This is a genomic window from Collinsella sp. An2, from assembly GCF_002160065.1.
Taxonomy (GTDB): domain Bacteria; phylum Actinomycetota; class Coriobacteriia; order Coriobacteriales; family Coriobacteriaceae; genus Limicola.
Genome location: NZ_NFJW01000011.1, coordinates 1 through 88141 on the forward strand (window position 1 = coordinate 1; position 88141 = coordinate 88141).

General features: G+C 63.3%; 75 protein-coding genes and 4 tRNA genes. 32 read left to right on the forward strand and 47 right to left on the reverse strand.

Translation table 11 applies throughout. The features are described from left to right. Positions 1-452 precede the first annotated feature (452 nt). The 3 genes from B5F33_RS07645 to B5F33_RS07655 form a co-directional block, all read right to left on the reverse strand. Positions 453-674 carry a DUF6440 family protein gene (locus B5F33_RS07645; protein WP_204214466.1) on the reverse strand — a complete coding sequence of 74 codons (222 nt, stop codon included), beginning with the start codon at positions 672-674 and terminating at the stop codon, positions 453-455. Positions 675-780: 106 nt separating this feature from the next. Beyond that, entirely contained in the window at positions 781-1380 is a 600-nt protein-coding gene (locus B5F33_RS07650; RefSeq protein WP_158095340.1) for a helix-turn-helix transcriptional regulator, read from the reverse strand. 361 nt (positions 1381-1741) lie between these two features. Further along, positions 1742-2569, reverse strand: a complete 828-nt coding sequence (locus tag B5F33_RS07655; RefSeq protein WP_204214468.1) for a 4Fe-4S dicluster domain-containing protein — start codon at positions 2567-2569, stop codon at positions 1742-1744. 97 nt (positions 2570-2666) lie between these two features. Here B5F33_RS07655 and B5F33_RS07660 point away from each other — a divergent pair, with 97 nt between their 5' ends. The 9 genes from B5F33_RS07660 (at position 2667) to B5F33_RS07700 (ending at position 8647) form a co-directional block, all read left to right on the forward strand. After that, the gene (locus B5F33_RS07660) at positions 2667-3380 is read left to right on the forward strand and encodes a Crp/Fnr family transcriptional regulator (RefSeq protein WP_087411221.1); all 714 of its coding nucleotides are present in this window, start codon (positions 2667-2669) and stop codon (positions 3378-3380) included. A gap of 96 nt (positions 3381-3476) precedes the next feature. After that, positions 3477-3788 (forward strand): PadR family transcriptional regulator, encoded by a 312-nt coding sequence (locus tag B5F33_RS07665; RefSeq protein WP_204214469.1) that lies wholly within the window; start codon positions 3477-3479, stop codon positions 3786-3788. Then, a complete protein-coding gene (locus tag B5F33_RS07670) occupies positions 3785-4492 on the forward strand; it encodes a DUF1700 domain-containing protein (protein WP_087411222.1) in 708 nt (235 codons plus the stop codon). Before B5F33_RS07665 ends, B5F33_RS07670 begins: the two co-directional genes overlap by 4 nt. Positions 4493-4546: 54 nt before the next feature. Then, complete coding sequence (locus B5F33_RS07675) at positions 4547-4816, forward strand: hypothetical protein (protein ID WP_087411223.1); 270 nt, start codon at positions 4547-4549, stop codon at positions 4814-4816. A 339-nt stretch (positions 4817-5155) separates the two neighbouring features. Then, entirely contained in the window at positions 5156-5668 is a 513-nt protein-coding gene (locus B5F33_RS07680; RefSeq protein ID WP_087411224.1) for a sigma-70 family RNA polymerase sigma factor, read from the forward strand. Beyond that, positions 5665-6435 (forward strand): hypothetical protein, encoded by a 771-nt coding sequence (locus B5F33_RS07685; protein WP_087411225.1) that lies wholly within the window; start codon positions 5665-5667, stop codon positions 6433-6435. Before B5F33_RS07680 ends, B5F33_RS07685 begins: the two co-directional genes overlap by 4 nt. A gap of 32 nt (positions 6436-6467) precedes the next feature. After that, entirely contained in the window at positions 6468-7379 is a 912-nt protein-coding gene (locus tag B5F33_RS07690) for an ABC transporter ATP-binding protein (RefSeq protein WP_087411226.1), read from the forward strand. Next, entirely contained in the window at positions 7372-7884 is a 513-nt protein-coding gene (locus B5F33_RS07695) for a hypothetical protein (RefSeq protein WP_087411227.1), read from the forward strand. Before B5F33_RS07690 ends, B5F33_RS07695 begins: the two co-directional genes overlap by 8 nt. After that, positions 7868-8647 carry a hypothetical protein gene (locus B5F33_RS07700; RefSeq protein WP_087411228.1) on the forward strand — a complete coding sequence of 260 codons (780 nt, stop codon included), beginning with the start codon at positions 7868-7870 and terminating at the stop codon, positions 8645-8647. Before B5F33_RS07695 ends, B5F33_RS07700 begins: the two co-directional genes overlap by 17 nt. A 118-nt stretch (positions 8648-8765) precedes the next feature. Here the strand turns inward: B5F33_RS07700 and B5F33_RS07705 are convergent, their stop codons facing one another. The 5 genes from B5F33_RS07705 to B5F33_RS07725 form a co-directional block, all read right to left on the reverse strand. Beyond that, positions 8766-10214: a 2Fe-2S iron-sulfur cluster-binding protein gene (locus B5F33_RS07705; protein WP_087411229.1), complete on the reverse strand. Its 1449-nt coding sequence runs from the start codon at positions 10212-10214 to the stop codon at positions 8766-8768. A gap of 1 nt (position 10215) precedes the next feature. After that, positions 10216-11445, reverse strand: coding sequence for an NADH-ubiquinone oxidoreductase-F iron-sulfur binding region domain-containing protein (locus tag B5F33_RS07710; RefSeq protein WP_087411230.1), 1230 nt, complete (start codon positions 11443-11445; stop codon positions 10216-10218). Next, positions 11445-11879 carry an NAD(P)H-dependent oxidoreductase subunit E gene (locus B5F33_RS07715; protein WP_087411231.1) on the reverse strand — a complete coding sequence of 145 codons (435 nt, stop codon included), beginning with the start codon at positions 11877-11879 and terminating at the stop codon, positions 11445-11447. Before B5F33_RS07715 ends, B5F33_RS07710 begins: the two co-directional genes overlap by 1 nt. Next, positions 11857-14202: a molybdopterin-dependent oxidoreductase gene (locus B5F33_RS07720; RefSeq protein ID WP_087411232.1), complete on the reverse strand. Its 2346-nt coding sequence runs from the start codon at positions 14200-14202 to the stop codon at positions 11857-11859. Before B5F33_RS07720 ends, B5F33_RS07715 begins: the two co-directional genes overlap by 23 nt. Before the next feature lie 251 nt (positions 14203-14453). Then, positions 14454-14996, reverse strand: a complete 543-nt coding sequence (locus B5F33_RS07725) for a TetR family transcriptional regulator (RefSeq protein WP_158095341.1) — start codon at positions 14994-14996, stop codon at positions 14454-14456. Between the two features lie 33 nt (positions 14997-15029). Between B5F33_RS07725 and B5F33_RS07730 the strand changes: the two genes are divergently transcribed. The 4 genes from B5F33_RS07730 to B5F33_RS07745 all read left to right on the forward strand — a co-directional run bounded on the left by B5F33_RS07730 (position 15030) and on the right by B5F33_RS07745 (position 17693). Then, entirely contained in the window at positions 15030-15614 is a 585-nt protein-coding gene (locus B5F33_RS07730) for a molybdenum cofactor guanylyltransferase (protein ID WP_087411234.1), read from the forward strand. A gap of 237 nt (positions 15615-15851) precedes the next feature. Further along, positions 15852-17045, forward strand: a complete 1194-nt coding sequence (locus B5F33_RS07735) for a helix-turn-helix transcriptional regulator (protein ID WP_087411235.1) — start codon at positions 15852-15854, stop codon at positions 17043-17045. Then, positions 17042-17221 carry a hypothetical protein gene (locus B5F33_RS07740; protein ID WP_087411236.1) on the forward strand — a complete coding sequence of 60 codons (180 nt, stop codon included), beginning with the start codon at positions 17042-17044 and terminating at the stop codon, positions 17219-17221. The genes B5F33_RS07735 and B5F33_RS07740 overlap by 4 nt, the downstream gene beginning before the upstream one ends. Positions 17222-17411: 190 nt before the next feature. Beyond that, on the forward strand, positions 17412-17693 hold the full coding sequence (locus B5F33_RS07745) for an AbrB/MazE/SpoVT family DNA-binding domain-containing protein (RefSeq protein ID WP_087411237.1): 282 nt from the start codon (positions 17412-17414) through the stop codon (positions 17691-17693). A 581-nt stretch (positions 17694-18274) separates the two neighbouring features. Here the strand turns inward: B5F33_RS07745 and B5F33_RS07755 are convergent. The 4 genes from B5F33_RS07755 to B5F33_RS07770 form a co-directional block, all read right to left on the reverse strand. After that, on the reverse strand, positions 18275-18952 hold the full coding sequence (locus tag B5F33_RS07755) for a response regulator transcription factor (protein WP_087411288.1): 678 nt from the start codon (positions 18950-18952) through the stop codon (positions 18275-18277). Between the two features lie 705 nt (positions 18953-19657). Then, positions 19658-20428 carry an ABC transporter permease subunit gene (locus B5F33_RS07760; protein ID WP_087411238.1) on the reverse strand — a complete coding sequence of 257 codons (771 nt, stop codon included), beginning with the start codon at positions 20426-20428 and terminating at the stop codon, positions 19658-19660. 1 nt (position 20429) lies between these two features. Then, on the reverse strand, positions 20430-21368 hold the full coding sequence (locus B5F33_RS07765; protein ID WP_087411239.1) for an ATP-binding cassette domain-containing protein: 939 nt from the start codon (positions 21366-21368) through the stop codon (positions 20430-20432). Beyond that, on the reverse strand, positions 21346-22275 hold the full coding sequence (locus B5F33_RS07770; protein ID WP_087411240.1) for an ABC transporter ATP-binding protein: 930 nt from the start codon (positions 22273-22275) through the stop codon (positions 21346-21348). The genes B5F33_RS07765 and B5F33_RS07770 overlap by 23 nt, the downstream gene beginning before the upstream one ends. Positions 22276-22487: 212 nt before the next feature. Between B5F33_RS07770 and B5F33_RS07775 the strand changes: the two genes are divergently transcribed. Beyond that, positions 22488-23636 (forward strand): HAMP domain-containing sensor histidine kinase, encoded by a 1149-nt coding sequence (locus tag B5F33_RS07775; protein ID WP_087411241.1) that lies wholly within the window; start codon positions 22488-22490, stop codon positions 23634-23636. Positions 23637-23898: 262 nt separating this feature from the next. Here the strand turns inward: B5F33_RS07775 and B5F33_RS07780 are convergent. Together B5F33_RS07780 and B5F33_RS07785 are read right to left on the reverse strand one after the other, a co-directional pair. Continuing rightward, positions 23899-23973, reverse strand: a tRNA-Val gene (locus B5F33_RS07780). A 102-nt stretch (positions 23974-24075) separates the two neighbouring features. Then, positions 24076-24999: a putative ABC transporter permease gene (locus B5F33_RS07785; protein WP_087411242.1), complete on the reverse strand. Its 924-nt coding sequence runs from the start codon at positions 24997-24999 to the stop codon at positions 24076-24078. A gap of 387 nt (positions 25000-25386) precedes the next feature. Between B5F33_RS07785 and B5F33_RS07790 the strand changes: the two genes are divergently transcribed. Both B5F33_RS07790 and B5F33_RS07795 read left to right on the forward strand, forming a co-directional pair. Further along, a tRNA-Gly gene (locus B5F33_RS07790) sits at positions 25387-25462 on the forward strand. A gap of 46 nt (positions 25463-25508) precedes the next feature. Further along, positions 25509-25582: transfer RNA gene (locus tag B5F33_RS07795), tRNA-Cys, on the forward strand. A 156-nt stretch (positions 25583-25738) separates the two neighbouring features. Here the strand turns inward: B5F33_RS07795 and B5F33_RS07800 are convergent. The 27 genes from B5F33_RS07800 to ybaK all read right to left on the reverse strand — a co-directional run bounded on the left by B5F33_RS07800 (position 25739) and on the right by ybaK (position 60988). Further along, positions 25739-26467, reverse strand: a complete 729-nt coding sequence (locus B5F33_RS07800; RefSeq protein WP_087411243.1) for an anti-sigma factor antagonist — start codon at positions 26465-26467, stop codon at positions 25739-25741. 29 nt (positions 26468-26496) lie between these two features. Continuing rightward, the gene (locus tag B5F33_RS07805; protein ID WP_087411244.1) at positions 26497-28878 is read right to left on the reverse strand and encodes a SpoIIE family protein phosphatase; all 2382 of its coding nucleotides are present in this window, start codon (positions 28876-28878) and stop codon (positions 26497-26499) included. A 144-nt stretch (positions 28879-29022) separates the two neighbouring features. After that, positions 29023-29112 (reverse strand) — tRNA-Leu (locus B5F33_RS07810). A gap of 840 nt (positions 29113-29952) precedes the next feature. Then, positions 29953-30981: a dipeptide ABC transporter ATP-binding protein gene (locus tag B5F33_RS07815; RefSeq protein WP_087411245.1), complete on the reverse strand. Its 1029-nt coding sequence runs from the start codon at positions 30979-30981 to the stop codon at positions 29953-29955. Continuing rightward, on the reverse strand, positions 30981-32111 hold the full coding sequence (locus B5F33_RS07820) for an ABC transporter ATP-binding protein (RefSeq protein ID WP_087411246.1): 1131 nt from the start codon (positions 32109-32111) through the stop codon (positions 30981-30983). Before B5F33_RS07820 ends, B5F33_RS07815 begins: the two co-directional genes overlap by 1 nt. Positions 32112-32113: 2 nt before the next feature. Continuing rightward, positions 32114-33025 carry an ABC transporter permease gene (locus tag B5F33_RS07825; protein ID WP_343215926.1) on the reverse strand — a complete coding sequence of 304 codons (912 nt, stop codon included), beginning with the start codon at positions 33023-33025 and terminating at the stop codon, positions 32114-32116. 45 nt (positions 33026-33070) lie between these two features. Beyond that, a complete protein-coding gene (locus B5F33_RS07830; protein WP_087411248.1) occupies positions 33071-34090 on the reverse strand; it encodes an ABC transporter permease in 1020 nt (339 codons plus the stop codon). 137 nt (positions 34091-34227) lie between these two features. After that, positions 34228-35928, reverse strand: coding sequence for an ABC transporter substrate-binding protein (locus B5F33_RS07835; protein WP_087411249.1), 1701 nt, complete (start codon positions 35926-35928; stop codon positions 34228-34230). A gap of 649 nt (positions 35929-36577) precedes the next feature. Next, positions 36578-36832 (reverse strand): preprotein translocase subunit SecG, encoded by a 255-nt coding sequence (gene secG, locus B5F33_RS07840; RefSeq protein ID WP_087411250.1) that lies wholly within the window; start codon positions 36830-36832, stop codon positions 36578-36580. A gap of 144 nt (positions 36833-36976) precedes the next feature. Next, complete coding sequence (locus tag B5F33_RS07845) at positions 36977-37723, reverse strand: transposase (protein ID WP_204214473.1); 747 nt, start codon at positions 37721-37723, stop codon at positions 36977-36979. A 379-nt stretch (positions 37724-38102) separates the two neighbouring features. Next, positions 38103-39668, reverse strand: a complete 1566-nt coding sequence (gene gpmI, locus B5F33_RS07850) for a 2,3-bisphosphoglycerate-independent phosphoglycerate mutase (RefSeq protein WP_087411251.1) — start codon at positions 39666-39668, stop codon at positions 38103-38105. Next, complete coding sequence (gene tpiA / locus B5F33_RS07855; protein WP_087411252.1) at positions 39668-40438, reverse strand: triose-phosphate isomerase; 771 nt, start codon at positions 40436-40438, stop codon at positions 39668-39670. Before tpiA ends, gpmI begins: the two co-directional genes overlap by 1 nt. Beyond that, complete coding sequence (locus tag B5F33_RS07860) at positions 40425-41621, reverse strand: phosphoglycerate kinase (RefSeq protein ID WP_087411253.1); 1197 nt, start codon at positions 41619-41621, stop codon at positions 40425-40427. Before B5F33_RS07860 ends, tpiA begins: the two co-directional genes overlap by 14 nt. Before the next feature lie 177 nt (positions 41622-41798). Continuing rightward, entirely contained in the window at positions 41799-42824 is a 1026-nt protein-coding gene (gene gap / locus B5F33_RS07865) for a type I glyceraldehyde-3-phosphate dehydrogenase (protein WP_087411254.1), read from the reverse strand. 248 nt (positions 42825-43072) lie between these two features. Continuing rightward, positions 43073-43999, reverse strand: coding sequence for a DNA-binding protein WhiA (gene whiA, locus B5F33_RS07870; RefSeq protein ID WP_087411255.1), 927 nt, complete (start codon positions 43997-43999; stop codon positions 43073-43075). A 152-nt stretch (positions 44000-44151) separates the two neighbouring features. Next, positions 44152-45093: an RNase adapter RapZ gene (gene rapZ / locus B5F33_RS07875; protein WP_087411256.1), complete on the reverse strand. Its 942-nt coding sequence runs from the start codon at positions 45091-45093 to the stop codon at positions 44152-44154. A 439-nt stretch (positions 45094-45532) separates the two neighbouring features. Further along, complete coding sequence (locus tag B5F33_RS07880; protein WP_087411257.1) at positions 45533-46219, reverse strand: N-acetylmannosamine-6-phosphate 2-epimerase; 687 nt, start codon at positions 46217-46219, stop codon at positions 45533-45535. A gap of 213 nt (positions 46220-46432) precedes the next feature. Further along, positions 46433-47386, reverse strand: a complete 954-nt coding sequence (locus B5F33_RS07885; RefSeq protein WP_087411258.1) for an ROK family protein — start codon at positions 47384-47386, stop codon at positions 46433-46435. A 122-nt stretch (positions 47387-47508) separates the two neighbouring features. Then, positions 47509-48429 (reverse strand): dihydrodipicolinate synthase family protein, encoded by a 921-nt coding sequence (locus B5F33_RS07890; RefSeq protein ID WP_087411259.1) that lies wholly within the window; start codon positions 48427-48429, stop codon positions 47509-47511. A 193-nt stretch (positions 48430-48622) separates the two neighbouring features. Continuing rightward, positions 48623-49453 (reverse strand): ABC transporter ATP-binding protein, encoded by an 831-nt coding sequence (locus B5F33_RS07895; protein WP_087411260.1) that lies wholly within the window; start codon positions 49451-49453, stop codon positions 48623-48625. Then, positions 49454-51475: a dipeptide/oligopeptide/nickel ABC transporter permease/ATP-binding protein gene (locus tag B5F33_RS07900; RefSeq protein ID WP_087411261.1), complete on the reverse strand. Its 2022-nt coding sequence runs from the start codon at positions 51473-51475 to the stop codon at positions 49454-49456. It lies immediately after the preceding gene. Between the two features lie 5 nt (positions 51476-51480). After that, a complete protein-coding gene (locus B5F33_RS07905; protein WP_087411262.1) occupies positions 51481-52446 on the reverse strand; it encodes an ABC transporter permease in 966 nt (321 codons plus the stop codon). Positions 52447-52573: 127 nt separating this feature from the next. Then, a complete protein-coding gene (locus B5F33_RS07910) occupies positions 52574-54172 on the reverse strand; it encodes an ABC transporter substrate-binding protein (protein ID WP_087411263.1) in 1599 nt (532 codons plus the stop codon). A 559-nt stretch (positions 54173-54731) separates the two neighbouring features. Further along, positions 54732-56840 (reverse strand): excinuclease ABC subunit UvrC, encoded by a 2109-nt coding sequence (uvrC, locus tag B5F33_RS07915; protein WP_239284951.1) that lies wholly within the window; start codon positions 56838-56840, stop codon positions 54732-54734. 6 nt (positions 56841-56846) lie between these two features. Further along, entirely contained in the window at positions 56847-58982 is a 2136-nt protein-coding gene (gene murJ, locus B5F33_RS07920; RefSeq protein ID WP_239284954.1) for a murein biosynthesis integral membrane protein MurJ, read from the reverse strand. Between the two features lie 104 nt (positions 58983-59086). Beyond that, the gene (locus B5F33_RS07925) at positions 59087-60352 is read right to left on the reverse strand and encodes a hypothetical protein (protein ID WP_087411264.1); all 1266 of its coding nucleotides are present in this window, start codon (positions 60350-60352) and stop codon (positions 59087-59089) included. A 180-nt stretch (positions 60353-60532) separates the two neighbouring features. Continuing rightward, complete coding sequence (gene ybaK / locus B5F33_RS07930) at positions 60533-60988, reverse strand: Cys-tRNA(Pro) deacylase (RefSeq protein WP_239284962.1); 456 nt, start codon at positions 60986-60988, stop codon at positions 60533-60535. Positions 60989-61127: 139 nt separating this feature from the next. On the opposite strand from ybaK, the gene B5F33_RS07935 reads away from it, so the two are divergent. Next, positions 61128-61832 carry an amino acid racemase gene (locus B5F33_RS07935; protein ID WP_087411266.1) on the forward strand — a complete coding sequence of 235 codons (705 nt, stop codon included), beginning with the start codon at positions 61128-61130 and terminating at the stop codon, positions 61830-61832. 528 nt (positions 61833-62360) lie between these two features. Here the strand turns inward: B5F33_RS07935 and uvrA are convergent. Further along, positions 62361-65228, reverse strand: coding sequence for an excinuclease ABC subunit UvrA (gene uvrA / locus B5F33_RS07940; protein WP_087411267.1), 2868 nt, complete (start codon positions 65226-65228; stop codon positions 62361-62363). A 265-nt stretch (positions 65229-65493) separates the two neighbouring features. On the opposite strand from uvrA, the gene B5F33_RS07945 reads away from it, so the two are divergent. The 4 genes from B5F33_RS07945 (at position 65494) to B5F33_RS07960 (ending at position 71816) form a co-directional block, all read left to right on the forward strand. Then, a complete protein-coding gene (locus B5F33_RS07945; protein ID WP_158095342.1) occupies positions 65494-67635 on the forward strand; it encodes an LTA synthase family protein in 2142 nt (713 codons plus the stop codon). A gap of 127 nt (positions 67636-67762) precedes the next feature. Continuing rightward, a complete protein-coding gene (locus tag B5F33_RS07950; protein ID WP_087411269.1) occupies positions 67763-68635 on the forward strand; it encodes an Mrp/NBP35 family ATP-binding protein in 873 nt (290 codons plus the stop codon). 2 nt (positions 68636-68637) lie between these two features. Continuing rightward, positions 68638-69927, forward strand: a complete 1290-nt coding sequence (locus B5F33_RS07955; RefSeq protein ID WP_239284956.1) for an FAD-dependent oxidoreductase — start codon at positions 68638-68640, stop codon at positions 69925-69927. Positions 69928-70139: 212 nt separating this feature from the next. After that, positions 70140-71816, forward strand: coding sequence for an FAD-dependent protein (locus B5F33_RS07960; RefSeq protein WP_087411270.1), 1677 nt, complete (start codon positions 70140-70142; stop codon positions 71814-71816). A 414-nt stretch (positions 71817-72230) separates the two neighbouring features. Here the strand turns inward: B5F33_RS07960 and B5F33_RS07965 are convergent, their stop codons facing one another. Together B5F33_RS07965 and B5F33_RS07970 are read right to left on the reverse strand one after the other, a co-directional pair. Then, the gene (locus tag B5F33_RS07965; protein ID WP_087411271.1) at positions 72231-72854 is read right to left on the reverse strand and encodes a hypothetical protein; all 624 of its coding nucleotides are present in this window, start codon (positions 72852-72854) and stop codon (positions 72231-72233) included. Between the two features lie 123 nt (positions 72855-72977). After that, positions 72978-73526: a biotin transporter BioY gene (locus tag B5F33_RS07970; protein ID WP_239284958.1), complete on the reverse strand. Its 549-nt coding sequence runs from the start codon at positions 73524-73526 to the stop codon at positions 72978-72980. Between the two features lie 235 nt (positions 73527-73761). Here B5F33_RS07970 and B5F33_RS07975 point away from each other — a divergent pair, with 235 nt between their 5' ends. From B5F33_RS07975 to B5F33_RS08025, 11 genes are all read left to right on the forward strand, one after another. After that, on the forward strand, positions 73762-74721 hold the full coding sequence (locus tag B5F33_RS07975; protein ID WP_087411272.1) for a beta-ketoacyl-ACP synthase III: 960 nt from the start codon (positions 73762-73764) through the stop codon (positions 74719-74721). A gap of 115 nt (positions 74722-74836) precedes the next feature. Next, a complete protein-coding gene (locus tag B5F33_RS07980; RefSeq protein WP_087411273.1) occupies positions 74837-75073 on the forward strand; it encodes a phosphopantetheine-binding protein in 237 nt (78 codons plus the stop codon). A gap of 1 nt (position 75074) precedes the next feature. After that, positions 75075-76019, forward strand: a complete 945-nt coding sequence (gene fabK / locus B5F33_RS07985; protein ID WP_087411274.1) for an enoyl-[acyl-carrier-protein] reductase FabK — start codon at positions 75075-75077, stop codon at positions 76017-76019. Continuing rightward, entirely contained in the window at positions 76007-76963 is a 957-nt protein-coding gene (locus tag B5F33_RS07990; RefSeq protein ID WP_087411275.1) for an ACP S-malonyltransferase, read from the forward strand. The genes fabK and B5F33_RS07990 overlap by 13 nt, the downstream gene beginning before the upstream one ends. Positions 76964-76966: 3 nt before the next feature. Continuing rightward, positions 76967-77725 (forward strand): 3-oxoacyl-[acyl-carrier-protein] reductase, encoded by a 759-nt coding sequence (gene fabG / locus B5F33_RS07995; protein WP_087411276.1) that lies wholly within the window; start codon positions 76967-76969, stop codon positions 77723-77725. Positions 77726-77856: 131 nt separating this feature from the next. After that, entirely contained in the window at positions 77857-79098 is a 1242-nt protein-coding gene (gene fabF, locus B5F33_RS08000) for a beta-ketoacyl-ACP synthase II (RefSeq protein WP_087411277.1), read from the forward strand. Between the two features lie 2 nt (positions 79099-79100). Beyond that, positions 79101-79619 (forward strand): acetyl-CoA carboxylase biotin carboxyl carrier protein, encoded by a 519-nt coding sequence (gene accB / locus B5F33_RS08005; RefSeq protein ID WP_087411278.1) that lies wholly within the window; start codon positions 79101-79103, stop codon positions 79617-79619. Next, complete coding sequence (fabZ, locus tag B5F33_RS08010; RefSeq protein WP_087411279.1) at positions 79616-80053, forward strand: 3-hydroxyacyl-ACP dehydratase FabZ; 438 nt, start codon at positions 79616-79618, stop codon at positions 80051-80053. The genes accB and fabZ overlap by 4 nt, the downstream gene beginning before the upstream one ends. Before the next feature lie 13 nt (positions 80054-80066). Beyond that, the gene (locus B5F33_RS08015) at positions 80067-81407 is read left to right on the forward strand and encodes an acetyl-CoA carboxylase biotin carboxylase subunit (RefSeq protein ID WP_087411280.1); all 1341 of its coding nucleotides are present in this window, start codon (positions 80067-80069) and stop codon (positions 81405-81407) included. After that, on the forward strand, positions 81397-83124 hold the full coding sequence (accD, locus tag B5F33_RS08020; protein WP_087411281.1) for an acetyl-CoA carboxylase, carboxyltransferase subunit beta: 1728 nt from the start codon (positions 81397-81399) through the stop codon (positions 83122-83124). The genes B5F33_RS08015 and accD overlap by 11 nt, the downstream gene beginning before the upstream one ends. Then, positions 83109-83948 (forward strand): DegV family protein, encoded by an 840-nt coding sequence (locus tag B5F33_RS08025; protein WP_158095343.1) that lies wholly within the window; start codon positions 83109-83111, stop codon positions 83946-83948. The genes accD and B5F33_RS08025 overlap by 16 nt, the downstream gene beginning before the upstream one ends. A gap of 91 nt (positions 83949-84039) precedes the next feature. Here B5F33_RS08025 and uvrB read toward each other — a convergent pair whose 3' ends face one another. From uvrB to coaE, 3 genes are all read right to left on the reverse strand, one after another. Further along, entirely contained in the window at positions 84040-86283 is a 2244-nt protein-coding gene (gene uvrB / locus B5F33_RS08030; RefSeq protein ID WP_087411283.1) for an excinuclease ABC subunit UvrB, read from the reverse strand. 144 nt (positions 86284-86427) lie between these two features. Next, positions 86428-87012: a lytic transglycosylase domain-containing protein gene (locus B5F33_RS08035; protein ID WP_087411284.1), complete on the reverse strand. Its 585-nt coding sequence runs from the start codon at positions 87010-87012 to the stop codon at positions 86428-86430. After that, positions 87005-87730, reverse strand: a complete 726-nt coding sequence (coaE, locus tag B5F33_RS08040) for a dephospho-CoA kinase (RefSeq protein WP_087411285.1) — start codon at positions 87728-87730, stop codon at positions 87005-87007. The genes B5F33_RS08035 and coaE overlap by 8 nt, the downstream gene beginning before the upstream one ends. Positions 87731-88141: the final 411 nt, after the last annotated feature.

Here is an 88141-nt window from a genome sequence, read left to right on the forward strand (position 1 = left end):
GTGCCGCCCTCACCACTTCCTCGACCGCGCAGCCCATGGCGCCCCTCCCGTCTCTCGTTGACGGGAAGATGGTCCCACCGCGTGCGGACACGAGCCTCCAAGAATGTCTAACATAGCCCGTTTTTGAACCCTGAAACGTCCAAATCGAGGACTTTGTTTTGCGAGAAGTTCTGCCGGCAACTCCTGCCGACCGCCCCAGGCAACACGCCGCCGCCGAGGCTCTCGGCCGGGATACCGCAACCCACGCAGCCAGCCGGGATACCGAGGCCAGCGCCGCCGGCCGGGACCCCGAGGCCAGCTCCGCCGGCCGAAATAGCACGGTCAGCGCCGCCGGCCGGGACATATCAACCAGTGCCGCCAACCGAGACATCGCAGCCTGCGGCGCCGGCCGAGGCGACTCAAGTTGGCGGCAGCGGCAACAGTCCCTGCCCCAGAGCATGTCCCGGGATAAATTATTCGTGGTTGAGAAGCTGGCCCAAGACCACCTCGTCTTCCTCGTTCATCGGCGTAACCAAAGGCTTGCCGTCAGCATCTACCAGCACGGCAACACCGCAGCCACTGGTCATATTCGACGAAGCAAGCAGGTAGTTCACCCCCGTCTGCGTGTCGACGATGACCTTTCGTACGTTGGTGACCCCCTGCGAGTACACCTCGACAAATCGCTCGCGTGCCATTGCCATCCTTTCTCCTGTCGTAGGTGGGCACGTTGTATCGTTCAAACATGTTTGATTGATATCGTTGGTGATGATTGCCGGCATCATGAGCCGCCGCGCAGCAACCTCATTTCCCCAGCAGCAGCATGACAATACTCGCGGCGCCCCATCCGCAGCAGAGACCTATAAGCACGGCAAGGATGGTCTGAACGACCCTCCGTGCGACCCAGTGCTCGCCGACCCGTTGGTTATAGCGATGGCCCACATCGGGATCCTCGCCCGCAAGCAGCGCATCGACCGCCTGGTAGGCAAAAAGCTGGTTGTCATGGCGCGTTATATCGGCGAGAAACGCCGCGGCTGCCGCCGGAATAAACAGAATCGCAGCAGGTACCGCGATGGGCACGAGATCGAGATCAAAAACAAGGCCGAGCGCAACCCACACCACGCATGCAACGCCAAACGACACCATGACGAGACCCAGCCGATTCAGCCTCCTTGACGCGGCGGCCAGCGCATCGCGCATCTCCTGGGTATCCTCCCGCACCAACGCATCCACGCTGACGCCAAACAAGCCGCTGAGTAGTACCAGGCTCTGCACATCGGGATACGTACGGGCGGTTTCCCAATTCGATATGGTCTGGCGCGTTACGAAAACCGCCTTCGCCAGGTCACTCTGGGACATGCCCAGGCGTTCGCGATGTTCCTTGATGCGCCGCGCGAGCTCCACGCCGCCTCCTCCAACATGCAGGGGTGCAAACCTCGGCCACCATATCATCAAGGAAGCCCAGCAGCCACGCAAAGAGACGAATTGACCCTGCCAAAAGATTTTGGCAGGGTCTCTGACCTCGTGTTTTATGATGAGCGGTGGGATGGGCGCACTTGCTGTCCTGTGCGCGCGTTAGCGGGATGAGCACGCCCGCTTACCTAGGCGTGCGGTAACGGTCTTGGCACGTCCGCCTCCCCAAGCGCACGATAGCCGGATCTGAGCGCTCGCCGTCCTATGCTCACGGTAGCGGGATGGACACGCTCGCCTCCCAAGCGCGCAGTAGCCGAATTTGAACGCCCGCCGTCCGGCGTGTGCAACAGCGTCAGTCGAGCTTGCGTCCGTCGGTAGAGATGGTGACCACCTGCCACGGAATGAACTTGCCGCTTGCACGCAGAGCGTTCTGTGCCGCCACCTGAATACCCCCGCAGCAGGGCACCTCCATGCGGACAATCGTGATCGAGCGAATGTCGTTGCCGGCTATGATCTCCGTCAGCTTGTCCGTGTAATCGACGTTGTCGAGCTTAGGGCAGCCGATGAGCGTCACGTGTCCGCGCATGAACTCCTCGTGCATGTTGGCGTAGGCGAATGCGGTGCAGTCGGCCGCGATGAGCAGCTTGGCCCCGTCGAAGAACGGCGCCCGCGTGGGCACCAGCTTAATCTGCACCGGCCACTGCATCAGGCGAGAGACGGGCGCGGCAGAAGGGGCCGAAGCGAAGGCGCCGGCAGCCGCGCCTGCTCCGTCTGCCATCATGCGCACGCGCGATCCGGGACAGCCGCCGTGCCCGTGATGGACATGACGCCCACGATGCGGAGCCCCGCTCTGAGCTTGCCCCGCCGAAGCGCCCGTAGCCCCAGCAGCATGGCTGTGAGACGGCACGGCGCCGGCGGGCGCAACGGTCCCCGCCTTCCCCTGGTGCGCCAGCACAGCGGCCTCGTCATACGACTCCGCCTCGCGCTCCTCAAAGGCGATGGCCCCCACCGGACAGCTCGGCAGGCAATCGCCCAGGCCGTCGCAAAAATGCTCACGGACAAGCTTGGCCTTGCCGTCGACAATCTCGATCGCACCCTCATGACAGGCGGTGGCGCAAAGCCCGCAGCCGTCGCACTTCTCCTCGTCGATGCGGATGATCTTGCGCATCTCCCTTGCCATGGCTATCAACTCCTTAGGTCGGTTTGAGCCGAGTCTAGCCGGACGCGCTGGTACAGTATGTTGCTATGACCACATTTTGAGAAAAGACCGGTACGCCATGGACAACCAACCGCTTTACCACAGCAAGCTCTTCCGCGGCATGAGCACCCAAGAGGTCGACGCCGCGGCTCAGGCGCTCCACGTGCGTCGCCATACTTTTGAGAAAGGCGAGATGATCCTGCGCGCCGGGGACACCACGGACCGGCTCTTTCTTGTTTCCGCTGGTAGCGTCACGATAGAAAACACCGACGTCTGGGGCAACCGCAGCATCCTGAACATCGTGGGCGCGGGAGGATTCTTCGCCGAAACCTATGCCGTCCTGAGCCACGAGCCCTTGCTGGTGGACGTCGTGGCGAGCGAGCGGTGCGAGCTCATCTCGCTGCGCATCGGGGTGCTCGTCGGCGAAATGAAGCAGCGCGACGCGGCCGCAAGCCGGACGGCACAGGCCGCGTCGTGGGTGGGCGCGTTCATCTACAACCTGCTTGAAATAACCGCACACAAGAACCTCGCCCTCTCCGACCGCGCGTTTCACACCGCCCCGAAAACAGCGCGTGCCCGGATCATGGCCTACCTCAACTCCGTAGCCCTCACGCAGCACAACCGCACCTTCAACATTCCCTTCGACCGCCAGCAGATGGCCGACTACCTCAACCTCGACCGCACGGCGCTCTCGAAAGAGCTCGGTCGCATGAGGCACGAAGGGATCATCGACTTCAGAAAGAACCATTTCGAGCTGCTTACGACGGCTTCGACATCCGCCCACCGGCTCTAATACGCGCCATCTCTTCGCATCTTCTTCCCTTGTGCCGTCTAATAATATGTGATATATAGTATGTGACACATAATATAAGACGAAAGAAGGTGTGCGATGGAGGCTCAGATGAAGCGCGGCTTTCTGGAAGCGTGCGTGCTCGCAGCGGTGAGCGGCGAAGAGTCCTATGGCTACCGGATCGTCAAAGACGTGCCAGCATCGATGGGACTCACAGAATCCACCCTCTACCCTCTGCTCAAACGGCTGGAGAAGGCCGGATGCATCACGGTGCGCTCCGCCGAGCACAACGGCCGCCTGAGGAAGTACTACCGCATCACGGACGCCGGTCGCGCGCGCATCGAGGAGTTTTTGGCCGAGTGGCCGGCCGTTCAGGAGATCTATCGCTACGTGGAGGGAGCGAGGTCATGAAAAAGAATGAATTCTTGGACCGGCTGGGAGACCTGCTCGCCTGCCTGCCCGCAGACCAAGTCGAGGAGTCGAAGGAGTTCTATGCCGAGGCGATTGCCGACCGCATGGAAGACGGTATGGGCGAGGAGGAGGCCGTGGCCGCCATGGGCACGCCGGGCGAGGTGGCTGAAGCGATCCTCGACGACCTGCCCGCCGTGCCGCGCGCAATCGCCAAGACGCGCCGGCGTAGCACCGTACTGCTGTGGGTTCTCGCAATCGTGGGCTCGCCGGTATGGGTGCCGCTGCTGCTCGCGTTCGCTGCGGTCGCGTTCACCGTCTACGTCTGCATCTGGACGCTGGCCATCTGCGTCTGGATCGTCGCCGCCGCGCTCGTCGGCATCGCGCCGGTCATGCTCGTGCTCGCCTACGACGGCTTCATGATCGGACACGTCCCCTTCGTCATTGTCTCGCTTGGTTGGGCGCTTGGATTCCTCGGGCTCGGTCTGCTCGTGGGCACAGCCGCCTGGGCGGTTTCCAAGCAGATCGCGCGTCTCTCGGCGCTCTGGGTGAAAAAGGCGCTGTCGCCGTTTCGTAAGGACCGCGGCGGCAACGGGAACTCGGGCACAACGGCGGGACGCCCGCACGGCCCGTGGGGCACGCCTGCCCCAGGCGCGCAATCCAACGACGCTGGCACCGCACGCCTTTCCGCCGTCGCCGCTCGATAGACAAGACCGGGTACGCACCCGCGCGTCCAGTGCATTTTGAAAGGAAGCCCACCAATGACGTCAGTAAAGAAAATCCTGCTTGCCGTAAGCGGCGGCCTCGTCGCCTTTGGCATCGTTCTCGTCGCACTCGGGTTCGCGCTGTCCGGGTTCGACACGAATGTCTTCACAACCACTATCGACATGCGCAGCCGGGAGATCATGCTCGGTGGTGTCGCGGTCGACGACCCGCGTGGTCTGCCGCTCCTCGAACAGTTCGCCGAGCTGGACGACGTGAACGTCTCCGCTCCGAGCGCGCCCGCCGCGCCGAAGGCCCCTGGAGCGTAGTCGCCCCTGACGTAAGGCCGATGCATCATCCCTCTCGGCGTAAGCACCGACGCTCATGGACAGGACATCGAGGTCGCAGCTCCGCAGCTCATGGGCTGGGAGCGCCGCACCGTTGCCGCACGGGGCATTCGCGAGATTGAACTCACGGCCTCCGAGGGCAACGATGCGGCCCTCGCCTTCTACGCCTCGCCTTCTACAGGCACCATGGTTTCCACACCGCCACCCACGTCCCACAACCCAACCACGGCGCCCGCCTGCAAACCTCCGCAAGAAAAATCCCAATAAGACCGCTCGCTCCCGCGGATAACCCCGTTATTAGTAATAGAGGGAGGTGAAGCCGTGGACGAGGACGATACACATATCCACGAGGCGGAGCGGCTTGTGGACGAGCACTACGCGGACGTGCTGCGGTACTGCCGCAGACACGCGCCCGCAGGCCTTGCCGAGGACGCCGTTCAGGAGACGTTCTTGCGCTTCATCCGCACTCGCACGCGCTACCGGGAACAGGGGCGCGTCCGCGCCTATCTCGTCACGATTGCTCGCAACGTCTGCATCGACATGGCCCGCGGGCGGGCTGTCGGATGGGAGGAGCTCCCCGAGACGCTATCCGGCGAGGACAGCCCGGAAGATGCCGACGATGCACGCGACCTCGCCGCGGCGCTCGCCCGACTCCCCCGCCTCCAGCGCGAGGCACTTGAGCTCAGGTTTGGCGAGAACCTCAAGGTTGGAGACGTTGGACAAGCACTCGGCATAAGCAGGTTCGCCGCAGCGCGAACGATACGGTCCGCACTCGAAGCCCTTCGCGCAGACTTGGGCGCGGCGTCGGGCGTACAGCAGGGAGGCAGACGATGAAGACATCGGAGAGGCGCGCACTCGAAGCGGCGCTCAGAAATCACTACCGAAGCGATAGCGCATCCAAGGACGAGGTCCCCGGCGCGGCACCACGCGCGCTTGTGAAGGCCGTCGCGGCGGAGCTGTCTCGTCCGACCCGGCCCGGCTTCGCCGAGGTGCTCGCAAGCCAGGCCCGCTACATCGGCGTGGGCCCATGGGTGCTCCATGCGGCGCTCGTCGCCGCCGCCGTGCCGTCCACTCTCTCGGGCATCGGCCCCGGCACGGTCACCGCGGTTCTCGGCTCCACGCTTGCGCTCGCAACGCTTATCGGCATCACTCGCACCCGCTCCTGCGGGATGGCCGAGCTCGAAGCCGCCTGCCCCGTGAACTCCCAGGCAACAACGTGTGCCCGTGCCCTGGTTCTCAGCTGCTTTGACGCACTCGCCATCACCCTTCTTGCCGTGGGCGCGGGACATGCATCTGCCCCATGGCTCGTATTCGCCCAGGGGCTCGCGCCCTACCTTGGCGCTCTCGGCGCGGGCTTGCTCGCCGCGCGCAGGGTCGCCACCCCGGACGCGACCGCAGCGGCAGCGGCTGCGGCGGGTCTCGTGGTCGCCACCTGCATCCTGGCGCGCACCGCCTGCCCCTCCGCGTTTGGCTCCGCGGCGACGCTCGCCTGGTGGGCAGCCGCTGCGGGAGCGCTCGCCTTTGCGGCGGCCGAGGCGCGTGCATGGCTCCGCGCGTCGACATCGGGCTTTGTCGAGACGGCCGTCATGGCAGCGCGCTAGCGGTCAAACCAACAGAGAGAGGATGACGAGATATGGAACTAACGCTCGACCGGCTCACCAAAAAGTTCGGCCCCAAAATCGCTGTAGACCGCGTGACCACGACGCTCTCCCCCGGCGTCTACGGCCTTCTGGGAGCCAACGGCGCAGGTAAGACCACGCTCATGCGGATGGTATGCGGGGTGCTTCGCCCCACCTCCGGGGAGGTGCGCTTCGACGGCTCGCCGATCTCGCACCTGGGCGACGGCTACCGCGCGCGGCTCGGCTACCTGCCACAGGACTTTGGCTACTATCCCGAATTCACGGCACTCGACTTCATGGAATATATGGCGGCGCTCAAGGGCCTGGGCAGGCGCGATGCCCGCAACCGTTCGCTCGAACTCCTCGAGCGCGTGGGGCTTGGCGGCGAGGAGCGGCGACGCATCCGAACCTTCTCCGGAGGCATGCGTCAGCGCCTGGGCATCGCGCAGGCGGTCCTCAACGATCCCGAGGTCCTCGTGTTCGACGAACCCACCGCCGGCCTCGACCCCAAAGAGCGCGTGCGCTTCCGAAACCTCATCTCTGGCTTCTCGCAGGACAAGATCGTCCTGCTATCCACGCATATCGTCTCCGACGTCGAGCACATCGCCGACGAGATTCTCGTGATGCGCGCCGGATCGATCGTGCTTTCGGGTCCTCCGTCCAAGCTTGTCGCCGAAGCCGAAGGCTGCGTCTGGGAGGCGACGGTGCCGGCGGCAAAGGCCGAGGAGCTCGAAGCCGAGCTCACGATAGGCAACGTTCGTCTGCTCGACGGCGGGCGCGCCCTCGTGCGCTACGTCGCCGACACACCTGCCGTCCCGGGCTCGGTGCCCGCAACGCCCACGCTGGAGGATCTGTATCTGTTCGTATTCCGCGACGGTGCCCCTGCCGGCCGCGGAACCCACTTCAAGGAGGCGCGTCATGGCTAGGCTCATTCTCTTCGAACTTAAAAAGATGCTCACGCGCCGTGTGGCGCTTGCGGTGAACCTGGGCGTGCTCGTATTCCTCGCCGGGATCATGGCGCTCAACGTGGTGCAGAATCAGACGACGAACGCCCAGGGCGAAATCATCTCGGGTATCGCAGCGATCGCGCAGAATCGCGCCGACGACGAAGAGCATGCCGGCGCAATCACCGCCGAGCGCGCCGCCGCGGATATCGCCGCGTACCAGGACAGACTCTTTGAGCGCATCGACCGCGACGCGGTGAGCACGATGACCGGGTCTGCCGTGTACGACCTCATGTTCCAGAACTTCTCGGACGAGGAGGTCTACGAGCTCTACAACCCATATTGGTCGACCCTGCTGCGCCCCTGGCGCATCACGGGCGAGGAGCCCGCGCAGACCGCCGCCCGCGTAACGCCCGAGATGGCCGCGGACTGGTACGGCGCCGTCGCGCAGCTGACCCAGAACACGCTCGATGAACACGCTCGATGACGGACAGGGCGGCATGTGGGAGTACTCCGCAGCGGAGCGCGCCTACTGGACGGACATGCAGGCCTCCGCGCCCACGCCCATCGCATACGGCTACTCCGGCGGCTGGGACAACATCGTCAACTGCGCGGCCTTCCTCGTCTTCACCATCCTGGCGGCTTGCGTCACGCTTGCGCCCACGTTCTCCTTCGAGTACCAGTCCGGCGCCGACGCGGTGGTGCTCGCCACCCGGCGCGGACGCTCCCAGCTCATTGCCGCCAAAATCGTGGCAGCGCTTCTCTATGTCACCGTCTACTTCGCCCTCTGCTCCGCCGTCATCGTGGGCGTCTCGCTTGCCTTCTACGGCGCAGACGGCTTTGGGCTCTCAATCCAGAGCATGGCGCTCTCCACGCCGTACCCGCTCACCGCGGGCCAGGCGGCACTCATCCTGGTTGGACTCATGTACGTGGCGTGCCTGGGGTTCTCGTGCCTCACGCTTGCCCTATCCTCGCGCACCCGCTCGACGCTCACGGTCTTTCTGGTGGATGTGGTGCTCGTCCTGCTCACGGGCCTGGTTCCCTCAGGCGGCGTCGGCGTCCTCGAGCGTATCCTCGCCGTCTTCCCTATCAACTTTTCCAGCTTCGCACTTTTCACGGCGCTCGACTCCTACCCACTGGGCCCGGTCGTGCTCGACCTCATCGGCATGGTGATGGTCGTCTACGGTGCGCTGATGCTCATCGCGACCCCTGTGTCGGCGATCTCGTTCAGAAGGCGGCAGGCAGCGTAGGGTCCAGACGCAAAAGGGCCAGCAGCCTCAGCCGCTGGCCCTTTGCTCGGCGCACTACCGTCGGCTCCCCGGCCGGGGCCCGCATCATGATGCAGGCTCCCGTCACATCACCGGAGCGCTAGGCGCACAGACGAATCACGTCGAACTCGTTGGTGCCCTCTTTCACGCCCTCAAGCAATGCGCGGCACTGTCCGAGGTTGTGCGCGATCGCAACCTTCTTGCCCGCGATGCGCATGGTCTCGGGAGCCTTCTCGAAATTGAACGCTACCGGGGCAGTCGCAGCTCCAAAGGTGCGCGCAACGTCGCGCGTCTGCTTGAGCGCGTCGGTGGGCTTGATGCGTCCAAGGTCGACGCCCGTGCGCTTGAAGGTGCGGTAGACCTCGCGCGCGTTCATGGAAAAGTCCGCGCTACCGAGCTCGTGCGCCTCGGCGCCGTTCTCGTTGCCCGCGGTAAAGACGACGGTCTTCACGCTGTCGGCATCCCAGCCAAACTCTGCTGCAAGCTTGCGCTTCGCCAGGTCGGTAAAGGTCTGCTGCACCGAGGGGTAGAACGAGACCTTGTCCTCGATATCGGCAAAGTATTCGTGCACGAAGTTCTTGACCGCAAAGCTGTTGCTAATGATCGCCACGCCATCGGCTTGCTCGATCAGGTCCTCCGCGAGCGCCTGGTTCTCACCGATCACCTGCTCCTCGCTCACCACGCAGTCGACGCCCTCCTTCACAAGGCCGGCGATGACACGATGGATGTCGAGCGAGCCGCTCTCGAGATGACAGAGCTTCTCCAGGTCGGGCAGGATCGACGACGAAACCATGCCGACGGTATGGGTCCCGTAGGCGTGCGCGTCGTCGAGCATATCGTCGATGTGCTCCTGCATGTAGACGGCGCCCGTGGGGCACACGTCTACGCAACGTCCGCATCGCACGCAGGGGCTCTCAGCCATGGGCTTGTCCAGAGCCGACGCTACCCTCGCCTGCCGGCCGCGCCCGATGTAGGCGAGGTTATGGACCGTCTGGATGTCGTTACATACATCGACACACCGACGGCACTTAATGCACTTGTCGGGGTTGCGAGTGACCGAGCCGAGCGAGCAGTCCTCCTCGTAGCGGTCGCCCTCGATCGTGAACGGCAGCTGATCCACGTGGTATTCGCGATTGAGTGCCTGGAGCTCGCAGATGCCGTCGCGCACGCAGTCGCAGAAGAAGCACATCTCGCAGAACCAGAGATCAAGGTCTTGCTCCTTGGTGTTGCCGATGCGCAGGCAATGGTGGCAGTCGACCGGATGGTGCGCCATGATGAGCTCGAGCGTGAGCTTGCGCTTGGCGCGAACGGCGTCGGTATTGGTGTGCACGACCATGCCCTCGCGCACCTTCGTGGCGCACGACGGCATAAAGGTGCGCGCGCCCTCGACCTCGACGATGCACATGCGGAAGGAAGCGCGCGGGTCGAGTTCCTTGAGATAGCAGAGCGTCGGAATATGGATATCGTTTTGCCGGGCGGCCTCGAGGATGGTGCTACCCTCGGGCACTTCGAGCGCGCGGTCGTCGATCGTCACGTGCACGTTTGCCATCTTAGTTCACCATCCTTTCACGGAAGTCCTCCGGGAAGATCTCGTAAGCGCTCACGAAGGCCGTGAGGGCCCCCTGTCCGAGCGCGCAGAAGCAGTCGGTCGCCATGAGGTCATGAAGCGCCTGAAGCATGTCGAGGTCGGCCTGGGTACCCTTGCCCGCGGCAAAGCGGTCGAGGATGACGCCGGCCTGGCAGAGCCCCTCGCGGCACGGCGTGCACTTGCCGCAGGACTCGTGACCGAGGAAGTGCACGATCTGCTGGACCTGGTCCACGAGGTTGTGGGTCTCATTGAGCACCAGAACCGCGCCGGAACCCAGCGATTTACCGTTGCGACGCAACGAATCGAAGTCGACCGACTGGTCGAGCTCGGAGCCCTTGATGTAGCCGCAGGACGATCCGCCAAGCTGTACGGCCTTGATCTTGTGACCCTCGGTCACCCCACCCGCAAGCTCGATGACGTCGTTGAGCGAAGCGTCGGTAGCCACCTCGTAGCAACCCGGGTTCTTGACGTCGCCCGAGATGGAGAACACCTTGGTGCCCGGGTACTCCGCAGCGCCGATGCCCGCGTACCACGCAGCGCCCTTCCCGACGATGACCGGCACGTTGGCGAAGGTCTCGACGTTGTTCACCACGGTCGGCTTGCCGAAGGCGCCCGCCACCGTGGGGTACGGCGGCTTCAGGCGCGGCTCGGCGCGCTGGCCTTCGATCGAGTTGAGCAGCGCGGTCTCCTCGCCGCACACGTAGGAGCCAGCGCCCGAGAAGACGTGCATGTGGACATCCCCGGTAAGGCCGTGCTCCTCGGCCTGCTCCACGGCATGGCGCAGAAGCGCAATCTGATGCTCGTACTCGCCGCGGCAGTAGACAATCGCCTCGGTAGCGCCCACCGCATAGGCGGCGATCAGCATGCCTTCAAGAACCGTATGCGGGTCATTCTCCAAGATGACACGGTCCTTGAACGTGCCCGGCTCGCCCTCGTCCGCGTTGCACACGATGAACTTCTGGTCGCCCTCGCTTGCCTTGGCACCCGACCACTTGAAGCCGGTGTTAAAGCCCGCGCCGCCGCGTCCACGAAGCTTCGAGGCGTTCTCCACCTCGGAGATGAGCTCGTCGCGGTCCATCTGGCGAGCCTTCGCAAGCGCTTCGTAACCGCCCTGCGCGATGTAGTCATCGATGGACATCGGGTCGATCTTGCCCATGTTGCGCAGCGCAAGCCGCGTTTCCTGAACCGCCATTACCTCGTCGCCTCCTTCAAGATGCCGGGGAGCTGATCGGGGGTAACCGCCTGGTAGAGCACGCCGTTGACGATGATGTTGGGCGCGGTCTCGCAATGCCCGATGCACTCCACGTAATCGACCTGATACGTACCGTCCGGCGAGGTCTCCCCCACCGCGCAACCGCACAGCCGCTCGATCTCGTGCAGCAGGTTCATGCCGCCGCGCGTGTAGCAGCTCGTGCCGCGGCACACCTGGACCTTGACGGTCACGGGCTTAGCAAGATGAATCATCGAGTAGAAGCTGAGCGTCTCATACACCTTTGACGGCGGCATACCCGTCTCGTCCGCAATGGCACACACGTCGTCTTCGGTCACCCAGCCGTGATCGCGCTGGCGCTCGAGTGCCCGGTCAAGGACACCCTGATCGCAACTACTTTGCATAGTTCCAGACATCCTGGACCTCTCCTTCCTTCAACGCCTCGACACGGCAGGGAACATAGCGGTAGAACGGGTCGCCCGTGATCTCGTCGACGTCCTCGCCCGACGTGAGCTTGTTGACCGCGTCGCCATAGGCCTTGCCGTGCTCGTCATAGAGACCGAAGTGGTGCGGAATGTTTCCGTAGCCGCGCGCGGTCTGGCGCGAGTACTTGACCGGCACCGTGATGGATCCCGCCTTCGAGGTCACGCGGACCCACTGGCCGTCGGCAAGCCCCATATCGCGCGCGTCCTCGGGGTTCATGCGGAAGATGTAGGGCTGGCGATAGCGGTACGACGCCGGGTTGCGCATGATGGTGTTGACGCCCTCTTCGGAGTGCGTGCCCGCCGAGACAAGGAACGGATACTCCTTGGGCATGGCCAGCTTGGCACCCTCCTCCTCGGGCGTGATGTGGACGATATGCTCGTCGACGGTCTCGTCAAAGAGATGAATCTTCTTGTCGGGGTACATCACCTGGTCCTCAAGCGCCCCCTCAATGGTGCCGTCGGCACCCGCGATGACCGTACCGCTCGGGCTTGCGTCGACAGCGGCGAAGACCTGGTCGCGGATAACGAGCGGCATGGTCTCGGGGTCGTCCTCGAGCTCGGGATGCTTATGCGGCAGCGCGTATCCCACGCGCACGGCGTTCTTGACGTTGAGCTCGCCGTAGATGAACTGAGCCCAGAACACCGCCCTGCCAACGGAGCCCATGGCACGGCCCATGACCTTGTAGAGCACCGGCATGAGCGCATCCATGCGACCGATGCCCGTCAGATAATCCTTCACCGGCTGCAGGATCGCCAGGCGGTCGTCCGCGTCCACGGCGGCCTGCGCCGCGACGTACAGCTCGTCGGGGATGGTGGGAATGAAGCCCGCGGCATCCATGATGTCCACCCAGATCTCCGAATCGTCGCGGCGCTCGCCTGCAACCTCCAGGATGGGATGCTTGAACGTGAGCGTCGAGTACGGGTAGCCGCCCGTGAAGATCGTCGCGCCGAACCGCTCATAGCCCGTGGTGCCGGGCAGCACGTAATCGGCGCAGCGACAGGTCTCGGACATCTCGACGTCCACCACGACCAAAAGGTCGAGGTTCTTGAAATCGCGAACAAGGCTGCTGGAATCCGGGAAGGAGCGAGCCGGGTTGCCCGCCGTGACAAACAGGCAGCGCAGGCGATCCGCCTCGTTAGGATCTTCCATGCATTCCTGCAAGCAGCCGCCCGGATAGTAGCCGAGCGTGGGGAAGCTGTTCGTTTTCCACGTGCGCCAGCACTCGGACGTGTGCTCGTCGGTATAGGGACCCCAGGCCAGATACCCGTTGGCGATCACGTTGGTACCGGGTCGCATGAGGTTGCCGGTAACCGCCGCGAGCATGTTGATGAGGTAGCACGACAGCGTGCTGTTGCGCCCGAAGAAGATGCCCAGGTCCACGTGGACGCCCCAGGTCTTGGAGCTCAAGATCTTCGCGAACTCCTCGGCCTGCTCGCGCGGGACGCCGCAGACCTCGAGCGCGCCGTCGATATCGAAGTCCTCGAACCATGCCTTGGCCTGGTCCCACCCTGTGGTGTAGGCATCGAGATACTCCTGGTCCTGCCAGCCGTTCTTGACGATGATCGAGATGAGGGCGCGAACCAGCAGCGCATCCGAACCCGGACGCGGCTTGATGTGCATATCGGCCATGCGCGCCGTCTCGGTCAGGCACGGGTCGACGACGATGAACATGCGGTTGGGGTCTTCGGAGCACTCGCGAATGACCTGGCGAGCGTTGCCCACGTTATGGCTCACATAGGTGTTGGCGCCCCAGATCATGAAGACGTCGTTGCCCGAGGTCTCGCCCTCGATGGGCGGGAACTGGCGACCGACGAACTTGCCGTTGCTCCACCACGGCGCCATGAACTCGACCGACAGCGGATTGAACCACCACTGCGTGCCGAGGAAGTTCCCCAGGTCATGCAGAGGGTACATCTCCACCTGGTCGACCGCCAGGCCCACGCCGTAGCAGCCGAAGGCCTTGGGGCCGTACTGGGCACGAATCTCGTTGATCTTGGCGCCGATCTCGCTGAGCGCCTGCTCCCAGGAAATCTCGACGAACTCGTCGCCCACGCGCTTCAGCGGGTGGTTCAGACGGTTGCCGTTGTCCTGAAAGTACTTGAGCGACCGACCCTTGCGGCAGCAATACCCGCCCAGCGAGCGCATGCTGTTCTTGTCGGGCCGCACGTTGACGACCTTGTTGTCCTCGACCTCGACATCGAGACCGCAGCAGACGCCGCAGTTGTAACAACAGGTCTTCTTCCACACTCCCATACCGTTGCCTCACTCCTTTGCCATGTCTCGGGATCTGTCCATGACCGACAGGCGGCATCGCGGCACAAGGTGCTTTTCCAAGGCGCAATTCCGCCTGTTTTATCCCTTGATAAAAGTGTAGAAGGAGTTGATTCTGTGAGATGTATACGGAATGGCCAAATCGTGCAAAACACCTGGTCAAAACGTTGTTACGCTCTTTTGTCAGCAAGCGGGCGCGAGGGCGGGCACGCGGAGCGAAAGCGCGTTCCGCCCTAGATTCCGAGGTATGTTTTGAGCTCGGCGGGCAGACACGCAAGGAGAAACGGAATTGCAGCCGCGGGCGACTCCGGCTGTTCCTTGCTGACCTCCTCCACGGCATACGTTATGGTCCCGCCAACGAAGAACCGGGTGAGCCTGATGATTCGCTCGGGCACAGCAGCATGCGTCACCTGCGTGATTACCGAGAGATAGCGCTCCAGCAGCGGCTCCAAAAGCGCGTCGGGGACGTTGTTCTGGCCGGTGTAGCGCACGATGCTCTTCAGTACCGACCGGTCCTTCCATACCACCTCAACGGAATGTGCAAGGAACTCCTCGAACGTGTACGTGTCATGCGCCTCAAAGAACTCATCGAGCTCGTGAACGTAGAACCACGGCGCAAGGTCGTACTTATCCTTGAAATGATAGTAAAACGTGCGCTTTGCTATATTGCTGGTTGAGACAAGCTCGGCAACGGTGATCTTCTCGAACGGCTTCTTTTCCAGAAGCAGCGCGAGGGACCGGGTAAGCTTTTCTTCAGTCGTATGAGGCGAGGTCATAGGAACCCCCGTACGTAGAGGACGCATGAACCAGTGTATACGAGTTTTGACCACGAGGCATTTGCCGGCATCGTGCTGGCGGGCGGCAACTCCAGCCGGATGGGCCGCCGCAAAGCGCTGCTGCCGTTTCGCGGCACGACGCTGCTTGCGTGGCAGGTGCAAAAGCTTCGCCAGCTCGGACTGGACGAGATCCTTATCTCGGGGCCGCACGACCTGAGCCTGCCGGGCACGACGTGCGTGGAGGACATCTATTCCGGATGCGGACCGCTCGGCGGGCTTCAGGCGTGCCTCGCAGCAGCCTCCCGGCCCTACTGTCTCGTCCTTGCCGTAGACACGCCGCTCGTTCCCCTAGACCTGCTTGTGAGGCTCTGTGAGGAGCACGACGGAGGCGTGACCGTGGTCGAACACGACCATGGCAAGCTCGAACCGCTGATCGCCGTCTACGACCGCGCGCTGGCGGCCATCATTGAGCGGAGAATCGTTGGCGGCGCCGCGTCCATCAGGTTTCTGCAGGAGGAAGTTCCCTGGAAGCATGTGCCTTACCGCGGACCCGAGGCGCTGCTTGATAACTGCAACACCCCTGAGGACTATCGGCGAATGCACGATGAGCGCATGTGACAAGACGGCGAGCTCGGGCCGGGTTCGATGCCGCCTTCTTCGGGTTCGGCTGCTTCTCCGCCGATGAACCGGAGCCCGATGCCGTGCTCCCACGCGAACCTTCCAAGCATGGCGTCGAAAGTCAGTTGATTCCCGGCGCAAAACATCAACCAACGCTCCTTTGATTCCACCAGTATTCGACCGCATACTGGAGACGATGGCCGGCCACCTCAGTCGATCGCGTCGAAGGAGCATATCATGAGCGAACGCATCAACATAGGTCGCACGATTGCGCGCGAGCGCCGCCGCGTCGGCGTCACGCAGGAGGGACTCGCTGCACACCTGGGCGTCTCGAAAGCCGCCGTCTCAAAGTGGGAACTCGGGCAGAGCCTGCCGGACGTGAGCCTCCTGCCGCGCATCGCCGCGTATTTCTCACTCACCCTAGACGAGCTCTTCGACTGGCGCGACGAGCTTTCCGAGGCGGAATCCGCCGCACTCTATGCCGAGGTCTACGCGCTGGGAGAGCAGGATCCTGTGGCGGCGCACGAGCGACTGCGCGAGCTCGCCGCTGAGCACTACTCGGACGCCAACCTGCTGCTCATGTTCGCGTCGCTGCTCACGGTATGGGCTGCCGGCACGTCCGAACCGCCGGCGCCGTCACCCGAGCAAGACGGTGCGGCAGGCGTCCTGCCCGATGTCGGCGCGCTCGCCGACGAAGCGCTCGCCTTGCTCGATCGCGCGCTCGAGATTGCCACAGACCCAGCGATTCTCCTCCTCGCGCAGCAGCAGAAGGCGACGACGCTCTTCCAAATCGGTCGGCACGAGGAGGCGGCAGCCCTTCTGGAGCCGCTCGTGCGACGGCAGGATGCTGGCGCCCCAACGATGCTCCTTGCCTCGGCCTACCACAAGCTTGGACGCGACGACGAGGCCCTTGACCTTTTACAGACGGAGCGGCTACGAGCGGCAAACCTCGTGCTCTCGTCGCTCACGCAAGAGATGGGCTTGCAGGATGACGCCGGCTTCGCACAAGCGGCGGGCTCTGCCGCCAAGACGGTCTTCGATGCACTGGACATGGGCGCGATGAACCCGTTCTTCTCGGTCACGATGGCGCTTGAGGTGGCCGAGGCCCTGCGAAGGGCTGGTGAAAAGGATGGAGCGCTCGCGGCGCTCGCGCAGACGGTGGACGCGGCAGGGCATGCGTTTGAGAGTGCGAGCGTGCCTGCCTCCCCGCTCTGGGACCGTGTGGCAGGACGGTTCGACCCCGCGCAATCGGGCGCGGCGTGGGCCGAGCACAAGGCGCGCCAGGCAGACGGGATGCAACGCGCGCTGCGCCAGGAGCTAGCCGAGCGAGTGGCGTCGCCCGAATGGCGCGAACTCGCGGGCGATGACCCACGCTATCGGGAGATCGTCGCGGCAGCCGAGCGTCTACGCGCCGAGGAGGCGCTGAAATGACGCGGTCCGAGCTTCGCGCCTTGCGCCTCATAGCCTCCGCCGTCCGCTCGCACGCCGCGTCGCTCGCGGGAGCCGCCATGCTGCTCGCGGGAGCCGCCACGCCGCTCGCGGCATGCTCCGCCGTCGCCGTCTCGCCCGCCCCTGTCGCGTCTGCCCCCGTCATGAGCGCTTACTGACGGCTCGTCAACGCTCAGTTATTCCCCGGATTAGGCCCTGATTCTGGAGCAAAACTGAGCGCCGGCGAAAATGGCGGTCGTCAATGCTCAGTCCAAAGACCTCGCGCCCGTAGGGAGGTGCCGTGAGAGGCTCAATGACTATCATGTTAAAATCATTGAAAACATTGAAATCAATGAATGGAGGGCGCACATGGTCACGATGATGAGCACAAAGCTCACGAAGGGCGGACAAACGACCGTGCCCAAGGAGGTGCGGACGGCGCTCGGCATCGCGGATGGTGCACGCGTGTACTGGTCGTTCGACGGCCATCGCGCCTGGATCTCCGCCGCGCCGGGAGACCCACTCGAAGTAACCGGTGAAGACGACTTCCGTGCCCGGCTTGCCGCGGCGGAAGCCGACGTCGCCGCCGGGCACGTGAGGGATGCCGGTGACGTTGCGCGCGACCTGGGTGCAAGGTACGGCCTTGCCTAGCTACGAGGTCCGTGTTGCCGGACGCTTCGAGGACGATTTGGATACAGCGCTAGAGTGGAGACTGCAGGAAGTCGGCCGCTCGAGCGCCGTCAAGCTCTACGACGCGTACCTCTCTACAATCGCGTCGCTCGAAACCTTCCCGCTTATGGGAGGGCGCGTGGAGGACTCCCATACCGATGGACAGCGATCGAGCGCTACGAAGCCATCTACGTCGTCGACGAGAGAGCGCACACCGTTACGCTTCTGCGCCTTTTTCACATGTCATCCGACTGGCGGGCGAGGCTGCTCGCCGGGCCCTCAAGCTACTAACGACTTTTCCGGAGACGCACCCGGGTTAAGCCAAGCCCATGCTGCATCCCCAAGAAAACTGCAATATGGCAGGGAACACGAATCTGTATTTGATCCACGTTTGACTCACGGCTGGTTTACATACGAAAACAGGCCAGAGACGAAAGCCTCTGGCCTGTGACTTTGTGGTGGGCGTTAGAAGATTTGAACTTCTGACCTCTTCCGTGTCGAGCAATTCTGTCCATCAATTCTTCTCGGTGTACAACGTTCATGAAGGCAGCCGAAGCCCCTCTCTATGCGCCCGGCACCACGGCACGGTAGCCCAGGCCGCGGATCGTCTCGATGCGAAAGTCGTCCCAGTCCGCGAAGCGGCTGCGCAGGCGGTTGATGTGCACGTCCACGGTTCGCTCAGAGCTCTCGGTGTCCCAGCCCCAGACTTCGTCCAGAAGCTGCAGGCGCGTGTAGGTATGACCGGGGCTCTGCAGCAGAAACTGCAGCAGACGGAACTCCTTGGGCGGCAGGCGGACCTCCTCGGTGCCGCGCACCACGACGAGCGCGTCGGAGTCGAGCACCACGCGACCCACCTCCATGCGCCGCTCGTCGCGCACGCCGGCGCGGCGCAAGAGGGACCGCACACGCAGCACGAGTTCCTGCTTGTTGGCAGGCTTTGTCAGGTAGTCGTCCGCGCCGGCCATGAGCCCGGCGTTCTTGTCCTCCTGCGAGCTCTTGGCTGTGAGCATGAGGATCGGCAGGTCATAGTCGGCGTCACGCAGCTGACGAACGAGCTCTATGCCATCCAGGCGCGGCATCATGACGTCAGCGATCAACAGGTCAATGTGGTGCTCGTCAAATGCTTCAAGCGCCGCACGACCGTCGTAGACAGCAATGGGCTCATGCCCCTGCCGGCGCAGCACCGCACAGATGAGCTTGTTCGCGTTCTTGTTGTCCTCCGCCACCAAGATGTTGGCCATGGCGCCCCCCTCGACGACCTCATTGCGCCCATGATGATGCATCACGCTCGTAAACGGCGCGTAAACGAGGCTGTTCATCACAGGTGAACGGTGTGTTCACGCGGACGGTGCAGCATGGGTGATGCTAGTTGGGAGCGGACGAGCAGCCCACCGAGAGAAAGGACGCCATCATGCTCGGAACCATCGTACGCTTTGCCCTCGCCATCGCAGCCGGACTCGCGCTCGGGGTCGTGGGAACGCGCCTCGCGGACAACTACCGAGACACCGGCGACCTGTTCGCGTAAGCGAGCTGTGGCCAGTCAACCATTTGAGAAAGAAGGACACCATGGATCCCGTCGTTATCGTCATTGCCGTAGTCATCCTCGTTGTGGTCTTCGCCGCCTCGCGGTTGCTCAAAAAGTAGGGCCGGGAGGGGCGCAACAGAACGCCATCCCCTACAAACGCGGCAGCGGCGGGCGAGCTCCAGAAGGACTCGCCCGCCTTTTGCATCGAACCCCGTGCTCGCCGGCCCGTTCGTCTGCCGCCGCCAGCCCACAACCAGCATTACGAAACCGAGGCTACCAGGACCGCACCATGTCCACAGCTAGGAGAAGCAGGAGAGGCTCGCACGTGCAAAGCGAACTCCCGATGCGTCCGGCAATGAAAGACGGGAAGCGCCCAATCGCGGCACTTCCCGTCTTGCTGTTTTTGCCGGCGAGCAGTTACTTACAGCGGCAGGTCCTTCTTGCAGAACCACACACTGCCCACCACGTAGGTAACCACTGCAATAGCCAGGGCGACAGCCCCCTTGATGATCCAATCATCGCCGCCCGTCAGAATGGATTGGTAGTCATACAGGGTGCAGATGGAGACATACTTGAAGTTTTCCAGCGCTTCCACTCCCAGGGAGCCGAACATGGCCAACATGTTGGCCAGGACGCTGACACCCACGAACGTGCCGCTGAAGCCCAGAGAATACTTGGACTGGTTGAAGATGGCGGAGAACATATAGCAGACGCCAGACATGGCCAAGCACACCACCATGGCGGAGAGATTAACCTTCACGATCATCTCGGTGGTAAGGTCGCCGGTAAGGCCGGTGATGCCGGCCCCGGAACCCGCCAGCTCCAGGCTCAGAGGATCGTTGGCGTTCACGGCAATATGGGCGATGGTGGTAATGACGAACATCAGCGCGATGGTCAGCACGGAAAACGCCATCTGGGTCAGGGCTACTTTGCTGCGGCGGATAGGGGTGGACAGCACATAGGCCATGGACCCTCGATCCACCTGGCTGGCAAACAGCTTGTTTGAGCTTATGAGGATGAACACCGCCGGCAGGAGCATGGCCATCACGCCGTAGAAAATGAGGAACAGAAGATTCTGGGTCATTTCCAGCACGGCAAACTGCACCAGCAGGATGGCCGTCACAGCGGTAAGCACGACCCAGATCAGCCCGTTGGCTTTGACCGTCTGCTTGAATAAGGGAAAACTGAACATGCTATGCTACCTCCCGACGCTCGATAATCGTCGTATAGTATTTCTCCAGCGAATATTGCTCGCTGCCCAGCTTGCTCACCGTAAACTGGGACAGCAGGGCAAAGAACTCGTTGAGCCGCGTGGTGGGCAGCGCCACCGTGAACTGATGATGCCTGTGCCTGCGCCAGCACTCCATGTGGCCGTCCTGATAGCGCTGGATAAAGCGGTCTATAGCTTCCCGGCACAAGAGATACTCTTCCTCGCTGGCAACGATAAAGCTGTATGTCTCATGGGGATCGGATTCGTACTGGCTGCGTTTGACCTGGTTCACGATATGTCCGTTGTGGATGAACATGACCTCGTCGCAGGTGTCCTCCAGCTCCTTGAACACGTGACTGGACATGAACACGGTCTTGCCCTCGGCCTTCTGCTCCAAAATGAGCTCGATCAGGGTGTCCCGCATCAGGGGGTCAAGGCCGGTGGAGGGCTCATCCAATAGATAGATGTCCGGCTGTGCCATAAAGGCCGCCACAACGGCCATCTTCTGCTTCATGCCCTTGCTCATCCGGTTAAGGGGAGCCGTGATGTCGATTTTGAACCGGTCGATCAAGCTATTCATGTAGCTAAAGTCTTTCAGCCCCAACAACTCCGCCTGAATCCTCAAAAAGGAGGTGCCGGTTCCCACATCCGGGAAGTCGATCTGGCCGGGGACATATCCCACCAACTTTTTGACCTTCGCCGCGTCCCTCCACGCATCCATGCCGACGATTCTCACGGAGCCGGAGTCCCCCTTGATGAAGCCCATCATATGGCGGATGGTCGTGGTCTTTCCGCTGCCGTTGGTGCCGATGAGTCCGAAGACGGAGCCCTTCTTAACCTGAAAGGTGAAGTCGAATATCCCGCGGCCGCGTTTGTAGTCTTTGGTAAGGTGTTCTACCTCAATGACGTTTTCTTTTTCCATGTGCGATGTCTCCAAAGCTCCGGTCGCTTTTGTAGAAGTGCATGAAGTAGTCCTCCAGCGTCTGCGGGTTCTCCACAAAGCTCTTGACCGTATAGTTCACAATGCGTTTGATAAACGCATCGCTTTGGGAGTCGTCAACGGCAACGGACACCTTCCGCTCCTCGGGAAAAGCCTGCCGAATCTCAAAGCCCTCCGCGGGAAACCGCCGATAGCTGTCTTCATCTGCGAAGGTGATGTCGAAGGTCTTCCGTTTGAAGTGCTTTACATCGTCCGCGTTGACCGTGGAGATGATCTTTCCTTCTTTGATGATGGCGATACGGTCGCACAGAGCCTCAACCTCGCTGAAGATGTGGCTGGAGAGCAGCACAGTCTTGCCCTTCTCCTTCTCACCCTTCACAAAGTCTATGAAGACCTCCTGCATCACGGGATCCAGGCCGCTGGTAGGTTCGTCCAGAAGCAGAGTGTCCGGATCGCCCATGAAGGCCGCGACGATGGCCAGCTTCCGTTTCTCGCCGATGCTCATCCGCTTCATGGAGCCGCTGGGATCCATCTCAAACAGGTCCAGCAGCTCTGTGATGCGGCTGCTCGGGCTTTTGCGAAGGCCCTGCATCATCTGTAAAAAACCGGCGCCGTTGAGCCCCTCCGGCAGGGCCACCTCGCCGGGAATGTAGCCTACCTCACGCATGACCCTCGCATGATCTTTCCAACAGGATAGCCCGTGGATGAACGCCTCCCCGGACTGGGGTTTGGAAAAGCCCATCAGATGGCGCATGGTGGTGCTTTTCCCAGCACCGTTGGGCCCCAAAAAACCGAAGACCTCTCCTTTGTGCACCGTGAAGGAGACGTCGTAGATGCCGCGCCCGTGCCCGTAGTCCTTGGTGAGGCTTTTGACCTCGATTTCTTCCAATGCAATCACTCCTTTCGCCCTTCCGAGACCTTGCGTGCAAGAAGAACGTACGTGCCGGACATCAACGCACGGTCAACGCCACGTGAACGGGGCCGTTACACATACGGTGACAAAGCGTTCATGAACGAAGCTCACGCGCGAGCAAACGGGCTCGTTAACATTCCCGTGACGCACGCCCGCTACCATGGCCCCACACAAGGCGAGGAGGTCACATGGCTCAGAGCTACAACGGGCGACGGGGCGAGAAGGACCCGGCGCGGGGCGTCCGCACGCCGGGCACGCTCTCGCGGGTGCGCACGGCGGTCCTGGTGGGGCTGCTCGTGCTGGCCGTGATGGCGGTCATCCTGCTGTGTGTGATCGCAGCGGGGTTCGTGGGCGGCGCGCTGGTGAACGCCGGCCTTCTAAGCTTCGAGCGGCTCACGAGCATCGGCAACGTCGTGACCATGACGTTTCTGGTCAGCACGATCATCGCCGTGGTGCTGGCACTGGGCATCAACTGGACCCTCGTGACGCCGCTGCGCGTCTTCACTGCGGCGCTCGGCGAGCTGGCACGCGGCAACTTCTCGTTCCGGCTGGAGCGCCCTCGCACCCGCCTGCGCGAGGCCGACGAATTCGTGAACAGCTTCAACACCGCAGCCACCGAGCTCGCGAGCACCAAGATGATGCGCGAGAGCTTTGTGAGCGACTTCTCCCACGAGTTCCGCACGCCAATCAACTCGTTATGCGGCTTTGCGCAGCTGCTGCGCGAGGACGACCTCGCACCCGAGGAGCGTGCCGAGTACCTGGACATCATCATCGAGGAGTCGCAACGCCTGGCCAGCCTCTCCGAGCGGGTGCTCGCGCTCTCCAAGATCGAGCACATGCAGATTCTGCCCGACGTGGGTCCCGTAGACGTGGCCGAGCAGCTGCGTCGAGCCGTGTTGATGCTCGAGCCCAAGTGGTCGGGACGCGGTGTGACCGTAAACGTGGTCGCCGACCCCTGCGTCATCGACGGCAACGCCGATTATCTCATGCAGGTCTGGACCAACCTTATAGACAACGCGGTGAAGTTCTCGCCGGAGGGCGGGCGCGTGAGCGTAGCCCTTTACGGCGGTCGCCAGGGCGAGGAGGGCCGCAATGAAGCAGCTGACGAGATCATCTGCTGGATCTCGGACGAAGGCTGCGGCATGGACGAGCGGACGCGCACCCACCTCTTTGACCGCTTCTACCAGGGCGACACCTCGCACGCGAGCGAGGGCAGCGGCCTGGGCCTGGCGCTCGTACAGCGGATCGTGGAGCTGCACCGCGGCACGGTCGAGGTGCAGAGCGCGCCCGGCGCAGGCTCCACGTTCGAGGTGCGGCTGCCGGTCCGGCGAGCGTAGGCCGCGCGCCGGGCGCGCAATTGGCATGGTCATCCTCGCCGCCGCAATTGGCTTTTTCTGTGCGCATTACAGCCTTCCCCTGCTCGGGGCGCTCTACGGATAAGGCGGCAGCCGCGCCAAGCATTGTTGGCTGATCGTCTACATAATTCCGACAGCTCTCACACCGCCCACCGCTATTTCTAGAGCCCGCGAAACATTGGTGGACTGCCAGTGGACCAAACGAAAACAGGCCAGAGACGAAAGCCTCTGGCCTGTGACTTTGTGGTGGGCGTTAGAAGATTTGAACTTCTGACCTCTTCCGTGTCAGGGAAGCGCTCTCCCCCTGAGCTAAACGCCCGTTCAGGGTGCGCTCTTCAGCGCAGGTGATAATATACCGGACCGTTCCAAACCTGTAAAGCAGTTTTTTAAAAAAGATTTTCTTCGCCGATATCAACAGGCATCACTTATCCGAAACGGGAAGGTCCTCCCCTATCTTCATGTTCTCGAACGTCCGCTCCATGAAGCTGTCGTTAAAGTGCGTGTCCACATAGGCCTCAAAGGGATTGCGCGGCGGAATGCCCTCCACACGCTGACCGGCTCGCCAAAAACATGCCACCGTCATCACGATGTCCAGCGAGATGAACGCCGTCAGCAGCGCCACGACCACCTTCTGTCGACGCGAGGTCGGCTCACCTATGCGATAGATCATCTCGGGCATGATGACGCGGCACCACACCACACCCAGCAATCCCCACATAACGAGGAAGCGCCAGGCGACCCACTGCGTTATGTGGTCGGGCAGGCCAAGGTACGTCCACGATTGCAGGTGCGCGAAGTGCTCCATGCTCCAACCCGCAACCTGTTCGAGCGTGCCGCCCAGCGCGGCAGAAAGCAGGAAGAGCTGCCAGGCGGGGCGCTTGCGAAGCGGCCACAGCACCATGGTAAGCACCACGGCGCCAACGCCATACAGAGGCGAGAACGGGCCCCAGACAAGGCCTACGCGGCTTTCAAGAATGCCAAACGTCACCAACGTGTAGACCGTCTCGAGCACCAATCCAAGCACCGAGGCAACCAGGAACAGAATGATGTACTGATAAAAGCCGGGAGCCGAATCGTCAAGGAAATCCTCGCGCATCTGCAGGCGTGCCGCCCGGATGACACGCTGCTGCTCACGCGACACGCGCGAACGCAGATGCTTCCTGCGGCCGGTGCCGACCTCGGACCATACGGCATCTTCGTATACGCCCGCATCAAGACGTCCCTGACGAAGCATCTTCTTAAAGGATGCGCCAGCCGCGTGCTTGTCCTGGTACCGCTGCACCACTCCGGAGACGACGCGCGCAAGCAGAAACACCAGCAGGATGAGTAGCGAGATTCGGATCATGGAACCCCTCGTCGAAACAATGCTGCCACCGTGTATGACTAGGCGTCGTGTCAGCCGACGCACGCTGCCTATTCTACCTATCGGCCTAAACGGAAAGAAGAGGGTGGAAGGAACTTGAGCCTACCTTAAGAAATGGGGACGGCGAGGGTGGGTGGCAGGGATGCGCTGTCAGCGGCGTTAGGGTGGGCGGCGATGCCGCTCTGTCAACGGCGTTAGGGATGACGGAAGGTCCGCCCCACATCTCCCAAAAAGTTTTTCTAGCACCAATTGATACCGTTTACCTGCGGAGATGTTATCTGACACCTCGGTTTTGCCCACAAATCCAAACTTTTTTGAAAAACATGCTTGCACGCCCCCGGGAACCCGTGTATATTATCTCCCTGTCAAGCGGACATGGCTCAGTTGGTAGAGCACAACCTTGCCAAGGTTGGGGTCGCGGGTTCGAGCCCCGTTGTCCGCTCCATTGCATGTGAGAGGCCGGATGAACTATGCATTCGGCCTTTTTCATCGGCGACGTGGCCAAGTGGTAAGGCAGAGGCCTGCAAAGCCTTTACCCCCAGTTCGAATCTGGGCGTCGCCTCCAGAACTGTTCAGGGCACCTTCGGGTGCCCTTTTGTTACAGATGCTCTCGCGGGCTGGAAGGCCGGGCAGTACAAGCCAGAGGCCGACACGATGGCCACCCCCGCAGGATATACATGTATGGAAAGAAATGGCCACCCCACGTCGCAGCCATATGGCCTCAGGCGGCGAGCAGCTTCACGAGACGCACCACGGTACCCTGCACGTCGCCGCGGCGGCGCACCTCGACAGAGTCGACCAGCAGCCTCATAAGCTTGATGCCGCGACCGCGTTCCTCGGTCTCACGCGGCTCCTCATCGGCTGCAATCTCGTACCCTTCGCCGCAATCGCACACCTCGATCACCACGCGATCGTGATAGGCGCGCACGTTCATAACGCATCCCACGCCCGAGGTATGGTCATAGGCATTGCCAAGCGCCTCGCCCGCAGCAAGCGCTGTGTCATAGCAGGCATCGCGATCCATGGGCAAGGTCTGCAGAAGCTCCAGCAGACGGTGCCTGTAGCTCCCCAGGTTCTCAACCCCCGCGCGAATGGAGATACTCTTGCTCCACAGGGGCGACTCCCCCGGCGACAACACGGGAACAGGCGGACGGTCGGCCGGCGTCACATGCAGTACGTCCAACAGCCGGGCAATCTGCAAAAAGCGCACCACGGCCTGCGAGGCGTTCACCAGCGAAAGCAACCCGTCGTGCTGCATGAGGCGGCGAGCGCGAGAAAGCAGGAACGCCAGCCCCGTGGAATCGATGAACCCCACGTCGCGACAGTTCACCAGAATCCTTCGGGTACCATCGGCAATGAGGCCGTCGACCTCTTCACGCAGCAGGGGCACCGACGCGATGTCGATGTCTCTGCTCGGAGCAATAACGGCTATGTCGTTCCATTCACGCATACGGCTATGGTTCCCTCGATGTCGCGCGACTATTCAACACCCTGGCAATCGAGCCGAAGGGCAACCATGGCAATGTCGTCCTCAAGCGACGAGTCGGTGAAGCGATCAAGCTCGTCGAGCACACGCTCGCACAGCCCTTCGACGCCGTGACCGGCCTGCGAGAGCAGGATGTCGCGCAGGCGCTGCTCCCCAAAGAACTCGCCCTGGGCGTTGCGCGCCTCGATGGCTCCGTCGGTATACATAAACAGGATGTCGCCCGGGTCAAAGGTGAACGAGCCGCTGCGAAACGTCATGTCCTCGAACGCCCCGACCACGCCCGACTGCGTGCTCAGGAGCTCAATCTCGCCCGCATGAGCCCCGTCATGCGCTGGATCGTCCGCAAGGGGGTGAATGAGCATGGTGGGCGGATGCCCCGCCGAGCAATAGAGCGCCGAACGGCTGCGCAGGTCGATGTTTGCCACAAACATCGTCGCGAACGTCTCAACGCGCGAGAAGCTCATGAGCATGGCATTGAGCGAGCGCACCATCTGCACCGGGCTCGTCCCCTCCCAGGCATAGGCCGACAACGCCGTCTTCACGAGCGCCGACATGGAGGCGGCCTCGATACCCTTGCCCGAGACATCGCCCAGGATCATGACGGCGTGATCGTCCGGTAGCCGGATGAGCGTATAGAAGTCACCACCCACCAGCGCCTGCTGCGTAGCCGAAGAATAGAGCGAGTCGCTGATGATGCCCGGCACCGTCCCCAGCGAATTGCGCATGCCGATCTGCAGCGTCTGAGCAATGTGGGTGGTTTCCTTGCGCCGTACCATGTTTTGAGCGAAGAGCTCGACGTCGTGCGTCAACCGAACCAGATAGTCAAACTCGGCATCGTCGATGGGCTCTTGCGAGCTATCGCGCAAAAGCAGCAGCATCATCGGCGGACGCGACGTGTCAAACAGTACCAGCCCCTCTTCTTCGGAGGCCGGCTCCACCGGACGCATCTCCTGGGGATTAGCGGGACGACGGCGCAGGTCAAGAAACACGCCCTGGTTGGGCAATCCGTGGGAGTAGAGCCACTCCCCCGCCCGCGAGGTCCGGTCCACACGCGTGAGACGAAACGCCTTGAGTTCATCTTCTGTAGAAGACGATCTGCCCAACGGCGTGGTAAAGCGGTCGCGCAGCGATGCGCCGACACGGGCGGCGGGCGCCGTGGTCGAAAAGAACAGGCTGTCGATATCTGCCGGGAGCATCACCTGGCTTCCGCCCTCGTAATCAATCAGGTAGCCGCCAGACCGCTCGTCGTAGACAACGGGGCACACATGACAGGCAAGCACCCGGCGCACTTCGCCGGTGAGCTCATTCCAGGCAACCGTCTGGTCATCCTCGAAGGCATAGAGCATATCGCGCAGATGGTTGAGCGAGCGATTGAGCTCTGTCGTACGGCGCGAACGCAGCGCGGTGCTCAGGCTCACCAGCTCGATCGACAGATAGTCGCAGATGACCTCGAGTACGTTGACGTCCGACGAGCGCGGCATCGTGAAGCGCTTCCATCCCAGCTCGAGCACGCCCATAACCTGGGTGCCGAAGAACACCGGAACATCGATGAGCGTCTTGAAGGGAGGCATGTCCTGCACGCGAAGCTTGTGGCTTCGGCGCACGTCCAAATCGTAGAACGAGCCGGACTCGTAGCCTGGACCCTCCCCTGCGGGCACCACACTGAACCGGCAAGACCGCGACTGCCTGAGCACGTAGGTGGGAATACCCGCGCCGTAGGGAATGAACTCGGGAACATAATCATGCTCCAGACCGTGCGAGGCCCCGCGTAGACGGAAGCCGCCGCTCTCGGAGAAGTAAATCGTGGCACCGTCGGCATCCAACGCGTCGACCAAACGGTTTAGGACGCTGTCCAGCAGCGAGGGAAGGTCCTCGGCGCCCACGGTGGACATAATGACCGACAGGGTTCCCGACAGGCGCTTGTTGGCGGCCTGAAGCTCCGAGAGCACCCGCTGCATCTGGCGATTGTGGGCGTATTGCTCCTCGAGGCTGCGCATGACCACGAGCACGCGGCCTTTGGGCAGCAGGCGCTTGATGAAACTCGAGCGCTCGTCGGTGCGCAGCGGCGAAAGGGCAATGGCGCGGGCAAGCACCGGGATAAAAGAGCCGTCCGCCAATTTGAGCATGAGCGTGCAGTCCGAGCCGTCGAGCGCAAACGGCAGACGGTGGTCGGACGCGCGTTCAAACGACTCACTAAAGATAAGGTCTTTGATGTCGCGACCCACAAGGGCGTCACGCGACATCTTAGAGATAGCTACGAGCTGTCGATTGACATGAAGGACCGTTCCCGCTGCGTCGCAGATGGCCACGGCATCGCTTGTCAGCTCAACCAGCTGAGTAAGCAGCGTCGACTCGTTACGCCCCATGGTCTCCATGCGCACGCCCCTGTTCCTGCAACGTACGCCGGGCGGCCGAAACCCTATCGCATCTCCTGCTTGCATCCTAGCGTGCGCCGCATGAGCTCGAGTGGCCCAGATATGAAAAAACCCAAACCGTCGAGGGTTTGGGTATCAATTGCGTGGTGTCGGAGGCGGGACTTGAACCCGCATGACCGTAAAGTGGTCACTAGCACCTCAAGCTAGCGCGTCTGCCAATTCCGCCACTCCGACGTGGTTTCAGCAAGGAAGATAATAGCCTAAAGTCGCGCTGGGACGCAAGAGAAAATTTGAGAAAGTTTTTCGAGTGTCCCGTTTTATGTGAAATACAGCCATTGACCTGTAGGTTTACAAACATATCTCCGCTGAAACTCACAGTTCAGTCCTTATCGACGCGCTCAATCAACCGTCTCGCCGCTTTCATGCCAGCCGACGTCGCCCGGTACTCGTTCCCCAGCTGGACGCTTTACCTAAGTTTTATTCGCTCTACGCAGCTGAATGATGGCTTGTTTTGAAAATGAACCTGGTCAACTCTTCTGCCCGTTGGGCAACGAATCACTTGCCATGGAACGCTGTGGTCAAAAGGTGCGCCCAATGGGTACCGGCGCCACGTGAAAGGAATGCCCGTGGTCAAAACGACCGTCCGCTGGGTACATGGGGAATCAAATTCCGAGTCACGAAAGGCCTGGGGATGGAATTCATGCCCAGCGCTCACATATATTGACCAACTGGCCCTCCCCCAACGAATCACCCATACCCAGAGGACAACCACATTGACCACGCACCCATACCCACAACCTAGTCCCTACCCAGCGGGCAGCCCAAATGACCAGACGTACGCACCACCAACAAACAAGCTGCCCAGCAGAGATGGAAAATGACCAAGACCACAGGCGCCAGCAAAAGAGCCACCCACCAGAGGCGAACCCAGACAAGCCCTCAGTCCGCAAGCAAATACGCATACAAAAACGTGCCCCATACCAGCAGGCACGGGACACGCTATAGAACGGTTTCAACCAATGTCACGAAGTCGCAATCAAACTACCAAGCGCCGAATCGCAGCCTCTCAGACCCTTACAGGTCGATGTGCGACTCCTTGATGGGGAACTTCTGCGCAAAGTGGCAAGCGCAGTAGTGACCGTCAGCGACCTCTTTCCACTCAGGCTGCTCCTTCGAGCAAATCTCCTGCGCGATGGGGCAACGGGTGTGGAAACGGCATCCGGACGGAGGATCGATCGGCGAAGGCGGATCGCCGGCCAGAATGATGCGCTTGCGCGTCTTCTGGATGTCCGGGTCAGGCACCGGCACGGCCGACAGCAGGGACTGGGTGTACGGATGATGCGGCTCGGTGTAGAGCGTCCTCCAGTCAGAGACCTCGACCATCTTGCCCAGGTACATCACGGCCACGCGGTCAGAGATGTGCTGAACAACAGACAGGTCGTGCGCAATGAACAGATACGCCGTACCAAACTGATCCTGCAGGTCCTTCAGCAGGTTAAGGACCTGAGCCTGAATGGACACGTCGAGTGCAGAGACCGGCTCGTCGCAAATGATGAGCTTCGGACGCAGAGCGAAGGCGCGGGCGATGCCGATGCGCTGACGCTGGCCTCCGGAGAACTCATGCGGGTAGCGATTGATGTGCTCGGGGTTAAGGCCGACGACATCAAGCAGCTCGCGAACGCGGCGCATGCGCTCTTCTTTGGTGCCCACACCATGGATGGTCATGGGCTCCGAAACGATCTCGCCGATGGTCATGCGGGGATTCAGGCTCGCGTAGGGATCCTGGAAGATGAACTGCATGTTGCGACGCATCGCCTTGAGCTCTTTTTTGTTCATCGCGGCCACGTCGCGACCTTCAAAGAAGACCTTGCCCGACGTGGGGTTGGTGAGGCGCATGATGGTGCGGCCAGTCGTGGACTTACCGCAGCCAGACTCGCCAACCAGACCAAAGGTCTCGCCAGGATAGATCTCGAAGGAGACGTCGTTCACAGCGGAAACGACGCGCTTGGCAAAACGGCCGCCGAAGACTCCGGACTCAGCGGGGAACTCCTTGGACAGGTGCTCGACCTTCAGCAGAGGCGTCCTATCGGTGCTCTGGGCCATTATGCCTCACCTCCCTTCGAGGTGGAATCAAGGGTATCGGGGGTGCCGGTGGCAATCTTGCCACGCGAGCGCGAGGTGTCGGGAGCATTCTTCTTCACGAACTCGTCGTCGTCGGCGAAGTGGCACGCCGAATAGTGACCGGAAGGGCGGGTGTGATGCACCGGACGCTCGGTATGGCAGATGTCCTGCGCATAGGGGCAACGCGGCGCAAAGGGGCAGCCGGCAGGAAGGTTCACGAGCGACGGCGGGTTGCCGTGAATCGGGGTCAGCGGCTTCTTCTCGTCCACCGCCTGCTCAGGGATGGAACGAATGAGGCCCCACGTGTAAGGATGGCGGCTCTCATAGAAGATCTCGTCGGCGGTACCAAACTCGACCGGGCGACCGGCGTACATGACCATGATCTTGTCGGCCATGTCGGCCACAACACCAAGGTCGTGCGTAATCATAACGATCGCGTTGCCGTTCTTCTGCTGCATCTCCTGCATGAGCTCGATGATCTGAGCCTGAATGGTCACGTCAAGCGCCGTCGTGGGCTCGTCAGCGATCAGAATGTCCGGATCGCACGCGAGCGCCATGGCGATCATGACGCGCTGACGCATACCGCCAGAGAACTGGTGCGGATACTCGTTCACGCGCTTCTCGGGCTGGGGAATGCCAACCAGGTCCAAAAGCTCGGTGGCGCGCTTGAGCGCCTCCTGCTTGGAGTATCCACGATGCAGACGAAGGCCCTCGCCCACCTGCTTGCCGATCTTATAGACCGGGTTCAGCGACGTCATAGGGTCCTGGAAGATCATGGCGATGTCGTTGCCACGAACATGCTGCATCTCTTCCTCGGACATATCGAGCAGCGAATGGCCGCGGTACTTGACCGAGCCGCCCTCGATCTTTCCGGGAGGCATGGGGATGAGGCCCATGATGGTCATATGCGTGACCGACTTGCCCGAGCCGGATTCGCCAACCACGCCGAGGGTCTCGCCGCGGTCGAGCGTGTAGGACACACCGTCGACCGCGTGCACGACGCCGTCTTCGGTGTGGAAGTACATCTTAAGGTCATCGACCTCCAGAAGATGCTGCCCCTCAGGAATGGGCTGCGTCTTCAGATCGACGTAGTTCTTATCGTTCTTCTTCATGCTTATGCATCCTTCATCTTCACGTCGAGGGCGTCGCGCAGGCCGTCACCCAGCAGGGTGAAGGCGAGCACCGTGGTGAGGATGGCAAGACCAGGCATGATCATCATCCACGGGGCGGTCTGCAGATACGACTGGCCCGCCTGGATCATCGAGCCCCAGGTGGGGGTCGGCGGGGTCACGCCGAGGCCCAGGAACGACAGCGAGGACTCGGTAAGAATGGCGCTGCCGATGTTCATGGTCGCGTAGACCACGATGGAGGCGACGGAGTTGGGGAAGATGTGGCGCACGATGATGCGGAAGTCGGAGGCTCCCATGGCGCGCGCGGCGTCAACGTAATCGTTCTCCTTGACGGTGAGGATCGCCGAACGGAAGACGCGGGCAATCGATGGCCAGCCAAGAATACCGATGGCGATGAACACGTTCATAAGACCGTTACCCAAAGCAGCGATCATCGCAACGACGAAGAGCACGTACGGGAAGGCCAGGAACACGTCGGCGAGACGCATGATAATGGTGTCCCAGATACCGCCGTAGAATGCAGCGAGCGCGCCCATGACCAGACCGATGACCGTCGAGATGGAGGTCGCGACAACACCGACGGTGAGCGAGACGCGAGCACCATAGATGACGCGCACGAGAATGTCGCGGCCGTTCAGGTCGGTGCCGAAAGGATGCTCGGGCGACGGCGGCAGCAGCGAGGTGGTCGCGAGCTGCGTCGTGTCACTTGCGGTCGGCGAGCCAAGCCACTGCTGGGCCCAGAGGTCTGCCGTCACGGCAACAAGGATGACGAAGATGATCCACACGACGGCGATCACCGCGAGCTTGTTCTTACGAAGACGCTTGAAGGCGTCGCCCCACAGGGTACGGGACTTGGCACCCGAGACCTTAGCTTTGGTCTCGGCCTTGGCAGCCATGCCTCCGCGCTGGGTCGAACTAGGTTCTTGCATGCTTCCCTCCCCTTACGACTTGTCCTTGGGCGCGCCAAAGCGAATGCGCGGATCCAGGAAGCCGTAGCTGATGTCGACCAACAGGTTGATAACCATGACCACCACGATGATGATGGTGACGCCGCCCATAACGATGGGCCAGTCACGCTGGGTGATGGCACGGTAGATCTCGTAACCGATGCCTGGCCAGTTAAAGACCGTCTCGGTGAGGATGGCGCCGGAAAGCATGGAGCCGAAGTCGACGCCAATGTAGGTGACGACGGGGATAAGTGCATTCTTAAGCGCATGATGCACAATGACCGACCGGTTGGAGAGGCCCTTGGCGCGCGCGGTGCGGATGTAGTCCTGGTTCATGACGTCAAGCAGCTGCGAACGCATGATGCGCGCGGAGTACGCCATGGACACCGACGCCAGGGTGAAGGCCGGCAAAATGTAATACATCCACTCGGGATATGCGGAAGCGACGCCGCCGCCTGCTCCCGACAACGGGAGCACGTGCAGATAGACGCCGAAGAACAGCTGGAGCAACATGCCCAGCCAGAATGCCGGCAACGACACCATAATCGACGTGACGAGGGTCACGAGGATATCCCAGAAGGAATATCGCTTGATTGCCGAGATGATGCCCGCACCGATACCCATGATTGCCTCAAGGATAATGGCGCACACGGCAAGACGCGCCGTGTAGGGGAACTTATCGGCAAAGATGTCGGTCACCGGAAGCTTGCGCTGGTACGACCGTCCCAGATCACCATGGAACAGATCGACGATGTAGTTCACATACCGCTCGGGAAGCGGAACCGGAACGGGGTCGCCATTCTCGTCGAGGATGGGATCGCCGTTCTCATCAACCTGAACAAGATCATAGCTGACACGCATCTGGAGCTCGACGGCCGGGTCGAGCACCTTGTCACCAGCGATCATCTTGATCGGGTCGCCCGGTACAACGTTCTGCAGCAAGAACAGAATGAGCGTCACGCCGAAGAACACCGGGATGAACTGCAGCACACGCTTTAGGATGTACTTTCCCATAGATAAAACTCTCCAGTCATGTGGCTGAAACAAGGTACGGGATGCCACTCTTGGGTAAGACTGACATCCCGTATGACGAATGTTCAGTATGCCAAACTGGCTACTACATTACAATCCTTGCCTCACGAAGGCTGCGATTAGGCAAGCTCAGCCTCGGACAGATCGGCCTTCTTCAGCGGGTCGATGTAGAGGTGAGCGATGCGGTCGGAGCCAGCGATCTGATGCGTGTAGAAGTTCAGCGGGATGACCGGGTTGTCCTCACCGATGATGGCGTCGGCCTGATGCATGAGGTCGATACGCTGGTCGGTATCGACGGTGGCGCGAGCCTGGTTGATGAGCTCGTCGACCTCGGGGTTGCTGTAACCGGAGCGGTTGTCGCCACCGAGGGAGTCGCTGTGGAACAGCGGATACAGGAAGTTGTCGTAGATCGGGTAGTCCGCGATCCAGCCCAGACGACCGAACTGGTAGTTGAGGTCCTGATACTCGGTCAGAATGGCAGCCCACTCCTGGGTGTCGGAGGTGCAGGTGATGCCGACAGCCTCGAGGTCGGAGATGACCGACTCCATGATGGCCTGGTGACCACCGTCGAGGTTGTAGGAGAGCTGCAGGGTGATGCCACGCTTGCCGTCGCCATCCGCAGGATAGAGCTGGTCGAGCAGCTCGATAGCAGCAGCCTGGTCATACTTGCAGTAGGGCCACATGCCCTCCTGGTAGCCGTCGATGCCCGGAGGAACGATGCCGTCGGCGGGCGTACGGGTGCCGGAGAAGATGCTGTCGCAGATGGCCTCACGGTTGATGGCCATGGAGATGGCACGACGGAAGTCGGCGTTGTTGAACGGCTCCGCGGTGTTGTTGCAGGTGAGGTAATAGGTGGAGGGCTCAGAGCCAAGCAGCATGTGCTGGCCGTCGCTCATGGTGTAGCCGTCCTCGGAGACGCCGCGGTCGGACTTGGCGGCATCGATCTGAGCGACCGGGACATCGCAGACGTCGAGGTTGCCGGCCTGGAACTCGCGGTAAGCGGTCTCCTGGTCACGCTGGATGGAGAAGTGCACGCCGTCGAGCTTGGCAGTGGTGCCATAGTAGTCGTCATAGCGGACGACGTTGATCTCCTGGCCGTCCTCCCACTTGCCGTCCATCTTGAACGGGCCGTTGCCGATGGGCGCGAGGTAGTAGTTCTCGGCATCGGTGTCGGCAGCCTCGGGCACCGGCGAAAGGGCCGGGTGAGAGACGACGTAGGCGAAGTCAGCGTAGGGGTTGTTGAGGTCCACGACGAGGGTCTGGTCGTCGGGGCAGGTAACGCCGGTCAGCTCGGTCGCAGAACCGTCGAGGAGCTCCTGATAACCCTTCACGACGGAGAGGTGGTAGGAAATCTCGGACGGGCCGTAGATAGAGGCAACAGCGGACGAGGGGTTGACGATGCGCTCCCAAGCGCGCTTGAAGCTCTGAGAGGTGACGGCCTCGCCGTTGTGGAACGTGGCCTCCTTCAGATGGAAGGTGAACTGGGTGGCGTCGTCGTTGGACTCGAAGGACTCGGCGGCAAGACCGACGATCTCGCCCTTCTCGAAGTCATACTCGGTCAGCGTGTCGAACAGCTGGAAGACGACCTGAATGCCCTGGTCCTCCTGGGCGTTGTACGGGTCGATGCACACCGGGTTGTTGATGTAGTAGTTGAGCGTGTTGCCAGCTGCGGGAGCGGAGTCGCCACCGGTGCTGCTGCCAGCGTTGCTCGCGTTGTTGTTGGAGCAAGCAGCCAGGAACGCGAGCGAGCTCGCAGCAAGGGTGCCGCCAACGAAGGCGCGACGACCCACCACCGGCTGGTTGATCTTCGAATCTGCCATGCCATCCTCCTTCTAGTGGATACCTTTCGAGACCCAGCCCCGAGAAGCCCTATCTCCCCGGTACCATTGTGCTGAATCCCGAAACGTCTTCCCGTTGCCACAGCGGCGACAGTCAGACGTTTGCTTGTAAACTTTACCTCAGTTTCTGTATATTTTGTTCGCTCTTTCCGCTAACGCCTTAGATTTACTTTATCTGAGCGCAGCGAAATGGCAATTTACAGGGCGTCATATGCGGTTTTGCAACATGTGCATACTCCATGGACGCGTAGCACATTCGAAACATTCGCTGCGTCATGTCACGGGTGCTCGTGCCGCACGCATATGCAGGTTGCTGTTATATGCATCTTTCACCCGTATAAACACTTGTATATACCGTCTTTAGCAAAGCAGCCGGGAGGCTCCACCCATTGTGGAACCTCCCGGCTGTCTGGAAACGTTTTCGTTGTGGCGCCGCTTGAGCCGCTGCGACGTAATCCTTGCCGCGGCTTGACCCGGAGAGTGACCGTGCCCTCCCCCACATGTTTCGAGGGGTGGTGCGTGGTTAACCGGGTGATGCCGATGTCACATCGACATGTTCGCTATTCGTTCGCCTGGTTGCGAGAGGTGGCGGTGCGTTTGAAGCGGGCTGCCTCGCGCGAACCTGTATCCCTTAGATACCGACGATGCCCTGCGGGAAGAAGAACATGCACAGCACGATGCACACGACGAACACCGCGGTCACGATGACCGTGAGCTTGTCGAGGTTCTTCTCCATAATGCCCGTAGCGGCGCTCGCGTTATAGAGCGAGCTAGCAATCATATCGGACACGCCGGTGCCCTTGCCGGAATGCATAAGCACGAGCGCGATGAGCGCGATGGCGGAAAGCGCCCACACGATAAAGATGACGATCTGAAGCGGTCCCATGGGGATAAACTCCTAACCTACCCTGTCGTAGAAACGTTCAACACTGTATCACACTCTCCCCACCCTCGCCATTCCTCCTTCACCTTACCACGCGCCATTGGGGACGGGTACAAATGACAGATACGTCGCTTTCGATGCGCCCCCTTACGCTCCCCCTGTCATTTTGCCGATGTGATACCGACCCACTCCAGTCAGGCGCTCTATCGTTCGTATCGAGAATCCCGCAGCTCGAAGCCTCTTCAGGCACCGATCACGTTCGGCAGCGGGCAGCTCTTTCACCTTGTCCGGCCTGATTCCCCGCAACACAAATACCGCCTCGTTTGCAGCATCCTCATCCTGTCGACCAGGTCTGCCTTCAAAAGCGTAGTCATCGTCACCATAATTCACACTGAACCGCGTAAACGCGTCCTTTCCACCCAGCAGGTCAAGCAGCATGCCAGTATCTGCGATTTTGGCATCCCCTGTATATTCACGATAGCTGCTCCACTTGTAGGAATCACGCGCGCAGCCAAACGCCTGCGGATTATCGTGGATGTAGCGGACCGCCTGCAGCAGATACGCCTCGGTCTCGAGGGCTTTGCTCTTGAATCTACCTTCAAAGAGAGCGCCCACGTGGCCGGTCTTCGCATTGATATACCGTGCATACATACTGGAAAACCGGTGCATCATGGAGGATAAATGATCCGATACGTCGGACAACAGTAGATGAACGTGGTTGTCCATCAGGCACCACGCGACGATCTGAATCGAATCGATATCAGCCGCCCGCCTGAGCAAACGCAGAAACTCGCGCCGATCTTCGTCGTCGTAGAAAATCGTCTGTCTACCATTGCCCCTCAGCACCACATGGTAGAACCCCGATTCGGATTTAACGCGCGCCTGTCGTACCATAGCCCTCACGTCCTGCGTCCTTTATGGCAGCCCGCTTATGTGGATGATGTGCCACCCGAATCAGGCGTCGCTATAGCAAGCACCGGCGACATCTCTCCGCAGCGATTTCCCATTTGGATAATGGGATATTCATACCCGAAATCTTTGCAGGTAGTATGCACGATTATGAACGCGCCCCATTTCGCCATTGGGGACGGGTACAAATGGCTGATTCAGCGCTCCATTGAGTGGCGGGAGCAAATGGCAGACGCGCTAGATCGCGCCAGATACCGAATCTGTCATTTGTACCCGTCCCCAATGGCGAAAGGGCCGCTGCAGGCTGTGTGCTGCAGCGGCCCTTTACTCGATCGAAGATAACCTCAACCCAATACGAATCAGGCTACTCCTCGGTGGCGAGCACGCGACCGGTCATCTCGGCGGAAGGCTCGAGACCAGCCAGGGTGAGCATCGTCGGGGCGATATCGGACAGACGACCGTCCTCGATACCCGTGAGCTTCGCGTTCGGGTCGACCACGATAAACGGCACGCGGTTGGTGGTATGCGCTGTAAACGGATGCTTCTCACCGGCGTCGTCCACGTCATACATGTGGTCGGCGTTGCCGTGGTCGGCAGTGATCAGCGCAAAGCCGCCCTTGGCAAGAATCGCCGGAATGACCTTCGACAGACCGTCATCAACAGCCTGAACAGCCTTGACGGCGGCGTCGAAGACGCCCGTGTGACCAACCATGTCGCAGTTGGCGTAGTTCACAATGTAGAAGTCCGCGCGGTCCTCGTTGATGGCCTGGACGAGCTTCTCGGTAACCTCGGGCTCCGACATCTCGGGCTGCAGGTCATAGGTAGCAACCTTCGGCGAAGGAACGAGCACACGCTCCTCCCCCTCCTTGGGCTCCTCCACGCCGCCGTTTAGGAAGAACGTCACGTGAGCGTACTTCTCGGTCTCGGCGGTGTGCAGCTGCTTCAAGCCGTTCTGCGCGATGACATCGGCAAACACGTTCTCGGGGAAGGTCTTGGGGAAGGCCACCTCGACGTTCTTGAACGTGTCATCGTACTCGGTCATGGTGACGAAGTGCGAAAGCTTAGGCGCAACCTTGCGCTCGAAGCCGTCGAAATCCTCCTCGGTGAAGGCGCGCGTCATCTCACGAGCACGGTCGGGACGGAAGTTGAAGAACACCATGGCGTCGCCATCCTGCACGCCCTCGTTGTGGCATGCGAACGGCTCGATGAACTCGTCGCCGCGCTCGTCCTTCTCGTAGTACGCCTTGACGCCCTCGACCGGGTCGGTGTCAACGTCGGACGGAAGGGTCACGACATCGTAGGCGCGCTCGACGCGCTCCCAACGGTTGTCGCGGTCCATGGCCCAGTAACGACCGGACACGGTAGCGATGCGAGCGTCGACCTCGGCGTACGTGGAGAGCGCCTCGAGGTTCTGCTTCAGCGTCTCGATATAGCCGGCACCGGAGTGCGGGTCGACATCGCGGCCGTCCATGAAGCAGTGGAAGCGGATGTGCTTCACACCATGGATGGCGGCGATGGCAGCAAGGTTCTCGCCGTGGCGCTGCATGGAGTGCACGCCGCCCGGGGAGACGAGACCCAGCAGATGCAGGGTCTTGCCGCTCTTGGCAACGTCGTCCATAGCGGACACGAGCGTGGGGTTCTCCTCGATGGAGCCATCGACAATCGCGTTGTTGATGCGCGAGAGCTCCTGGAACACGATGCGGCCCGCGCCGATGTTCAGGTGGCCGACCTCGGAGTTGCCCATCTGGCCCGCAGGCAGGCCAACGTCCTCGCCGGACGCGCCGAGCGTGGTGTGAGGATACTTCTCCCACAGCTCGTCCAGGAAGGGCTTGTTCGCCTTGTAGACGGCGTTGTTGTCGCCCGCAGGAGCCAGGCCAAAGCCGTCCATGATGACGAGGAGCGCCGGAAGATGACGCTTGTTCTCAGCCATTACTCAGCCGCCTTCTCAACCATAGCCGCGAAGCTCTCGGCAACGAGGGAAGCGCCGCCGACGAGCGCGCCGTCAACGTCCTCCTCGGCCAGGAAGCCAGCGATGTTCTCGGGCTTGGCGGAACCGCCGTACAGGATGCGGATGCCGGCCGCGGTCTCCTCGCCAAAGATCTCGACGAGGGTCTTGCGGATCGCGCCGCAGACCTCCTGGGCGTCAGCCGCAGTAGCGGTCTTGCCGGTGCCGATGGCCCAGATGGGCTCATAGGCGACGACGTACTTGGACGGATCGGTGATCTCGAGGCCCTCGGTGTCCTTCTTGATCTGGTCGACGACGAACTCGACGTGCTTGCCGGCCTCGCGGACCTCAAGGGACTCGCCGCAGCAGCTGATGGGGGTGATGCCAGCAGCCATGAGCGCCTTGGCCTTCTTGTTGATCTCCTCGTCGGTCTCGTGGAAGTAGTCACGACGCTCGGAGTGGCCGATGATGCAGTAGGTGGCGTCAACGCTCTTCAGCATGTCGCAGGAGGTCTCGCCGGTATAGGCGCCCTTGGCCTCCCAGTGCACGTTCTGGCCGCCCAGCTTGATGGCGCTGCCGGCGATCTTGTGCGAGGTGCAGGCAAGATCGATGGTCGGCGGGCAGATGACGACCTCGACGGAGTCGGTCGCGGGGACCTTCTCCACGAGCGCCTCGGCAAGCTCCTTGGCAGCCGGGACGTCGTTGTTCATTTTCCAGTTGCCTGCGATGAGGCGGGTGCGCTTACTCTGCGTCATTGAGAGCCTCCACTCCCGGAAGGGCCTTGCCCTCGACGAGCTCCATGGAGGCGCCGCCACCCGTGGAGATCCAGGACATCTTGTCGGCCAGGTTGAACTTGTTCACAGCCGCGACGGAGTCGCCGCCACCGATGATCGAGGTGCAGCCCTCGTTAGCAGCAACAGCCTCGGCAACGGCCTGGGTGCCGTGCGCGAACTGATCCATCTCGAAGACGCCCATGGGGCCGTTCCAGAAGATGGTCTTGGCCTCGGCGATGGCGTCGGCATAGAGCTTCTCAGTCTTGGGGCCGATGTCCATGCCCATGCGGTCCTCAGGGATCTTGTCGGAGTCGACGACCTCGCCCACAGCGTCCTCACCGAAGTGATCGGTCACGACGTTGTCGACGGGCAGCAGGATCTTGACGCCCTTGTCCTCGGCCTTCTTGAGCATCTCGCCAGCGCGCTCGACCCAGTCGGGCTCCTGCAGGGAGGTGCCGACGGTGTAGCCCTTGGCCAGGAAGAAGGTGTAAGCCATGCCGCCACCGATGATCAGGGTGTCAGCGGAGTCGATGAGGTGATCGAGCACACCGATCTTCGAGGACACCTTGGAGCCGCCGACGATAGCGACGAAGGGACGCTCGGGCTCGGCGAAGATGCCGGTCAGGGTGTCGACCTCCTTCTCAAGCAGGAAGCCGGCGACGGCGGGCAGGTACTGGGCCGGGCCCACCACGGAGCCCTGAGCGCGGTGCGCGGTGCCGAAGGCGTCGAGCACGAAGATGTCGCCATAAGAAGCGAGGATCTTGGCGATCTCGGGGTCGTTCTTCTTCTCGCGCTTGTCGAAGCGGACGTTCTCGAGCACCAGGATGTCGCCCGGCTCGAGCGCGTCGACGGCAGCCTTGGCCTTCTCGCCGTAGGTGTCGTCGACAAACTTGACCTCATAGCCCGTGAGCTCGGCGAGCTTGTCGGCAGCCGGCTTGAGCGAGAGCTCGGGCTCGGGGCCGTCGCCCTTGGGGCGGCCAAGGTGGCTCATGAGGATGATCTTGGCGTTGTGCTCCTTGAGGTACTTGATGGTGGGGATGGCCGCGCGCACGCGGGTGTCGTCGGTTACGACGCCATCCTTCAGCGGCACGTTGAAGTCAACGCGCATAAGGACGCGCTTGCCGTCGACATCGATGTCGCGGACGGTCTTCTTGGTGAAAGCCATATGCAATCTACCTTTCTATTAATCGGGCAGCGCACCGCCATCCCCGCACGAAGGCGGTCTTGGCGCCCGGCGCTGCAGCCGGTCCAAAACAAAAGGGCGCGACCTTAGGGCATAAAGCCTTGAGGCCGCGCCCTCTCATCTCAAGACGCTAACGAAAGCTCGTGTGAAGCGGCAAGCCTAGCCGACGAACTTCTCGAAGTACTTGATGGTGCGGACCATCTGAGAGGTGTAGGAGTTCTCGTTGTCGTACCAAGAGGTGACCTGGACGAGGGTCTGGCCGTTGCCGAGGTCAGAAGCCATGGTCTGGGTGGCGTCGAAGATCGAGCCGTGGGTCTCGCCGATGATGTCGGAGGAGACGATGTCGTCCTCGTTGTAGGCGAAGGTCTCGGGGATGGTCTCGGCGTAGGCCTTCATAGCGGCGTTGACCTCGTCGGCGGTGACCTTCTTGTCAACGACGGCGTAGAGGTTGGTGATGGAGCCGGTCGGGGTCGGGACGCGCTGAGCGGCGCCGATCAGCTTGCCGTTGAGCTCGGGGAGCACCAGGCCGATGGCCTTAGCAGCACCGGTGCTGTTCGGCACGATGTTGCAAGCGCAGGCGCGGGAACGACGCTTGTTGCCCTTGCGCTGCGGGCCGTCGAGCGGCATCTGGTCGCCGGTGTAGGCGTGAATGGTGGTCATGATGCCGGAAACGATGGGCGCGAAGTCGTTCAGACCCTTGGCCATCGGGGCGAGGCAGTTGGTGGTGCAGGAGGCGGCGGAGATGATGTCGTCCTCAGCGGTCAGCTGCTCGTGGTTGACGTTGTACACGATGGTCGGGAGGTCGTTGCCCGCAGGAGCGGAGATGACAACCTTCTTGGCGCCAGCGTTGATGTGAGCCTGGGCCTTGGCCTTGGAGGTGTAGAAGCCGGTGCACTCAAGCACGACGTCGACGCCGAGCTCGCCCCACGGCAGGTTGTTGGCGTCGGCCTCCTTGTAGATGGTGATCTCCTTGCCGTCAACGGTGATGGAGCTCTCACCAGCGGTGATCTCGTGCTCGCGAGCATAGTTGCCCTGCGTGGAGTCATACTTCAGAAGGTAAGCGAGCATGTCGGGAGAGGTGAGGTCGTTGATGGCGACGATCTCGGAGCCCTCGTGACCGAACATCTGACGGAATGCCAGACGGCCAATGCGGCCGAAGCCGTTGATAGCAACCTTTACTGCCATGTGTGTCTCCTTTCGTAGGGATCCCGCGGGCTGGTTGTCCGCTGTCGGAACCCACAAACTAACCACTCACTCAATATACCTTTTTTTGGAAATCTCATTCGCGTCATTGGGGACTTTTTGAGTAAAGGTTCGGTATAAAAACGTTTTAAAACACCAGCTCAAAGATAGGTTTAAACGCTTCAATTATCTCTGGGGGCACCTTCCGCGCACCCCAAGGACAAGCCGGTCCCCACGAAGGGCGAGCGTGCTCAGCCTTCTTCCAGCAGTTTTTCCAACCGAAGAACACGGTGGTAGAGCGCCGACTTCGAAAGCGGCGGCTCGGCCATCTGCCCCAGGTCGCGCAAAGACAGATCTGGGTAGGCCTCACGCAGGTCGCAGAAGTCTGCCAGCGCCCGCGGAAGCGTGTCGCGCAGCCCGCGTGCCCGCAGCTCGGCTATGAGCTCAAGCTGATGCTGGGCGGCTCCCGCACTCCTGGTCTGGTTAGCGACCTCGGCATTCACGCGTCGGTTCACGTCGTTTTTCACCGACTTCATGGCACGCGCCTCTTGGATGTCCCCCACGCTTCGGCTTGCCCCCACCGCCTGAAGCAACCGGCAGATGTCCTCGGCGCTCTTGATATAGACGGCATATGCGGCCCTGCGACGGTTGACGCGCGCCTTAACCCCTTCCTGCGCAATGAGCGCGGCGAGCGCCTGGGCGAATTCCTCGCCCTGCACCGCGATTTCCAGATGAAAGTCGCCGCGCGGGTCCGCGACGAATCCACCTGCGATGAGCGCGCCGCGTATGTAGGACAGCCGGCAGCAGGGACGCGACACGACATGCCGCGGTATGCCTGTAACCAAGCCGCCCCGCCGGTCGAGGATTCCCAGCAAGACGAGCGCTTTATCGAGCCCGGGCTGGTCGGGCAGTGTGATGAGATAGTTGCGCACCTTGTGCAGGACGGAGCGCCGCACCGTGAACTCCGTCTTGAGCTTGAGCACCGAGTGCGTGAGCGCGATCATCGTGCGCGCCACGGCACCGGTCTCGGTCGCGACGGCAAGCCGGTAGCTTCCCGGCCCTGCAATGGAAAGCGTGCCGCACACGCGAGTGAGCGCCGCCAGCGTCGCGAGCCCGCAGTACTCGCAGGTCGGCTCGCAGCGCGCGAGCTCGTCACGCACCTCGGCGGTAAACGACATCTCATCTCCTCCCTCTTAAGCATGGTTCCTGATAATAAGCATCGGGCTTCCATCATTGCCGCCTGCCATTGGGGACGGGTACGGTTGGCAGACGGCCCGGCCGCCGGGCATCTGCCAACCGTACCCGTCCCCAATGGCAGGCCCGTCGGCAACTAATGAGCCTCGCCCGTCGCGGTCATGTTGGCGCGCGGCAAGTCGCGATGCGAGATGCTCACGTGGTAGTGCTGACGCTCCAGATAGCGCGCCGTCGCCTCCGCAATCGCCACGCTGCGATGCTGGCCACCCGTGCAGCCGATGGCGATGGAGAGCTGCGGCTTGCCCTCGGCGACGTAGCCCGGCATGACGGCATCGAGCAACCGGAACCAAGCGTCCAAAAACTCCTTGGTCTTAGGGTGGTCGAGCACGAAGCTCGAGACCTTCTCATCGAGGCCGGTGAGACTGCGCATGTCGGGGTCATAGAAGGGATTGGGTAGGAAGCGCACGTCGATCATGATGTCGGCCTCCACGGGCATGCCGTGCTTGAAGCCAAACGAGAATACCTGGACGTCCATTAGCTGCTGGTCGGTGAGCTCGGAAAACGCCATGCGGAGCTTCGCGCGAAGGGCCGAGGTACGCATGCGGCTCGTGTCGATGATCATGTCGGCGCGGGCCCGCACGCTTGCCAGCTGCGTACGCTCTCGCTGGATGGCGTCGGCCGTGGTCTCCCCCGGCTTGGCCAGCGGATGACGCCTGCGGTTTTCGCTATAGCGACGCATGAGCACTTCGTCGCTTGCTTCCAAAAAAACGATCTTGCAGGACATCTCATGTTCTTCAAGCGAGGTGATGGTATCCAGCAGCTCGTCGAACAGGCCTTGGCTGCGCAGGTCGCAGGTCACGGCAAGGTGACGTCCCACACCGGTGTTGATGCCCACGAGCTGGGCCAGCTGCAAGATGAGACGCGGCGGAAGGTTGTCGATGCAGAAATAGCCCATGTCTTCGAAGACATGCATGGCCTGGGTGCGTCCCGAGCCCGACATGCCCGTGATGATCACAATATCCGGCACGCGATCGGCGAGCTCGGCCGCGGTGATGGAATTCTGGTCCGCATCTGCCATGGGAAGCCTCTTTCGACGAGCAACGTTGCAATAGAAAAAACTGCTCACCAGTATACCCGGCCCGTCCATGTCGTGGCTTACTGGACACGACGCACATCCACCCGACTTTCGAGACGACGAACACCGGAGCACCCCTCGACATCAGAAACAAGTCGTACAGATATGGATGCGAGGGCGCCGCGTCCCAGGATGCCGTGAGGGGATGCGATGCGGAGCTATATTGCGGCAATCCACACGCATCATGCCTGGATTGTGGCAATCCACACGCTCAAGGGCCTCTAGAAGGGGTCTGAGCGTGTGGATTGCAGCAATATAGAGCCCGCGCGTGTATATTGCTGCACAACCGCGGCCGCATGATGCCCCGCAGCCAAAACGGGCCCGCCTCCCCCATGGGAGACGGGCCCGTCGACACGCTGCCAATCGATCTGTAAGTCGTGCGCTACGCCTCGAGCGCGGCCTTGAACCAGGAGGTCAGGCTCGTGGGGTGCGTGATGGCGGTTCCCACCACGACGGCCCAGGCGCCGGCGTCGATGGCGGCGCGGGCCTCCTCGGGCGTATGTACACGCCCCTCGCACACCACGGGGAAGCCGGGGAACTCCTCGGCCGCCTGACGCAGCAGCGGCAGATCGGGACCGTCGGCCATGGTGCAGTCGATTGCCGCCACGCCGTGCGAGAGCGTGGTCGAAACGATGTCAAAGCCCATGTCTACCGCGCGACGGATGTCATCGATGGTCATGCAGTCAGCCATGGTGAGGACGCCCTCCTCCTTGAGCGGAATCAGGGTGTCGGCAACGGTCTTGCCGTCCGGACGGGGGCGGTCGGTAGCGTCGATGGCCACGATGTCGGCGCCGGCGGCGACGCAGGCACGCGCATGGCGGAGCGTCGGGGTGATGTAGACGCCCTCGTGCCCCTCTTTCCACAGACCGATGACCGGGACCTCCGTGCGGCCCTTGATGGCCGCGATGTCGGAGAGGCCCTGGCAACGGATGGCGGCGGCGCCGCCCAGCTCGCAGGCGCGAGCCATTTGGGCCATGGTCTCGGGATTGCGCAGCGGCTCACCCATATAGGCCTGCACGCTCACGATGAGCTTGCCCTTGAGAGATTGAATCAGCGGATCGATTGCCATAGGATCCGTCTCCTTTCAGCATGTTACGAAATGGTTCAACTCCGAGGCCGGACGGCCGTACGCACGGCGACCGCCAGTAAAACGAAGGTGCGATGCCCCATCAATCGCCGGGTTTCCCAAGTGCCGCAGGTTCGTGCGAACGAGGAGGGAGCACGCCTTGCGTGCGGCGACCGACGAGTGAGCGCGAAGATGCGGTGCTTGGGGAAGCCGAACCTAGCATTCAGCGTAGCCTGAGAGCACAAAGTTCTCCGCCGCACCGATAAGCGGCGCATCTCCACCCAGCTCGCCATCGACGACGGGCGTCGTCGCAACCGGCGGCATGGCCTGGCCCTTGAAGGCCTCCTTCATGGCGTCCGACCAATCCGGTCCGCACTGTGCGACCGAGCCGGAAAGGATCACGCAGGCGGGGTCGAGCATGTTGCACATGCTGCCCAGCACTTCGCCAAGCGCGCGGCCAGCACGGGCCTCGGCAGCCTTCGCGGCCTCGTCGCCCGCGGCGGCACGGCGATCGATCTCGGCGCCGTCCATGGGCTTGCCGTCAAACGTCTCGTCGCCGCCGAGGCGAATGTACTCTGCGATGATACCGGGACCCGCGGCGATGGGCTCGAGGTGCCCCGTCGCGCCGCAGGAGCACGGCACGCCGGCCGCTGCCGGGCAGCACACGTGACCGATATGGCCCGCCTCGTCATGCGCGCCGAGCATGATGTGCCCGTGCTCCACGAAGGCGCCGCCGATGCCGGTACCCACGGCCGCCACCAGGCAGCTCTCCTTGCCGCGGCCGCCGCCCCAACGCGCCTCGCCGAGTGCGTGCGCGTGAACGTCGTTGAGCACACGGCAGGCAAAACCCGTCGCCTTGGTAACCTCGGTCGCAAGCGCGGTGCCGCCCCAGCCGGGCATGAGCTCATTGGCAAAGGTGATGTCGCCGGTGCGCGGGTTCACCACGCCGGCCGACGAGATGCCCACGCCGGCAACCTCTCCATCGGCGCGCTCGATCGCAGTCTTCACCTGCTCGATGACGGTGGCCAACACGTGCTCTCCGCCCTTCATGGCGTCGGTCGGCACCTTCTCGACCTTTTCGATGACGGGAGCGTCCCCGCCGAGCGTCACGAGGCCGCACGCAATCTTCGTGCCGCCGATATCAACCGAAACGATGGTCTTCGTGTCCATGGCAACCCCTTTCGCGCCGCGGATCGCTCCGCGCGCATCATACAAGCGCGCCCGCCCGCAAACGCAGGCGGGCGCGCACAACCCGTTGTCGGCAGGCCGTCTCGCAGACGGCACTCGGCCTGTTACAGAAGCCCGTTCTCCTCGAGGACCTTGCGAATGGCCTCGACGTTATCGCCCTTGAGAGAGTGAACCGGGCGCGGCATCTGGTTGGTCTCGAAGATACCCATAAGCTGCAGCGCCGTCTTGAAGGCGCCGACGCCCGCGCCGAAGCCCTGGACGCCCTTGGTCACCGCGGTGATGCGCATGATGCGCGCCAGGCGATCCTGCTCCTTCTTGACCGTCTCCCAGTCGCCGGCCTGAGCCGCCTTCCACTGGCGCACATAGCCGTAGGGCTCGACGTTCGCAAGACCCGGCACCGAGCCGTCGGCACCGGAGAGGTACGCGCCGTCCACGACGACCTCATGGCCGGTGAGGATGGACATGGGATGCCCGGCCTCCTCGTTGCCCATGACGAGATAGCGGAACGAGATGTCGTCGCCCGAGGAGTCCTTCACGCCGGCGAGCACACCGTCCTTGCCCAGACGAATCAGCATGTCGGTGTCGAGCTTGTTGTGCACGCACACGGGAATGTCGTAGGCAAAGATGGGCAGGCCGAGCGCGTCATGCAGGCAGCGGAAGCTCCACTCGATCTCGTCGATACCCTGCAGCGCATAGAACGGGCAGGTGGCCACGAGGGCGTCGACACCCATCTGCTCGGCACGCTTGCCGTGCTCGATCATGCGCTCGGTCTCGGTGTCGATGATACCGGCGAGCACGGGCACGCGGCCGTCGACCGCCTTCACCGTGGTCTCGATGATGTGCTCGCGACGATGGTCGGTCGAGAACACGACCTCACTCGAGGAACCCAGGATGAACAGGCCGTCCACGCCCGCCTCGATCATGCGGTTGATGTTGCGCTCGAGCGACGCGACGTCGAGGTGGCGGTCCTGCGTAAGCGGGACGACGACGGGCGGGATGACGCCGGTAAACTTCTTGGTGGTCACAGGTGACTCCTTAGTGTTGCGCGTCTCGACCTCCTGCCGAGACGCTGGTGTCGGGATCCAAAGACCCCCGCCCCATGATAGCGGGGCGACAGCGCGAAGGAAGGGTGTTTGAGAACTCTTTCGAACGCCCTTCCCTTACTCACGGGCGCGCGCCCGACAAAGCAGGCGCGCGCCACGAAAACGATACGATGCCCTACGCGGACTGCCCAAGCTTTGGATGCAGCAGCGAAGGCGCCGCCCCCAGCAGCAGCTTGGTGTAGGGATCCTGCGGGTCCTCGAAGACCTGCTTGGCAGGACCCTGCTCCATGATCTGACCGTGGTTCATGACGATGATGCGGTCGGAGATGTAGCGCTCCGTCTGGATGTCATGGCTGATGAAGACCATGGCGAGACCGAGCTCCTTCTTGAGGTCCGTAAGCAGGTTCAGGATCTGTGCACGCACAGACACGTCAAGGGCCGAGGTGGGCTCGTCGGCGATGATGACGTCCGGGCGCAGCGAGAGCGCACGGGCGATGGCGACGCGCTGGCGCTGGCCGCCGGAGAGCTGACCGGGAAGCGCGTACATGGCCGACGACGGCAGGCCGACGAGGCTCACGAGCTCCTTGGCGCGCTCCTCGCGCTCGTCCTCGGTGCCGACCTTGTGCACGATCAAGGGGTCGAGCAGCTGGTCGTGGACGGACATGCGCGGGTTCAGAGCGGTGGCCGGGTTCTGGAACACCACGGAGACCACACGGCCGATCTTCTTGCGAAGCTCAGCGGTGCGCTTCGTGACGTCCTCGCCCTTGAAGTACACGTGGCCCGAGGTGGGCGACTGCAGGCCGCACATGACGTTGGCGGTCGTGGACTTGCCGCAGCCGGACTCGCCTACCAGACCGATGGTCTCGCCCGGCATGAGCTTGATCGTGAGTCCGTTGACGGCATGCACGAGGTTGGGATGCAGCAGCGAGCCCGTACGGGTCTTGAACGTGACCGAGATGTTGTCCAGGAAGATGATGGGCGTCTGCGTCGAGCTGTTCTCAGCCATCTACCTCACCTCCAGTCGGGAAACGAGACCGTTCTTTGCAAGCTCCTCGTCCGGAATCTCGGCGACGAAGTGATGCTCCACGCCGGGCACGGGCTTGAGGATGGGATGGACGTCGAGGCCGACCGTGGGGTGGCTCGAACGCGGCGCGAAACGGTCGCCCTTGGGGAAGTCCGCCGGGCTCGGCACGGAACCGGGCACCTGGTGCAGACGTTTGCCATCGTGCGCCTCGATGGAGAGCACGGAGCCAAGAAGGCCCTGGGTGTACTCGTGGATCGGGTTGGTGAGCAGCTCCTTGGTGGGGGCGGACTCGACCACCTGGCCGGCGTACATGACGGTGATCTCGGAGGCGACCTCGGCGACGAGCGCCAGGTCGTGCGAGACGAAGATCATGGCGAAGCCGAGCTTGCGCTGCAGGTCGTTCAAAAGCTTGATGACCTGCTTCTGGACGGTCACGTCGAGGGCCGTGGTGGGCTCGTCGCAAATGATGAGCGACGGGTCGCGCGTAAGCGCCATGGCGATGATGACGCGCTGGCACTGGCCGCCGGACAGCTCGTGCGGATAGGACTCAAGCGTACGCTTGGGGTCGAGACCCACGAGCTCGAGGAGCTCCTCGGCGGTACGGGTGCCGCCGCGGCTGGTGAGCTGCTTCATCTGAGCGGAGATGAGCATGGAGGGGTTGAGGGCCGAAAGCGAGTCCTGATAGACCATCGCGAGCTCGTGGCCGAGCAGCTTGCGGTGCTCTTCCTTGGAGAGCTTGAGCAGGTCCTGGCCCTTATAGAGCACCTCGCCGGTGATGCGGGCGTTGTCGGGCAGCAGGTTCATGATGGTCTTGGTGGTGATGGACTTGCCGCAGCCGGACTCGCCCACGAGCGCCATGCACTGGCCGGGACGCACGTCGAACGAGACGTTGTCGACCACGTTGACGTCGCCGTGGCGCGGGAAGCCGATGGAGAGGTTCTTCACCTGCAGGATCGGCTCGACCGAATAGTCGGGCACGTGACGATCGGTACGGGCAAGCTCGACCTTGCGCAGCGCTGCCAGGCGGGAGGCCAGGGTCTCGGCCTGCTCCTTGTAGGCGCGCACCGGGTCGGCGACCAACAGGTCGGCTTCGCGGCGGCTCTCGGCGTTCTCGTTGCTCACGGGAGCGGACGGAGCGGCTGCCATGGCGTCGGTCAGGCCCTCGGAGAGGATATTGAGCGCCAGGCAGGTGACCATGATGGCGATGCCCGGGAAGAGCGCCTGCCACCAGCGGCCAAGCAGCACGCCGTCGCGCGCCGAAGACAGGATGTTGCCCCAGGTGGCGGTCGGCTCGGCAATGCCGGCGCCGATGAAGGTCAGCGACGCCTCGAAGATGATGGCGTCGGCGACGAGCGTCACGGTGAAGACCATGATGGGCGCGATGCAGTTGCGCAGCACATGCTTCATGAGAATCCACGGGGCGCGGGCGCCGGACACGATCACGGCGCGAACATAGTCCTCGCCGTACTCGGAGACCACGTTGGCGCGCACGATACGCGCGATCTGCGGGGTGTACATAAAGCCGATCGAGAAGATGATGGCCGGCACGGAGTTACCGAGAATCAGCACGAGAATGGCTGCGAGGGCGATGCCCGGGATGGACATGACGACGTCGAGCACGCGCATGATGACCTCGGAGACCGCCTTGCGCGAGACGGCTGCAAGGGCGCCGATGACGGAGCCGCAGATGAGGGCGAACAGCGTCGCACCAAAGCCGATCACGAGCGAGTAGCGACCGCCGTACAGCATACGCGACAGAATGTCGCGGCCCGCGTTGTCGGTACCAAAGATATGGTCGGCGCTCGGCGGCTGATATGCCTTGGTGATCTCGAGCGGGTTATGCGGCGCGATGAGCGGAGCCAGAATGGCAGAGAGCGCCACAAGGATGAGGAGCACGAGCGAGATCTTGCTCGACAGGCTCATGTTCTTGATGCCATGGAACTTGGCACTCCGAGATGCCGCCTCCTCGAGCTGGGCGGTCTTTTTCTCTCTAATCTTTACCATGAGGCCTACACCGTCCTAATGCGCGGGTTGATGAGCAGGTACAGCATGTCAACCACGATGTTGATGATGACGAAGGCCAAGGCCACCACAACGACGACGCCCTGAACGAGCATGATCTCGCCGCCGGTGATGCCCTGCTGGATGAGCGTACCCATGCCGGGGAGGGCAAAGATGACCTCGATGACCACGGCACCGCCCATGAGGTAGCCGATCTTGAGGCCGAGCGTGGTGACGGGCGTGATGAGGGCGTTGCGCAGCACGTTCTTGGCGATGACGACGTTCTCGGGGATGCCGCCGCCGCGGGCCGTCTGCACGTAGTCCTTATCGAGCTCCTCGACCATGGCCGTACGCACGATACGCGTCATCTGGCCGATGACCGGGAAGGCCAGAGCGATGGCGGGCATGATCATGCGTCCAAAGTAGCCCGCCGGGTTGGTAAACAGGTTGGGAAGCGCGCCCGAGGACGGGAAGACGCGCGTAAGATGGCCGATAGAGACCGCAAGGATGAGCAGGACCGCGAGCCAGAACGACGGCGTTGCGATGCCTGCGATGGATATCACACGTATGATCTGGTCGGGCCATCGGTCTCTATATATTGCCGATATCACGCCCAGGGTAAACGAAACGACGGCGGCGATGATGAGGCCGAAGAACGTAAGCTGCATGGTGACGGGCAGCGCCGACGCGATGGCCGTGGCTACCGGCGTCTGGCGGCTGCCATAGGTGCCCAGGTCGCCCTGAACAAGGCCCGCAATGTAATCAACGTAACGGACGGGCCACGGATCGTTCATGCCGTGCTCGTCCATGTACTGCTCGACCTGCTCCGGGGATGCGCCCTCACCGAGGACGGTACGTGCCGGAATCGACGGGTCGGTAAAGGACATGAGGAAGAACACCAACAGGGTGACACCGAGGGCCATGATCGGCAACGCGATGATACGTCGACCGATGAGGCGCAGAAGGTTGTTCATACCCTCTCCTCTCTCTTCTTACCAACAGTGTTATAAGGAGAGCCCGAGCAACGACTGCCCGGGCCCTCCGAACGTCCTTACTGTCTCCCCCTCAAGATGTTGGGAAGACGAGAGATGGGCTAGGGTTCTACGCGCTGACGGTCTTGCAATCGATGAAGCTCATGCCCGTGGTGCCGATGCCCTTGAAGCCCTCGATGGCGGTGCCGCTCGGGCTCTTGGATGCGTCGTCCCAAGAAGCGGTGACCGTCTGGACGTGAACGAGCGGGTACAGGACGCAGTTGTCGGCGATGATGTCGTAGACCTGCTTCCAGGTAGCCTGCTGCTCGTCGCCGGACTGGCCAAGCGCGGTGTTCATGAGCTCGCGGATCTGCGCGAACTCGGCCGAGCCGCTCCAGCCGGTACGGGTCTGCTGCCAGACGTTGTCGCCGTACCACCAGTTGAGAAGCAGGTCGGGGTCGGCGCCCCAGCAGGACGGATCGCCCGGGGCGATGAGGATGTCGAAGTCATCCGAGCCGCCGTCGATGGCCGCATAGGTGGCCTGCGAGGTCTCGGTCTTGATCTCGACGGTGAAGCCGAGGGCCTCGAGATCCTGCTGGGCCTGGATGCCCATCTGCTCGGCTTGGGTGTTGTCCGTGGTACGGATGATGAGGTTGCCCGGGGTCACGCCGGCCTCGGAGAGCAGGGACTTTGCCTGGTCCTGGTCATAGGTGTAGACCGTGGAGGCCTCCTGATAGTTGGGGAAGTCCTGCGGAATGTAGGACTTCGCCGTGGCGGCGAGACCGTTGAAGATGTTGTCGATCATCTGCTCGGTGTTCAGCGCATACATAATCGCCTTACGGGCGGTCACGTTGTCCCACGGGGCCTTGGTGGTGTTGAACATGATGAAGCGGGTGCCGAAGCCCTGGACCTGGTCGATCTTGCAGCCATCGCCCTCGAGGGTGTCGATGGCGTCGGAGGTGACGGACTCCATGACGAGCGTGGTGCCCTGCTGCTGAGCGGTCATACGCGCGGTGGCATCGGTCAGGATGTCATAGTGCAGCGCAGAGTCCTCGGCGGCGTGGTCGCCGTTGTAGTTGGGGTTCGGCACGAGGTCGACGGCGTTGTCGGTGATGCTGTCGTACATCCAGGGGCCGGAGCCGACGGGCGTGTCGGCGAGCTCGTCGTCGGTGGTGCCAGCAGGGAACACGCGGACGAGCGCCAGGCGCTCCTTGAGCAGCGAGAAGTTCGGCACGGACGTGGTGACGGTGATGGTGGTGTCGTCGGTGGCCTCGAGCGAGTCGATCGGGGTCAGGAACGCGGCGTAGGTCGCGTTGGCCTTGGTGCGGTCGAAGGACTCGACGATGTCGTCGGTGGTCACCGCGTCGCCGGTGGAGAACTTGGCGCCGTCACGAACGGTGATGGTGAAGTGGGTCTCGTCGACCTGTTCGGGGTCGCCCGTGGCGAGCTCGGTGAAGGTGCTGTAGTCGTGCGGATCGGTGCCATAGAGGCCCTCGAGCACGTGCCAGTTAGCGCCCAGGCAGAACGCCGACGACGTAGAGGTGGGGTTGTAGTCGGACGGAGCATAGGCGGAACCAGCGGTGATGGTGCCGCCGCCCTCGGTGCCGCCACCGGTCGTGCTGCCAGCCGGGGCAGAGGTGTCGCCGCCGCAGCCCACGAGGCCGAGGCCAGCGACTGCCGCGGCGCCGCCTGCGACGCCAAGGAAGGTACGCCTGGTCATGTCACGCATGATGTCTCCAATCTTTTGGCATCCCCTCCCTCACGCAGGAAAGGGGATGCATTTGTGGACATCACTAACATACCGAGCCTGGCGCCGCTTCCTCCCGGTTTCTCGGTGAACGGGCGCTAGCGCACGCAGACGGTTATTGCTAGCCCCTTTTTTGTTTTTTGTTGACATGCTGGACTGGTGGTGATACCAAGCATACCAGTTTAATTATTTACCCCTCATTTATGACGTATTATGCATGCTATTCCTGCGTTATCAGGTATTTTGTAATAGTTTATATCAAATAGCAATTAATACCAGTAGGCTTTCTAGGGGCAGACCACCTACGTGCCACTTCAAAAAGATTCTATGCAAGTCTTCAACTGTCCCCCCTATGCAGCACAGGGGCACGGCGCATGTTCAAGGGCCGCCGCTGTTGCGGCCGGCCCCTCTCCTTTGATGCGACGCGCGCAAGGCCGCGCGGCTCGAAAGCGGCGTCGCAAACACGCGTACCATGGTGGTCTTGCCGAACGTGCGCGGCTCCGGACTTGCGCGGCTCAAAAGCGCAGGCCCGGCAACAGCCCTAGTGGGTGGCGTCCTCCCAAGCGCGCAGCGTATCGAAGACGGCCTGTGCGACCTGTCGCGGCACGCCCTTCACGGCGGCGATATCGTCCACACTCGCGGCGCGCAGCTTCTTCATGGACCCGAAGTGCCGCATGATGGCCTTCTTGCGCGTGGGGCCCACACCTTCGACCTCGTCGAGCACGCTCACGGTCATGGCCTTGTCGCGCAGCTCGCGATGGAAGGTGATGGCAAAGCGGTGCGCCTCGTCACGCACCTGCTTGATGAGGTATAGCGAGGCCGAACCGTTTGGCAACACCACGGGGGTGTCGTCCCAAGGTACGAAGACCTCCTCGTCCGCCTTGGCAAGGCCGCAGACGGGAATGTCGAGCCCCAGCTCTTCCAGCTGCGTCAGCGCCGCGGTGAGCTGAGGCTTGCCGCCGTCGACCACCAGCAGGTCGGGCTTGCTGCCAAAGCGCTCGTCCGCCATGCGCTCAGGCGCATAGCGGCGGCCGAGCACCTCTTGCATGGAGAGGAAGTCGTTGGCCTCCCCTGTCACGGAGCGCACCTTGAAGCGGCGATACTGGCTTTTGTCGGCACGGCCGTTGGTGAAGACCACCATGGATGCCACGGTGAACCGGCCATGGATGGTCGAGATGTCGAAGCACTCGATGCGCATCGGCGGCGCGGGCAGCGCAAGGGCGCTCTCCAGCTGCAACAACGCCTGGTTCGTGCGGTCGTCGGCGTATCCCGTGCGCATCATGTAGCGCATGAGGGCATGGCGGGCGTTGCGCTCGGCGGTCTCCAGCAGGCGTCGCTTCTCGCCACGCTGAGGACGGTGCACGCGGCAGATGTGGCCGCGCTTCTCGGTGAGCCACTCCCCCACCACCTCAGCGTCGGCGAGGTCCACCGCGACGTCCACCTCGTGGGGGATGTCCGCGGTCTCGTCGTAGTAGCGCTTGATGAAGCCCGAGACGAGCTCCTCCTCATCCACGTCGAGCCCCTTGTCCAAGATGAACTCACAGGTGCGCACCGTGCGCCCCTCGCGCACCACGAACACGCAGGCGCCGGCGATCGTCTCCTCGCGGTAGAACCCGATGAGGTCGATGTCCACGCTCGACGGAAAGACCACCTGCTGGCGGTCATCGAGTCCCGAGATCACCTCGAGGCGGCGCTTCACGCGGGCGGCGCGCTCGAAGTCGAGCTCCTGGGCTGCCTGGGCCATCTCGGCAGTCAGCTCGTCGGTGACCTCGCGCCGGCGGCCCGAGAGGAACCGCTCGACACGGCGCACGTTCTTGGCGTAATCCTCGGGCGTGATGGCGCCCACGCAGGCGCCGGGGCCACGCCCCACGTGATAGTCGAAGCAGGGACGTCCGTTTTGGGCGCAGATGAGGTTGATGATGTCCGCATCGTCGCCATGGGCCGCGATGAGCCGACGCGTCCGGCGCCATTCGGCGCAGGTGCCGCTGCAGATGGGAATCACCTTGCGCAGCGTATCGATGGTGTCACGGGCGGCCCGGCTATCGGTATAGGGACCAAAGTACCGCGTTCCGGGCTTGTGCTTCTCGCGCGTGTACTTGATGGCGGGATATACATCGCTCTTCGTGATGGCGATGAATGGATAGCTCTTGTCATCCTTGAAGTCGACGTTGAAATACGGATGGTACTGCCCGATGAGGTTGCGCTCCAGGACGAGCGCCTCGTGCTCGCTGCCCACGACGATGTAGTCGAAGCTCTTCACGAGCTGCATCATGAGCGGAATCTTGGCTCGGTCGTCGGTCAGCTGCACGTACTGCTTCATGCGGGCGCGCAGGTTCTTGGCCTTGCCCACGTAGATGACCTCGCCGGAAGCATCCTTCCACAGGTAGCACCCCGGACTTGTGGGGACGCGCGCGACCTGCTCGGCAAGGCTCGGGGCGATGCCCGGTGCGGGCACGACGAGGCCTTCGTCGATGTGCTCGGTGCTCTCGGCGAGGTCCCGATGCGCAGCGCCGGGCGCGTCGGAGCCCTGCGGCACGGCGTCTGCGGCATCCGCGGACCCTGGCGTCATGGAGCCGACGCGATGAAACTGTCCGGGCAACCCTGCCGGCACGGGGCCGGCCGGGGCGTCATGCCACTGTTTATCGGCCATGGATACCTACCGCTTCACGCGGCTCAGGATGGAGCGGAACATGTCCGCCTCGGGGAACTTGAGCACGATCGCGGGGATAAACGTCACCAGAAGCGACGTCACGCCCGCCACCGCAATGTAAGCGATGGTCTGAAGCATGCCGGCCGTCTGCGCGGTGCCGTCGGCCAGATAGGTGACGAGCGGGCCCACAAACGTCTCCAGGACCCACAGCATGCCGGCTCCCGCCGCAGCGCCCAGGCCACCGAGCACAAGGCCGGCAACGACGCCATGGAGAATCTTCTTCACACGCAGGCCGTGCAGACGACGGCGCATCCACCAAAACGCGCCGATATCGGACACGAGGTAGCTCGCCGTCATGGACAGCGCGATAAACGGCATGCCGCCGCCGAGCCCGAGCGCGAACGTGAGCGACCAGGCGATCTCGGCCACGGCGCCCGCCAGAATGAAGGCGGCGTAGGGATGCATGTTGCGCAGGGCCGAGCAGCCCTTCTGCATGAGCATGCACACGCCGTAGAGCGGCAGCGACGGCGCGAGGAAGCGCAGGTACTCACTCACGAGTTCCACGCCCCCCAGGTCGAACTTGCCCGCACAGTAGATCATGTTGAGCGGGAAGCTGAACACCATGAGATAGAGCGCGAAGGGAATGAGCACGAAGAACTGCTGGGCGATGCCGCGGGACAGGCCGTCGCGCACCGCGTCGTCGTCGCCACGCGTCGCGTCGCGCGCGAGCTCGGTGTAGAGCGCCGTGTTGAGCGAGACAGCGAGCAGCGCATAGGGCAGCGTGTACCACAGGCGTGCGTACGCGATGACTGACGAACCGGTGCCGGGCTGCACGGCAAGGGCCGTCGAGTTCATGACGGAGCTCGTGACCAGGGTGCACAGGGTCGCGATGATGGTGGGCACCCCGAGGGAGACCGTCTTGCGCAGCAGCGGATCATGCAGGTTGATGTGCAGGCGCGGATGGATGCCGTGGCGGGCGAGCGCCGGAATCTGGCAGGCCATCTGCACGAAGACACCCGCTGTGGTTCCCACGGCGAGGACCGTGATGGCAAGCGCGTCGCTCACCTGCTGGATAAAGGGGAAGGCCACGAAGCTCGCGATGACCACCACGTTGTTGAGGATGGGGCCGACGTTGCTCCAGAAATAGTCTCGATGCGCGTTGAGCACGCCCGAGAACACCGAACCGAGCCCGTAGAAGAGAATCTGGAACGCAAAGATGCGGAAGAAGTAGACCGCGGTCTCCATCTCGGCGCCGTCGCTCATGAACGACTGCGTCCAGATAAGGCCAGGGGCAAAGATGCAAGCAGCCACGGACGCCACGCCGAGCACAACGAGCAGGATCGACAGGAGGTTCCCCACGTAATCGTTGGCGCCCTCCTTGCCGCCCAGGCGCCGTGCATCCATGTAGACCGGCAAGAACGCCGTCACCAGCATGCCGCCCATAACGAGCTCGTAGAGCATGTTGGGCAGGTTGTTGGCGATGTTGTAGGACGATGCGAGCAGCGACACGCCAAAGGCGATGCCCATGAACCAGGTGCGGGCAAAGCCGGTGAGGCGGGAGATCACGATGAGTAGCGTCATGAGGCCCGCCGAGCGGCCGACGCTCTCGTAGTCGCCCGCGGCCTCGAAGTCATCGTCAGACGCCTCGTCCGCACGGGAGGTGCGCGCCGTGGCGTCGGTGTCGGCATCGTGTGCCAGCGCATCGGTGCGGGCAGCGGGAGCGGCGTCGCCCTCGACGGCGAGGCGACCCGTCTGACCCGCGGGCTCGTCAGGAGCCATGCCGTGCGGCGCGGATGTCTCGGCTGCCGGCGCGGCGTGGCCGGCATGCGCGGCCATCCCGAAGGCGTGCTCCGCCCAGACGTCGTCGTCCGTGCTCACCGCGCCGGCCGCGGCCTGCTGCCCCGCCGCCGGCGCGGCCGCAGCGTGCTTGCCCATCCGCGACGATGTCGGAGCCGGGCTGCCCACACCCGCGCGCAGGGCGGCGTCCAAAAAGACGCTCGTCTCGTCGGGACGCTGCTTTGAACGGTCGTGCCGGTAGGACTGAGCCGCAGCGATGAACACCGCGGTTTCATCGGGGCGCGGGGCCTCCTTGCGTGCACGGGGCGCGAAATGCGATCCCTGGGGCCGCTCGTCCACGTCCATATCTGCGCTCCTTCCTCGTCGCCGCGACGCGGCGGCACCTCGCTCCGCTTCGTCCAGGGCCCATCTGCCGCAGGGCGTCTCCCCTGGCGGCCTCATCCCGGCTTTTAGGCGTAGTTTTTAGCCTCCGGCCCCCACACGTACTTCTTGAACTTTGAGATCTGATGGTAATACGTCAGGCTCGCCCAGAAATGCTGCACCGCGCTGTCGCGCTTCCAATACAGCGGGAAGGCCGCGGTGCCATCGCGAAACGCGCCGAGCACCTGGGTGCGCAGAGCGTCATCGGCCACGGAGCGGCGCACCACGTAGGGCGGAACCGTGGTGTACACGAAGGGCTCGTCGGCGGAAAGCTCGCCCTGGGACTTGCCCAGCACCAGGTCGTCCACCATGACCTTGGCAAAATTCACGCCCGCCTGGCGCACGAATGCCGAACTGCGGCCGGGGCGCGTGTTGATCTCGAAGAAGCGGTACGACCCGTCGCGCTCGTCGAACTTCACGTCGAAGTTGGCCATGCCGTGATAGCCCACATGGCGCATGAAGCGCAGAGCATCCTCCATGACTTTACGATTGCGCTCCGGGATGATGATCGCCGGGTTACCGATGGCTCCCGGCGCATGGTCCTCCAGGATCACGCGGCCGCCGCACATGAAAACCGGGTTGCCCTGGGCGTCGGTATATGCCGAGAGGATGCGAATCTGCGTGTCGTCGCCCGGCACGAACTCCTGCACGATGAGCGACCGATCGTAGGTCGAGGCCTGCAGGCTCTCGAAGATGCGCGTGAGCTCGTCGCGGTCATGGACCAGAAAGACCTTCTTCTTGTCGGGAATCTCCGCATAGTGATACGCGGCCGAGTTGGACGGCTTGGCAATAAGCGGGTAGGAGAATCCACCGTCGTCAACCGTGGCGGCGGGGTCGGCGCAGTCCAAAAAGACCGTACGGGGATACGGGATGCCCACCTCGTCGCAGATCTTGTAGAAGTTCTCTTTCTGCGTGATCTCGTCGAGCAGGTCGAAGTCGATGTATGGCACATGGAACCGCTCCTGAAGCGTCCCCTTGTGCTGCGAGATGAGGCGTGCGTAGTGATCGCCGCAGCCCACCAGGAACGGAATCTTGCCCTGGTCGATAAGGTGCGCGCCCATGTCCATGAGCAGCGGCACCATGGCGTCGGCCTGGTCGAGGTCGGGCACCACGCGGTAGTCGACGAAACGGCTGCGCGACACCGACTTCACGTCGGCGGAGCCCAGCACGATGGAGCGAACCCCATACGCCTCTTGGAAGCAGCGCACAAAGGCGTAGCAGCTAAAGTCCGATCCAACGATCACCGGCTGAAGCAGGCGCGGAAGGTCGCGCTCGTCAGGAGCAGCAGGTAGCATGAGCGTCTCGATTCTCGAATAACGCGGGGCAAGCCAGGCTCTGTCCCCCGCGTGAGCTGGCATGTTAACAGGGAAGCATTGTAGTAAATGAGCGCAGGGATGCGCCAAACGCCACACAAACAGGATAGCGCGGCGGCGATAGGGCAACCGCGTCGCAATGCAGCAGCGCCCCAGAAGACGCTACTCCCGCGTGATGGCCGCCACCTGGGCACCCGTCACGCGAACGAGGTCGTCGGGTGCGAGCTCCACCTGCAGGCCTCGGCGGCCACCCGACACGTAGATGGTGTCATAGAGGATGCACGTCTCGTCGATCACCGTGGGAAAGGACTTCTTCATTCCCACGGGAGAGCAGCCGCCGCGCACGTAGCCCGTAAGCCCCACGAGGTCGCGCACGTGAACCATCGAGAGCGACTTCTCGCCGAGCACGCGGGCCGCGGCCTTGAGGTCGAGTTCCTCGGCGACGGGAATGCAGCACACCACATGGCTGCCAGAGGATGTCGAGCACACGAGCGTCTTGAACACCGCGCCCGGGTCTTCGCCCAGCTGGGCGCACACGTGAACGCCTGAAAGGTCGCTCTCGTCAACCTCGTAAACGTGCTCGGTATAGGCGACGCCGGCTCGCTCGAGTTCGCGCATCGCGTTGGTCTTCTTGGTATCCTTCGCGCCCACGGCACTCCCCTCTCCACGTGGCATTTCACAACCTCGGCACAGCCGTCGACGGCGTTGCTGGTAGTATTTGATGGTACGCAACCGCCCGGTGAACGGAGCATTCCGCATGGAAAAACAGACACTCGGCGTAATCGGCGGCATGGGCCCCGAAGCCACCGCCTATTTCTACGAGCAGGTCATTCAACATACGCGCGCGGCATCGGACCAAGAACACCTGGACATGGTGATTCTCTCATGCGCCTCGATGCCCGATCGCACCGCCTCCATCCAGTCGGGCGACCATGAGCCCATCCTTGCCTGCATGCACGACTGCGTGCGTCGGCTGGAAGCCTGCGGGGCCAGCGTCATCGCCATCCCCTGCAACACGTCTCACTACTACTACGACACCATCCAGGGCTTCACCCAGATTCCCATCATCCACATGCCACGCGAGACGGTGCGCTTTGCCGTGCAAGGCGGAGACGTGTGCCGCATCGGCATCATGGGCACCGACGGGACCGTGCAGGCGGGCGTGTACGCGCGCGAATGCGAGCGCACAGGTGTCGAGGCGGTCAACCCCTCGCCCGAGCGACAGGCGGATGTCATGTCGCTCATCTACGACGACGTGAAAGCGGGACGCACGCCGCGCCTCGACAAGCTCGAGCGCGTGCTGAGCTTCTTTGAGAGCGCCCGCTGCGACCGCATCATCCTTGCCTGTACCGAGCTCTCGGTGCTCAACCGCTACCGCACCATGCCCGACGGCACCATCGATGCCATGGACGTCCTGGTGCACGAATCCATCGTGCGCTGCGGAGGCACCTACCAGGCATGATCGATCCCGAGCACGCGTCCGCAAGACAGCTGCCCCACAGCAGAACAGCGTGACCCACGATGAGTCCGGTTCACCCCCGGCGCGCGCTTGCCGACGATTCGTCAACGCTCAGTAATGTCCCGGAATCAGCCTCGAATCTGAAACAAAACTGAGCGTCGGCGAAACATAGGGTCGCCGACGCTCAGTTTTGCTCCACACGTATCGCATGGCGCTGCTTCCCGCTCCGCCAGGAGCCCACGCTTCGTGGGACACACCTGACATGCGGCATCTAGAGAGGCCGCCGGAACGACCCCCTACAAAGAAATCGGCCTTCCGCAGTGCCCGAGATTGCCGTGAAAGAGGAGGGGCACGCCTTGCGTGCGGCGACCGACGATTGAACGGCAAGATCGGGTGCTACGGAAGGCCGAGGGCGCACGCCTGGCGCGCGGCGCCCTAAGACTTGAGGGACGAGATGCGGTGCCTGGGAAGGCCGAGTGCGGCGCCCGACAAGCGAAGGGCAAGGTCGGGTGCTACGGGATACCGCCCCGGTTAGTTCGCCTGCCGTGCGCGGTCTCGTTCAAGGATGGGTCCCAGGAAGCGGCCCGTATAGCTCTCGGGGCAAGCGGCCACCTGCTCGGGGGTGCCCGCGACCACGATGCGTCCGCCGCCGTCGCCGCCTTCAGGCCCCAGGTCGATGATGCGATCGGCGACCTTGATCACATCGAGGTTATGCTCGATGACGAGCACCGTGTTGCCAGCATCGACCAGGCGCTGAAGCACGTCAATGAGCTGGCGCACATCCTCGAAGTGCAGTCCCGTGGTGGGCTCGTCCAGAATGTAGAACGTCTTGCCCGTCTGCTTGCGATGCAGCTCCTTGGCGAGCTTCACGCGCTGCGCCTCGCCGCCAGAAAGCGTCGTCGCCGGCTGGCCCAGGCGCACATAGCCCAGGCCCACGTCGTAGAGCGTCTGCAGCTTGCGCTTGATCTGGGGGATGTTGTTGAAGAATGCCAGCGCTTCGGTGACGCTCATGTCAAGCACGTCGGAGATGTTCTTGCCGCGGTAGGTGACCTCAAGCGTCTCGCGGTTGTAGCGCTTGCCGCCGCACACTTCGCACGGCACGTAGATGTCGGGCAGGAAGTGCATCTCGATCTTGATCTGGCCGTCACCCTTGCACGCCTCGCAGCGGCCGCCGCTCACGTTGAAGCTAAAGCGTCCCGGGCTGTAGCCGCGCGCCTTGGACTCCGGCGTCGAGGCGAAGAGTGCCCGCAGGTCGTCCCACAGACCGATGTAGGTTGCAGGATTGGAACGAGGCGTGCGGCCGATCGGCGTCTGGTCGATATCGATCACCTTGTCGATCTGCTCCAGCCCCTCAATCGAGCGGTACGGACCCACCGGACGGGTGGAATGATGGATGGCGTTGGTGAGCGCCGGCGCGATCGTGTCGGTCACCAGGGAGCTCTTGCCGGACCCGGAAACACCGGTCACCACGGTGAACGTACCGAACTCGATCTTGGCCGTCACGTTCTTCAGATTGTTTGCGCGGCACCCCTTGATGGTGAGACATCCCCGGCCGGGCCGGCGACGCTCGTCGGGCAGGCGCACCATGCGCGCCCCGGTGAGGTAGGCGCCCGTAAGCGAATCCGGGCAGGCCATGATCTCCTCGGGGGTGCCCGCGCACACCACCTTGCCACCGTGCTCGCCGGCGCCGGGTCCCATGTCGATCACGTAGTCGGCCGCGTGGATGGTGTCCTCGTCATGCTCGACCACGATGACCGTGTTGCCGATGTCGCGCAGGCGCTCGAGCGTCGCAATAAGGCGCTCGTTGTCGCGCTGATGCAGGCCGATAGACGGCTCGTCCAGGATGTAGAGCACGCCCATGAGGCCGGCACCGATCTGCGTTGCCAGGCGGATGCGCTGGGCCTCGCCGCCCGAGAGCGTCGCCGAGGCGCGATCGAGCGTGAGGTAGTCCAAGCCCACGTCCACAAGAAAGCGCAGACGCTCGACGATCTCTTTCACGATGCGACCGCCGATGAACTCCTGACGCTCGGTGAGCTCCAGATGTTCGAAGAAGTCGAGCGAATCGCGGCAGCTGAGGCAGCATACCTCGTAGATGGACTTGCCGCCCACCGTGACGGCGAGCATCTCGGGGCGCAGGCGTGCGCCGTGGCAGGCGCGACAGGGCTCCTCGCGGATGAACTTCTCCAGACGGGCCTTCGTGTTCTCGTTCGTGGTCTCGGTGTAGCGCTCGAACAGGATGTTGCGCACGCCGGAGTACTTGGTGAACCAATGCGTGTCACGCCCGTCCTGGGTGTGGTAGTCCACGCGCATCTTCTTGTCGCCCAAGCCATCCAGGAAGACCTTGCGCACGCGGGCGGGCAGGTCGCGCCACGGGGTTTTCGGGTCCACCTTCAGGTGCTTGCACAGCGCGCGGAAGATCTGCGGATAGTAGTTCGACTTGCCAAAGAAGCTGCCAAACACGCCATCCTCGATCGAAAGGCTCGGGTCCTCGATGAGGGCCTCGGCGTCCACGACCTTCTTGAAGCCCAAACCGTCGCACTCCGGGCAGGCGCCGTAGGGCGCGTTGAACGAAAAGTCGCGCGGCTGCAGGTCGTCGATGGAATGGCCGTGCTCCGGGCAGGCGAGCGCAAGCGAATACATGAGCAGCTCGCCCTCGGTGCCCTCGGGAGCCTCGCGGTCGGGCAGCAGGTACACGCCGACGCGGCCGTTCGCAAGCTGCGTGGCCCGCTCTACGGCCTCGGCCACACGGCCCACCGAATTCTCGCGAATCACGATGCGGTCGACCACGACCTCGATGGTGTGGCGGAACTTCTTGTCGAGCTCGATGGGGTCGTCGAGCGAGCGCACCTCGCCATCGATGCGTACGCGGGAGAAGCCTTCGCTGCGCAGGTCGTCCAAAAGCTTGGCGAACTCGCCCTTGCGGTCGGTGACCACGGGGGCAAGCACGAAGGCGCGCCTCCCCTGTCCGGCCTCTAGAATCTTGTCGGCCACCTGGTCGGTGGTCTGGCGTTCGATCTCGCGGCCGCACTCGGGGCAGTGCGGCGTGCCGATGCGCGCGAACAGAAGGCGCAGATAGTCGTAGATCTCGGTGACCGTGCCCACCGTGGAGCGCGGATTTTTAGAGGTCGTCTTCTGGTCGATGGACACCGCCGGCGACAGACCGTCGATGGAGTCCAGGTCGGGCTTGTCCATCTGACCCAGGAACTGCCGCGCGTAGCTGGAAAGGCTTTCCACATAGCGGCGCTGACCCTCGGCGTAGATGGTGTCGAAGGCGAGGCTCGACTTGCCCGAACCGGAAAGGCCGGTGATCACGACGAGCTTGTCGCGGGGTATCTCGACGTCGACATCGCGCAGGTTGTGCTCGCGTGCGCCGCGGATGACGATTGAGGAATCTGACATGGATGCTCCTTGAAAAAGGGTTTGAAAAGGTCGATTCTCGCAATCCTGTAGTCTAGCGCAACGTTACCGCGCCATGCGGACACGTGTTCGAATTCCGAGCGTCCACCATGGGTTTTGCACGGTATGCTCGCCTTCCGCACAACGGGCTCGCAGGTCTCATGGACCCCCTTGTGTTAGGCTTTTTCACTATATTGGTAACCCAACGGTAAGGCGCGTTGCCCGCCGACACGTCGACGCCCTTGCCCCCATTGAAGACCAGGTAGCTATGACCGACGCTGCACCCACGATATACGCCGCCATCCCCTTCACCGCGCTTGTCCTGCTCGTCGCCCTTGTCGCGGCGGTCGCTGTGCGCTCACACCTTACCGGGCGCGGCATTACGCCGGGCATGATCTTGTGGCCGCTGCCGTTTGCGGCCCTTCTTGGCTTTGTGGGCGTCTGGTGCGCCATGGGGCTCGTCATGGACACCTGCAGCGCGGCGGACCTTGTCGCCTACTCGGTCGCCGTGGGCGGCTGTGGGGCCATCACCCTCGCACGCAGACGGGTGTTCCATCGCATCGACGAGCTTGCCGGCGTCGCCTCACACCTGCTGCGCGCGGGACGCGACGCGGTGCTGCTCGTGCTGGCCGCGGCGCTCTCGGTCGCGGCGCTCGAGGGCTCCTGGAACCGCGTCGGGGCCCAGATTCCCGTGAGCTTCATCCTCTTTGCGGTCGGCGTGGTGCTCGCCGCCATGGTCGCCCTCTATTTCCTGGGGCAGCGAACCGGGGTCCTTCCCTGCCTGGTCGCATTTGCTTGCATTGCGTTTGGCATTGCCTCGCACTTCGTGCTGCGCTTCAAGTCTGCGGCGATCCTTCCGAGCGACCTGCTGGCGATCGGCACCGCGGCGGCGGTGAGCGGCAACTACACCTACGAGCTGAGTCGCCACATCATCTTCGCCCTCGCACTGTTCGCGCTCGCCCTGTGCCTGCTCTCCTTCATCCATCCCGGCCGTCCGCGCAACCGACGCGTCCTTGGCGCGAACATCGCGGGCAACCTCTGTGCGTGCGGCCTGGTCGTCGCCGGAGCGCTCGGCCTGTACAACAGCGTCGACGTCGAAGAGGCGCTCGACTTTACCTACGACGTCTGGATGCCGCAGTTCACGTATATGCAGAAAGGTGTTATCCCAAGCTTTCTCGCGGTGCTCCAGGACCTCCCCATCGAGGAGTCCGAGGGCTACGACGCCGACGAGGCACAGGACATCGAGGACGCCTATGTGCAGAGCTTCGACCTTACCGCAGGCGCGACGGAGGCCCGCCTGGCGGCCGAAGCCCAATTCAACGAGATGAAACCCGCCGTGGTTGCCATCATGAACGAAAGCTTCTCGGACCTGTCGATCTACGAGGGACTGCGCGCCGCAGGCTATACCGGCCCCGCCTTCTACAACTCGCTCGGGGACACGCTGCAGCGCGGCGCGCTCATGTCGTCGGTGGTGGGCGGCGGCACCTGCAACACCGAGTTCGAGTTTCTCACCGGCAATTCCATGGCCTTTGTCGGCAGTGGCAAATATCCCTACCAGCTCTATGACTTCTCCGACGTGAGCAACCTCGCGCAGCAATTCGACGAGCTGGGCTACAAGACGACCGCCATCCATCCCCAGCTGGGCAGCAACTGGAACCGCAGCAACGTGTACAACCAGATGGGCTTCGACACCTTCCTCACCATCGACGACTTCCCCGACGCCACGTGGTACCACTACGGCCCCTCGGACCGCACCTGCTATGACCGCATCCTCCAGATGCTTCGCGAAGACCCCGATCCGCAGTTCATCTTCAACGTGACCATGCAGAACCACGGCGGCTACGACGCCGGCACCGTACTCGAGGAGGACCTGCTTGGCATTGCTCCCGAAGGCATCACAGACCCGGATACCCTGAGCAGCCTCAACACCTATCTCGCCTGCATCCAGGCGTCCGATCGCGACCTTGAGTACTTCATCAACGAGCTGCGCACCATCGGCCGCCCCGTGGTGCTCGTGTTCTTCGGCGATCATCAGCCAAGCGTCGGGCCCACTCTCAACGAGGCCCTCTATCCCGGGGAGGACGCTTTCTCTCACTCGTGGCGCGAGTTCGTGTCCACCTACATCATATGGGCGAACTACGATGTCGCCGGCAACGACCAGGTGAGCGCCTGGGACGAGCTGGGGGCCAACGCACTCGGTGCCCAACTGCTGTATGACATTGGCGCTCCGCTTTCCGACCAGCAGAAGGCGACCCTTGCAACGCGTGCCTCGGTAACGTCGCTCAACGCGCTGGGCTACCGCGGCGCCGACGGCATCTGCCAGGCACTCGATGCAAACAGCTTCTACAGCAGCACCATCGACGACCTGCGCAAGATGCAATACCTCAACTTCGCCGAGAAGGTTCAGTAGCGCTGTCGGGCGCCGCCGCGCCTCAACGATATTGTCAGCAGACCCCGCCGGCGGCACACGGCTTGTGGGTACAATAAGGGCCGTACAAACCCGCCCTGGCATCGGGGCCGGCATAGAAGGGATCCTCATGGGATGTGAGCATGCACAGGCTGCGGGAGGCCCCGCGTCTCCGCAGCAGTTCGAAGAGAACAGCCTCTCCGAGGTAAAGCGCGTCATCGCGGTACTCTCTGGCAAGGGCGGCGTGGGCAAGTCCTTCGTCACGGGCGCCCTCGCGGTGGAGCTCTCGCGTCGCGGCAATTCGGTCGGCATCCTGGACGCCGACATCACGGGTCCGTCCATCCCCAAGATGGTGGGCATGAGCGGACGCCGGGCAAGCGGCCTGGGCAAGCTGTTGCTGCCCGAGGTCTCCTCGACGGGCATCAAGGTCATGTCGTCGAACCTGCTGCTTGAAAACGAGACCGACCCCGTGCTGTGGCGCGGACCAGTCATCGCCGGCGCCATTCGCCAGTTCTGGAGCGACACCTCGTGGGGTCCGCTCGACTACCTGCTTGTGGACATGCCTCCGGGAACGGGCGACGTCGCACTCACCGTGTTCCAGTCGCTGCCCGTGGACGGCATCGTGGTGGTCACGAGCCCGCAGGACCTGGTGAGCATGATCGTCGCGAAGGCTGTCAACATGGCCGACAAGATGAACGTGCCCATCCTGGGTGTCATCGAGAACATGAGCTACATCACCTGCCCCGACTGCGGCCGCAAGATCGAGGTCTTTGGAACGAGCAAGCTCGACCAGGTAGCCGAGGGCTACGGCGTCAAGGTGCTCGGTCGTCTGCCGATCGACCCGTCGCTTGCCGCGGCATGCGACGCCGGCCAGATCGAGAGCGCGCTTCCGTCCGACTTGCTGCCCGACGCCATCGCTGCCTGCGAGGCCATCGAGCCGCATGAGGTCGCCGACGGGTTCACCCCCGCCGCAGACGACACGGCCGACGCCACGAAGGCGTAGCGGTGGGGCGCCGCGACATTCCCATCGATGTGTCTGCGACGTACGACGTCGCAGTGATTGGCGGCGGGGCCTCGGGCCTCGCCGCCGCCTTCTGTGCGGCGCGAGCGGGTGCCCGGGTCGCCGTGCTCGAGCGCGACGTGTTCTGTGGGCTGCCGATCCTTGCCACCGGCAACGGCCGGTGCAATCTCTCCAATACGAACCTCGACCCGGCGCGGTATCGTCATCCCGACGTCGCCCGCGCCGTCATGGGTCCCGACCCCGAGCGCGAGGTCGCAGACCTCACCGATGCCTGGGGCATCGTGACCTGCAGCATAGACGACCGTCTCTACCCCTTCAGCCGCCGCGCCGAATCGGTGCGCGACGCGCTGCTCGCGGCCTGTGCACGCCAGGGCGTCGAGCTCTGCTGTGGACTCGACCTCGTCGAGGCTTCATATGAACGCGCGGCCGGAGGAGCCGAAGGACAGGGCGCCTGGAATCTTGTCGTTGAGGGTCCGGAGCGGCCCCTGCGGGGCAAGCGCGGCGGCGACTTCCATGCCGACCTGCGCGCCCGCCGCCGCGACCTCAAGCAGACGCCACGCGTACGCCACACCGTCGCCGCACGGTCGGTCATCATCGCTTGCGGCGGATCGTCGTTGGCGATGGCTTCTTGCTTCGGGTTGCCCCATATCGAGGAGCGCCCCGTCCTCTGTCCGGTGGCTTGCTCGATCGACGACCGCAGCCGCGCCCTTGCCGCACTCGACGGCTTGCGCGTCGACGCACGCCTCACCCTGCTGCACGACGGCATCGAGACATGGCGCGAGGCAGGCGAGGTGCTTTTCCGCCCCTACGGTGTCTCGGGCATCGTCGCCTTCGACCTGTCGCGACGGGCGCTTCCCGGCGACGAGGTGGTCCTTGACCCGTTCTACACGTTCAGCCCCGAGGAGCTTGACAGCCTGATGTCCCGGCGTGCCAGCGCGCTCGCGCCTTTGACGCCTGGCAACCCTTCCTGGTACGACGGCTTTCTCGCCCGCCCCCTCGCCGAGCTTCTCACCGAACTCGGCACGACGACGATACGGCTGCGCGTCCAGGGGACCGCCGACGAGCGCGTCGCCCAGGTGCGCGCGGGCGGCATCCCCTTCGAAGCCGTCGACGTTCCTTCGCTTCGCATAAGCTCCAGCGCCGCGCCTTACCTCTTTGCGTGCGGCGAGGCACTTGACATGGACGCCGACTGCGGCGGCTTCAACCTCGCCTGGGCATGGCTTTCTGGCAAACGCGCCGGCGAGTCGGCAGCGCAGGCGGCCACGCGGGGCTAAGGCTGGCCCAAAGCACCGTCCAGCCCGCTGTAGCCGCCGCTCATACACAAGTGCCCGGCTACGAGAGGGCGGCGCTGTCAAACTGGGTACAACCAGAGGAACACTTGCAGCGTCTCATCTTCTGGCCTTCGTCAGAAGGACGGGAGACGTATGCCGCTTTGGACAGGGGCCGCCCGGCCCGTCTTCTGCCGCCTCGCCACGAAAGGACCGCCGTGATCGAAGTCACCGACATCCCCGCCACCCTCGCACAAGGTCTAGGTAAGCACAGCTGCCTGGCGGTAGGGCTGCGCGACGTGGTGGGCCTTTTCAAATGTTTGCCGCACGAAATCGCCTCTATCGAGCTCCATCGCAAATCGATCGATGCACGCAAGAAAGACCACGTCCACTTCGTGCTGAGTATCCGCCTTCAGCTCATCGATAGCCTCGACGAGCACGAGATCGTCAAGCGCGCCTCCGCCTCGGAGCAACGGCGCATTCGTATCATCGAGAACGTCAAGCCGAGCTTTCCCGCCCCGCTCCCCTGCCCCCCGACGCGCCGGCCGGTCGTCGTCGGCGCGGGCTGCGCCGGATTATTCTGCGCGCTCTCCCTTGCCGAGGCGGGTCTTGAACCGCTGCTCATCGAGCGCGGAGACGACGCGACGCGCCGCACAGAGGCCATAGACCACTTCACCTCCACGGCGGAACTGGACACCGAGAGCAACATTCAGTTTGGCCTAGGAGGCGCCGGCACGTTCTCGGACGGCAAGCTCACCACCGGAACCAAAAATCCCGCTCACCGGTTGATTCTCGAGACGCTCGTAGAGGCCGGAGCCCCGCGCGAGATTCTTTGGGACGCCAAGCCCCACGTTGGATCGGACGTGCTTCCGCAGGTGGTCGAGACCATTGCGCAGCGCATCCGAAACCTGGGCGGCGAGATTCGCCATCGCACGCGCCTCGTGGACATCGAGCGCAGCGGCGGAACATCCGGGCAGGTGACAGGCATCGTGGTGGAAACTCGCGACCCGCACGCTGGCAACCCGGGCGCGGTGCAAACCGAACGCATTGCCTGCGACCGCCTCGTACTTGCCTGCGGACATTCGGCCCGCGATGTATTTGAGCTGCTGCGGCAGCGAGGAGTCCTCCTGCGCCGCAAGACGTTTGCCATGGGCGTGCGCATCGAGCACCTGCAAGCCGATATCGATCGGGCGCAGTACGGACCTGCCGCCGGCCACAAGGCGCTCGGCGCTGCCCCCTATAAGCTCGTGGCGCATCTTCCCAACGGCCGAAGCCTGTTCTCGTTCTGCATGTGCCCGGGCGGCCAGGTGGTCGCAGCCGCGTCCGAGGCGGGTGGCGTGGTCACCAACGGCGCAAGCCTCTATGCGCGTGACGGCGTCAATGCGAACTCGGCGCTGCTGGTCAACATCAATCCCGACGACCTCCCTGGCAAAGACGTGCTCGCCGGCGTCGCGCTGCAGCGCTCCTGCGAGCATCGAGCCTTTGAGCTGGGAGGAGGGGCGTATCGTGCGCCCGCCCAGCTGGTCGGGGACTTTTTGGCGAGGCGCCCCAGCACGGGCTGCGGCTCCATCGAGCCCACCTATCCGCTGGGCGTTACTTGGTGCGAGTTAGACAGCGCGCTCCCCCCTCATGTTATCGACACCCTGCGCGCCGGCATTCCTGCGCTCGAACGCAGACTGCGCGGGTTCTCGAATCCCGAAGCAGTGCTCACCGGCGTCGAGACGCGCTCGAGCTCGCCCGTAACCGTGGTGCGCGGCCGCGACTGTCAGGCAGAAGGCACGCCCGGACTCTACCCCTGCGGAGAGGGCGCCGGATATGCCGGTGGCATCATGAGCGCAGCGACCGACGGCATCCGCTGTGCCGAAGCGGTCGTCGCCAGCCTGCGAGACGCATAAACCGCATTGGTTTTTTAGTCCAGCAACTACAATTGACTAAAAAATGCCTCAAATTTGACCCTATTTTTAGTCAAACGTAGTTGCTGGACTAACTTTGGGGCAGGCCGACGGAAACGTGCAACCGTTGAACTAACTTTGGCAGGGGCTGGCAGAGGCATGAAACCAGTAAACTTACCTTGGCGGAGCGGACGAGGGGGCATGCGGCTGGCGAACCGACTTTGTCCGGTCCGGCGAGGGATGGGGACAGGGACATCTTGCGTCGTCGGTGCGCGGGGCGAGGCAATCGCTTCACATCGATAGCAAACGGGGCGCCGGATTCTTCTCCGACGCCCCGTCTCGTTTGAAACTGAACTGTATGGACCCTCACACGACGCTCACCCGCCGTCAACGACAGCTAGGACGCCGCAGCGGCCTTTACGCCTCGACAGGCTTCTTCGTAAGCTCGAGCGCTCCGTATACAAAGCCCCAGGCGGCCACGAAGAACGTAAGCGCCGCGATGGCCAGCTGGCCGTCAAAACCAGCGACACCCAGCAGGCTCAGGAAGCCGAGCACCCACGTCGCGCCGGCAACGGCAAGCACGGCAAGCCACTGGCCCGCGTCGCGCACATACATATCAAGCGCCACCAGCAGCAGGTAGAGCGCCACGACGATGCCCATAACGCCATAGGTGATCGCGAAGGGCGCGACGCTCGTCGGGAAATTGAGCGCCCACAGGCCCACCAGCAGCATCACGATGCCCACGATGGGCTCGGTCCAACCCAGCACCCACGGGGACTTCGAGGCAAGGGAGCCGAAGAACACGAGCAGGCCCATGACGATACCGCACCACGGGACTGCAGCGAGCAGGCCCTCGGCGCCGCTCGTCGGCGTAATCAGAAACAGGCCGCGCCCGCCCTGCGGAGGCGTCACAAACACATAGAACGCCATGAAGAAGCAGAACACCGCCATGGCCACCAGGCTCCATTTGACATCCCACAGCCGCGTGCAGAACGCTTTGACGTCAAACTCCTTGTATTCAAGCTCGTATTCGTCAGGCATTGCAAACCCCTCTGCTATACGGGCGACGCCTGCAGGCGCCGCTCCTTCCCTCCATGGGCGCCATTATATCATCGGCGGCATGCACGCAGACCAGCGCCTGCTCAGGCGGTCGCCAGCGCTTGCTCAGGCGGTCGCCCCGCGCGACGCCGAAAGCGCATGGCGCACCGCAGTTCCCAGCGCGGCACCGCAGGCGAGCTTCACCACGTCGGGAACCACAAACGGCACGACGCACAGCGCAAGCGCCGCCGCGACGTCAGAGCCGGACGACACCACGAACCACGCGGTACCCAGCCCGTACGAGGCTGCCAGCAGCAGCACGAGGGCGAGCGGCAGGCGAACAGCATGCGGCAAAGCCCGCGCATCGCGCACAAGCGTTGCCAAAATCTCGCCGACAAGAAAACCGATCAGGTAGCCGCCCGTAGGGCCGCCAAGCACGCCCACGCCAGCCGCAAGCCCGGCAAACACCGGTAGCCCGATAGCGCCCAGCAGCAGATAGATCCCGACCGCCCATGCGGCAAGATGGCCCGAAAGCACCACGGGCAGCATGGCGAGAACCATGGTCTGCAGCGTAAAGGGAACCGGCCCCAGCGGAATGCTCACCCAGGCGCTCACCGCAAGCAGCGCCACACACACCGCGACGCGGGCGGTCTCGTGCGAATTCATCGTTGTCATAACTGCGTCCTTCCCTGACGCTCACACCGCCTGTGACCTCCAGGCGCTTGTGAAGCGACTATGACGATTCGGCGTAATTGTACCCTCGCGCATTCGCGGCGGCCAACTGTTTGATACCGTATCAACGGTTGACATTAATTGATTTATCGTCAACAGACCAGGGGAAACCTGGAGGCGAGCAAGGCCGACCGGCAAGCTGCTGCCGGCGGAATCGAGGGGAGAAGGAGGGGCTTTCATGTCCTTTCGTATCATCGGAACGGGTTCCGCCCTGCCCGAGCGCATCGTCACCAACGACGAGCTCTCGACGTTCCTCGACACGAGCGACGAATGGATCCGTACCCGTACGGGCATCCGCGAGCGCCGCGTCATAAGCACCGAATCGCTCGACGACCTCGCCGTCGCCGCGAGCCAACGCGCCCTCGAGGCAGCCGGAATCGAAGCGTCCGACCTGGACCTCATCGTATGCTCCACCACCACCTCTGATCATATCATGCCCGGCCAGGGCTGTGCGGTCGCCGCTCAGATCGGCGCCACCTGCCCGGCGTTCGACCTGTCCGCAGCCTGCGCAGGCTTCGTCTTCGCGCTCGACGTGGCTGACGGTTGGTTCGCCCGCGGACGCGCCAAGCGCGTGCTCATCATCGCCGCCGAGGAGATGTCGCGTCTCATCGACTGGGAGGACCGCGCCACATGCGTGCTCTTTGGCGACGGCGCGGCGGCATGCGTGGTCGAGGCGGCCGAAGACGGGCTGCTCGCCATGGACCTTGCCACCTCGCCCGATATGCGCGCCCTCGCCGTCCCCGGCATCGGCGGCAACTCCCCCTTCAAGGAGGGCGAGCGCCCGGCAAGCGTACTTGCCATGGAGGGCCAGCGCGTGTTCAAGTTCGGCGTCACCACCATCTGCAGCGCCGTGAAGCGCCTCTGCATGGAAGCCGGCATCGAAGTCGCCGACATCGATCATTTCGTGTTCCATCAAGCTAACGAGCGCATTCTCTCCGCCGCCGTCTCGCGGCTGGGGCTCGATGACGCCAAGGTGGGCCGCACGCTCGAGACCTGCGGCAACATCTCAAGCGCCTGCATCCCGCTCACGCTGGACAACCTTGCACGGTCGGGCGCGCTTGCGTCCGGCGACCTCGTCGCCATCGTGGGCTTCGGCGCCGGCCTCGACACCGGCTCGTGCCTCCTGCGCTGGGCATAGGAACCGGCGCAGCCCCTCTTCGCCCCTTCGGGCGGCCCTCGCGGCGGGTCGAGCCGCGCAACCATTGCCCCCATGCGCCAAAGGGCGCCTGGACGATACAAAAAGGAGAACCATCATGGCAGAATCCACCACCTTCGACCGCGTCTGCGACATCATCCGCGAGAACGGCGGCGCCGGCGACATCGAGCTCACGCTTGACACCAAGCTGGCCGACGCCGGCCTGGACAGCCTCTCCACCGTTGAGGCCGTCATCGCCTGCGAGGACGAGTTCGGCATCGAGATCGAGACCGAGCAGAACCCCACCACCGTGGGTGAGTTCGTCGAGCTCGTCGACTCCCTGATGGAGAAATAACATGCTGCATACTGCTATCTGTGACATTCTGGGCATTGAAAAGCCCGTGTTTCAGGGTGGCATGGCCTGGATCGCCGACGCGAGCCTCGCGTCGGCGGTCTCCGAGGCCGGTGGCCTCGGCATCATCGCCGCCATGAACGCCAACGCCGATTGGCTGCGCAACGAGATCCACGAGCTGCGCAAGAAGACCGACAAGCCCTTCGGTGTGAACGTGATGCTCATGAGCCCGTTCGCCGACGAGGTCGCCCAGGTGGTCATCGACGAGCATGTCCCCGTCGTGGTCACGGGCGCCGGCAACCCCACCAAGTACATGAAGGCCTGGGAGGCTGCGGGTATCAAGGTGATTCCCGTCGTCGCTTCCGTGGGTCTTGCGCGTCTCGTCGAGCGCGCCGGCGCCACCGCCGTGGTGGCCGAGGGCGGCGAGTCCGGCGGACACGTGGGCGAGGCCTCGACCATGGCGCTCGTCCCGCAGGTCGTCGACGCGGTGAAGATCCCCGTCATCGCCGCCGGCGGCATCGGCGACGGCCGCGGTGTGGCTGCTGCCCTCATGCTGGGCGCCCAGGGCGTCCAGGTGGGCACCCGATTCCTGGTGGCCGACGAGTGCACGGTCTCCGAGGAGTACAAGGAGCGCGTGCTCAAGGCCAAGGACATCTCGACCATCGTCACTGGCCGTCGCACCGGCCATGCCGTCCGCTGCCTCAAGACCCCCTTCACCACCACCTACGCCAAGAAGGAAAACGACGGCGCTCCCATTGAGGAGCTCGAGCAGATGGGCGCCGGCGCGCTGCGCAAGGCCGCCAAGGATGGCAACTACGACGAGGGCTCGTTCATGTGCGGCCAGATCGCCGGCATGGTGCATGAGCGTCAGACCGCCCTCGAGATTGTCGACGATTTGGTCAACGGTGCCGAGAAGCTCCTGAAGGAGGCCCCCGCATGGGTCAAGTAGCCTTCCTCTTTGCCGGCCAGGGCGCCCAGCATCCCGGCATGTGCGCCGCGCTCGCTGAGCGCGAGCCTGCGGCCCGCGCCGTCTTCGACGCGGCCGATGCGGCCCGCCCCGGCACGAGCGCCCAGTGCTTCGAAGGCACCCAGGAGGAGCTCAACGAGACCGCCAACACCCAGCCCTGCGTCTTCGCCGCCGACCTTGCCTGCGCCCGCGCGCTCGAGGCCCGCGGTGTGACGCCGGCTGCGGTCGCCGGCTTCTCGCTCGGCGAGGTGGCCGCGCTCACCTTCGCCGGCGCCTATACCGACACCGACGGCTTCGCGCTCGTCTGCCACCGCGCCGAACTCATGTCCGACGCGGCCGCCAAGCATCCCGGCGCCATGCGAGCCATCCTCAAGCTTGACGCGCCGACGGTCGAGAACCTGGCCGAGCAGGCCGGCGAGGCCTGGCCCGTCAACTACAACAGCCCGCAGCAGACCGTGGTCGCCGGCGCGCCCGAGGCCCTCGAGAAGCTTGACGCGCTCGTCCGCGGCGCCAAGGGCCGCTCGATGCCCGTGGCCGTCTCCGGCGCGTTCCACAGCCCGTATATGGCCGAGGCCTCTGAGGGCTTGGCCACCTACCTGGCCGATCATGCCCCCGCGGCGCCGCGCATCCCCGTGATCGCCAACCGCACGGCAGAAGCCTACCCCGCCGGCGACGCCGCTGAGGATGCCGCCGCACGCGCCGAGCTGCTCTCCGAACAGGTATCCCACCCCGTCCAGTGGGTGCGCACCCTCCAGGAGCTCGAGCAGCGCGGCATCGACACCTTCGTCGAGGTGGGCCCGGGCAAGACCCTCACCGGCCTGGTGAAGCGCACTCTCAAGGACGTGACGGCGCTTACCTGCGAGACCCCCGAGCAGCTTGACGCGGTCCTCGCAGAGCTGGGCATCGACACGCAGAAGGAGGCCTAGCCCATGGCTACCACCGAGAACACCGAGGCGCGCCGCTGTGCGCTCGTGACGGGCGGCTCCCGCGGCATCGGCCGCGCCGTCTGCCTTGAGCTTGCGCGCGCCGGCATGGACATCGCCGTCATCTACGCCGGCAACGAGGAGGCCGCCCAGGCCACCGTCGCCGCCGTTGAGGAGCTGGGTTCGACCGCGCGCGCCTACCGCTGCGACGTGAGCTCCGCCGACGAGGTCGATGCCACGGTCAAGCAGGTCATCGCCGATTTCGGCGGCGTGTGGACACTCGTCAACAACGCCGGCGTCACGCGCGACACGCTCCTCGCCCGCATGAAGGAAGAGGACTTCGACCGCGTGCTCGACGTCAACCTCAAGGGCACCTACCACATGGTGCGCGCCCTCACGCGGCAGTTCATGCGCCAGCGCGGCGGCCGCATCATCAACATGAGCTCCGTCGTGGGCCTTATGGGCAACGCGGGCCAGGTCAACTACGCCGCTTCCAAGGCGGGTGTGATCGGCCTCACCAAGTCCGTCGCCCGCGAGCTCGCCGGCCGCAACGTCACGGTCAACGCCGTGGCTCCCGGCTTCGTGGAGACCGACATGACCGCCAACCTCCCCGAGGCCGCCCGCGAGCAGTACGAGCACCAGATTCCGCTCGGCCGCCTGGCAAGCGCCGATGAGGTGGCCGCCCTCGTAGGCTTTTTGGCGAGCGACGCCGCCGCTTACATCACCGGCGAGGTCATCCGCGTCGACGGCGGCATGGCGATGTAGCAGGCTCCGGCCACCCCTGTCTGACAATGGGGACGGGTCCATTTGTCAGACGCGCATGCTCCCGTCACGGAACGAACGGTCTGACAAATGGACCCGTCCCCATTGTCAGGCGCTCCTAAAGGAGATTGAACATGGAACACAGAGTGGTCGTCACCGGCATGGGCGCCGTCACGCCCGTGGGCAACAGTGCTCCCGAGACCTGGGAGGCGTTCGTTGCCGGCAAGAACGGCATCGATACCATCACGCGCTTCGACACGTCGGACCTCAAGGTCACCGTCGCCGGCGAGGTCAAGGACCTCGACTGCGCCGAGCGCCTGGGCTGCAACACGCGCCACATGGATCTCTTCGTCCAGTACGCGCTCGTTGCCGCCGACGAGGCCGCCGCACAGGCAGGCCTTGACGTCGAGGGCGCCTTCGACCGCGACCGCGTGGGCGTCTACGTGGGGTCGGGCATCGGCGGCATGCGCTCGTACACCGAAAACGTCGACACCATGCGCGCCCGCGGCGCACGTCGCGTCTCGCCCTTCATGATCCCCATGATGATCGCGAACATGGCAGCCGGCGAGATCGCCATCCGCCAGAAGCTTTACGGCCCCACCCTGCCCGTGGTGACCGCCTGTGCCACCTCCGCCCACACCATCGGCGAGGCCTTCCGTGCCATCAAGCACGGCTATGCCGACGCCATCCTCGCAGGCGGCGCCGAGGGCGCGCTCGTGCCCGAGGCCGTGGCAGGCTTCACCAACGCCAAGGCGCTCACCAAAAACCCCGACCCCCAGACCGCCTGCCGTCCGTTTGACGCAGGCCGCGACGGCTTCGTCATGGGCGAGGGTGCAGGCATCGTGGTGCTCGAGGAGCTCGAGCACGCCCGTGCCCGTGGCGCGCAGATCCTGGCCGAGGTCGTAGGCTACGGCAACACCTGCGACGGCTACCACATCACGAGCCCCGACCCCGAGTCGCGCGGCATCACCCGCGCCATCGCCGAGGCTATCGAAGGCACCGGCCTCGATGCGGCCGAGGGCCTCTACATCAATGCCCACGGCACCTCGACCAAGCTCAACGATGCATCCGAGACCCGCGGCTTCAAGCTTGCCCTGGGCGAGGAGGCCGCGCGCAAGGCCCATATCTCGTCGACCAAGTCGATGACCGGCCACATGCTTGGCGCGACGGGCGCCGTCGAGGCCATCGCCTGCATCGATGCGATTCGCGAGGGAGCCATCCCGCCGACGATCCATTACGCCGAGCCCGATCCGGACTGCGATCTTGATTACACCCCCAACCAGGCCGTACATGCCCAGGTGCGCTGGGCGCTCTCCACGAACCTTGGGTTCGGCGGACACAACGCGGCGCTGGCGTTCAAAGCATACGAGGACTAACTATGCACATCGATTCTAAGAAACTTGACGAGGTCGCCGCGCTCATGGAGCGCCATGGCCTCTCGCGCGTGCGGATTGCCGAAGAAGACGGTCGCGTCGTAGAGCTTGAGCGTACCGCCCCGCAGCCTGCGCCGGCCGCGCCCGTCGCCCCGGTGATGATGGCCGCGCCCGCAGCCGCTCCTGCTGCCCCTGCTGCCGTGCCTGCCCCCGCCGCTCCGGCAGTCGCCACCGACGCCGAGCCCGCGGACGAGGCACCGCTTGACATGGCGAGCACCCACGAGGTCGCCGCGCCCATGGTCGGCGTGTTCTACGCCGCTCCCTCCCCCGGAGCCGAACCTTTCGTGAAGGTGGGCTCGAAGGTGCGCCGCGGCGACACGCTCTGCGTGATCGAAGCTATGAAGCTCATGAACGAGGTCGTCGCCGAATGCGACGGCGAGGTCGTCGACATCTGCGTGAAAGACGGCGAGCTCGTCGAGTACGGCGCATGCCTCATGAAGATCAACGAGGAGGCGGCCGCATGAACCGCGAAGAGCTGAAGCAGATCCTGCCGCACCGCGAGCCCATGCTCCTGCTGGACGAGGCCGAGGTCGTCGACGGCGAGGCCCACGGCAAGATCACCATTACCGGAGACGAGTTCTTTGTCCAGGGCCACTTCCCGGGCAACCCCGTCGTTCCCGGCGTGATCCTGTGCGAGATGCTCGCCCAGAACTGCTGCGTCCTCATGGGCGACGACCCGGCGCTCAAGGGCGCCACGCCCCTCTACACGAGCTTGGACAAGGTGCGCTTCAAGCACCCCGTTCGCCCGGGCGATACCCTGGAGCTCACCTGCCGTCTCACCCGTGCGCGCGGACCGTTCCGCTTCGCCACCGGCGAAGGGCGCGTAAACGGCACCCTGTGCGTGCAGGCAGAGATGTCCTTCGCGCTCATGCCGCCCGAGACCGGCGCCACCGCCTGATCGGAGCCGTTCCATGTTTAAGAAGATCCTCATCGCGAACCGCGGCGAGATCGCCGTGCGCGTGATCCGTGCCTGCAAGGAGATGGGCGTCGAGACCGTCGCCGTCTACTCCACTGCAGACGCGGACGCGCTGCACGTCGCCCTCGCCGACGAAGCCTATTGCATCGGCGGGCCCCGTCCCCAGGAGAGCTACCTCAACGAGGAGGCCATTCTCACCTGCGCCGTCGCGAGCGGTGCCGCGGCCATTCATCCCGGCTACGGGTTCCTCTCCGAGAACGCGTCGTTCGCCCGCAAATGCCGCGAGTGCGGCCTGGTGTTCATCGGGCCCTCGCCCGAGGTCATCGAACGCATGGGTGACAAGGACGCCGCACGCCGTTGTGCCCGCGACGCCGGCGTGCCCATCGTGCCCGGCTGCGACCTGCTCGCAAGCCCCGAGGACGCCATAGAGGAAGCTGGCCGCATCGGCTGCCCCGTGCTCATCAAGGCGCGTGCCGGCGGCGGCGGGCGTGGCATCCGCCGCGTCGAGCGCCCCGAAGATGCCGGCGCCGCCTTCATGGAGGCCAAGCTCGAGGCCGAGGCCGCTTTCGGCGACGGCGAGTGCTACATGGAGAAGTTCGTACACCCCGCCCACCACGTCGAGGTACAGATCCTTGCGGATACCCATGGCAACGTCGTGGCGCTCGGCGAACGCGAATGCTCCGTGCAGCGCCGCAACCAGAAACTTCTCGAGGAGAGCCCCGCGCCCTGCCTTGAAGGCCGCGACGACATTCGCCGTCACATGTATCAGGCCGCCTGCGACCTGGCACGTGCGACCGGATACGTTGGCGCCGGCACCATCGAGTACCTCTACGCCGATGACGGCAACTTCTACTTCATGGAAATGAACACGCGTCTGCAGGTCGAGCACCCCGTCACCGAGTTCGTGACCGACGTCGACCTCGTGAAGTGGCAGCTGCGCGTGGCCGCTGGTGCCGAGCTGCCCTTCACCCAAGACGATATCCACATCACGAAACACGCCATCGAGTGCCGCATCAACGCCGAGGACGCGCAGTTCCGCCCTTCCTGCGGCACCGTGCACATGCTGCACGTGCCCAACGGCCCGTGGGTCCGCTTCGACTCCGCGCTCTACCCCGGCGCCGTCGTGCCACCCTACTACGATTCGATGCTCGGCAAGCTCATCGTATGCTCCCCCACCCGTGAAGAGGCCATTCGCAAGATGCGCTCCGCGCTCTCCGAGCTCATGGTCGAGGGCGTTCAGGAAAACAGCGACCTGCAGCTGGACATCCTCTCCAATCCCGAGTTCCTCTCGGGTATCTACCACACCGATTTGATGGAGCACCTCTATGAGAGCTAAGCGAAACGGCGTGAACAAGCTCGAGGGGCCCGTGACTGACGTCCCCGTGGAGCTGCCGCCCCGCCATCTATACGTGAAATGCCCCAGCTGCCGCCGCATCATCGACCAGGAGCAGCTCGACGCCGGCCTCGACGTATGCCCGCGCTGCGGACACCACATGCGCATCGGCGCCCGCAAGCGCATCGCGCTCACCGTGGACGCCGGCAGCTTCGAAGAATGGGATGCCGACCTCGCGGCAACCGACTTCCTGTCCTTCCCCGGCTACGCCGAGAAGCTCGCTGCCGCGCGTGCCAAGACCGGCGAGAGCGACGCCGTCGTGTGCGGCCGCGCCTCCATCGGTGGTGCGCCCTGCGTGATCTTCGTCATGAACGGCGACTTCATGATGGGCTCCATGGGAGCCGTCGTGGGCGAGAAGATCTGCCGTGCCTTCGAGCGCGCGATCGACCTACGCCTGCCTGTGGTGGGCTTCACCGTCTCGGGCGGCGCCCGCATGCAGGAGGGCACCACCTCGCTCATGCAGATGGCCAAGGTCTCCGGCGCGGTGCTGCGCCATCGCGAGGCAGGCCTCCCCTACCTGGTCATGCTCACCGACCCCACCACCGGCGGCGTCACGGCGAGCTTCGCCATGGAGGGTGACGTCATCATCGCCGAGCACGACGCGCTTGTCGCTTTCGCAGGCCCGCGCGTGGTGGAGCAGACCACCCATAAGCGCCTGCCCGCAGGCTTCCAGCGCGCCGAGTTCCTGCTCGACCACGGGTTTGTCGACATGGTCGTCGACCGCCCCAACGTGCCGTCGGTGCTCTCCGAGCTGCTCCACCTACTCTCGGGCGAAACGCCGGCTGCAGGCTCTCTCCACAGCCTTGCACACCTGCCGGGCGGCCACGGCAAGCGCGGTAGTCGCCACAAGCGCCTGCCCGCCCCGAAGACGCCCTGGGACGTGGTGCGCAACGCCCGCTCCGCCGACCGCCCCACCTGCCTTGAGATCATCGAGCGCTCGCTCGACGGCTTCATCGAGCTCCACGGCGACCGCCGCTTTGGCGACGACCACGCCATCGTGGCCGGCCTGGGCTGGGTCGACGGGCGCGTGGTCGCCATCGCCTGCACCGAGCGCGGCCGCAGCACCAAGGAGCGCGTGGACCGCAACTTCGGATCGGCAAACCCCGAGGGCTATCGCAAGGCACGCCGCATCATGCTGCTCGCCGAGCGCTTCGGCCTGCCCATGGTATGCCTCGTCGACACCTCGGGCGCCTACTGCGGCATCGGTGCCGAAGAGCGCGGGCAGGGCGAGGCCATCGCGACCAACCTCGTCACCATGTCCGGCCTGCGCACGCCTATCGTGAGCGTCGTCGTGGGCGAGGGCGGCAGCGGCGGCGCGCTCGCGCTCGCCGTGGCGGACCGCGTCCTCATGCTGGGCAATGCCGCCTACTCCGTCGTAAGCCCCGAGGGATGCGCCTCCATCCTCTGGAAGAAGACCAACCGCGCACCCGACGCTGCGGAGGCCCTGGGCCTTACCGCCGACACGCTCTCGAGCCTCGGCGTCGTCGACGGCGTGATCGAGGATGCCGACCTCGACGCTGCAGAGCTGGCCGACCGCGTATGGCACCGTATCGAGCGCGAACTCGACGAGCTCGATACCAAGACCGCGGACGAGCTGGTCGAAACGCGCCAGCAGAAGTTCCGCGCCATGGGAACGGGGGTCATATGCTCGCTATCGTGACCGACTCCACCTGCGCGCTCACGCGCCACGAGGCGGAGCTTCTGGGGGTAGAAGTCATCCCCATGACCTACATCGTCGATGGACGCCGGCTGCGCGAACAGCCTCTTGGCGAAAACGGAGAATACGCTGAGATGCTCCAGAAGGCCTCTTCAGCCTCAACCGAGGCCGTGCGTACCCTCGCCTTCGCAAAGGCCTTTCAGCGCCAGCTGAAGGCCGGAAACGACGTTTTGTGCCTTACCATCTCATCCCGTCTTTCGGGAACCTACCGCAGCGCGGTCGAGGCAGCCAAGATCTGCAACGGGCCGCGCGGCGAGGGCGACGTACGCGTGGAGGTCGTCGATTCGTGGTGCACCGCGGGAGCGCTTGAGTTCCTGGTGCGCCGCGCCTGCCGGCTCGCTCGCGAGGGACAGCCCCTCTCGGCAGTCGTCGCCGACCTGCTGGCAAGCCGCGCCGCCCAGGATGTCGTCTTCAGCGTGCCGGATATGGCCATCCTGCGCAGCAGCGGCCGCCTCGGCGCGGTCCGCAGGTCGCTCGGAACCGTACTCAACCGTTATCCCGTCATGCACCTGTCCGAGGGCGCCGTGGAACCCCTTTGCCGCGCCCGCGGCACGCGCGGGGTCGCGCGCGCCATGGTGGACGCCGTACCCGAAGGTGCCACCCAGTTCATCATCTCCCACTTTGGGATGCGTGGCCTCGAGATCCAGCACCTCATGCTCGCCCTGCGCGACCGCTTCCCACATGCCACCGTGCATGTGAAGGACGGCGGCCCGGTGCTCGCCGTGAACATCGGCGTTGGATCCATGGGCCTGGCATGGTCCTTCTAACGCACGCTCCAGCCTCTATAGCCGCGCTGATACGCGAAACGCAGCGGCCCCCGAATCGGGGGCCGTTTTTTGTCGAGGTTTGCTCGAGCCGTTAGTGCTTGCTCTTCCAGCCTTGGCGCTTGCGACCGCCGCCGAAAACGCTGCCCTTGCGCGCGTCGCGACGCAGACGCTCCATGATCTCTTCCTCGGTTCCGCCCTCGACGATAGCCTTGAGGTGCACGATGTTGTCGCGCAGACGCGCGGCCTCTTCGAAGTCCATGGCCTGCGACGCGGTGCGCATGTCGTCCTCCATGGTGGCGATAATGCGCAGCAGCTCGTCTTTGGGCAGATTCGAGAGCTCCTCGGCAAGCTGCTGGCCGGCCGACGCTGCAACGCCGGGCGCTGCATCGGCGCCGTCCCCCGCCGGCGTGAAGAACTCGCCATGCCCCAGCGAGTCTCCGCGCGACCGATCGCGGCGTCCCACGTTGTCCTCCGCCTCGGCGATAAAACTCGAGATATCGTTGATGGCCTTGCGCACCGTCTTGGGCTCGATGCCATGGTCCTCGTTGAACTTCATCTGGATGGCGCGGCGTCGGTTCGTCTCATCGATGGCCTCGCGCATGGAATCCGTGATGACGTCGGCATACATGATGACCTCACCGTCGGCGTTGCGCGCGGCGCGGCCGATCGTCTGGATGAGCGAGCGCCGGTTGCGAAGGAACCCCTCTTTGTCCGCATCGAGAATCGCCACGAGGGAGACTTCGGGCAAGTCGAGGCCCTCGCGCAGCAGGTTGATGCCCACGAGCACGTCGATCTTCCCCTGACGCAGGTCGCGCAGAATCTCTACGCGGTCCATGGTCGCCGTATCCGAATGCATGTAGTTGACCTTGATGCCCGCGTCGAGCAGGTGATCGGTCAGGTCTTCGGCCATGCGCTTGGTAAGCGTGGTCACCAGCACGCGCTCGTGGCGCGCCACACGCGTTCGAATCTCGTCCAGCAGGTCGTCGATCTGCCCGCGCACCGGGCGCACATCGATCTTTGGATCGAGCAGGCCCGTGGGACGAATGATCTGTTCTACGTTGTTCTGGCTCACGCGCAGCTCGTAGTCACCCGGGGTTGCAGAGACATAGATGAACTGCGGAATGCGCGCTTCAAACTCGTCGAAACGCAGCGGGCGGTTGTCGAGCGCCGACGGCAGACGGAAGCCGTGCTCCACGAGCGTCACCTTGCGCGAACGATCGCCTTCATGCATGCCGCGAATCTGCGGCACCGTGACGTGGCTCTCGTCGATGATGCAGAGCATGTCCTTCGGGAAATAGTCGATGAGCGTGAAGGGCGGCTCACCCGGCTTGCGTCCGTCGAGGTGGCGCGAGTAGTTCTCGATGCCGTTGCAGTAACCCATGGTCTCGAGCATCTCGAGGTCGTAGTCCGTACGCTGCTGCAGGCGCTGGGCCTCGAGCAGCTTGTCGTTCTCCTTGAGCTCGGCAACGCGGTGTTCAAGCTCTTCTTCGATCGTCTTCAACGCCTTGGTGACCTTTGGCTTTTCGGTCACGTAGTGCGATGCGGGCCACACGGGAATGGCGTCGTACTCGCGCAGGATCTCTCCGGTCACCTCGTCGATCTCGGCGATGAGCTCGACCTCGTCGCCAAAGAATTCAAACCGCAGCGGATGCTCGGCATAGGGCGGGAACACATCGACCACGTCACCGCGCACGCGGAACGTGCCGCGCGCAAGGTCGAAGTCGTTGCGGTCGTATTGGATGTCGATGAGCGCATGGATGAAGTCGTCGCGCTCAAGCGGCTCCTTCTTGTCGACGTTGGGCGCAAGGCCCGCGTAGTCCTCGGGCGAGCCGATACCGTAGATGCACGAGACGCTCGCCACCACGATGACGTCGCGACGGCTTAGCAGCTGGGCGGTCGCCTGGTGGCGCAGCATCTCCACCTCCTCGTTGATGGAGGCGTCTTTTTCGATATAGGTGTCGCTCTGCGGCACATAGGCCTCGGGCTGATAGTAGTCGTAGTACGAGACGAAGTACACGACGGCGTTATGGGGGAAGAACTCCTTGAGCTCGCTCGCCAGCTGGGCGGCAAGGGTCTTGTTGGGTGCCATGACCAGCGTCGGCTTGCCAAGGGCTTCAATGGTCTTAGCCATGGTATAGGTCTTACCCGAGCCGGTAACGCCCAGCAGGACCTGATACCGGTCGCCGTCCTGGACCCCCTTCACGAGTGACGCGATGGCCTGCGGCTGGTCTCCAGCAGGTTCATAGGGGCTTACGACCTCAAAGTGCGCAGGCTCGCCCGAGACGCCAAAGCGTCGAAGCTCGCCGCCGACGCGCTCAACCTCAAAAGCCTCCATGGCACCTCCTACAATCCGGAAATCGGCACAACAGCATACAGCGATATACCCATCTCGCAACACGCCGACACAGCTATGACGCATTGCAGGCGCATACGCCGCGCAACAAAATCGCCCGCCCTCGAACGAGAGGACGGGCGAAGCCTAGGAAAGAAAGCTGTTGGGATACAGGTCCTCATAGCGCTCTTGGGCCGTGGTGACCCTGAAGAGATACGCCTGGGTCTCGGGGAAGGTGATGGCGTTGTGCAGCGCCGTATCCTCCTCGGCCCAATCATCAACGTTGCCCATGCCGGCGTTATAGGCAGCGATGGCGCGATCTGTGGCACCGTTGAAGTACTGGAGCAGATACGACAGATACGCGCAGCCAAACTCGATGTTCGTGCGCGCGTCAAACAGGTCGTCGGCCGAATATCGCGAGCCATCGACGATGCCCTTGTCGATCATATCCTGAGCAGTTTCAGGCATGAGCTGCATAAGACCCTCGGCGCCCTTGTTTGAGCGGGCATCCTCGTCCCAATTCGATTCTGTCTTGATGACCGCAGCGACCAGATAGGGATCCACGCCGTGCGCACGGGCAGATTCCACGATGTACTCCTCGTGCTCGAGAGGGTACATGGCCCCGAAAAGCAACGACGGTGCATATGAGAACAGCGCTGCCGCGATACCGAAAACGGCAACCACAAGGAGCGGCAGTGTACGATACCACGCAAACAGACGAGGCCTAGCCATGGACATCGCCTTTCAAGGAAGTGTCCTGCGAAGGCTCAGGCGCAGCTGAGACGGCGTGAGTCAAACGGTCGGTGTCCATGTTGCGCATCGAGGCTACATGGCCACAATCGGCCTCTGGAAGCGTTTCAAGCCATCTATCGAGCTGAGCAAACAGCGAATTGTCAGCGGAGGTATTGTCGATAACAACCGTAGCCATGGAACGAAGCTCGTCCTCAGAGGGCTGACACGCCGAGCGCGCATCAAAGTCATCAGAATCCATACCGCGCTCAATTGCTCGCTCCCGGCGCACCTCCAGTGGCGCCGTAATCGCAAGCACAGCATCAGCAAGCGGAAAGATATCTTGGAACGCACGAGGAACGGAGACCTCGATGACAAGCAGCCCATAGTCAGGAAGGCTCACCGAACAGCAAAGCGACGGCAACAGAATCTCAGACAACCGCTGCTTCAAACGAGGATGAACGATGGCGTTAAGAGACGCAATGGACTCAGGCGTTGAAAAAGCACGCTCGGCAAGCAGCCGCCGCTGAATACCACCCTCAGCATCGAGCACGTCATAGCCAAAGGTCTCAGCAATCTCCTGAACCACATCCGAACCCGGAACATAGAGGTCTTTGGCCCATTGATCCAGGTCGATTCGATGAGCTCCTCGGGACTCGAGATACCGCGTCGCCGTGGACTTACCCGAAGCAATATTGCCTATGACGAAAGCAGCGTACATGTCTTCCTAACGACAGGTTAGCGTTACGTAAGCAGCTTACATCGGCGCACCAGGCCCTTGGCCGTCGCCATAAAAAAACAGGCCCGCGCGGGCGAGCCAATAGGGTCAAAGAATGCGCCGGCGTCCTATTCACGACTTAATGGAATGACCCCCACTCCGCTTCGGCACGACATGGCGGCCGGCACGAAGCGGCCCCGGCGCAGGCCGGGCGGGCCGTCCCGCATGACGGAGGGCCGCGCGGGCCGCGTGGCGGGAACCTCCGCATGTATACGAAAGAAGGGGGGGGGCTCAGAGCCCCTCCCCCCTGCGCGGGCCTCGCGGGCCCTGCGCCGCCCGACGGCCAGCGGCGCCCTGCCCTCCCACGGGCTGTCCCCGCAGTACTCTCGGCGCGAGGGGGCTTAGCTTCCGGGT

What these genes read in the sequence shown, in the direction of transcription:
- B5F33_RS07685 (WP_087411225.1), top strand. Translation starts at nt 5,665, where the DNA reads ATGAAGACATCGGAGAGGCGCGCACTCGAAGCGGCGCTCAGAAATCAC.
- B5F33_RS07910 (WP_087411263.1), bottom strand. Translation starts at nt 54,172, where the DNA reads ATGCGTGACATGACCAGGCGTACCTTCCTTGGCGTCGCAGGCGGCGCC.
- B5F33_RS07765 (WP_087411239.1), bottom strand. Translation starts at nt 21,368, where the DNA reads ATGGAAAAAGAAAACGTCATTGAGGTAGAACACCTTACCAAAGACTAC.
- B5F33_RS07905 (WP_087411262.1), bottom strand. Translation starts at nt 52,446, where the DNA reads ATGAACAACCTTCTGCGCCTCATCGGTCGACGTATCATCGCGTTGCCG.
- B5F33_RS08025 (WP_158095343.1), top strand. Translation starts at nt 83,109, where the DNA reads ATGCTCGCTATCGTGACCGACTCCACCTGCGCGCTCACGCGCCACGAG.
- B5F33_RS07885 (WP_087411258.1), bottom strand. Translation starts at nt 47,386, where the DNA reads ATGGACACGAAGACCATCGTTTCGGTTGATATCGGCGGCACGAAGATT.
- B5F33_RS07825 (WP_343215926.1), bottom strand. Translation starts at nt 33,025, where the DNA reads ATGGCTGCCAAGGCCGAGACCAAAGCTAAGGTCTCGGGTGCCAAGTCC.
- B5F33_RS07800 (WP_087411243.1), bottom strand. Translation starts at nt 26,467, where the DNA reads ATGCGTGAATGGAACGACATAGCCGTTATTGCTCCGAGCAGAGACATC.
- B5F33_RS07970 (WP_239284958.1), bottom strand. Translation starts at nt 73,526, where the DNA reads ATGACAACGATGAATTCGCACGAGACCGCCCGCGTCGCGGTGTGTGTG.
- B5F33_RS07965 (WP_087411271.1), bottom strand. Translation starts at nt 72,854, where the DNA reads ATGCCTGACGAATACGAGCTTGAATACAAGGAGTTTGACGTCAAAGCG.
- fabF (WP_087411277.1), top strand. Translation starts at nt 77,857, where the DNA reads ATGGAACACAGAGTGGTCGTCACCGGCATGGGCGCCGTCACGCCCGTG.
- B5F33_RS07785 (WP_087411242.1), bottom strand. Translation starts at nt 24,999, where the DNA reads ATGATCCGAATCTCGCTACTCATCCTGCTGGTGTTTCTGCTTGCGCGC.
- B5F33_RS07675 (WP_087411223.1), top strand. Translation starts at nt 4,547, where the DNA reads ATGACGTCAGTAAAGAAAATCCTGCTTGCCGTAAGCGGCGGCCTCGTC.
- fabG (WP_087411276.1), top strand. Translation starts at nt 76,967, where the DNA reads ATGGCTACCACCGAGAACACCGAGGCGCGCCGCTGTGCGCTCGTGACG.
- uvrA (WP_087411267.1), bottom strand. Translation starts at nt 65,228, where the DNA reads ATGTCAGATTCCTCAATCGTCATCCGCGGCGCACGCGAGCACAACCTG.
- B5F33_RS07755 (WP_087411288.1), bottom strand. Translation starts at nt 18,952, where the DNA reads ATGGCCAACATCTTGGTGGCGGAGGACAACAAGAACGCGAACAAGCTC.
- B5F33_RS07975 (WP_087411272.1), top strand. Translation starts at nt 73,762, where the DNA reads ATGTCCTTTCGTATCATCGGAACGGGTTCCGCCCTGCCCGAGCGCATC.
- B5F33_RS07660 (WP_087411221.1), top strand. Translation starts at nt 2,667, where the DNA reads ATGGACAACCAACCGCTTTACCACAGCAAGCTCTTCCGCGGCATGAGC.
- B5F33_RS07700 (WP_087411228.1), top strand. Translation starts at nt 7,868, where the DNA reads ATGAACACGCTCGATGACGGACAGGGCGGCATGTGGGAGTACTCCGCA.
- B5F33_RS07725 (WP_158095341.1), bottom strand. Translation starts at nt 14,996, where the DNA reads ATGACCTCGCCTCATACGACTGAAGAAAAGCTTACCCGGTCCCTCGCG.
- B5F33_RS07690 (WP_087411226.1), top strand. Translation starts at nt 6,468, where the DNA reads ATGGAACTAACGCTCGACCGGCTCACCAAAAAGTTCGGCCCCAAAATC.
- B5F33_RS07820 (WP_087411246.1), bottom strand. Translation starts at nt 32,111, where the DNA reads ATGAAGAAGAACGATAAGAACTACGTCGATCTGAAGACGCAGCCCATT.
- tpiA (WP_087411252.1), bottom strand. Translation starts at nt 40,438, where the DNA reads ATGACGCAGAGTAAGCGCACCCGCCTCATCGCAGGCAACTGGAAAATG.
- fabZ (WP_087411279.1), top strand. Translation starts at nt 79,616, where the DNA reads ATGAACCGCGAAGAGCTGAAGCAGATCCTGCCGCACCGCGAGCCCATG.
- gap (WP_087411254.1), bottom strand. Translation starts at nt 42,824, where the DNA reads ATGGCAGTAAAGGTTGCTATCAACGGCTTCGGCCGCATTGGCCGTCTG.
- B5F33_RS07895 (WP_087411260.1), bottom strand. Translation starts at nt 49,453, where the DNA reads ATGGCTGAGAACAGCTCGACGCAGACGCCCATCATCTTCCTGGACAAC.
- B5F33_RS07980 (WP_087411273.1), top strand. Translation starts at nt 74,837, where the DNA reads ATGGCAGAATCCACCACCTTCGACCGCGTCTGCGACATCATCCGCGAG.
- rapZ (WP_087411256.1), bottom strand. Translation starts at nt 45,093, where the DNA reads ATGGCAGATGCGGACCAGAATTCCATCACCGCGGCCGAGCTCGCCGAT.
- B5F33_RS07735 (WP_087411235.1), top strand. Translation starts at nt 15,852, where the DNA reads ATGAGCGAACGCATCAACATAGGTCGCACGATTGCGCGCGAGCGCCGC.
- whiA (WP_087411255.1), bottom strand. Translation starts at nt 43,999, where the DNA reads ATGTCGTTTACCGCCGAGGTGCGTGACGAGCTCGCGCGCTGCGAGCCG.
- B5F33_RS07835 (WP_087411249.1), bottom strand. Translation starts at nt 35,928, where the DNA reads ATGGCAGATTCGAAGATCAACCAGCCGGTGGTGGGTCGTCGCGCCTTC.
- B5F33_RS07775 (WP_087411241.1), top strand. Translation starts at nt 22,488, where the DNA reads ATGGCTCAGAGCTACAACGGGCGACGGGGCGAGAAGGACCCGGCGCGG.
- B5F33_RS07815 (WP_087411245.1), bottom strand. Translation starts at nt 30,981, where the DNA reads ATGGCCCAGAGCACCGATAGGACGCCTCTGCTGAAGGTCGAGCACCTG.
- B5F33_RS07990 (WP_087411275.1), top strand. Translation starts at nt 76,007, where the DNA reads ATGGGTCAAGTAGCCTTCCTCTTTGCCGGCCAGGGCGCCCAGCATCCC.
- B5F33_RS07945 (WP_158095342.1), top strand. Translation starts at nt 65,494, where the DNA reads ATGACCGACGCTGCACCCACGATATACGCCGCCATCCCCTTCACCGCG.
- B5F33_RS07655 (WP_204214468.1), bottom strand. Translation starts at nt 2,569, where the DNA reads ATGGCAAGGGAGATGCGCAAGATCATCCGCATCGACGAGGAGAAGTGC.
- B5F33_RS07805 (WP_087411244.1), bottom strand. Translation starts at nt 28,878, where the DNA reads ATGGAGACCATGGGGCGTAACGAGTCGACGCTGCTTACTCAGCTGGTT.
- B5F33_RS07715 (WP_087411231.1), bottom strand. Translation starts at nt 11,879, where the DNA reads ATGTCTGGAACTATGCAAAGTAGTTGCGATCAGGGTGTCCTTGACCGG.
- B5F33_RS07935 (WP_087411266.1), top strand. Translation starts at nt 61,128, where the DNA reads ATGGAAAAACAGACACTCGGCGTAATCGGCGGCATGGGCCCCGAAGCC.
- B5F33_RS07705 (WP_087411229.1), bottom strand. Translation starts at nt 10,214, where the DNA reads ATGGCAAACGTGCACGTGACGATCGACGACCGCGCGCTCGAAGTGCCC.
- coaE (WP_087411285.1), bottom strand. Translation starts at nt 87,730, where the DNA reads ATGTACGCTGCTTTCGTCATAGGCAATATTGCTTCGGGTAAGTCCACG.
- B5F33_RS07880 (WP_087411257.1), bottom strand. Translation starts at nt 46,219, where the DNA reads ATGGCAATCGATCCGCTGATTCAATCTCTCAAGGGCAAGCTCATCGTG.
- B5F33_RS07860 (WP_087411253.1), bottom strand. Translation starts at nt 41,621, where the DNA reads ATGGCTTTCACCAAGAAGACCGTCCGCGACATCGATGTCGACGGCAAG.
- B5F33_RS08035 (WP_087411284.1), bottom strand. Translation starts at nt 87,012, where the DNA reads ATGGCTAGGCCTCGTCTGTTTGCGTGGTATCGTACACTGCCGCTCCTT.
- B5F33_RS07645 (WP_204214466.1), bottom strand. Translation starts at nt 674, where the DNA reads ATGGCACGCGAGCGATTTGTCGAGGTGTACTCGCAGGGGGTCACCAAC.
- fabK (WP_087411274.1), top strand. Translation starts at nt 75,075, where the DNA reads ATGCTGCATACTGCTATCTGTGACATTCTGGGCATTGAAAAGCCCGTG.
- B5F33_RS07710 (WP_087411230.1), bottom strand. Translation starts at nt 11,445, where the DNA reads ATGGCGGTTCAGGAAACGCGGCTTGCGCTGCGCAACATGGGCAAGATC.
- B5F33_RS07845 (WP_204214473.1), bottom strand. Translation starts at nt 37,723, where the DNA reads ATGGTACGACAGGCGCGCGTTAAATCCGAATCGGGGTTCTACCATGTG.
- accD (WP_087411281.1), top strand. Translation starts at nt 81,397, where the DNA reads ATGAGAGCTAAGCGAAACGGCGTGAACAAGCTCGAGGGGCCCGTGACT.
- B5F33_RS07720 (WP_087411232.1), bottom strand. Translation starts at nt 14,202, where the DNA reads ATGGGAGTGTGGAAGAAGACCTGTTGTTACAACTGCGGCGTCTGCTGC.
- B5F33_RS07745 (WP_087411237.1), top strand. Translation starts at nt 17,412, where the DNA reads ATGGTCACGATGATGAGCACAAAGCTCACGAAGGGCGGACAAACGACC.
- B5F33_RS07950 (WP_087411269.1), top strand. Translation starts at nt 67,763, where the DNA reads ATGGGATGTGAGCATGCACAGGCTGCGGGAGGCCCCGCGTCTCCGCAG.
- B5F33_RS07925 (WP_087411264.1), bottom strand. Translation starts at nt 60,352, where the DNA reads ATGCTACCTGCTGCTCCTGACGAGCGCGACCTTCCGCGCCTGCTTCAG.
- secG (WP_087411250.1), bottom strand. Translation starts at nt 36,832, where the DNA reads ATGGGACCGCTTCAGATCGTCATCTTTATCGTGTGGGCGCTTTCCGCC.
- uvrC (WP_239284951.1), bottom strand. Translation starts at nt 56,840, where the DNA reads ATGGCCGATAAACAGTGGCATGACGCCCCGGCCGGCCCCGTGCCGGCA.
- ybaK (WP_239284962.1), bottom strand. Translation starts at nt 60,988, where the DNA reads ATGCGCGAACTCGAGCGAGCCGGCGTCGCCTATACCGAGCACGTTTAC.
- B5F33_RS07900 (WP_087411261.1), bottom strand. Translation starts at nt 51,475, where the DNA reads ATGGTAAAGATTAGAGAGAAAAAGACCGCCCAGCTCGAGGAGGCGGCA.
- B5F33_RS08015 (WP_087411280.1), top strand. Translation starts at nt 80,067, where the DNA reads ATGTTTAAGAAGATCCTCATCGCGAACCGCGGCGAGATCGCCGTGCGC.
- B5F33_RS07830 (WP_087411248.1), bottom strand. Translation starts at nt 34,090, where the DNA reads ATGGGAAAGTACATCCTAAAGCGTGTGCTGCAGTTCATCCCGGTGTTC.
- B5F33_RS07740 (WP_087411236.1), top strand. Translation starts at nt 17,042, where the DNA reads ATGACGCGGTCCGAGCTTCGCGCCTTGCGCCTCATAGCCTCCGCCGTC.
- gpmI (WP_087411251.1), bottom strand. Translation starts at nt 39,668, where the DNA reads ATGGCTGAGAACAAGCGTCATCTTCCGGCGCTCCTCGTCATCATGGAC.
- uvrB (WP_087411283.1), bottom strand. Translation starts at nt 86,283, where the DNA reads ATGGAGGCTTTTGAGGTTGAGCGCGTCGGCGGCGAGCTTCGACGCTTT.
- murJ (WP_239284954.1), bottom strand. Translation starts at nt 58,982, where the DNA reads ATGGACGTGGACGAGCGGCCCCAGGGATCGCATTTCGCGCCCCGTGCA.
- B5F33_RS07695 (WP_087411227.1), top strand. Translation starts at nt 7,372, where the DNA reads ATGGCTAGGCTCATTCTCTTCGAACTTAAAAAGATGCTCACGCGCCGT.
- B5F33_RS07670 (WP_087411222.1), top strand. Translation starts at nt 3,785, where the DNA reads ATGAAAAAGAATGAATTCTTGGACCGGCTGGGAGACCTGCTCGCCTGC.
- accB (WP_087411278.1), top strand. Translation starts at nt 79,101, where the DNA reads ATGCACATCGATTCTAAGAAACTTGACGAGGTCGCCGCGCTCATGGAG.
- B5F33_RS07760 (WP_087411238.1), bottom strand. Translation starts at nt 20,428, where the DNA reads ATGTTCAGTTTTCCCTTATTCAAGCAGACGGTCAAAGCCAACGGGCTG.
- B5F33_RS07665 (WP_204214469.1), top strand. Translation starts at nt 3,477, where the DNA reads ATGGAGGCTCAGATGAAGCGCGGCTTTCTGGAAGCGTGCGTGCTCGCA.